The organism is Aliarcobacter cryaerophilus ATCC 43158 (genome assembly GCF_003660105.1).
Lineage (GTDB): Bacteria > Campylobacterota > Campylobacteria > Campylobacterales > Arcobacteraceae > Aliarcobacter > Aliarcobacter cryaerophilus.
The window spans coordinates 1-101,431 of the sequence record NZ_CP032824.1 but is presented as its reverse complement, the minus strand read 5'-3'; the positions used below and the strand labels follow the sequence as shown (position 1 = coordinate 101,431).

General features: G+C 24.6%; 101 protein-coding genes. 58 read left to right on the top strand and 43 right to left on the bottom strand.

The window, feature by feature from the left end:
- Positions 1–401 precede the first annotated feature (401 nt).
- From ACRYA_RS10680 to ACRYA_RS10650, 7 genes are all read left to right on the top strand, one after another.
- Positions 402–1,466: a RelA/SpoT domain-containing protein gene (locus ACRYA_RS10680; RefSeq protein WP_066152780.1), complete on the top strand. Its 1,065-nt coding sequence runs from the start codon at positions 402–404 to the stop codon at positions 1,464–1,466.
- Between the two features lie 425 nt (positions 1,467–1,891).
- The gene (locus ACRYA_RS10675) at positions 1,892–2,806 is read left to right on the top strand and encodes a ParA family protein (protein WP_066152783.1); all 915 of its coding nucleotides are present in this window, start codon (positions 1,892–1,894) and stop codon (positions 2,804–2,806) included.
- Positions 2,807–2,815: 9 nt separating this feature from the next.
- Positions 2,816–3,832: a ParB/RepB/Spo0J family partition protein gene (locus tag ACRYA_RS10670; RefSeq protein WP_121443324.1), complete on the top strand. Its 1,017-nt coding sequence runs from the start codon at positions 2,816–2,818 to the stop codon at positions 3,830–3,832.
- A 1,417-nt stretch (positions 3,833–5,249) separates the two neighbouring features.
- Complete coding sequence (locus ACRYA_RS10665) at positions 5,250–6,758, top strand: replication initiation protein (protein ID WP_170144487.1); 1,509 nt, start codon at positions 5,250–5,252, stop codon at positions 6,756–6,758.
- A 14-nt stretch (positions 6,759–6,772) separates the two neighbouring features.
- Positions 6,773–8,098, top strand: coding sequence for a DnaB-like helicase C-terminal domain-containing protein (locus tag ACRYA_RS10660; RefSeq protein ID WP_066152017.1), 1,326 nt, complete (start codon positions 6,773–6,775; stop codon positions 8,096–8,098).
- Between the two features lie 15 nt (positions 8,099–8,113).
- Positions 8,114–9,085, top strand: a complete 972-nt coding sequence (locus ACRYA_RS10655) for a helix-turn-helix domain-containing protein (protein ID WP_105918258.1) — start codon at positions 8,114–8,116, stop codon at positions 9,083–9,085.
- 101 nt (positions 9,086–9,186) lie between these two features.
- Positions 9,187–9,594, top strand: coding sequence for a TonB-dependent receptor plug domain-containing protein (locus ACRYA_RS10650; RefSeq protein ID WP_066151954.1), 408 nt, complete (start codon positions 9,187–9,189; stop codon positions 9,592–9,594).
- A 71-nt stretch (positions 9,595–9,665) separates the two neighbouring features.
- Here ACRYA_RS10650 and ACRYA_RS10645 read toward each other — a convergent pair whose 3' ends face one another.
- Positions 9,666–10,313 (bottom strand): hypothetical protein, encoded by a 648-nt coding sequence (locus ACRYA_RS10645; protein WP_105918259.1) that lies wholly within the window; start codon positions 10,311–10,313, stop codon positions 9,666–9,668.
- A gap of 428 nt (positions 10,314–10,741) precedes the next feature.
- Positions 10,742–12,115, bottom strand: coding sequence for a DUF4885 family protein (locus ACRYA_RS10640; RefSeq protein ID WP_105918260.1), 1,374 nt, complete (start codon positions 12,113–12,115; stop codon positions 10,742–10,744).
- Positions 12,116–12,235: 120 nt separating this feature from the next.
- On the opposite strand from ACRYA_RS10640, the gene ACRYA_RS10635 reads away from it, so the two are divergent.
- Positions 12,236–13,099 (top strand): hypothetical protein, encoded by an 864-nt coding sequence (locus tag ACRYA_RS10635; protein WP_105918261.1) that lies wholly within the window; start codon positions 12,236–12,238, stop codon positions 13,097–13,099.
- A 63-nt stretch (positions 13,100–13,162) separates the two neighbouring features.
- Here ACRYA_RS10635 and ACRYA_RS10630 read toward each other — a convergent pair whose 3' ends face one another.
- Positions 13,163–13,732, bottom strand: coding sequence for a hypothetical protein (locus ACRYA_RS10630; protein ID WP_105918262.1), 570 nt, complete (start codon positions 13,730–13,732; stop codon positions 13,163–13,165).
- 97 nt (positions 13,733–13,829) lie between these two features.
- On the opposite strand from ACRYA_RS10630, the gene ACRYA_RS10625 reads away from it, so the two are divergent.
- Together ACRYA_RS10625 and ACRYA_RS10620 are read left to right on the top strand one after the other, a co-directional pair.
- On the top strand, positions 13,830–14,588 hold the full coding sequence (locus tag ACRYA_RS10625) for a hypothetical protein (RefSeq protein WP_105918263.1): 759 nt from the start codon (positions 13,830–13,832) through the stop codon (positions 14,586–14,588).
- Positions 14,569–15,294 (top strand): hypothetical protein, encoded by a 726-nt coding sequence (locus ACRYA_RS10620; RefSeq protein ID WP_133160995.1) that lies wholly within the window; start codon positions 14,569–14,571, stop codon positions 15,292–15,294. Before ACRYA_RS10625 ends, ACRYA_RS10620 begins: the two co-directional genes overlap by 20 nt.
- Before the next feature lie 61 nt (positions 15,295–15,355).
- Here ACRYA_RS10620 and ACRYA_RS10615 read toward each other — a convergent pair whose 3' ends face one another.
- Positions 15,356–15,706, bottom strand: coding sequence for a DUF4879 domain-containing protein (locus ACRYA_RS10615; RefSeq protein WP_133160996.1), 351 nt, complete (start codon positions 15,704–15,706; stop codon positions 15,356–15,358).
- A 132-nt stretch (positions 15,707–15,838) separates the two neighbouring features.
- On the opposite strand from ACRYA_RS10615, the gene ACRYA_RS10610 reads away from it, so the two are divergent.
- From ACRYA_RS10610 to ACRYA_RS10535, 16 genes are all read left to right on the top strand, one after another.
- Positions 15,839–16,468, top strand: a complete 630-nt coding sequence (locus ACRYA_RS10610; protein WP_105918266.1) for a hypothetical protein — start codon at positions 15,839–15,841, stop codon at positions 16,466–16,468.
- Positions 16,461–17,135 (top strand): hypothetical protein, encoded by a 675-nt coding sequence (locus ACRYA_RS10605; RefSeq protein WP_066152291.1) that lies wholly within the window; start codon positions 16,461–16,463, stop codon positions 17,133–17,135. Before ACRYA_RS10610 ends, ACRYA_RS10605 begins: the two co-directional genes overlap by 8 nt.
- Before the next feature lie 35 nt (positions 17,136–17,170).
- Positions 17,171–17,548, top strand: a complete 378-nt coding sequence (gene gspG, locus ACRYA_RS10600; protein WP_165786121.1) for a type II secretion system major pseudopilin GspG — start codon at positions 17,171–17,173, stop codon at positions 17,546–17,548.
- Between the two features lie 3 nt (positions 17,549–17,551).
- Complete coding sequence (locus tag ACRYA_RS10595; protein ID WP_105918268.1) at positions 17,552–18,094, top strand: hypothetical protein; 543 nt, start codon at positions 17,552–17,554, stop codon at positions 18,092–18,094.
- Positions 18,084–19,301: a type II secretion system F family protein gene (locus tag ACRYA_RS10590; protein WP_105918269.1), complete on the top strand. Its 1,218-nt coding sequence runs from the start codon at positions 18,084–18,086 to the stop codon at positions 19,299–19,301. Before ACRYA_RS10595 ends, ACRYA_RS10590 begins: the two co-directional genes overlap by 11 nt.
- Before the next feature lie 3 nt (positions 19,302–19,304).
- Positions 19,305–19,967 (top strand): hypothetical protein, encoded by a 663-nt coding sequence (locus ACRYA_RS10585; RefSeq protein WP_121443322.1) that lies wholly within the window; start codon positions 19,305–19,307, stop codon positions 19,965–19,967.
- Positions 19,948–20,877 (top strand): hypothetical protein, encoded by a 930-nt coding sequence (locus tag ACRYA_RS10580; protein WP_121443321.1) that lies wholly within the window; start codon positions 19,948–19,950, stop codon positions 20,875–20,877. Before ACRYA_RS10585 ends, ACRYA_RS10580 begins: the two co-directional genes overlap by 20 nt.
- Positions 20,874–21,269 carry a hypothetical protein gene (locus ACRYA_RS10575; RefSeq protein ID WP_121443320.1) on the top strand — a complete coding sequence of 132 codons (396 nt, stop codon included), beginning with the start codon at positions 20,874–20,876 and terminating at the stop codon, positions 21,267–21,269. The genes ACRYA_RS10580 and ACRYA_RS10575 overlap by 4 nt, the downstream gene beginning before the upstream one ends.
- The gene (locus ACRYA_RS10570) at positions 21,266–21,787 is read left to right on the top strand and encodes a hypothetical protein (protein WP_066152269.1); all 522 of its coding nucleotides are present in this window, start codon (positions 21,266–21,268) and stop codon (positions 21,785–21,787) included. The genes ACRYA_RS10575 and ACRYA_RS10570 overlap by 4 nt, the downstream gene beginning before the upstream one ends.
- Positions 21,771–22,601, top strand: a complete 831-nt coding sequence (locus ACRYA_RS10565; RefSeq protein WP_121443319.1) for a hypothetical protein — start codon at positions 21,771–21,773, stop codon at positions 22,599–22,601. The genes ACRYA_RS10570 and ACRYA_RS10565 overlap by 17 nt, the downstream gene beginning before the upstream one ends.
- Positions 22,588–24,567 (top strand): secretin GspD/PilQ domain-containing protein, encoded by a 1,980-nt coding sequence (locus ACRYA_RS10560; protein ID WP_170144486.1) that lies wholly within the window; start codon positions 22,588–22,590, stop codon positions 24,565–24,567. The genes ACRYA_RS10565 and ACRYA_RS10560 overlap by 14 nt, the downstream gene beginning before the upstream one ends.
- A gap of 2 nt (positions 24,568–24,569) precedes the next feature.
- On the top strand, positions 24,570–26,078 hold the full coding sequence (locus ACRYA_RS10555) for a GspE/PulE family protein (RefSeq protein ID WP_066152263.1): 1,509 nt from the start codon (positions 24,570–24,572) through the stop codon (positions 26,076–26,078).
- Positions 26,075–26,479, top strand: a complete 405-nt coding sequence (locus tag ACRYA_RS10550) for a type IV pilus modification PilV family protein (RefSeq protein ID WP_066152261.1) — start codon at positions 26,075–26,077, stop codon at positions 26,477–26,479. The genes ACRYA_RS10555 and ACRYA_RS10550 overlap by 4 nt, the downstream gene beginning before the upstream one ends.
- A gap of 1 nt (position 26,480) precedes the next feature.
- Positions 26,481–26,981 carry a hypothetical protein gene (locus ACRYA_RS10545; protein ID WP_121443318.1) on the top strand — a complete coding sequence of 167 codons (501 nt, stop codon included), beginning with the start codon at positions 26,481–26,483 and terminating at the stop codon, positions 26,979–26,981.
- Positions 26,982–27,268: 287 nt separating this feature from the next.
- Positions 27,269–28,210 carry a tyrosine-type recombinase/integrase gene (locus ACRYA_RS10540; RefSeq protein ID WP_121443317.1) on the top strand — a complete coding sequence of 314 codons (942 nt, stop codon included), beginning with the start codon at positions 27,269–27,271 and terminating at the stop codon, positions 28,208–28,210.
- 21 nt (positions 28,211–28,231) lie between these two features.
- Positions 28,232–30,643: a tetratricopeptide repeat protein gene (locus ACRYA_RS10535; protein WP_121443316.1), complete on the top strand. Its 2,412-nt coding sequence runs from the start codon at positions 28,232–28,234 to the stop codon at positions 30,641–30,643.
- Here the strand turns inward: ACRYA_RS10535 and ACRYA_RS10530 are convergent.
- The 3 genes from ACRYA_RS10530 to ACRYA_RS10520 all read right to left on the bottom strand — a co-directional run bounded on the left by ACRYA_RS10530 (position 30,627) and on the right by ACRYA_RS10520 (position 32,656).
- Positions 30,627–31,613: an ATP-grasp domain-containing protein gene (locus tag ACRYA_RS10530; protein WP_121443315.1), complete on the bottom strand. Its 987-nt coding sequence runs from the start codon at positions 31,611–31,613 to the stop codon at positions 30,627–30,629. The two genes, ACRYA_RS10535 and ACRYA_RS10530, sit on opposite strands and share 17 nt — an antisense overlap.
- Positions 31,610–32,035: a YbaK/EbsC family protein gene (locus ACRYA_RS10525; protein ID WP_121443314.1), complete on the bottom strand. Its 426-nt coding sequence runs from the start codon at positions 32,033–32,035 to the stop codon at positions 31,610–31,612. Before ACRYA_RS10525 ends, ACRYA_RS10530 begins: the two co-directional genes overlap by 4 nt.
- A 348-nt stretch (positions 32,036–32,383) precedes the next feature.
- A complete protein-coding gene (locus ACRYA_RS10520) occupies positions 32,384–32,656 on the bottom strand; it encodes a helix-turn-helix domain-containing protein (protein WP_051489045.1) in 273 nt (90 codons plus the stop codon).
- Positions 32,657–32,803: 147 nt separating this feature from the next.
- Here ACRYA_RS10520 and ACRYA_RS10515 point away from each other — a divergent pair, with 147 nt between their 5' ends.
- The 6 genes from ACRYA_RS10515 to ACRYA_RS10490 are packed head-to-tail and all read left to right on the top strand — an operon-like array spanning position 32,804 to position 34,540.
- Positions 32,804–33,106, top strand: a complete 303-nt coding sequence (locus ACRYA_RS10515) for a hypothetical protein (RefSeq protein ID WP_105918357.1) — start codon at positions 32,804–32,806, stop codon at positions 33,104–33,106.
- A 19-nt stretch (positions 33,107–33,125) separates the two neighbouring features.
- Positions 33,126–33,410: a hypothetical protein gene (locus tag ACRYA_RS10510; protein WP_121443313.1), complete on the top strand. Its 285-nt coding sequence runs from the start codon at positions 33,126–33,128 to the stop codon at positions 33,408–33,410.
- Positions 33,391–33,684, top strand: coding sequence for a hypothetical protein (locus ACRYA_RS10505; RefSeq protein ID WP_139451031.1), 294 nt, complete (start codon positions 33,391–33,393; stop codon positions 33,682–33,684). Before ACRYA_RS10510 ends, ACRYA_RS10505 begins: the two co-directional genes overlap by 20 nt.
- A 4-nt stretch (positions 33,685–33,688) precedes the next feature.
- Complete coding sequence (locus ACRYA_RS10500) at positions 33,689–33,970, top strand: hypothetical protein (protein WP_026806865.1); 282 nt, start codon at positions 33,689–33,691, stop codon at positions 33,968–33,970.
- A gap of 12 nt (positions 33,971–33,982) precedes the next feature.
- Entirely contained in the window at positions 33,983–34,345 is a 363-nt protein-coding gene (locus tag ACRYA_RS10495) for a hypothetical protein (RefSeq protein WP_121443312.1), read from the top strand.
- A 9-nt stretch (positions 34,346–34,354) separates the two neighbouring features.
- Positions 34,355–34,540: a hypothetical protein gene (locus ACRYA_RS10490; RefSeq protein WP_121443311.1), complete on the top strand. Its 186-nt coding sequence runs from the start codon at positions 34,355–34,357 to the stop codon at positions 34,538–34,540.
- 55 nt (positions 34,541–34,595) lie between these two features.
- Here the strand turns inward: ACRYA_RS10490 and ACRYA_RS10485 are convergent, their stop codons facing one another.
- Positions 34,596–34,847, bottom strand: coding sequence for a helix-turn-helix transcriptional regulator (locus ACRYA_RS10485; RefSeq protein WP_066358389.1), 252 nt, complete (start codon positions 34,845–34,847; stop codon positions 34,596–34,598).
- 103 nt (positions 34,848–34,950) lie between these two features.
- Between ACRYA_RS10485 and ACRYA_RS10480 the strand changes: the two genes are divergently transcribed.
- The 12 genes from ACRYA_RS10480 (at position 34,951) to ACRYA_RS10915 (ending at position 41,134) form a co-directional block, all read left to right on the top strand.
- Positions 34,951–35,499 carry a hypothetical protein gene (locus tag ACRYA_RS10480; protein ID WP_105918354.1) on the top strand — a complete coding sequence of 183 codons (549 nt, stop codon included), beginning with the start codon at positions 34,951–34,953 and terminating at the stop codon, positions 35,497–35,499.
- A gap of 10 nt (positions 35,500–35,509) precedes the next feature.
- Positions 35,510–35,785 (top strand): hypothetical protein, encoded by a 276-nt coding sequence (locus tag ACRYA_RS10475; protein WP_105918353.1) that lies wholly within the window; start codon positions 35,510–35,512, stop codon positions 35,783–35,785.
- A gap of 35 nt (positions 35,786–35,820) precedes the next feature.
- Positions 35,821–36,039, top strand: a complete 219-nt coding sequence (locus ACRYA_RS10470) for a PLDc N-terminal domain-containing protein (protein ID WP_121443310.1) — start codon at positions 35,821–35,823, stop codon at positions 36,037–36,039.
- Positions 36,029–36,421 (top strand): hypothetical protein, encoded by a 393-nt coding sequence (locus tag ACRYA_RS10465; protein ID WP_121443309.1) that lies wholly within the window; start codon positions 36,029–36,031, stop codon positions 36,419–36,421. Before ACRYA_RS10470 ends, ACRYA_RS10465 begins: the two co-directional genes overlap by 11 nt.
- A gap of 53 nt (positions 36,422–36,474) precedes the next feature.
- Positions 36,475–37,593 (top strand): hypothetical protein, encoded by a 1,119-nt coding sequence (locus ACRYA_RS10460; protein ID WP_105918337.1) that lies wholly within the window; start codon positions 36,475–36,477, stop codon positions 37,591–37,593.
- A 203-nt stretch (positions 37,594–37,796) separates the two neighbouring features.
- Complete coding sequence (locus tag ACRYA_RS10920) at positions 37,797–37,919, top strand: hypothetical protein (protein WP_257119364.1); 123 nt, start codon at positions 37,797–37,799, stop codon at positions 37,917–37,919.
- A gap of 523 nt (positions 37,920–38,442) precedes the next feature.
- A complete protein-coding gene (locus ACRYA_RS10455; protein ID WP_105918338.1) occupies positions 38,443–38,634 on the top strand; it encodes a hypothetical protein in 192 nt (63 codons plus the stop codon).
- A gap of 871 nt (positions 38,635–39,505) precedes the next feature.
- Positions 39,506–39,688, top strand: a complete 183-nt coding sequence (locus ACRYA_RS10450; protein WP_105918339.1) for a hypothetical protein — start codon at positions 39,506–39,508, stop codon at positions 39,686–39,688.
- Positions 39,681–40,052, top strand: coding sequence for a hypothetical protein (locus ACRYA_RS10445; protein ID WP_133161003.1), 372 nt, complete (start codon positions 39,681–39,683; stop codon positions 40,050–40,052). Before ACRYA_RS10450 ends, ACRYA_RS10445 begins: the two co-directional genes overlap by 8 nt.
- On the top strand, positions 40,049–40,216 hold the full coding sequence (locus ACRYA_RS10805) for a hypothetical protein (RefSeq protein WP_164701146.1): 168 nt from the start codon (positions 40,049–40,051) through the stop codon (positions 40,214–40,216). The genes ACRYA_RS10445 and ACRYA_RS10805 overlap by 4 nt, the downstream gene beginning before the upstream one ends.
- Before the next feature lie 209 nt (positions 40,217–40,425).
- A complete protein-coding gene (locus ACRYA_RS10440; protein WP_105918341.1) occupies positions 40,426–40,986 on the top strand; it encodes a helix-turn-helix domain-containing protein in 561 nt (186 codons plus the stop codon).
- A gap of 13 nt (positions 40,987–40,999) precedes the next feature.
- Positions 41,000–41,134 carry a hypothetical protein gene (locus ACRYA_RS10915; protein ID WP_257792995.1) on the top strand — a complete coding sequence of 45 codons (135 nt, stop codon included), beginning with the start codon at positions 41,000–41,002 and terminating at the stop codon, positions 41,132–41,134.
- Positions 41,135–41,911: 777 nt separating this feature from the next.
- On the opposite strand, the gene ACRYA_RS10435 is transcribed toward ACRYA_RS10915, so the two are convergent.
- Both ACRYA_RS10435 and ACRYA_RS10430 read right to left on the bottom strand, forming a co-directional pair.
- On the bottom strand, positions 41,912–43,102 hold the full coding sequence (locus tag ACRYA_RS10435) for an ATP-binding protein (RefSeq protein WP_105918342.1): 1,191 nt from the start codon (positions 43,100–43,102) through the stop codon (positions 41,912–41,914).
- A gap of 580 nt (positions 43,103–43,682) precedes the next feature.
- Entirely contained in the window at positions 43,683–44,825 is a 1,143-nt protein-coding gene (locus ACRYA_RS10430) for a Fic family protein (protein ID WP_105918343.1), read from the bottom strand.
- Between the two features lie 255 nt (positions 44,826–45,080).
- Between ACRYA_RS10430 and ACRYA_RS10425 the strand changes: the two genes are divergently transcribed.
- Positions 45,081–46,097 carry a D-alanine--D-alanine ligase family protein gene (locus ACRYA_RS10425; protein ID WP_121443308.1) on the top strand — a complete coding sequence of 339 codons (1,017 nt, stop codon included), beginning with the start codon at positions 45,081–45,083 and terminating at the stop codon, positions 46,095–46,097.
- Here the strand turns inward: ACRYA_RS10425 and ACRYA_RS10420 are convergent.
- From ACRYA_RS10420 to ACRYA_RS10385, 9 genes are all read right to left on the bottom strand, one after another.
- Entirely contained in the window at positions 46,033–48,504 is a 2,472-nt protein-coding gene (locus ACRYA_RS10420) for a tetratricopeptide repeat protein (RefSeq protein ID WP_066151977.1), read from the bottom strand. The two genes, ACRYA_RS10425 and ACRYA_RS10420, sit on opposite strands and share 65 nt — an antisense overlap.
- Positions 48,505–48,551: 47 nt before the next feature.
- Entirely contained in the window at positions 48,552–49,490 is a 939-nt protein-coding gene (locus ACRYA_RS10415) for a tyrosine-type recombinase/integrase (RefSeq protein WP_105918336.1), read from the bottom strand.
- 216 nt (positions 49,491–49,706) lie between these two features.
- Positions 49,707–50,915: a tyrosine-type recombinase/integrase gene (locus ACRYA_RS10410; protein WP_066152124.1), complete on the bottom strand. Its 1,209-nt coding sequence runs from the start codon at positions 50,913–50,915 to the stop codon at positions 49,707–49,709.
- 518 nt (positions 50,916–51,433) lie between these two features.
- Entirely contained in the window at positions 51,434–51,646 is a 213-nt protein-coding gene (locus ACRYA_RS10865) for a PDDEXK family nuclease (protein ID WP_066152121.1), read from the bottom strand.
- 246 nt (positions 51,647–51,892) lie between these two features.
- Positions 51,893–52,045 carry a hypothetical protein gene (locus ACRYA_RS10800; RefSeq protein ID WP_164701169.1) on the bottom strand — a complete coding sequence of 51 codons (153 nt, stop codon included), beginning with the start codon at positions 52,043–52,045 and terminating at the stop codon, positions 51,893–51,895.
- A gap of 44 nt (positions 52,046–52,089) precedes the next feature.
- Positions 52,090–53,118, bottom strand: a complete 1,029-nt coding sequence (locus ACRYA_RS10400) for a patatin-like phospholipase family protein (RefSeq protein WP_066152118.1) — start codon at positions 53,116–53,118, stop codon at positions 52,090–52,092.
- A 9-nt stretch (positions 53,119–53,127) separates the two neighbouring features.
- Positions 53,128–54,102, bottom strand: a complete 975-nt coding sequence (locus tag ACRYA_RS10395) for a diguanylate cyclase regulator RdcB family protein (protein ID WP_066152116.1) — start codon at positions 54,100–54,102, stop codon at positions 53,128–53,130.
- Positions 54,092–55,285, bottom strand: a complete 1,194-nt coding sequence (locus ACRYA_RS10390; RefSeq protein ID WP_066152113.1) for a hypothetical protein — start codon at positions 55,283–55,285, stop codon at positions 54,092–54,094. The genes ACRYA_RS10395 and ACRYA_RS10390 overlap by 11 nt, the downstream gene beginning before the upstream one ends.
- Before the next feature lie 9 nt (positions 55,286–55,294).
- Positions 55,295–55,780, bottom strand: coding sequence for a hypothetical protein (locus ACRYA_RS10385; RefSeq protein ID WP_066152110.1), 486 nt, complete (start codon positions 55,778–55,780; stop codon positions 55,295–55,297).
- Positions 55,781–56,176: 396 nt separating this feature from the next.
- On the opposite strand from ACRYA_RS10385, the gene ACRYA_RS10960 reads away from it, so the two are divergent.
- From ACRYA_RS10960 to ACRYA_RS10360, 5 genes are all read left to right on the top strand, one after another.
- Positions 56,177–56,776 carry a DUF8612 domain-containing protein gene (locus ACRYA_RS10960; protein ID WP_502697132.1) on the top strand — a complete coding sequence of 200 codons (600 nt, stop codon included), beginning with the start codon at positions 56,177–56,179 and terminating at the stop codon, positions 56,774–56,776.
- Between the two features lie 597 nt (positions 56,777–57,373).
- On the top strand, positions 57,374–57,670 hold the full coding sequence (locus tag ACRYA_RS10375; RefSeq protein ID WP_066152235.1) for a hypothetical protein: 297 nt from the start codon (positions 57,374–57,376) through the stop codon (positions 57,668–57,670).
- Positions 57,667–58,290 (top strand): Shedu immune nuclease family protein, encoded by a 624-nt coding sequence (locus tag ACRYA_RS10370; RefSeq protein WP_066152238.1) that lies wholly within the window; start codon positions 57,667–57,669, stop codon positions 58,288–58,290. Before ACRYA_RS10375 ends, ACRYA_RS10370 begins: the two co-directional genes overlap by 4 nt.
- Positions 58,291–58,394: 104 nt before the next feature.
- Complete coding sequence (locus ACRYA_RS10365; RefSeq protein ID WP_066152252.1) at positions 58,395–58,673, top strand: hypothetical protein; 279 nt, start codon at positions 58,395–58,397, stop codon at positions 58,671–58,673.
- Positions 58,674–58,706: 33 nt separating this feature from the next.
- Positions 58,707–59,672 carry a hypothetical protein gene (locus ACRYA_RS10360; RefSeq protein ID WP_133160986.1) on the top strand — a complete coding sequence of 322 codons (966 nt, stop codon included), beginning with the start codon at positions 58,707–58,709 and terminating at the stop codon, positions 59,670–59,672.
- A 319-nt stretch (positions 59,673–59,991) separates the two neighbouring features.
- Here ACRYA_RS10360 and ACRYA_RS10355 read toward each other — a convergent pair whose 3' ends face one another.
- Both ACRYA_RS10355 and ACRYA_RS10350 read right to left on the bottom strand, forming a co-directional pair.
- Entirely contained in the window at positions 59,992–62,154 is a 2,163-nt protein-coding gene (locus tag ACRYA_RS10355; protein ID WP_105918077.1) for a family 16 glycosylhydrolase, read from the bottom strand.
- A gap of 20 nt (positions 62,155–62,174) precedes the next feature.
- Entirely contained in the window at positions 62,175–63,020 is an 846-nt protein-coding gene (locus ACRYA_RS10350; RefSeq protein ID WP_066152247.1) for a glycosyltransferase family 32 protein, read from the bottom strand.
- Positions 63,021–63,512: 492 nt separating this feature from the next.
- Here ACRYA_RS10350 and ACRYA_RS10345 point away from each other — a divergent pair, with 492 nt between their 5' ends.
- The 5 genes from ACRYA_RS10345 (at position 63,513) to ACRYA_RS10325 (ending at position 72,506) form a co-directional block, all read left to right on the top strand.
- The gene (locus ACRYA_RS10345) at positions 63,513–67,205 is read left to right on the top strand and encodes a hypothetical protein (protein WP_105918078.1); all 3,693 of its coding nucleotides are present in this window, start codon (positions 63,513–63,515) and stop codon (positions 67,203–67,205) included.
- 278 nt (positions 67,206–67,483) lie between these two features.
- A complete protein-coding gene (locus ACRYA_RS10340; protein ID WP_105918079.1) occupies positions 67,484–68,200 on the top strand; it encodes a hypothetical protein in 717 nt (238 codons plus the stop codon).
- 26 nt (positions 68,201–68,226) lie between these two features.
- Complete coding sequence (locus ACRYA_RS10335) at positions 68,227–69,111, top strand: phage exclusion protein Lit family protein (protein ID WP_105918080.1); 885 nt, start codon at positions 68,227–68,229, stop codon at positions 69,109–69,111.
- Positions 69,112–69,390: 279 nt separating this feature from the next.
- Positions 69,391–71,661: a YecA family protein gene (locus ACRYA_RS10330; protein WP_105918096.1), complete on the top strand. Its 2,271-nt coding sequence runs from the start codon at positions 69,391–69,393 to the stop codon at positions 71,659–71,661.
- A gap of 62 nt (positions 71,662–71,723) precedes the next feature.
- Positions 71,724–72,506 (top strand): UPF0489 family protein, encoded by a 783-nt coding sequence (locus ACRYA_RS10325; RefSeq protein WP_105918081.1) that lies wholly within the window; start codon positions 71,724–71,726, stop codon positions 72,504–72,506.
- Positions 72,507–72,672: 166 nt separating this feature from the next.
- On the opposite strand, the gene ACRYA_RS10320 is transcribed toward ACRYA_RS10325, so the two are convergent.
- The 12 genes from ACRYA_RS10320 to ACRYA_RS10265 form a co-directional block, all read right to left on the bottom strand.
- Positions 72,673–73,236 carry a recombinase family protein gene (locus tag ACRYA_RS10320; RefSeq protein WP_105909372.1) on the bottom strand — a complete coding sequence of 188 codons (564 nt, stop codon included), beginning with the start codon at positions 73,234–73,236 and terminating at the stop codon, positions 72,673–72,675.
- A gap of 272 nt (positions 73,237–73,508) precedes the next feature.
- Complete coding sequence (locus ACRYA_RS10315; protein ID WP_079577427.1) at positions 73,509–73,742, bottom strand: SHOCT domain-containing protein; 234 nt, start codon at positions 73,740–73,742, stop codon at positions 73,509–73,511.
- 12 nt (positions 73,743–73,754) lie between these two features.
- On the bottom strand, positions 73,755–74,267 hold the full coding sequence (locus ACRYA_RS10310; RefSeq protein ID WP_105918082.1) for a Spy/CpxP family protein refolding chaperone: 513 nt from the start codon (positions 74,265–74,267) through the stop codon (positions 73,755–73,757).
- Positions 74,268–74,286: 19 nt separating this feature from the next.
- Positions 74,287–74,709, bottom strand: a complete 423-nt coding sequence (locus ACRYA_RS10305) for a c-type cytochrome (RefSeq protein WP_105918083.1) — start codon at positions 74,707–74,709, stop codon at positions 74,287–74,289.
- 71 nt (positions 74,710–74,780) lie between these two features.
- Positions 74,781–75,833 carry a sensor histidine kinase gene (locus ACRYA_RS10300; RefSeq protein WP_105918084.1) on the bottom strand — a complete coding sequence of 351 codons (1,053 nt, stop codon included), beginning with the start codon at positions 75,831–75,833 and terminating at the stop codon, positions 74,781–74,783.
- Positions 75,820–76,455: a response regulator transcription factor gene (locus tag ACRYA_RS10295; protein ID WP_105918085.1), complete on the bottom strand. Its 636-nt coding sequence runs from the start codon at positions 76,453–76,455 to the stop codon at positions 75,820–75,822. Before ACRYA_RS10295 ends, ACRYA_RS10300 begins: the two co-directional genes overlap by 14 nt.
- 9 nt (positions 76,456–76,464) lie before the next feature.
- Positions 76,465–76,779, bottom strand: coding sequence for an ArsR/SmtB family transcription factor (locus ACRYA_RS10290; RefSeq protein WP_165786108.1), 315 nt, complete (start codon positions 76,777–76,779; stop codon positions 76,465–76,467).
- 54 nt (positions 76,780–76,833) lie between these two features.
- Positions 76,834–78,002, bottom strand: a protein-coding gene (locus tag ACRYA_RS10285) for an IS3 family transposase (protein ID WP_105918087.1) whose coding sequence is annotated in 2 segments (ribosomal slippage) — positions 76,834–77,750 and positions 77,750–78,002 — 1,170 coding nt in all. Because the reading frame shifts where the segments join, the coding sequence is not laid out codon by codon here.
- 68 nt (positions 78,003–78,070) lie between these two features.
- Positions 78,071–78,586: a hypothetical protein gene (locus tag ACRYA_RS10280; protein WP_105918088.1), complete on the bottom strand. Its 516-nt coding sequence runs from the start codon at positions 78,584–78,586 to the stop codon at positions 78,071–78,073.
- 320 nt (positions 78,587–78,906) lie between these two features.
- Positions 78,907–79,698 (bottom strand): hypothetical protein, encoded by a 792-nt coding sequence (locus ACRYA_RS10275; RefSeq protein WP_105918089.1) that lies wholly within the window; start codon positions 79,696–79,698, stop codon positions 78,907–78,909.
- Positions 79,699–79,769: 71 nt separating this feature from the next.
- Positions 79,770–80,135 carry a hypothetical protein gene (locus ACRYA_RS10270; protein WP_105918090.1) on the bottom strand — a complete coding sequence of 122 codons (366 nt, stop codon included), beginning with the start codon at positions 80,133–80,135 and terminating at the stop codon, positions 79,770–79,772.
- Positions 80,136–80,247: 112 nt separating this feature from the next.
- A complete protein-coding gene (locus ACRYA_RS10265; RefSeq protein ID WP_105918091.1) occupies positions 80,248–80,850 on the bottom strand; it encodes a hypothetical protein in 603 nt (200 codons plus the stop codon).
- A 250-nt stretch (positions 80,851–81,100) separates the two neighbouring features.
- Between ACRYA_RS10265 and ACRYA_RS10260 the strand changes: the two genes are divergently transcribed.
- The 3 genes from ACRYA_RS10260 (at position 81,101) to ACRYA_RS10250 (ending at position 84,656) form a co-directional block, all read left to right on the top strand.
- Entirely contained in the window at positions 81,101–82,930 is a 1,830-nt protein-coding gene (locus tag ACRYA_RS10260) for a 7TM diverse intracellular signaling domain-containing protein (protein WP_105918092.1), read from the top strand.
- A gap of 64 nt (positions 82,931–82,994) precedes the next feature.
- Positions 82,995–83,678, top strand: coding sequence for a response regulator (locus ACRYA_RS10255; RefSeq protein ID WP_165786109.1), 684 nt, complete (start codon positions 82,995–82,997; stop codon positions 83,676–83,678).
- Between the two features lie 219 nt (positions 83,679–83,897).
- Positions 83,898–84,656, top strand: a complete 759-nt coding sequence (locus tag ACRYA_RS10250) for an N-acyl amino acid synthase FeeM domain-containing protein (RefSeq protein WP_105918094.1) — start codon at positions 83,898–83,900, stop codon at positions 84,654–84,656.
- 62 nt (positions 84,657–84,718) lie between these two features.
- Here the strand turns inward: ACRYA_RS10250 and dgt are convergent, their stop codons facing one another.
- From dgt to ACRYA_RS10200, 10 genes are read right to left on the bottom strand one after another with little or no spacing between them, the layout of a single operon-like run.
- Positions 84,719–86,164: a dGTPase gene (gene dgt / locus ACRYA_RS10245; protein WP_105918095.1), complete on the bottom strand. Its 1,446-nt coding sequence runs from the start codon at positions 86,162–86,164 to the stop codon at positions 84,719–84,721.
- Positions 86,165–86,190: 26 nt separating this feature from the next.
- Positions 86,191–87,666, bottom strand: coding sequence for a hypothetical protein (locus tag ACRYA_RS10240; protein WP_121443307.1), 1,476 nt, complete (start codon positions 87,664–87,666; stop codon positions 86,191–86,193).
- A 1-nt stretch (position 87,667) separates the two neighbouring features.
- The gene (locus tag ACRYA_RS10235) at positions 87,668–90,451 is read right to left on the bottom strand and encodes a DEAD/DEAH box helicase (protein ID WP_105917947.1); all 2,784 of its coding nucleotides are present in this window, start codon (positions 90,449–90,451) and stop codon (positions 87,668–87,670) included.
- A 1-nt stretch (position 90,452) separates the two neighbouring features.
- Positions 90,453–91,952, bottom strand: coding sequence for a DUF2779 domain-containing protein (locus tag ACRYA_RS10230; RefSeq protein WP_176549286.1), 1,500 nt, complete (start codon positions 91,950–91,952; stop codon positions 90,453–90,455).
- A gap of 1 nt (position 91,953) precedes the next feature.
- Positions 91,954–92,691 (bottom strand): TatD family hydrolase, encoded by a 738-nt coding sequence (locus ACRYA_RS10225; RefSeq protein ID WP_066408254.1) that lies wholly within the window; start codon positions 92,689–92,691, stop codon positions 91,954–91,956.
- On the bottom strand, positions 92,676–94,007 hold the full coding sequence (qatC, locus tag ACRYA_RS10220; protein ID WP_105917948.1) for a Qat anti-phage system QueC-like protein QatC: 1,332 nt from the start codon (positions 94,005–94,007) through the stop codon (positions 92,676–92,678). The genes ACRYA_RS10225 and qatC overlap by 16 nt, the downstream gene beginning before the upstream one ends.
- A gap of 1 nt (position 94,008) precedes the next feature.
- Entirely contained in the window at positions 94,009–94,767 is a 759-nt protein-coding gene (locus tag ACRYA_RS10215) for a Qat anti-phage system associated protein QatB (protein WP_105917949.1), read from the bottom strand.
- Position 94,768: 1 nt separating this feature from the next.
- Positions 94,769–96,649: a KAP family P-loop NTPase fold protein gene (locus ACRYA_RS10210; RefSeq protein ID WP_066408260.1), complete on the bottom strand. Its 1,881-nt coding sequence runs from the start codon at positions 96,647–96,649 to the stop codon at positions 94,769–94,771.
- A gap of 10 nt (positions 96,650–96,659) precedes the next feature.
- Positions 96,660–100,241, bottom strand: a complete 3,582-nt coding sequence (locus ACRYA_RS10205) for an AAA family ATPase (protein WP_121443306.1) — start codon at positions 100,239–100,241, stop codon at positions 96,660–96,662.
- Entirely contained in the window at positions 100,238–101,431 is a 1,194-nt protein-coding gene (locus ACRYA_RS10200) for an exonuclease SbcCD subunit D C-terminal domain-containing protein (protein ID WP_105918344.1), read from the bottom strand. Before ACRYA_RS10200 ends, ACRYA_RS10205 begins: the two co-directional genes overlap by 4 nt.

The following is a 101,431-nucleotide window of genomic DNA, read 5'->3' as shown; positions in this document are numbered from 1 at the left end:
TATATTGTCTTATTTAATAAATTTATTTTATTATATATAAATTATGTCACATTCTTGTCACATTTCAATGTTTATTTAATTTATATTATTGGGGATTTCCAATTATTAATTTTTTTATTAAATAATTTTTTACCAATAAAGATTCTTACTTTACAAAAATTTGGGAGAAAAGAAAGAATATATGATGTTAAAATAAAAAAATAGTTCATCAAAAAATTATCTGAAATTAGGATAGCCTTTAATTAAAATAATTCAAGCTTTATTCAAATTTTGATATCGTTGCACACACATAAAACATAATAAATTAAATAAAGGAATGAATTATAAAAAAATACTCAACTAATCAAATTAAAAATGCTGGTAAAACTCTTATTGGTCCAGATAATGAAAATATTGAAGCTTTGGAAATTTTATCGTATTGGCGTACAAGTCACGCTAGTGCTTTAGAATCCGCTTTTGACTTACTTGAAAATATAACTAATAAAATAGATAAATATGCTCTTCTTGCTAAAAGATTAAAAAGAACCCCTTCAATTGTAAATAAATTAAAAAGATTTAATTCAAAAGGTATGCAATTATCAACAATGCAAGATATAGGTGGATGTAGAATCATTCTATCTAATTTAAAAAATGTAGATAGATTAATTAAAACTTTAAAGAAAGAAAGATTGTTTGAATTAAGAAATGATTATATAAGAAATCCTAAAGAAGATGGCTATAAAAGTATCCACCTTATAGGTAAGTTTAAAAACTCTGAAGGTGAATTAAGAAGTATTGAACTACAAATTAGAACAAAAGTTCAACACTCTTGGGCTACAGCAGTTGAAATTGTTGATTTGTTTACAAATCAATCTCTTAAATCAAATTCAGGAAAAACTATTTGGAAAGATTTTTTTAAATATACAAGTCATCAATTTTCACTTTTAGAAAACAGTATATACTTGAACTCCTCAGATACTAGATTAATTTTTAAGGGCTTTCTTGAAGAATTTAGAAAATCAAAGAAAAAATCTCTAACTTATAGTGCATTTAAAGTTTTTGACTCTTGTAATAAATTAGACATTACAAAAAAATTCTCTCTTTTTGCTAGCTCTTTGCAAGTAACAAGTGAACAGTTAAAAAATAATACTTCAAACGGATATATTTTAATTATTGTTGAAATAATTGAAGGAAACACATTTGGAATTAACTCTATTTACTATAATGAAAACGAAGTAGTTGAAGCAAATAATGACTACTTGATTCAAGAAAAAAAGGCATTTGAAAACCATAGTATAGTTGCTCTTGTATCAACTAATGCAATTGGTGGTGTGAAAGAAGCTTATCCTAACTATTTTGCTGATTCTGAAGATTTTATAAAATATTTACATATAATAAATTCATCATATTTAAAATTAAATCCTGGATTTTTTAGATTGTGGAATAAATTTATTTATAAGTTTAAAAAACCATTAGTTATCAATTAACATATATGATGATTTCTTTATCATATATATTAATGACTATTTCTTCTACCTTTAGATATCGCCAAAACTGATTCTTAATTTGATAAACTAAAGATAGATCATTTCTTTTTATCTTAATAAAGTCTTTTAAAAGCTAATTTGCTTTTTTGGTATTAATAATTATAAAACTAGCTGAAATTTTATTAATTTTTTAATTCTTTATATATCATTATCTACAACATAGACTAAAATAAATTTTAATTAGAATATTTATATTAAAATATAGTTATAAATCAAGCAAAAAATTGTAAAAAAATAATTTACTCGTTACATAACGAATAAATTTTAATAATATTTAAAATATGTCAAGTATTACTTGAAATATATTTATAATTTAGATACAATAAATTAAATATTACTCGTTACATAACGAATAAAGGATTAAAATGACAAAAAAACTAGGTGATGTTATTGGTGTTACAGTCCAAAAAGGTGGTGTTGGGAAATCAACTTTTTCTCAAGCAATAGCATACTCATATGCTAATAAAGGTTTTAAAACTGCATTAATTGATCTTGATCCACAATCAACACTCTCTGGTGCATTTTTTGGTTATTCTTATGGTGCATTTACATATACTGAAGAGAATGGTGTTCTAAAATATGACGTAAGTAATATTACAAATATATTTAGAAATGAAAAAGTTACTCCAATTACTATTAAAACTACAAAATATTTAGATAATCCTAATAAAGGAAAAATGTTACAACCTCACTATCTTGAAGATAGTTTAGAAATTGATTTTTTCCCTTCTAATTTTCAGTTATTAAATTTAACAGAATCTGATGAATTTAAAAGAGATGAAAAAATTAATATTTTATCAAACTTTATTGAAAGCTTAAAATCGCAATATGATAAAATCATTATAGACGCCCCACCCTCTTTTGGAATAATTACAACTTCTATTTTAAAATGTGCAAAATCAATTTTAATACCAATTCCAACTAAAAACGTTGATACAGACGGAATGGTTGGTTTTTTTAGAACATTAGATAAAATATTCATTACAGAAAATTTAGAAAATTTAGAAAAAATTGTTTTAGTACCAAATATGTTTGATAAAAGAATTACAGATGCAAAAGAGACTCTTGCTGAAATAAAAAGAATCCCTACCCTACTTCATGAAACACAAAATTTAAGAAATTTAAATTGTAAAGTTATGAATCCTTTTCCACAAAAATCATGTGTTCAAGAAGCTCCTAGCTTAAAATACTTTTTAGTTCCCTATATTATGGATTTCCAAAGATCTCAAAATCAAGATTTAATTTTAATGATTGATAATATTGCAGATGAATTAAATTAAGGATTAAATATGGCAAAAGTTAAACCTCAAAGAATGACTTCAATTAATAATACAATTGATGAATTAAAAGCTGAACAAGATATATTATTAAAAAATAATACAAATATTATATTAGTTGATATTGATTCAATTTCTGAATTAAAATTAGACAATGATATATTAATGCACAATAGAATATCTTATTCAAAATCAAAATTACTTGAATTAGCAGAAAATATTTCAAAACTAGCAAGTGATAGTGCTGGAATACTTGGCACTGGATTACTTAATCCTGTTATGTTAAGAAAAAAAAATGAAAAATTAGAAAGAATTCATGGTGAAAACAGAATTAGAGCTTTAAAATTAAATGGTTCAACTAAAGTACCAGCAATAATTTTAGAAAATGTAAGTGATGAATTGGCTAGATTCATGAGATCTAGTGAAAACTTAAATAGAGAGGATTTAAATACATATGATGAAACTATATCTATTCTGGAACATATTCAATTAGCCTGTAATTTTAGTGATATTGAAAGTGTAAAAAGTTTTTTAAATAAAGTAAAAAATTTCCAAGCTGGGAAAAGTAGTTTAAATGAAGAAGAAAAAGTTTTACATAAAAATGTAAGTAATGTTTTTGAAAAAATAGGGCGATTTGATATTATTACATTTGTTGATAGATTATCTGTTTTAAAACTTGATCCGTTGATTAAACAAGCATTAATTGATGAACAAATAACTTATAGCCAAGCAAAAGTTATAAAATCTAAATTAAAAACTCAAGCTGAAATAACAAAAATTTTAGAAGTACTCAAAAATAAAAAATTATCTGTAAATGAATTAAAAGTTTATATAGATAATTTAAAAAAATCTATTACTAAAGATGAGCCTTTAAATAAAAATATATTTGATAAGGTAAGTTTTTATTCAAAGAAATTATCTAAAAAAGTTTATTCAGGATTATCAAATGAAGATAAATTTTTTATTGATAGTAAATTAAAAGATATTGAAAAATTATATCTTGAAATAAACTCTAAAATTAAAGAATAAACTCTCTTTTCTTTAAGAGAGTTTATTTCTTTTTATAAGTATTTTTATTAAAGTTTATAAGAACTCCGTAAAGCACGAAGAAATAGCCGTTTGAATAGCATTAGCTGCATATGAAATGAGAAATATAACACCTCATTTGAGATGTTATGACTTAAAAATAGAGAAATATTGAATCTCAAAGTATATGATATAACATATATAATGAGAAATATAACTACTTTTTTATTTATTTAATTTATCTTACTTTATATCTTTGAAATAGCCATATATTATTGATGGAGATATAACATATAAAAAGAGAATTTTTAGACAAAATAGCAGTAATATAGAGATAATGAATAGTTTTTCTCAATTTATATGTCAAAGGTATGAATAGACATAAGAAATGAGAACTTTATAGTTAAATATCCTATATAATCAAAGGTATAGAAGTTATAAAGATATGAATAGAATATGCAAATGCCCTACTTTGCGGTAAGTAATTGAAAATAACAACAAGTAAATTATAGATATAACATATAAAAAGAGAATTTTTAGACAAAATAGCAGTAATATAGAGATAATGAATAGTTTTTCTCAATTTATATGTCAAAGGTATGAATAGACATAAGAAATGAGAACTTTATAGTTAAATATCCTATATAATCAAAGGTATAGAAGTTATAAAGATATGAATAGAATATGCAAATGCCCTACTTTGCGGTAAGTAATTGAAAATAACAACAAGTAAATTATAGATATAACATATAAAAAGAGAATTTTTAGACAAAATAGCAGTAATATAGAGATAATGAATAGTTTTTCTCAATTTATATGTCAAAGGTATGAATAGACATAAGAAATGAGAACTTTATAGTTAAATATCCTATATAATCAAAGGTATAGAAGTTATAAAGATATGAATAGAATATGCAAATGCCCTACTTTGCGGTAAGTAATTGAAAATAACAACAAGTAAATTATAGATATAACATATAAAAAGAGAATTTTTAGACAAAATAGCAGTAATATAGAGATAATGAATAGTTTTTCTCAATTTATATGTCAAAGGTATGAATAGACATAAGAAATGAGAACTTTATAGTTAAATATCCTATATAATCAAAGGTATAGAAGTTATAAAGATATGAATAGAATATGCAAATGCCCTACTTTGCGGTAAGTAATTGAAAATAACAACAAGTAAATTATAGATATAACATATAAAAAGAGAATTTTTAGACAAAATAGCAGTAATATAGAGATAATGAATAGTTTTTCTCAATTTATATGTCAAAGGTATGAATAGACATAAGAAATGAGAACAAACATGTTAAAAACTAGCTTTATGAGAAATTTTAAAGCCAATAGCATAACTTTTGAGAAATTTAAGTAATATATGATAATATACAAGAACTTTTATTTAAGAAGAGAAAAGATGAAAAAAGATAGTTTGATGACTAAGCAGCAATTGATTGCAGAGGAACAAAAAAGACTTTTTAAAAATAGAAAAGTTGTACAACTTAATAAATTTATTAAAGGTGATGTGTCTCCATTTACTGTTAATGATTTGAAAATCTTTAAATTAATTATTTCAAAAGTAGATAGTAAAGATTCTTTATTTCAAGATTTTTATGAGATTACAACAGATGAGATAAGACATTTAAATATAAATGAAAAGCATTTATATAGTGAAACAAAAAAGTCTTTAAAAAGATTAGCCAATATATATATTACATTTGAAGAGAATGATAGCTTTAGAGAAGTAGGGCTTATAAGAAATGATTTTAGATTTGATAAGTATTCAAAAAAGATATTAATTAATTTTAATGATGATATGGGTGAATATTTAATAAATCTTAAAAAGAATTTTTTTATGTACGATTTAATCGATATTGTTAATTTTAAATATAAACATACTTTAAAATTATATGAATATTTTAAATCAAATTCTTTAAATGTTGTTAAATTAAAAGTTGATACTATAAAAGATATTTTAGATTTAAAAAATAAATATATAAGATACACAAACTTTAAAAAAGATGTGATTGAAGTTATAATTGATGAAATTAATTCTAGCTCAAACACTTTATATTTAAAATATAGTGAAGAAAAAATAGGACCTAAAGTTGAATATATTATTTTTCATGTAACTAGAATTAAAAGCGATGCTATACTTGAAGGTGCTATTAGTGAAAATATGGCATATTCTCATTTATATGGAAAAGAGTGCAATTATTTAGGTAAATATTATACTATCGAAGATATTAATATAGATAATTTATTAATAGTTTTAAAAGAACAGTACTCTAATAATCGTACAAATATTGTAAGTGAAAGTAAAGAAAAGTTAGAGCAACAGCTTAAGAAATTACTACCAGATGATTTTGCTAAGAAAAAAACGAGTGAAATACAATTAGATGAAATTGGAAGATTAACTGCAGTAAATGATTTTAAATCATTTAAAACAAAAGTTATAGAAAAATATAGAGGAAAAGATCTTGGTAATTATATGCCAGGTTTTGATGAAGAAGTTATTATAAAAGTTGATGAAGAGAGTAGTTACCTATATGATACAACAGCTAAAAAAATCATATCAAAAGAAGAGAGCTTAGAAATTTGGAAATATCTATATAAAAATAGAGATAAAGTTGGTAAAGTTATCAAAAAAGAGCCTGTCAATTTAATTGAACAGTTTATAAATAAGATAATATTTATTACTAAAAATGATTCTTTTGGAAATAAAGAGATTATAAAATATATTGTAACAGATATTAAAGAAGAGACAGATAGTAAAGGGGTTATTAAATATAGACTGCATATTAATAATTTAGAAGACCCAACACAAGATGTAGAGAAATCAAAAACACTATTAACATTTGAGCAAATTAAGCTTTTTATTGAAGAAAATAGTGTTGAAAAAGATTACTCGTTACATAACGAATAAAAATAGGGGATACTTTGAATTTTATAAATATATTAAATATTGAAAGATTAGTTTTAAGTTCTATATTCTTTGATTATGAGCAAATTTTTGAAGTTTCTTTAATATTAAAAAAAGATGATTTTTACTTAAAGGCTCATCAAGATATATATCAAGTTATGTTAGCTTTACATGATGAAGGTTTACCAATAGATGAAGATTTCATTAGAAATAGGGTGCCTAAAGAAGACTTTAATGATAATGTATTAATAGAGATACTTAGTGCAAAACCTATTGTTAATACAGAAGCTTATTGTCTTGAGATTAAAGAGAGCTCAAAACTGAGAAAATTAGAGCAACTTTCAAAAAATATTATATTTAATGTAAGTAATGACAAAAATAGTCAAGATATAATTACTAATATTCAAGTTAATATTGAAAACATTGAAAATGAGACTCTACAACAAATACCTACAATTAGAGATACGATAAAAGAATTTAAAGCTGATATGCAAAAGGCATTAGATGGTGGAGCAAAAATATTAGGTCAAAGTAGTGGACTTGAAGCTTTAGATAATATTATAGGGGCATTTGAAGATGGTGATTTAATTGTAATTGCTGCAAGGCCTTCGATGGGTAAAACTAGTATAATTTCAAATATTGCAATAAAAGCTTTAGAAGAGGGTAGGGGAGTTTTAATAGAGAGTTTAGAGATGCCTAGAAAAAAAATAGTTAGTAGATTGATCGCTGCAAGATCTCAAGAGAGTTTAACAGACTTAAAAAGAGGATTAGTAAAAAACAAAGATAATTTTAATGCAGCTATAGAATTTTTTGAAAATTCAAATTTAATAATTCATGATAAAGCATATCCAACAATTTTAGAATTACAAAATAGAATAAAAGCAACTCTAAGAAAAAATCCTAATATAAAAAATATTTTTGTTGATCATACAGGAAAAATTCAATTACTTGGTAAAACAAGAGAAGATATAGAAATAGGGCATATTAGTGCTATGCTAAAAAAGATTGCTAGAGATTATAATATTAGAGTATTTTTACTTCAACAGTTAAATAGATCATTAGAATCAAGAGAAAATAAAAGACCAATGTTAAGTGATTTAAAGAATTCTGGCAATATAGAAGAAGATGCTGATATAGTATTAGGTCTTTACAGAGATTCATATTATAAAAAAAACAAAGATAAACTTACTATGTTAAATTATGATAGTGTAGAGGATGCGGAAATCTTAGTTTTAAAAAATAGAGATGGTAGAGTAGGGGTTGCAAAAGTTTCTTTTGAAGGAAAATCAGCAAGATTTTTAAATAGAGTTAATAATGAACCAACAATTATTGAATTTGAATAAGGAGAATTAACTTTTATGCAAAAAATTGAAAAGATAAATTATTTTGATTTGATAGAAGTAAATAAAATGATAAGTAATCCATTTTCTAGAGAGATTTTTATATCTACAATAAAAAAAGAATATGGTAACGGATATACAATCTTTTATGATTTAGGAAATGGTATAGCTGTTTATATTAGAAATTTTACTACGAATAAAGATTTATTACTTGTAGAAGAGAGTAATGTTTCAGGAGGAAGTTTAATATTTAATTTGGGTGATGATATTAATTTTTTATATAGAAATTCTGAAAAACATACTTTGAAAAAAGAATCTTTACTTTTAGGCTTATCATCAAATAATTTTTATGTCGAAGTTCCTTTAAAAAAAAATAAAAAACTTATAACATTTTCAATCGGAATGAAAGAAGAGCTTTTCTTAGAAATCACTTCACCTATTGATAATATAAAGAGTTATATGAAAGAAGCACATAAAAAAAGCTATTCTATTTTTGATACTTTGCAAATTGATACTTTGCAACATGAAATAATTAATTATTTTAAAGATAAAGATTCATTTAAAAATATTTTAAAAACAATATATTTAGAATCTAAAACTACTGATTTAATTCATTACACCATACAAAAAATTTCAAAATCTTTAAATAAATCAACTAATACTAAAAGTAGAGCTTCTTCTTTGGAAAGGGCAAAAGAAATTATTATGCAAGAATATAGCTCAAATTTATCTATAAAAAATATTGCTTACAAATCTGCAATAAACGAATGTTATTTAAAAAAAGATTTTAAAGAATTTTATAATATGACTATTTTAGAAATGCTACAAAAAAGAAGGTTAGAAGTAGCAAAAGAATTGTTAAAAGATGAATTTAATGTAAATGAAGTTGCTAGAAAGGTTGGTTATAAGAACTCAGGATATTTTAGTAAGCTTTTTATTAATTATTTTAAGATTTCACCTATTCAGTACAAAAAACAATTTAAATACTAGTATTTTCCTTTTATTAGCATAATTTTTCCCTATAGCAACATTTTATTATTGATAATTAATATCAAATTATATACTATTCCTAAAATTTAATAGGAGTCGTAATGAAAGATAATTTTTTTAATAAAAAAATATCAATTAATTTTTGTATGCTTTTAATATCGGGTTCTTCATTGTTTGGAGAAGATATTACAAAGCTAGAAGAAATAACAGTAAATGAAGTAGCTTATTCAAAATATCAAAATGAAGCTAAGCCTCAATTAAACAGAACTCAAATATCAAAAAATGATACTGCAAAATCAATACAAACATTCAATAAATCGTTTATAGAAGAAGCTGCGCTTCAAAATGTTGAAGATATTATAGAAATGTCATCAAACACAGTTTATACTGGAGATAATCATGGCAGAACAAATGATATATCAATGAGAGGATTTTCAGGAGTTCCAATACTTTTTGATGGAGTAAGAATTACAAATAAATTAGCACATTTCAAAATTTTCAGGTATTAGAAATTTTATTATTTCTAAATATTCTCTTTGCTCTAAAAGTAAATTTTTAATTTCACAGTATTCTAATTGATTCATTTTAAAGCCTTAAAAGAAAGTTTCAAAATATTTTTTTTATTTGCAATTTTATAATCAATATATTGGTTATAATCTAAAACTTCTGAAATTTTGAAGTTGTATTTTTTACATAAATAGTTAAAATCATCAAAACTAAAGTTATTATCAGAAATATAGTTTTCTTCCCATATCTTTTTTAGGGCTTTTTTTATGAGTCTTTTATCTAATTCCTTATCCTTATCATTTTTATTTAATGTATGGTATGTAATAGTTTCATCAAATGGTATCCTGATGCATGATATATCGATAAAGTCCTTATATTTAGGGTTGGATGTTAAATTGTAAAATACATTTAGCCATCTACTAATAATAAAACTGATGATTTTTTCACTAGAATTTTGATCTAAGCAATATTTATTCTTTTTTTCAAATCTATTATGATACATTTTTAATCTTCTAATTGTCATATACTCATCTACAATTGACCCAACATCATCAATGTAATTTACTAGGAATCTTTTATTATTTTTAGTATTTAAAAGTTCTTTTGCACTCTCACGTGACCAAAACATAATATCTTGAAATAATTCTTCATTTTCAAAAATATCTTTTGGATTTTTAATTTTTTGACCAATATAATGGATAGCAATTTCTTTTGAATTCATTTTATTCTCCTTAAGAGATAGAAATTGTTTAATTCGTTTCTTGAATTTGACAGAAAAAGCCGTAGCCTTTGAATTGAAGTGCTCACAATCATTCGATAGTATTTAAGGTAGGTAATATATGATTTTGTGCTATTAATAAAAAATATGCAATAAGAGAGAAATAAATATAAAATAAAAAAAGGGGGGGGGGGATTATTTAATAAATGAAATTGACCAATTACACAAGTATGATATACTTGATAATTAAATACGATATCGCGTCTAACATCCTGTTAGAACTTTGTATGAAGGAGCCAAACTTTTAAGAAACAATTCTAAAAGTTAATTAAGTAAAAAATTAAAATTAGTGTATTGTAACCAATTGAAGATTTATTTATCCTTAAAAAATTATAACAATATTAGCTTAAATCTTATAAATTCAAATATCCTTAATCTTGAGTTTTACTCTCTTCCCACTCTTTTAAAAGTTTATAAAACTCCTTATCTGACTCACTATCCTCTTTCCCCATAAGATATTTTTGCATAAGTAAAAGTTTGATTAATTCCATATCTTTTGAGCCATATTTTTCAAGTAAACTATCTGCTTCAGATTTTATTCCTTTAAAACTAAACTCTTTTAGATTTAGTGCATCTTTGATAATATTTTGCTTATCTTCCATATTTATATTATCTTTTCTATAATCTTTAAAAGCTTCTCCAAATGTTTGTGATTTTGAAGCTTTTAGTTCATCTATCCATTTTGTTTTTCCTATTCCAAAGTTTTCACTCTGTCCTACATCATAAAAACTTCCGTTTTTATAATCTATAGATAAAACTAAATCAGGTACATTTTCAAATCCTTTTTTTGCTAATTCTGTTAATTTTCCACTATATAGTTCAAAAACCATTCCTTTATACTCTTCAGGAATATTTTTACTATTTATTACACCTGTTTTATATAATTCTAAAATATCTGTACCATCTTTTGTTAAAAATTTACCATCTATATTTTCTAAATCTCTTAGGTCATATCCAGTTCTATTTTTTATTTCATGAAATAATGTTTTTTTATCAGATTTTTCTTTGCTTACTTGAGAATTATTATCTAAAGTACTATTATAAATATGAGAAAACAACTCTTTAGAATTACTTGCTGTATTTAAAACATCTTCTATCAAACTAGATAGATTTTTATCATCAATTCCGCTAACACTTACTTTATAATCATAAGGGTCTATAGTAAAAGTTAAGTTTGTATCTTTTGGAACAGAGATACTGTATTTATCTAAAAGTTGTTGAAATTGAGTATTTACAGCTTCTCTATAATAAGCTTTTTTTTCTACTTCATCTACAATTCCATTTACGACTTTCATATCTTTTAAAATAAAATCTGTATGAGCAGGTTCTTGTAGATAGCCTCTTTTTAGGTAACTTATCTCTTGATTGTAGGCAGTATCTCTTTCAACTTTATCCATTTGCTTGGCATAATATTGATAATCTGGGTTATGATATTTATTCCAAATATGGATTGAAGGGTCTGGAAATCTTTTATTTTCTTCATTTGTTTTTTTATAGTGTTCATTTAATCGTTTTGTAATAGCTTCTCCATCTTTATTGATATAACTATTATCGTAAGCTTTTAAAATAGTTTCTTCACCTAATGATGATAATAGATTTAAAGTATCTAGTGTCTTTGAGTCTATATTTATATTTACAGCTTCACTATTTTTGCTTTTATCTATACTTTGATTAGAAATTCCATTTTGTGTTACTTTTATTCCACTTTGTGAACTAAACGATTGTATATTAGTATTTATATTCATAAGAATCCCCTTCTTTATTACTAACTTTTCTTAATATTAGTTTAATTATAATCTTTTAAACTTTATTTAACTTTAACAATCATAGAATTAATCATCTTATACACAAGGAGACATAATATTATGTTAAAAAATAGTTTTAAACAATCACTAAAATTCATTTTAGTAATGTTTTTTGTAGGTTTATTTGGTAGTACAAGTGCATTTGCAGTAATTCAGGGTAATGATAGTTTTTCTACTGCTTATTCTTTTGGATATTGGCAATATCACTCTTCTGGAGCTACCGTTTTGGCAGAGGATAAAAAGGATGCTTATTATTCTTTTAGAGGAAATGCTGGTGATAGATTATATGTTAGGCTTAGTGTAAATTCGGATTATATAGGTTCTGGTATGAATCTTCAAATTTTTGATAGTAATCAGGTTCAAATACCACCTACTGTATTTAATATCAAAAATCCCACTTCACCTTTAGCATTCATATTTGCAAATGTAAATGCAAGTTCACAAGGGCAAACTTTTTATATAAAAGTTAATAGAGGAAACTTTGTAGGTCCTATGTTTTTTTCTATAGCAATGGAAGATAGAATTTCTTCAGCTAATGGAACATTTGATTTTACAGGAATATCTTCAAATCCTGGGAATCCAAATATATTAACAAATCCAAATGGTGTTGATTCTTCAATTATTACTATGGATTTGACAAATAAATCAACTATTCCTGTTGGAGCTATTGTGAAATCAATAACAACATCTGGTACGATATCTCCAAGTAAAGGTGGAATACTTCATAAAATATCTTCAAATGAGAATAATATTTGGCATACAGCTACTGTAGAAGGTAGTGGATATAATATAAATGTTAGTAATGCTTTAAAAGTAAAACAAAATTGGTCTTTTAGATATAATCAAAAAGCAACTGGTGCTTCTACTATGAAAAATGTAAAAGCAAATATAAATTATGAATATGACATAACTGAAGGGTTTTAATCTTTTTTATAAATGAAAGGTTCTTTCTTATGTTAGAAAGAACCTTTTTAATATTTAAGAGTCTTAATGAATATAAGTTAATTCTTTTAAATTAAATCCACTATCATATACTTTTAAATTTCCTTGAATATCTAGATCAGATATATATACTGCACTAGCAACCGTTGTATGTCTTACAAAAAATAAAAATTCTTTACCGTTGAATGTATTACCACTAGGACTTTTTATATCACTACTTGATATTAAGTTCCCAGATACATCATTAAATGTTACTATTGGAGTTTGTAGAGCTTGTCCGAAAACTACAACTCTAAAAATAGTTCCCCAAAATTCTTCTCCATATACAGTATGTTTATAACCTGCTAACCAATCATAATATGATTCATTTGAAATTAATTCTTCTCCTGTATTTAATAAACTACCATTAACAAATAGTGCGCCATGTATTGCAACAGCATCCCAACAAAATTCTTGTGGGGGAGTTGAACCAGTTGCATTTTGCTGAATGCCATTATAATAAACAATATCTCCCAATTCCCATTGAGGGCACTTTGTAGTATATGGATACTTTGCTGCATTTAAACTTATGTTCAATAAAAATAAGCTTAATACAGCTAAAAATACTTTTTTCATTTGTCTTCCTTGTGTAATAAAATGTTACTAATTTTAAATTTTATTAACTTAAAATAAGGTAATATTTAATAGTTAAAAAATATTATAGGGGAAATATATGCAAATAGGAAATAACCAAACTCAAAGCTATGGATATAATCAAAATGTAAATGTAGAAAATAAAAATGATAGTTCAAACTCTTTTAATAATTATCTTGAAAAAGAAGATCTTAAAAACATAAAGATAATAAATAAAAATCTAATATCTGTTTTAGAAAAGAATAATGCTTTCTCTTCTTTATCAAAAGAGGAAGAGACTCTTTTTAGATATGTGCTTGAAGATGATAAAATTTCAAATGATGAAATAAAAAATTTAACTTATGAACAGATGAATAAATTAAATAATATAGTAAATTCTGTATCACAAAAAGTAGGTGGAATTGCATTAGTAAATGGTATTGAAACATTTAGTATGTCTAAAATAACTAATAATAGTGATTTTAATAAAGCTCTATTTGATACACTAAAAACTATAGATAATGATACATATAAACTGGTATTTTCTTTAGATTTAGGTGGAAAGTTAGGATATAACAACACAAGCTTTCATAAAGTAGATATTGAACAACTTAAAGCATTGGAAAAAGAGAAATATAAAGATTTTGAGAATCCTGAGAGACTTATGGCTGATTATAATAATTGGCAAATAAATGATTATGGAGGATTTATAAAAAAATTAAAAGATGAGTATAAATTACTCTCAGAAGATACAATCATCTCATCAGAATCAAGAGTTTTATATAAAAGATATTCTCAATATATGAGTGATTTGGAAACAAACTATAATAAAGTAATAAATGAGCCTAAGTATGCTTGATATTTTTAGAGAAAATAAGAGATACCTATTATATATATTTATAATATTCTTTTTAATTATATTAAATTTAGTTTATTACTTTTTTGATGCTTCTATACCTTATGCAAAAAATACTAGTAAAGAGAGTAAACAAAAAGTTGAAAGTAAAATAGATATTGATTTATCTGAGAAAGTAGTTAAAAAAGATTTAGAAAAAAAAGATTTTGAAGAAAATGTTGAAAATATAAAAAATGATATAGTACTATTTTCAAATATATCTGAAAAAGGTAAGTATTTTGTAAGAATTTCTAATAAAGAAGAAATACACTCAGAAAAATCTATAGTAAGGTATATCGTACTTACAGGAGATATATCAGATAATGATACAAATAAAGATAGATTTTCTTTATCTTTGGATGAGAATTACATTTATAATATAAATGATATTAAAGTTGAAATAGAGAATATAGAAATTAAAAAAATATGGAGTTGTAATGGTACTTTTTTAAATACAATTTCACCAGAATTTTCTTATCACATACAAGTTAATCTTAAAAATGGAATTGCAGAATGCTATATAAAATCTCAAAGTGAATCAAATAATGGAAGAGAACTTGATAACAAACTGTTAAATAACTTGATTAAAGATAAAAGTATTATAACTAAAGATGGGAGTTTAATCGATGAAAAAGAATTGGAAAAATTTAAAAAGATAGATTTTAATTAGAAATTAATAGAGAGTATAACTTTATTTCAAACTTTATGTTTGAAATAAAGTATTTTTAAGATTAATTAAAACCTAAAATAGCTTTTACCGTAGAATAATCCATTGCTCTTATAAGACCACTTGAATATATGTTATTACGTTTAATTAGATTATATCTAGTTCCAACAATAACGTTAGATGAGTTAACTAAATCAAACTTCTCTATTAACGTCATATCGCTACCATACTCAATATTTACTCTTGTATAATCACCAGTTCCTAATACATCAACTAATACTTGCACCCACTCTCCACCATGATTTTTAGTCGCAACAGTTTTTCCAACTACATTTTCAAAATATGGATAATTTTCTGATCCAATAGCCATAAATTGCCACTTATATGCAGGGGCAGCACTTAAATTTGTGAGCATAAAGCACCAAACAAATAATAAACAAATCATTTTTTTCATAACTATTCCTTGTGTTAAGTTATGGTAATTTTATATTATATTAACTTTAAATATAATAAAATGAATTTAATTTTATTATACTAGGGGTAAAAAATGGAAATAGGTAAAGCAACAAGTGTATATCAAACACAAGAGGTAAAAGGAACAAAAGAGACTTATTATAAAGAGGCACAAAAAGTTGATTATAGTAAATATTCGGCAGATGATTTAATGCAAATACCTTTTGAAGAGGCAAAAGTAAATCAAGAATCTATAGATAAAAGAATTAAAGAATTAAGCGATGATGGAAAAATAAATGATAAGAAATTTGGTAAATTTATAGATTTAAAAAGAGCTTTAAACTTTAGTGGAAACGGTAGTATTGACAAAGCATATTATGAAACTATTCAAAGTATACAACCACCAGAAAAAACTGGATTATTATCTTTTGAATTTCAAATGAATTTTCAAGGATTTGCACAAGGAGAAGATATAAGTCCAACTTTTATGAAAGATGGAAGATCTGGAAATGGAAGTTATCTACTAAATAAAAATCAAGCTACAAGTGTGGATTTTGATGCATTTATAAATAGTGCAATTGCAAGTTTTGAGAAGAACTTAACAAAAGCAAAATCTTCAAATGCAGAAAATAGTGTACAAAATCAATATCAAGGAATAGTTGATTTTTATAAAACTTTTCAAGATAATTTTAATAAAGCTACTAAAGAGCCGTATTATGCTTAAGCAGAAATATGTAATAGGTACAATATTAACTATTTTAATAGTATTTTTAGTATATTATTTTTTTGCAGATAGTGTTGTTGAAGATGTAAAAAAAGAAGATATTAAAATAAGTCAAATAAATAATACTAAAAAAATAGAAGTAGTTCCAGATAAAACTGAAAATATAATATCAAATATAGAAAACAAAGAAGAAAAGGCTAAAGAAAAACAAATTGAAGAAAAAGGCAAGGTACTATTTTCTTCTGTAGATTCAACCGGTCGATATACAATATTACTAATAAATGATGTAGATATTGAAATTCCTAAAAAAAACTCTACTAGATATATTCCAGTATTGGGTGAAATAGAAGAAAATTCTAATATAAGTACTTTTACAATTTCTATTAGTGAAGATTATATAAATTTTTTAAGTGATTTAAAAATTAAAATTATTGATAAGTTGAATGAAAAAAGAGTTATAGAAACTCATTCTTATTTTTTAGGAAATCTAGATTTAGATAGTTTGTATAATATTTCATTATACATATCAGGAGATACTTTGGATGGAAAAATAAAATCTTCTTCGAAAATACCAGATTTTATACTGAAAAGTTTTTCGAATAATAATCAACCTATAGTAATAAATGAAGATGATTATAAAGATAAACCATCGAATAATCAAGAATAATATACTAAAAATTTGAATTATAGGGGGAATGAATATTGAAGCAAGCGTTTTCATTAATGGAAATTATGGTTGTTGTTATTATACTTGGATTGTTAGCATCTTTCGTGTTACCAAATTTAATGGGTAAGAGTGAGGAGGCAAAGAATAAAATCGTATGCATTCAAATGAAAAGTGTGGCTGAAACAATAAAAATGTATAGATTAGATAATTCAGAATATCCAAGAACAGAAGAAGGATTAAAAGCCTTGATAAGTAAAAATTATTTTGAAGATGGTAGAATACCAAAAGATGCTTGGACTAATGAATTTATTTATATTCTTGTTGATAATAATAATTTTGAACTAATTTCATTGGGAGCTGATAAAAAAGAGAATACACAAGATGATATATACTTCTCAAAATGTAATAAATAAAGTATGACATCCATTAAAAGCAAAAAAGCTTTTACTATAATAGAGATGATTATTGTTGTTATAATAATATTTACTGTGTACTATTTGGTTTTTACAAATAATAGCTTTGGAATAAAAGAAGAGAAAAAAGAAATAAATTTACTTAACTTACGAGAGTTCTTATTAAGTAATTTTATTTTTAAAAAAGAGCTATCTTTTATATGTATAGAAGATAGTTTCAGTTGTTTTATAAAAATAGATGGTGAGCTAAATAAAGATTTTAAAATAGATAATTTTTTTAAAGTTAAACCAAAAATATATGAGTATAGCGAATATTTGATAGAGAAGAATTTTTATGATTTAAGAATTGATAACTTTACATATGATGTAATTTTTGAATTTAGAATAGATGATGATTATAAAACTAATGATTTTATACTCGATACTTTAATTTCTAATGTGTATGTTTTTAATTCAATATTTTCTAAACCAATTGAGTATAAGACAATTGAAGATATTTTAGGTGATTTTGAAAAAAAACAAAATGAGGTAATGGATGCTTTTTAAATACAAAGGTTATGATTCAACTGGTTTAAAAGTAAAAGCAAAATTAGAAGCTTCAAATATTGAAGAAGCAAAAGCAAAGTTAAAAGCAAAATCTATTTTTTATACTTCTTTAGAAAAAGAGCAAAGTCTGATATTCTCTAATATTTATTTTAAGAGAGTAAAAACTATAAATTTACTTGAATTATCACAATTAAGTAGAGATTTAAGTATATATTTAAATTCCGGAATTTCTATTATTCAAGCAATAGATTTGTTGAAACAAAGATATAAAAATAATAATATTTTGGGATCTTTTTTTGAATCAATTTCAACTTATTTGGATGAGGGTAAAACATTTTATCAAGCTTTAGAAAATCAAACTGCTTTAAGGCTTCCAGATTTTTACAAGCAATCTATAAAAATAAGTGAAAATGGAGGTTTACTAGAAAATGTTTTAATGGAAATGGCAAGTTTTTTAAAAGAACAAAGTAAGATAAAAAATCAGGTTATCCAAGCTATGGCATACCCTCTTTTTATACTAGTTATTTCATTTTTTATGGTTGGGTTTATTCTTAGTTTTATTGTTCCAAAGATTACAGGTATATTTACTCAGATAAACCAAGATTTACCTTTGGTTACAAAAATTGTAATAGCTTTAGGTGATTTTTTTCAATATAACTTTTATTATATAATCATAGTAATAGTATTTATAGTTGGAACCTTTATATTTCTTTTAAAAAGGTCAAATAATTTTTTATTTGCATTTGATAGATTTTGTTTAAAAATACCATTTTTTTCAAAGATAATAGAACAAAGTGAATTATCAAGATTTGCTTATATGAATTCTGTACTTATAAAATCTGGGATACCAATAGTTCAAGCCATAAATCTAAGTGCAAATATACTTAGAAACACTGTTATTAAAAGAGTTTTTGTTGAAGCATCAAAAAGTGTTGTTGAAGGGAAGAAACTATCAGTTTTATTAGCAAATAATAAGATATATAAAATAGACGAAGCTTTTATACATTCTATTTCTATTGGAGAAGATACAAGTAGATTATCCCAAATTTTAAGTAATTTGGCAAGTATTTATAATGAAGCTAATAAAGATAAGATAAGTATATTTTTATCTCTCTTAGAACCTATTTTTATGCTTATTGTAGGCACTATTATAGGGTTTATTGTTATTGCAATGTTGTTACCAATTTTCTCTATGAATTTAGGATAATTATTGAAAAAAGGTGTAGTTTTATTAGTAACACTATTTTTTATTATGGCTATTACAATATTAATTTTAGCTAATTTATCTGATACAAAAAATTATTTGGATAAAAAGAGTTTAAAATTTACAAAAATACAAATGTTGTATTATGTAAATAACATTAAAAATGAGATTTTAAAAGAAATAAAAAATATAAGTGGAGATAATCTAAATAGATATTATAATATGAACTTCTTTTATGATATAGAAAACATAAAAATAAATATTAAATTGCAAGAGTATAATAAATATAATATTAATTTATTTCGTTCAAAAGATGAAAAAGATTATTTTTATTTGAGTGAATTTTTAAAATCATATGAAATTTATGATATATATGCTTTTAAATCAATATTGAATGAATTTGATAGCATTAAAAGTAATAAGCAATTAAATGAAGTATTTAGGAAACTTGAACAAGAGATTTATCCTAGTAATAGTCTTTCGGAAGTAAAAAACTATATAGGATTTATAAAATTTGATAAAAAAACATTTTTCTCAGCACCACCAGATAAAGATTTATTGGTTGAATTATTTATAGAAGTTGAATATGAAGATAATATTATGAATGCTTATTATATTTTAAAGAAAAATACACAGGGGGTAGAATATTTTGAATATAGCTTTAAATAGGACCAAAAATAAAAAGGTTAAAAAAGTTTTTTTATCCTTAGATACAAAAATATATGAAACTTCGAAAGTTGATATTATTTTATCTCCAGAATTTTATTGGGTTCGAGTATTTAAACTTCCTGTAAAAAGTATAACTCAAGCAAAAACAGTTATTCCTTCTTTATTTGAAGATTTGATAGTAGATAATGATAAATTATCATACTATATTATAAAAATAGAAGAAAATAAGTATTTATGTTTTGCATATATAAATCAAAATATATTTGAGGCTATAAAAAATAGTGGTATTAATATATCATTAATAAATAATATATATTTTGCACAAAATGAATGTATAGAGTTTAAAGAATTTTATATAAATAATAGTAGTTTTTTATATACAGAAGATAAAATATTGATAAAAGTTCCAAATGAAATTTTGAGCTATAAATTTCAATTAGAAAATGTTTTAAATAATATAAATTTATCTTCTCACAAAGTAGATGTTAAATTTTATAATAACTCTTTAGAAAAAGGTCAAATTTCTTTAATACTTTTTTGTTGCTTATTTGTATTTTTAGTTAATATATCAAAATATTTTCTATATTCAAATGAAATATATAACATTGATAAACAAATAGAAAATATGAAAATTGAAAATAATCTTCCTTCTAGTATGCTACAAGTTAATTCAATACTTAATTCAAATGAAAAAATTTTACAAAAAGAGATTATTAAAAGAGATGCGATCTATTATCTAGTGTCTAACAGTAAATTTACAGTAAAAGAGATATCTTTAGATAATGACTTATTAAATATATATTTTGAAGGTGTAAATAAAGATGAAGTTGAAAGTTATATTTCAAAAAAATATAAAATAGATTTAATTAATATTAAAGAAAATATTATAAATATTAAGGTTCAATTATGAATAGAATAAATCCTTTATATGTTGTTGTTTTATCGATAGTTCTAGTTATAATATCTTTTATTTATTTATCAAATGAAAAAGTTTTTTATAATACTAAAGTAGAACAGTTGAATGAATTAGAAATTAAGTTTAAAGAGTATTATGAAGTTTCTACTTATTGGAAAAATGAGAAATATGTAAAAGAAACTATAGATCATATTTTAAGTAGCTCTTCTTTTAGTAATGAAAATATTAATAAAGTAGTAACGAAAGAGCATATAAAGTTAAAATTAGAGTCTTCATCAGAACAGACTTTAGATACTTTCTTGAATATGATTTTAAATAAACAACTTATTATAAATAAACTTGAACTTAAGAGAGATTCTATCTATTTAGAAGTAGGTTTAAGATGATACAAAAGATTATTCGAGCTATTATATATATCTTAGTATTTATTATTATATTAATATTTTTATTGCCTAAAGAGCTTTTTTATAATTTATTTGAAAAAGAATTGCAAAGATATAATATAGTAATTTCAAATGAGACTAGAAAAGAAAAGTTAGATTTTGTTATTTCAGATGCTTATATCTATTATGAAGGTATCCAATCTTTACATATTGATAGATTAGTATTTAAGAGTTTGATATTTTATACAAAGGTAAATATAGAAAATATATATTTTGAAGATAGATTAAAGAATTTTATACCTGAAGGTATAGAAAAAATATCTTTTACTTACAATATATTAACTTTAAATAGAGTTTATATTGAAGCGAATGGCAAGTTTGGAGAGATAAAAGGAGAGTTGAAATTGTTTGACAAGATGATAGATATTGAATTATATCCTTCAAATAGTATAAAAGAATCAGATTTAATAAAATATTTTAGATATGAAAATGATAGGTATAAATATGAATATAAATTTTAGTAAGATATTTGAAACTATATTACCTTTTATATATATGGTTATTTTTATATATCTGTTTTCAACAGTATTGTTCTTTTTTTTACCAAAGAGTGGTGTGACCTTTCTTGATAGCAATAAAGCAGTTTTAGATTATAAAAGATATGAATTTTATATAAAATCATCAGATATGATTGATAATAAAGACTTTTCAATACAGAACTCTACTCAAACTTTAGATAAATATGAACTAAAAGCAATAGTTTCTACTAAAAGTGGCGGTTTGGTAATCATAGAAGAGAAAGCAGGAGCAAAAGAGAATTTAATTTTAAGCGTAGGACAAAAGATCAATGGATACTTACTAAAAAAAGTATACAAAAATCATATTGTTTTTACTAAAAATAATCAAGAATATTTTTTAAAAATTGATGATGAAAAATTAACTAATTTTAATAGTAAGAATAACAATATATCTAGTGAACATTTAGATAATAATAACAATAATGATATTTTTATAAAAGATAATATAATTACTATAAGTAAAATGCAAATAGATACATATTTATCTAATATTGAAAAAATTAGAAATAGTATTATCCTTACAGAAGTTATAGGTGTTGGAAGCATAGAAGGATTTAGGGTGGAGAGAATTATGAATGATGATTTTAATAAATTAGGACTACAAGATGGAGATATTATAAAAACTATAAATAGTAAAAAATTAAGCTCTTATGAAGATTTATCAAGAAGTTTTGATAATATTGGTAACATAAGATATATAAGCATAGAGATTTTAAGAAATAATGAGATAATGGGGTTAAATTATGAGATTAATTAATGGATTTATATTACTTTGTATTTTGTTTATTAGCTTAAATGCACAGCAAACAGATGAGTTAATGGATATAAAATTTAAAGATTTAAAAGTAATGGAATTAATAAAAACAGTTTCTAAAATATTAAATAAAAATATTTTAATAACTGAAGATATACAAGGAAATGTTGACTTTGTATCTAATAAACAAATAAAAAAGTCTGATTTGATTAAGATTCTTGGATATGTTTTGGAAAGTAAAGGGTATTCTTTAGTTCAAAATGATGATATTTTAAGAATAGTAAAATTAAATGATAGTTCTAACAGTAATATTCCTGTAGTAAATAACAATTTAGAAGATGAACTTCATTGGATGGTAACAGAGGTATTTACTGTAAAAGGTACAGATGTTGATTATATAGCTTCAAAGATAAGACATCTAATCTCAAAAAATGCAAAAATGGTTACAAATAAAGACTCCAATGTTTTAGCGATAACAGACTTTAAAGATAATATTGATACATTAAAGAGTGTAGTTAATATTATGACCTCTGGAGCATATAAAGATACAGTAATCGTTGATTTGAAAAATATTGAAGTAAGTGAAGCTAAAAAAAGTTTAGATGAAATAGCAAAATCAAAATTTAATGACAAAGTTGAAACTCAAAAAGTTTCAATTATTGAAAATAAAAACAATAATTCTTTGGTTATTATTGGAGAAAAAGGAAATATAAACTATCTTGCCAAATATATTACTAATGTAGATAATGCAACATCTTTAATAAAAAGAGAAGTAAAAGTTTTTTCTTTGAAAAATGTTGAAGCTAGCAATATAATTAAAATTTTAGAAGGAATAGTTGAAAAAAAGGCTTACCCTGATCCAAATAAAAAACCTTTAATCTCTGTTGATGAAGAGACAAATGCAATAGTTGTTATGAGTCCTGCAGATGAATTAGAATATATAAAAACTTTAATATCTGAGTTAGACAAAGAAAAAGCACAAGTATATGTACAAGCAAGAATTATTGAAGTAAATGATGAAATGGTAAATAAAATTGGTATTCAATATGGAATCCTGGGTGGAACTGCCGGAAGCGATGGATTGGCTGCAATTTCAACAAACTTAAATGGTGGTTCAAATGCAGTAAATGAAGCTGTAAAAACTTTAGGAATTGATGTTGCCGGAATGAATATAAAATCAGGTTTGGCACTGGGAGCTAGTTTAAATCTTCTAAAACAAAATGGGGCTTTAGATATTGTTTCTGAGCCATCTATTTTAGCAGTTAATAATAAAGAGAGCTCAATATATGTTGGAGAGAAAATATCTATTCAAACTTCAAGTAGTGTGACTGATGGTGGAACAGAAAGAACAAATTATCAAAGAGAAGATGTTGGGCTTACTCTTAAAGTAAAACCTAGAATATCTAGTGATACAAAAGTTACATTAGAAATAAATGCATTATTAGAAGGTATTAAAGCCACTTCAGTTTCTCCTGGACAAAATCCTGATACAAATAAGAAAGAGATAAAAACTACAGCTATTTTAAATAATGGTGAAAGTGTAATAATTGGTGGGTTAATAGAAAATAAAAATGAATCAACAGTTTCAAAAGTACCGGTATTAGGAGATATACCTCTTTTAGGAGGATTATTTAGAAATGATGCAACTATAAATCGTAAAAATAATCTTGTAGTTATTGTAACTCCATATATGATTCCACAATCGAAAGATATTACTTATATTAGAAATCAACTAACAGAATTAAAAAATTTAGAAGATAAGTATTTAGAAGATTCTTTGATTAGATTAAAAGAAAATTCACTTAAAAAACAATTAGAAAATCAAGAAAGAGAAAAAAAAATGAAAGAGTTAGATAAAGATATAAAAAATATAAATAACTCTAATAAAATTCAAAAATATGATACTCCAAAAGAGTCTAATCAAAAAATTGATGATTTTTTTAAGCAATTTGAAAATAATGGACAATAGATATGAATATAGAGGAAATACATAATTTAGATTTAGTAGCCTTTGATGAAGAGGAAAACTATCTTATGGCATTGAAAAATTATGTTTTATACACAAAAATTGATGAAAAAACTGTAATTGCTTTATCTAAAAATTATATGAGTTTATCTTTTGATTATTTATCAAAAATAAAAACTAATCTGGAGATAATATTTTTAGATGAATCTTCTTTTGAAAAACTTTATAACAGGTTTCTAGAAATAAAAACAGATAAAGAAATGAGTGCTATTCAGCAAGAACAGGAAGATGCAACATTAAGTGATGAAGATTTTTCGGTTACAGATTTTTTAAAAGTGGGAAGTGATATTTTAACATCAGAAGAATCTGCTCCAATTATAAAATTTGTAAATTCTCTATTCTATCAAGCAATAAAAAAGGAGTCTTCAGATATACACATTGAAATGCATGAATATAATGCAGAAGTTAAATATAGAATAGATGGAGTTTTAGTAAAGCATATTGAAATTGATAAAAATATTATGTCTTTAGTGATTTCTAGAATTAAAGTTATTTCAAATCTTGATATCAGTGAAAAGAGGCTTCCTCAAGATGGAAGAACTCAAATAAGAATTGCTGGAAGAACTCTTGATATTAGGGTTTCTATTCTTCCTACCTTTTATGGAGAGAGAGTTGTAATGAGGATATTGATGCAAAGTGAAGATATAAAAAGTATTAATGAGTTAGGATTTCATAAATCCATTATTGATAAATTGGAAAATATATTACAAAATTCTTATGGAATGGTATTAGTAACAGGTCCAACAGGAAGTGGAAAATCTACAACTTTGCACTCTTTATTACATCAAATAGAGAGTGAGGAAAAAAATATAATTACAGTTGAAGATCCAGTTGAGTATAAATCAAATAAATTTTCACAAATACAAGTAAATAATAAAGTTGGGCTTACTTTTGCAAGTGGATTAAGATCAATTTTAAGACAAGATCCAGATATAATAATGGTTGGAGAAATAAGAGATAAAGAGACAGCGTCTATAGCAGTTCAATCTGCACTAACTGGCCATTTACTTTTTTCAACGTTACATACAAATAGAGCTCCAGCTGCAATTACAAGACTTATTGATATGGGTGTAGAGAAGTTTTTAATATCATCATCTTTACTTGCCGTTTTGGCTCAAAGATTAGTACGAAAACTTTGTCCTGACTGCAAATGCGAAGATAACTCTGAATATTCTTATAGTCTTTTTAATATAGATAAAAGCAAAACTATTTATAAGGCTAATGGTTGTAAATTTTGTAATTTTACTGGATATAAAGGGCGGATTGCTATTGGTGAACTATTTATAATTGATGATCATATAAAAGAACTATTAAAAGGTGAAGTTGATGATAATACATTAATGAAACTAGCATTATCAAATGGAATGATAAGCTTAGATAAACAGTTAAAAACAATGTTAGAAAATACTCAAACTTCTATTGATGAGGCTATTAGAATAGGAATAAAAGAGTGAAGAAAGCATTTTCTTTGATGGAGATTATTATTTCAATAGTAATTCTTAGTTTTGTAATGATAAGTTTGATACAGATAAAAATGAATAATATTTTTCTAGTATCAAAAGTAAATGAAAATAGCTCTTTAGAAGAGTATGCCTTACTGTCTATAGATTTTAATGATAATATTTTAGATAAAAATGAATCTATTTTTTTGTCAGATAAATATAATTTTCAGAATGATGATATAAAAATATCATTAAAAGAGATAGAAATAAATATAAAAGATGAGAAAAAAGAGTCCAAAAATATAAGTTCAGAGTTTAATGTTAACATAAAATCAGACTTATTTTATAGAAAGTTTGAGTTTAAAAATAGTAATTTAAATAAAAAAATTTATCAAATGAATTTATACTTCTAAAATGAAAAAATCTTTTACTCTTTTAGAAACTATTATATCTATATCATTATTTTTAATACTAATATTATTTTTATATAAAACTATTGATAAGACAAAACATTCTAATAGTCTCTTTACAAAAAATAAAGAAGAACTAGAAAAATCAGATTTTCTACACAATATTTTTTTAGAGGATATTGGAGAAGCTACAAGTATTTTGATTACATATGATAAAAATAAGAATTCTATAATAAAACTAGTTTCAAATAATAGTTTTCATAATCCATTTTATAATCATATTACATATTTAATTAGTGCACCAAATAATTTAATAAGAATAGAGAGTTTAGAAGCATTTGATGAAGAAGCAATTAATCAAAACTTTTTTGATAATTCTTATATAGATATTCTTTTAAAAGATATAGAATACTTTGAATCAGTAAATCAAGATATAAATTATATATTTTTTATAAAACAGAAATCTAAAAAGAGAGAATTATACACAATGTATAAATTAAATTAATTATATTTATATAATTAATCAACATTTAAAATTAACCTTATAATAAATAATGCAAAAATATATTATTTAATCATACATAAAGGGTTCAGGATATACTTTTAGACTTTTTAATTTAATAACTGATAATAAAATATTTTCCTTTATAAATGTCATACATGATAGTTTTTTTAATATTAAATACATTATTTATATCAAATATTTGCAAAAATAAAATAGCATGAAGAAATATAAATATATTTTAATTACTGATATGATTCTAGTTTTAAATTTAAAGAGGAGAGTATATTATGAAACTAGAAGAAGTAATAAAAGATTTTAAATTTCATTGCAAATTTGAAAGAAATTTAAGTAACAAAACAATGGAAGCTTATAGTGTTGATTTAAATCAGTTTGAACAATTTAAAAATTATAAAAGTATAGATATAAGTGAATTTGATAAATACAAATTAAAAGAGTATGTACAAAGTTTATATGAATTAGAACTCAAGGTGAAAACAATAAAAAGAAAAGTTTCAGTATTAAAAGCATTTTTTAATTATTTGGAATTTGATGAAATAATTTTAGTAAATCCATTTAGAAAAATGAGAATTTCAATTAAAGAACCAACTACTATTCCAAAAACAATTGAACTTAAAGAGATAGTAAAAATTTTAAAATTTTTATATAAAATTAAAGAATCTTTTAATGATAAGGACATTTATTCATATAAAATAATAGTAAGAAATATTTCAGTTATTGAGATTTTATTTAGTACGGGTATAAGGGTATCTGAATTATGTAATATTAAGCTAAATGATATAAATTTACAATCTGGCATTATCAAAATAAAAGGTAAAGGTGATAAGGAAAGAATAATTCAAATTTGTGATAATGAAGTAAGAAAAGTTTTAAAAGAGTATTTTGAATTGTTTAGCGAACAAATAAAAAAAACTAGGTATTTTTTAATTAATAGACTTAATAAAAAAATATCAGAACAATCTATAAGATTAATGATAAAAAAATATCAAAAAATATCAGGTATTGGTAAAAATATAACTCCACACATGTTTAGGCATAGTTTTGCAACATTACTTTTGGAAGAGGGTGTAGATGTAAGATATATACAACATATGCTAGGACATTCTTCAATATCTACAACTCAAATTTATACTAAAGTAAATATGAAACAACAAAAGAAAATATTAAATAGTAAACACCCTAGAAAAAGTTTTAATTTTTTAGATGAATAATTGATAATAGGTAATTATGAGATGAAAGATAAAGTATTTATAAATAGAAAAAAAGACTTAAATGAATTTAAAACATTATTAAATATAACAGAAGACAGTAAAAATAGTATTATTATTTTACATGCAAATAGTGGTTTTGGTAAAAGTTCGTTTACAAACAAATTACTTGAAGATACTAAAGATTATATAGCTATTAAAATTTCTTTACCTTCTTCATCATATTCAAGTGAAGAATTCATTAAACAAATTGCTATTCAAATGGATTTCTTATCTGATGAAAACAATAAGTTATTATCAATGGAAGCTTTTATAAAAAATGAGATGTCAAAAGGAAGTGAAAATCATTACAATTCTAAATTATTAGATACGTTACTGAATACTCCTGGACTAAAAATATTTAAATCACTAAAGCTTATCATTGATAAAAATTTAGCGAATGGAATATATAGTACCAATAGTATTTTATCAAATCCAAATGACTCAATGATATATATTTCAGAGTATATTGAAAAAAATCTTTCATTAAATAAAATATTTTTAGTAATTGAAAATATCCAATGTATAGATAAAGTATCATTAAATCTTTTATCAAAAATTATTCAGAATACTTATGAAAATAAAATTATTTTAGAATATACAGATGATTCAAAGAATAAAAATTTTGAAATTTATGATATTGAAAATACATTTAATAAAAAAAATTCAGATGTAAAGAAAAAAGAATTAAAAGAGTTATCTCTTAAAGAACTTATTGAACATTTTATCGATAAAAATAGAGAAAAAGAATATGATGCCTTTGTTAAAAAACTTTATGTTGGATACGATGGAAATTTGAGAAGATTTGAAGATTTAATAGCATATTATAATGATACTGATAAAAATATTGACTACAATAAAAATCCAACTATTTCAAGAGTTCAACAATTATCCAAAACTTTACAATTTATTATATGTTTAATAGTTGCTCATAGGTCTAATATCAATATTAATGTATTAAGATATTTATATGAATTTGAGCAAACAATACAAAATGAAATATTTGATTTAGATATAGAATTATCTAAAATTGAAGATGATTTTATTTTGTTTAATAATAATCAAGTTTTAATAAAACATGATTATATAAAAGATGAAATATTAAATAATGAATATTTTAATAGATACTTAATTATAGGCTATCAAATGTGGTCTGATTATTACTATAATTTATATATAAATAAAAATTTTACAAATATAACAATTCAAGATTTAAGTAATAACTTATTTTATTTCTTTTATAAATCTGATTCTAAAAAAGTTTTTACAATATTTGATGACATAAAAAAGATAGCAATAAATTCTATTTATCCTGACGATGCAACATTGTACCTAGAGAAAATAAGAAATAATATAACAGATAATAATTCTTTTGAATATAGATTAGTTAATTATGCTTTATTTGATATTTATTATTATTTAGGAATTTTTGAAAAATGCTATGAAATAATATCTAATATAAAAGAAGAAACTCTAAAAAAAGAAATTTATTATATAGCTACATTAGATCGATTAGATAGGCATTTAGAATCAATAGACAAAATAGACAAAATATTAGATAAAAATCCCAATTTAGATTACTTACTTGTATTAAATATTTTAAAAATGACTTCATTAAGATCCTTAAATAAGATTGAAGAAGCTGAAAAAATATTTTTCACATGTTTAAAAAATGATAATTTTAAAGAATTGTATGAATATGGTTTTTTATTAAGAAATTCTGAGATATTTCTTTCTTATGAGAAAAGTATAATTTATTTAAATGAAAGTGTAGAATTTTTTGAAAAAAGATGTATTCCCATTTATGAAGGTCATTCAAGGGTTTCTCTTGCAATGAATTATGCAAGAATTGGAAAATTAGATAAAGCTCTTGAAGAAATAAATATAGCAGAAAAATTACTTAGTAATGAGACCATAGAAAAATTCATATATTTAGTAGATAAATCAATAATTTTATTATATATTAATTTTGAAGAAAATATTAATATTGCAATTAATTTATTGAAAAAAGCTTTGCGATTTTCTACTACAAATTTTGATAAAATTGCAATTTATAATAATCTATTAATTTGTTATGCATATTTAAAAGAAGAAAATAATGCTTTTGAAATTATTGATATATTAAATAATTTAATTTCTGCACAACCTGATGTTGTTGCACATAGGATAACTTATTTTAATATTTCTTATTTATATAAACAATTAAATAATGAAGACTACTACAAAAAATATTTAGAAAAAGCTAAAGAAATCAAAAGTATAGATGATATAGATTTTTGGAATGTAAAACTTTTAAATACAAGTATTACTGATGACCAATATAAATTTTTATTGAAATTTGATTTTGATTTATTTTATTTATCTTATTGGCATTTTGATATTAGTCAGATTCAATAGAATTATTTAGTAAAGTAAAAAGCATATCACTATAAGTTTTACTATTATGTTGATATGCTAAAGCAAATGTTGTATCTTTCCCAAGATATGCATCAGGACTTAATTCAATACAATAAAAATCATTATTATGTAATCTTCCATCTATTCTCATGATATCAACTTTATCTAAAGAATTAAATAAATTTATAGCATTGACAAGAATTTCTTTATTTAATTCATTTGTAATAATTTTTTCTGAAATAATTGTAGTATTTTTTTTCAATTCAAAATCGTATAATATTTTTGTTAAATTTAATGTATTTGTCGTATCATACAAAACAGTAGCTTCTATCATATCTATTTTCTGTTTTTTACCAATTATCAATATACTAATTTCTTCACCATCTATGAATTCTTCAGCTAATATAGGTTGATTAAAAGTTTCAAGTAAAAATAAAGTCATTTTTTCTGCATCATTAAAATTATATACGAGATTTTTTTGTGAAATTCCAATTGAACCACCCTCAAAATTTGGTTTTATTACAATGGGATATTTTAAGAAATTTAATAAATTCAAATTATCTTTATCTTTAATTAATTGATAATTTGCTGTTTTAATCCCATATTTTTTACAAATTTGCTTTGACATTTCTTTATCTTGACATATTATTTGGGTATAAGTATCTGCTCCAACATATTTGATATTATATGCCTCGCAAATAGATGGAATTAATGCTTTTCTATTTCGAGATGATACTCCAGACCATATTGATAATACAATATCATTTTTGTGTTTGTGAATATTTTCTAAAAATATTTTTGGATTAATATAATGATAGATTTTTTTAGTAGTTAAAGAAGAAAGAGTATTATAAATATCATTAAAATATTCATCTTCTACCATTTCTAATGTTTTTGATGTTATTGTTGCATCATCGTGATTATTAACTCTATCTGCAATTAATACTATATTTATATGAATTTTATTCATTTATTTTCTCCAAATTTACCTAAAATTATATTTTCTATTTTTAACAATTCATCCGTTTTGAAAATAATTCCTTCATCGAATTTTCCATTATTTGTAGCCATAAATTTATTGTTAAAAATATTTAAACATATTAAATTATATTGACAAAAATTTATGTTCCATGGATTAATTCGTCCTTTATCAAGATTTACATAATTTAAAAATTCTTTTTCAACAAAAAATATATTTTTTGTCTTAAATATTTTTTTAATATTTCTAATTTTTAATCTATCTGAACCTCTAATATGTACAGCTATAATTCTTGAGTTTACATCTAGTAAAAGTGTTTTAAGCTCTTGTTTAAGACTTATTTTTCTTTCTATAACAGCTTCTGTACAAGTAATTACATTTTTATGTTTTATTTTATTAAATTTACACATCATAATTACCTATTATCATTTATTTATATTTTAGAATTGTATCAATTGTTATATAAATAAGTTATTTGATAAATTTTTTTTTGATGAATGTATAAATTAATATAATAATAAATAATTACAATTAAAATTTTACTTTTTTTTATTTATTATAATTCTTTATATTATTATCATAAATCATCACTATCCAAATATTAACTAGTAATAAGAGACTAAAATGTTTTTAAGATAAGTATTTTAATTAAATCTTTAACCTAAAGCTTATTTTCTCAAACTTCTTTCATAATCATATTTACCAATAGCTAATATTGTTCCTAAAACTAAAACTGAAATTGCAATTACTTCTAACATTTTTTAATCCTTATTTTGATTTGTTGAATTTTGTTTTCTTTGTTTCATCTCTTCTAATAATAGTTGAACGACTTGTTTTTTTACTTTATCATATTTTATAGATTGACTATAATGCTTTAAAAAAGGCTCTACCCAAGTTGGAACTTGTATTATTTTACCATTAGCCATACAACCCCAATTATTTAATGTTGAGTAAGGTACATGTGCAATCTCTGCAAAATCTTTTTGTGTAAGATTTAACTCTTTTAATCTAATACAAAACTCTTCTTTTGTCATTTATTATTCTCTTTATATACTAATTTAGAGCATATTATAGCATTAAATTAACTATTTTAGCTTGTAGGTATTGCTTTAATACCTAATTTAGATTATAATATAAGTATTAAATTCCTATTTTGGATAAGTAAATCATAAGGAGAATCTATGGAGAATCAAGAATATTTAGTAGATGATTGTAAAAAAGATAAAGAACTATTTAATTCTTACCTTAGAGCTTTAATTCTTCCTATTATTTTTCTTATTTTTATAGTAGTAGTTTTTTATGTTGCTCAAGAGGAGAGAAAAGAGATTTATAATGCTTTTATAAATGGAGAAGAAATTATATGTGATAACTTTATTGTTTCTAAAAAACTAGGGTTCAAATTTTATAAAAACAATAAATATAGAGTTAGTGATGATAAAAATTCATTTATTTTATATAACTGTATATCTAAAAAAACAGAGTAAAAAATATAAAAGGAAGTATATGTGTAAATTTTATAAAAATATGAATCACTTTTTTCATAGCTTTGGTATATTTTTAACAGTTATATCAATATTAGTTTTAATAGGCTCTTTTATATATGGCTTTTTTTATACTATGTTTTTTCAAGATAATGATTATGTAGATTTTAATAGTTTTTTAATTTATATTGCATTTTTGGCTATATTACTTGCAACTGGAAAATCAATGGCTTCTAAATCTTCTAATAGTCTATTTGAACTTGAAAATAATAAAAAGGGTAGTGGTATTGCAGATGAATCAAAATAGATTAGATAAATACAGTAAAACAAATGAAAAAATAGTTCCTTGGACACTATTTATAATATTTTTAATTTCAATTCCAATTCTATATATACTTTCGATTGAAAAGGTTAGATTTGATATTACAAATGATTTTAATAGTAATAAAACTATTATTTGTAAAATACATGATATAAAAATAGAAGTCTCAAAAGATGATGGCTGGATAATTGATGATAGTTATAAATTTGTTAAAGGTCCAACAAGACTAATAATTTCTAGATGTGAGACAAAGGAGTAAAAATATGATACCAAGAGGATTTTTCTATAAATATATGTTTTTATTCCTAATATGCTTTTTAAAAGGTAAATTGTTACTATGGGTATTTATTTTTTATATAGCAACTGCATTTTACTATAATTCAAATGATGGAACAGTTTTAGTAAGCTTTATGGCAATACTTTTCTTTTTATTTGGTATTAAATTTTATTTAGAGGATAATTTAAAAGAAGAGCTTTATAGATATAAAAAATATTTAGTACTAAAAAGAAAAAGAGCTAATAAAATTAAAGTTGTAAATAAATAAAATGATTCTTCTATGCAAATAACAGTAATAATATTTTTAACTCTAATTACTCTATTTGAGTTAAAAATTTATAAATCAAATATTAAAAGCTTAAAAAGTTATATAGGTTATTATAAATTTATCAAAAGTAATAAAAATATAAAATTTAAAAAAGATGAAAAAATATCAATTATAAACTCAAAAAATAAAATAGTAAAAACTAGTTCAAACTCATTTGTAGTTTCAATTGCTATATTTATTTTTATACTCTATTTAAATATAAGTCTTTTAGTAAATATACTTTTAATTTTAATATTTATATTTTCAATATTAAAATATATAAAAATAAAAAAATATGGTAATTATGTTTATAATTACTATAAAAATCAACTTTAAGGATAAAACTTGAAAAATTATATACTTATAATACTATTTTTAATCATTCCATCAATAATACTATTTTTTAGTAATATAAATGACTCAAAAGAAGCAGCTATATTTTTATTTATTGGTGGATTAGTTGTAAGCTTTTTAAATTATAAAAAAGATAAAGATGAAAGAGTGATGAGATTTTTAAATAAATGGCTTTAAAGATTATGTTCAAGTGCTTTTATAAAAATATTTTGAAAAATTAATAAATAATAATTTATTTAAATAGATCTTCAATATTTATATTTAAAGATTTTGATATCTTATATAAATGCTCTAAATTAAAGTGTTTTTGATATCTATTACTTTCACAATTTGAGTAAAATGCAATTGATTTAACACCAATATCAAGTGCTAATTTTTCTTGAGACAATCCTTTTTCTAATCTATATTTTTTAATATTTGTAGATATTTTTTTATAAAAAAACTCAATCTCTTCTTTAGAACTGTTACTAAAATCTACTTCCATATATATTTATCCTATAGGTTAAAATTATTATAAACTTTATTAAGATAGAATCATTTAGTCTTTATCCTATGGGATAAAATTAATAAAATAAAAAAGGGAAAAAATGAAAAGAATTCTATTATTAAGCTCAAGTGTTGCATTAGCAACTTTATTATTTACAGGTTGTGGTATAAAAACTACAGAGTATAATCCATCTGCTGATAATGTACAAACATTAAGAGATTTTAAAGATCTTAAATTAAATGTTTCAAATTTTACTTCTACAAATAAAGGTGAAAGTAGTGTTTTGTGTAGATTAGCAGAAACAGTATCTACTCCAAAAGGTGAACCATTTTCTACATATATTGAAAATGCACTTTTAAGTGAACTTAAAATGGCTGGGAATTATGATAAAAATTCAAATATAAACTTAAGTGGAAATATAAATAAAGTATATGGAAGCTCTATGTTTGGAAATGCTTATTGGGAAATTAATGCAACTATAAACTCTTCAAATGGAAAATCATTAACTGTAAATACAAAAAGAGATTATCCATCAGCATATTTAGCTTCAACAGCTTGTAATAATATGGGAACATCATTTGAACCAACTGTAAATCAATTAGTTAGTGATATTTTAAATCATAAAGATTTTCCAGAACTTATTAAATAAGTAGACTATGATGAAAATGAAAAATTTAAAAATATTATTATCAACAATATTAATAGGAGCAGCTTTTATTGGCTGTTCTTCTACTCCAGATGAAAAAACTGTTAAATCTTTAGCTGCGTTATATAATATTAAATCAGCTAAAGAAAATGATATAAAAATAGTAAAATCTTTTGAAAAAGATGGAAAATTAGTATATATTTTACAAATTAAAGGAATGATTTGTGAAATGCCAATGATTGAAATAGATAAACAGTGGAATGCTATTGGTATGAAATGTGGTGGATAAGGTTATAATTAAAAAATATTAAAAAAGGTGAAAATATGGGAATGCCAAGCGGAATATCATTATTCATAATTAGTTTATTTATGATAATGCCCTTAGTTATGTTGGTTAATGTTGCTATTAGTGAATTTAAAGATAATATAAATAAAATTGTTTGGATTATTATAATTTTAGTTTTATATCCTATAGGTTGGATTTTATATCTAATATTTGGAAGAAAACAAAGAGTTAAAAAGGGAGAAAATAGTGAAAAATAAATTAATAAATTTGTTGTTTCTAACTACATTATCAATAACTTTTATAGGTTGTTATGATGATCAAGATAAAAAAGAGATAGTTAAAATTAGAGAATCTCTTGATGAGATAAAGCAAGAGTTAATTCAAACAAAAACAACACTTAATGAGATTAAAAATCAACAAAAACCAATAAAAGTTGAATTACCTAGTCAAGAAACTTTAGATTATTTTGTAAAAGTTTATAAATTATCTACTGAAGAGAAACCAAGTGCTGAATTTATTAAATATTATGAAAAAGATGGAAGAACTTATGTAATTATACAAGTTAATAATAAAGTATGTGATTTACCATTATTAAAAACATCTAATGGTTGGACAGCAAATGGAGTTAGTTGTAAATAATAACTAATGTAAATTTGAGAATAATATAAATATTTAATAACACAAGAGAAAATATGAAAAGTCTAATTATAAAAATAGCAATACTTACTGCTATTATGTTTGGTTTAAGTGGTTGTGCTCATAAAAAAGTTTATAATGGAGATCCATCTATATACTTAAAAAACAATAGTAAAACTAAAGTTTATTATAAAGATTTTAGTGAGGATCTTGCTCTTAAAGCTACTAAAAAACTAGTTGAAGATTTGAATGGTTCTGCTGGAATTATTTCATTAAACTTGTTTACTATTACTAATCCAAATGAAGTATCTAGCTTTAGAGATGCAAAATATACTGTAGCAAAGAATGACTTAGGAAAAAAAGTTGAGGGTGGAAAATTTAAATTATCTAGTGATGGCACAAAAATTATTTTTGAGAAACAATATAATAATTTAGTATCTCGACTTGAAGAATATCAAAATATTGCTAATTATATAAGCTTCCCGATTATAAGTGGTGATATTAAGGATTTTGCTTCTGTAGTTAATAAAAGAGATACATATTTAACTACTAAAGTCCATGTCGATCAAGAAAATTCAGATATGCAAGAACTTATATTTTTTACTAGATACTCTGGTCTTCACAACCTTGTAAAAAATGATATTAAAAAACAAATTGAGCTAGGTGGCTGGGAAATGGTAGATAGTCCTGAAAAAGCTGATAAAGAGATTTATTTTGAGTTATCAAGAGATTATGATCCTGTAGAACTTAGATATTTAGCAGCACTTAAAAAAGGAATTAAATTTTCATCATTAGAATCTGATACTAATAAGTTTAAATTCTATGAAAATCAAGGATATAATGGTGATCATATAGTTATTGGACAATCTGCCATGGACCTTGCGAGTGCTTCAAATGGTAACGTAGTATCAGCTGTTATTGGATTAACTGTTGCTGGAGTATTTTCTTTATTATCGGATAAACCCAAAAAAGAAGAAAATAAACCTAAAAAACAAGAAGTTTCTGGATCGTTTGTATCTTTAAGAGTTATAGACAAAGTTAAAAAGACGGATAATGTAAAAATATATGATACTTTTTTTGATAATGTTAAAGCTGATACAAAAAAGGACTTATTGAGAAAAATAAATGAAACTATTAATATTGACCCTGATAGTAAAGAATACAATATTAATTGATATAACAACTTTCGATTATATAAAGAAATTTTTAATTATTTTTACTACTTTTAATGCAAGTTTATAACTAGCACAAAAATGATTTTATGTGCTTCAATTTAAAAGACCAACAATAAAAAGATTGTTTTTAGTAAAACTTTTTAGTATAATTATTTTAATAAGTGGGATTCAAGGAGTACTTGAAATCTCAAGAAGGAGAAAAAGTGGATAATGTAACTCGAGGATTAATTGCTCTTGGAAGCTTTGCTTTTTTGTCAATGTTATTTCCATTGATGATAGGAATAATTTTAAAAGAACCAAAGAAAAAACACAAAAAATCTTGCTAATTTTTTAGCGAACTAATCTATAAATAATTTATTGTTTAAATTAGTTTCCAGTTAATTCTGGAGAGGTTTTTAATTTGCTAAAAATTAAATTAAAAAATATATGAAACTAGATATAACTTAAGTGACATAAACTAGATAGTGATATAATCAAAATAATAGTTATTGCATTGATAGGAATATTGCTACTTGTATGTAAATATTTTTATTAACAAGATTTAAAAACTAAAATACAAAATATCAAATAGTTAATTTTTTAAATCTATTATATTATTTTAAAAAAGGAAAAGACATATGACAACAACAATAGTAAGTGGAATATTTTTATTTCTTCCAATTGTTTTAGGAATTGTAGGAGTTGCAATTTTTTCAGCGAAAAAAAATGTTGAGAGTAAAAATAATTGAGTAAGTTTATCTCTTGAAACTTGTAAAACTATTTCGCCAACATAATTTCCAAATTTATTTCACAAATGTTTCAAAAAATGGAAACATAAAAGTGAAATAGCTGAAAACAAGTTAGTGAAACATGTGGAAACTTATTTGTGAAATGGGTGGAAACATGCGTGTGAAATCTCTAGATGCTTATGATATAAAAAATAATCTTGTAGATGAAAATAGTAAAGAGATTTTAACGCAGTCTAATAATATAATTTATGAAAAAATCCAATCACATTTTAAAATAAATCCAAAATATTATGGTTTAAATATTAATCATTAAACAAATGAAGAAGATGAATATTTAGAATCTTTAGAGATTACAAATATTATAAAAAAAGATCAATAAATAAAAATGATTACTCAAGATCAGATGTTAAATTATTTAGAGAATAAATTAAAATCATCTACAATATAACTATTATTTTTTAAAATAAAATCTCTTTTCAAACTCAAAAACTATAAAAATTTCAAGTAAAATTAATGAGTTAAATGAAGTTAATCAAGAAAAGATATAAATACTTGGAAGTATCTTTATGATGTTTAGTCAAGGCAAAATTGCAAAAGATGAATTAGACAAAGCTGGTAAAATTGAAGCGATTTAGATATGCTAGAGGACAAAAGCAATAGCAAAAAACAAACGGATGAAGCTACTCAACCAAACAACAATTCTGACGAAAACAAAGACTCAAATCAATAGATTTTAACAATAAGCGAAAAGACTCTCTTTTTGCTTATAATCATTAGAAAAATAATATTAAGATTTTTAATTTTTTTACACTGTTTAAATACTTACATATAATGTTTAATTCAGCCGAATTTTTAACGAAAAAAAACAAATAAAAAATCCTTAATATTTTTAAGCATTATTTAAGCTATAAATTAAGAAATGTCGATTTTATAGTACTTTGTAAAAAATATGATATAGATAAAATAATTTTTTTGTACTAAGCCGAATTTTTAACAGCTTTTTTTTGCCATATTGCAATTGCTATACTAGTATTTAATTAAGCCGAATTTTTAACAGCTTTTTTTTGCTTTTTAAAAACCATCATTTTTTGGTTTTTTTACAAAAAGTGAAAAAATAGCATAAATGCTTTAAGTTTTTAAATGTTAAAAAAATCATAAAAAAAATTAAAATAATAAGGTCAAAAATGAATGATTTTTCTATGCTTGACGAGATTGAAAAATATCTTCTTGAAATCTTTGATGATAAGATAAATGCACTTGAAAACAAACAAAGATTTTACGAAAAGGTTTTAAAAAAAAGTGATCAGCTTGAAGGGGGAAGAAAAAATATTTTTTCAAATAAAAATGTTTTTAAAAAAGATGTTTGATTTTAAAAATATAATTGATAATGAATTATATAAAAAAGAGTTTATGGAATTTTCAAAAAGATATTTAATAACAAGAATAGAGTTTGAAAATATTTTTGAAAGTGCAAAAATAGAAAATGAAAAAGAGTATTATGATTCACCTGCTATTAAAAAAATTGTTCTAGAAATAAAAGGAAAATTGCCAATAATAAGTGCAAGAGTTTACAACATACACTTAGGACTTTTTACAAAGTCAAACGCAGAAGAACTTTCTCTCAAGGAGTATAGTTCATTAACTGGTGAAGACTATTGTACTTTGAAAAAGATTTTAAAAAATGCTCAAAAGCTTATAGCTAAAAAATTTCAAAGAAGAGTATCAAAATGATAGATTTAATTTTTAAAGTTTTACTTCTTGTTGTAATTTTTGCTGTCCTTGTTGTTTTTATTTTAATAAAAGAAATAAAAAGAAGAAGAGAAGAAATTATAGAAAAAATAAAAGTATATATTCCTTTTACAAGCAGACCAAACCCAATTAGCTTTATTATCTAATGTTTCACAAAATGCCAATTCAAAAAAGGTTATGCTACTAATAGGAATGTTTTTATGACATAGATTAATAGCCATAATTTATAAAGCTTTTGATTGATTAATACTTTTAGTATGCTTATATTTTATCAATTACATGCTTTTTAGCTATATAAAATTAACTAATTGATATAATTACAGCAATTACAATTTATATTTAAGGATATTGATAAATGATTAAAAGTTCTGTACAAAAAATTTTAATGGTCGCTAGTAAAAAGATAAGAGCTGAACGAATTGCACTTGAACTAAGCCAGGAAGAGTTTGCTAATTTTGTTGATATTAAATATTCTACATACAAGACTTTTGAACAAAAAGGAAAAATCACATTTGAAAATTATGTAAAAATTCTAATGAAAATAAATAAAGAAGAACAGTTTAATAAATTTTTAGAGGGATTTGAGTTTAATGATCAAAAAGAGAGAGCAAATAAAAAAAATGAAAATGACAATATGTATCTAAAGCCTATTATAGAACCAAGTCAAAAATATATCATCCTTGATAAAAAATTATTTGGTGAAGAATTGTTTTATAGTGTAGAAGATGGACATAGATATGAAATACCAAATTTTATAAATATTGTTTTAAATAAATGGAATGAAAAAAGACTAATGTTACTTTTAAAATATTTTGGACCAGAAAGATTAGCTTATCATGTAATAGAACGAAAAGATATTAATTTATTAAAATCATTCAATAAACACAAAGCACATATTTATAAACAATTAAACTAAATAGGAAAATAAAATGCTACAAAAAACACAAGAAGTATTAGAACTTATAGCAAATGATGAGTTATTTGAAAATAATGATATTAGATTCGTTGGTGGAACTGCACTTAGTCATTTAATAGATCATAGATTATTAGAAGAATTACTATGATTAAAAGCGATTTAAGTAGCCTAGAAGACAAAAAGAAAGAAAAAGAATACTAAGATAAGGGTAAGTATAAATGATGTTGTAGAACAAAATAAAGAATCAAACTAATAGATTTTAACAATAAGTGAAAAGATTCTCTTTTTGCTTATTTTTGAGAAAAATAATATTTTAAAATAGCTGAAATTTTTAAGCAAGATTTATACTTACATAATACTTCTATTTAGCCGAATTTTATACAAAAAAAATCCATAAAAAATCATTACAATTTTTAAGCCATATATAAGCTTTAAATTAAAGAGTATCGATTTTACAGTGCTTTTCTTTATTTGAAATATAAATAAAATAATTTTTAACTAGCTAGCCGAATTTTATACAAGCTTTTTTTGATATAAAAAAAGGCTTTACTAATTCCTTTAATTTAGCCGAATTTTATACAGCCATTTTTTGATGTTCAAAAACTATCATTTTTGAGTTTTTTTACAAAAAATGAAAAAATAGCATAAATGCTTTAAGTTTTAAATATTAAAAAAATCATAAAAAAAATTAAAATAAAAGATACAAAAATGAATGATTTTCTACACTTCACGAGATTGAAAAATATCTTCTTGAAATCTTTGGTGATAAGACAAATGCACTTGAAAATAAACAAAGAGTTTATGTAATTTTTAAAAAGATTTTCAATAACAAGAATAGAGTTTGAAAATATTTTTGAAATTGAAAAAATAAAAAATTAAAAGGTGTACAGTTATTCACCTGCTATTAAAAAATTAAAAATAAATTTTAGTAAAGAAATCCAAAAAGCCAAAGTGGTATTTTATTATCAAATCCAATTTCTACATCATCATTTACAACATAACCATTTTTATTTCCTTTTAGTTGAGATGCATCTTTTGATGCACCTCCTATTTCAAATACATAATTATCATTTATAATAAAATCACCTTTGTCATGATAGTGTACTTGATTATGAAGTACAAGTTGAGATACAAAAAAACTCTCTCTAATAGATCCTATATCACCATTTCCACAAGCAACTACGAAAAGATTTGGATTATCTAAAAGAAGTTTATCTGGTTTATTAATAGCTCTCATTCCTTCACCTGCTCTTACAATATGTATTAAACTTCCAGCATCCATTCTTTCTAAATATTTTTGTAAAGTTGGCCATGATGTTCCAACTGCTGAACTTAGTTTTGAGATATTTAATTCATAAGGTTTTGTACTACAAAGCATATAAATAATCTTTTTTAATTTATCTAGCTTTGAAGGTTCTATATTATATATTCCACATAAATCTGAGTCAATTGTAAGATTTATTACTTCTAAAAGTTTCATAGAATAATCACTTAGTGATTCTTTGTAAAAAGGATAACATCCATATTTTAAATAGTTATTAAATTGTTCAAGAGGTCTTATTTTTTTTAAAATTTCAAAAGTAATGTCTTCGTGATTTTTTAAAATATCTTCTAATGAATAACTTTGAAAAGTTTGATTAGTTTGTAATTCACAAAATTCTCTTAAAGATAAAACACCTAATGTATGAATAACTGCTCTTCTTGATAAATCAGCACTAGAGTACTCTATTTGTAAAGCAGAAGAGCCACTAAATAAGACTTGTAAATCAAATACATCATATATTGCTTTTAAATCTTTTGAAAAATTTTCATTTTTATGTATTTCATCAATAATAAAAAGTTTTCCACCTCTTGCATAAAATGCTTCAGCAATATCATATAATGATACCCCACTCATTGCTGGATGATCACAACTAACATAAAGTATTTTTGAAATAGGGTAGTTTAAACTTTTTGCATATTGTAAAAGTATAGTACTTTTTCCAGCACCTCTTGCTCCTTTTATACCTATTAATTTACTATTGAAATCAATTTTTGAATAAAGATATCTTTTATAAATTGGAACTTCTCTAGATAAGATTTGAGTAGATATTTTTTGAAGTGTTGCTAAATCCATATTTTCCTCTTATTATAAAATGTATTTTAGAATAATAGCAAGTTTATTATAAAGTATACTTTATAAATATTTCAATTTAAATTATTCTTATATACTTAAATTAATTTAAAAAAGTATTTATAGTATTTAAAGCAAAGATAAACTATCTATAAGAAAAAAATATTAAATTTTGATAATAGTTACTAGCTAAAGTTTATTTTTAGTTTTAGAAGCTTTAAAATGATTATTTATGAAATTAATTTTACGGCTTATGATATTTGAAAAAGAATAATAGTAGCAAACTATTATTTAAATGTTATATTTTTTAATTTTTTGTAAGAAAACTCTAAAATGATGGTTTTTAAACTGCAAAAAAAGCTGTTAAAAATTCGGCTATATTAAACGTATTAGTAGTGCCAATATTTAATAAAAAAGAAGCTTGTATAAAATTCGGCTGAATATAAGCATTATATATAAGCATTTAAAGTGCGCAAAAATTGCTTTAAATATTAAAATTATTTTTCTAGTGATTATAAACAAAAAGAGAGTCTTTTAGTTTATCGTTAAAATCTATTTATTTTTGAGGTTTCATTTTTATTTTTTAAAACTTAATCTCATACCTAACATTTCGACCAGCAGTACCAATAATTTGTTTTATACATCCAAATTCTACAAGAGCAGTTATATCCCTAACTGCTGTAGCTTTACTAACTTTTGTTAAAGATATATATTTTTTTGTATTTAATCCACCTTCAAAATTCTCATTCCCAACATCCAATATTTTATTTAAAACTTTTATTTGTCTTTCATTTAGAGCTTTGTTTCTATGTTCATCCCAAAACTTTGTTTTTTGTATTAGATATTCAATGTTTTTTAGCGCTTCTTCCATGGCATTATTTAATATATTTAAATGCCAAATAATCCAAGCTGTAATATCAAACTCTCTATTTAAAAATAAATTTGTAGTTTTATCTAGAATATCATAATAAGCTTTTCTATCTTTATTAATCGCAGTTGAAATAGAGTATAGTTTAAATTGTGTATTTGTATTGTTTTGTGAAAGAACATAATCTGTAATAGCTCTAGCAATTCTTCCATTTCCATCATCATAAGGATGTATAATTACAAACCAAATATGAACTATTGCAGCTTTTATATATAGATTTTCAAAACTTTCATTACAATATTTTAAGAAGTTTTCTATATTTTTATCAATTTTTTCTACAGGTATTGCTTTATAGTGAACTTTTTCATATCCAATTGCACCAGAGATTACTTCCATATCACTATGGCTTCTGAATTTTGCAATATCAATTTTATTTAATTTACTATATTGTGTATGTTCAAAAAGACAGTTGTGCCAACCATGTAATCTATCTATATGTAATTCTTTTTTATTTAAATTTGAATCTATTAAAATTTCAACTAAATTATCAGTTGCAATTGTTGAATATTTATCACTTCTTGCATCAAAATCTTTATCTAGTTTTTTCTTAAATGAAGATCTAACGCTTTCTCTTTTTAAAAGTTCACCCTCTATTAAAGATGTATTAATTGCTTCATCAGTTAATGTTTCAATTTCAATTTTTGTTATATCATCTCTATTAAATAATTTTGAAATACCATCAAGTTGTCCTCTATTATATTCAATTTGAGTAAGTAAATCTGTTAACTTTGATTTGTCATATTTAAAATTTGGATAATCTTTATGTTGCCATATCCATTTTATAATATTTTCTTTCATATTTTACCTTTGAGCCAAATAATTACTATAATAGTATCATAAAATGAGTCGATTGTATATTTTAATCGATTCATTTAAAAAAATATTTTATTATTATTTTAAAATTACAAACATTAATTATTTGTTTTGTATTTATGAAAAAAATAAACCTAAATATACTTTTTCGATTTATTTTTTGAGTTTATTAACATAAACATTTGATGTATATTATAAAAGAATTATGATATACTTAAACATCAAATAATAGGATATTATATGTATAATAATATAGTTTTAGTTGCTGATATATTTGAACATACAGAAGAAAATATTAATTTCAACTCTACAACATTAGAAAAACCTTCTCAAGAATATATTGATGATGTAGTTAGGGCACTAACAATATATTCTAAACAAGTATTCGTATGTAACTCACCAAAAGAGTTAAATAATTATTTAGTTAAAAATAGTGTTGAGTTTGTTATGACTATCTATGGTGGGGAAATTTCTAGAAATAGATTAGCCCTAGTACCTGCTATTTGTGAAAGTATGAATGTTAAGTTCTTAGGTGCAGATGTTTATAATAGAATCATATGTCAAGATAAAAATTTATGTAAAACATTTGCAAAAAGATTTAATATTTTATCTCCAAACTCTATACTAATTTATGATGAAAATGATATATCTCTAATTAAATCATTAAAATTACCGTTAGTTGTTAAGCCAAATTATGAGGGTAGCTCTATTGGAATATCTAACAAAAATATTGTTAATACTTTTGTAAAAGCAATAACACTAATAAAAGAGTTATTAGAAATTTTTAAACAACCTATTATAGTAGAAGAGTTTATTGGCGGACAAGAGGTTAATATTACATTAGTTGGGGATAATAAGAATATAAATATTTTTGAAGTTATTGAAGATATTCATATCGAAGATATTAATTTTTTTAATAATAATTTATATACTTTGGAATATAAACAACTCTATTGTGAAAAATTTAGTCATAAAGTTATAACAGATAAATTTGATGTTGAAACAAAAAATTATATTATTGATATGTATAGACATATGGGTAAAATTGATTACCTTAGAGTAGATGGTAAAATATTAAATAACAAATTTTATTTGATTGAACTTACACCAGATCCATATTGTGGACGTGAAAGTAGTTTTTCTAAAGCTATAATGTCAAATGGATATACTTATGAAGAATCTATAGGCTTACTTATTCAAAATTGTTCAAAATATTATCAAACTCAATACTCCAATGAGATAATTCACACGTTATGAAATGTCCAACACAATTTTCTTGCATTGAAAGACCTAATTCATTATTAATGAGCATTTTAAATTTTGTATCGAGCTCATATTTGTTGCTTTGAACAATTATATGTTCGAATCGTCTTTTATATATATCCAATTGCTCGTCATTTCCTATTTTTTTACAACTTAACATCAAATTTAAATAAGAAATTCGTTTAATCTCTTTATCTGAAATATTATCCAGTAGGCAAAGCTCATCAATAGTTGCACATAGATTTAAAATTAATTCTTTATCCAAATTTAAACAATTTGCACTAATCAATAAATTGATATGCAAGGCAAGTTTATCAAATGGCGTTTGAACCATACTTAAACATCTTTTTAACATTGTATATGTGTTTTCAATATCTTTATTTTGATATAGATTAACTATAGCTAAATTATTTGTAATAATATAACTCTCTATAAAATTTTTCTGACTAATTTTAGAAGTAATTTCTAATTGTTCTTGAGCTAATTCAAATTCTTCATTATAAATATGTATCACGGATAGTTCTATTCTACTATGTAACTCCTGTATCAATGCATTATGATTATGAAAGTGTTCTATACTTTCAATTACAAAAGGCAATGCTTTTTTACTATCATATATAGTTCCTGCTAATCTTAAAACAAAACCAAATTCTAGATAATTTTTATATTCATCCATATCCAGAAGTTTTTTAAATATTTGCTCAGCTTTTTTGTAGTTATTAAGAGAACGCAATGAAGATATTTGATTAATTTTGCATAATAAGTATAATCTTGTATTTAAATTATCTTTCTCAATGATTGAATTAATAATATCTAATGACTCATGTGGCTTTGAGTTATTTTCTAATAAAATTGCTTTTGCAAGTAATAAATTATCATCATGTGATCTTATTGAATTTAGTAAAGAATATGAAGTATCGTATAGTGATAGATTTTGGGTAATTTCACTTAATCTTATTTTTATAAGATTATTAATATATTCATTTGTTGAATTTTTAAAGCTATCTAAAATTTTTTGTATCCAGTTTTTGACCCAAATAGGAGTAGAATTTCTAAATAAGAACATAAGTTCATTTAGATATTTAAGTATATTTTGTTTTTCCTGTAATTGAACAGAAAATTTTAATATATTGAAAATTATTGTACTTTTTGAAATAAAATGGTTATTGTCATTATTATATACTTGTGTGTAAATAGTCAACCATAATTGTGTTGCTAAAATCTTTTTTGAACTAAAAGATGATAAATTTAAAAGGATATCTAAAATCGTATCATCGTTAATCATATAAGATTTGTTATATTCTACTAAAAATCTTTTTTTAACAAGTCTGTTTAATTCTAATTCAAAATCGAAGATATTAGATATATCTGTCATAATATTTATATTATGTATTTGATTAATTAAATTTAATTCAACTGAATCACCATGAACAGCTATAAAAATAAGTAAAAAAATTTCTTTAGTTTGTAAATCTAGAAGATCATTAGTAACAAGATTATTAATTGTATTATTACTATTAGAAATAAAGTTTTTAACCTCTTCATTGCTAATTGGCAGATTATAGTGCAAATTAACAAATGGTCTTAAATTTCCATCCCATTTTGTATAAGATGTTTTAATATATTGTCTTAGCAAGTCATTGTTGCTTTCTAACAATTTGATAAGTTCATTTTCATTTAATTGTTCTAATTCTTTAGTTTCTATTTTTAGGTCTGTAACTTCAATCAGACTATTTTGTAATTCATCTAAACTTAAAGAATTTTTATTATTAGAAATAGTATATTCTAGTAATAAATAAATGTTTTCTATTTTAGAGGCAAGTTTTACTAAAAAGTTTAAAGATGTTATATCAATATTTTGAATATTTTCTATATTTATAACAAAATAGTTATTTTTAGCACAATATTCAATATACTTATAAGATAATTTGATACTTTCTGCAACATTAGAATCAAAAATTTTATCACTATTAAAATTACCAATACTAAAAAATTTTGATATTACATCTTTTACATTCTTTAAAACAGATGATTTTTCCATATAGTCATTTGCTATTTTATATATAAGTTCATTATGGTCATTTTCGGAATCTATTTGTAAAAATTTTTCTATACTTATAGAAGAAATAGTTAAACTATTTTTATTTATTTCTTTAGCAATTTGTTTAATATAAAAACCATCTTGTGAAAAATCTACTTTAGAACAATTAATACTTACTTTCACTTTTGTTGAAGTAGTTTTAATATCTTTAAGTATTTCTTTACATAATCTACTTTTACCAATACCTTTTCTAGAATATATAATAGATACGGCTTTCCCTAAATTATTTTCAATATGTTTAGAAAAAAAGCTTAATATCTTATATCTATTAACAAAAGGCGTTTCATTGTAAAGATTCACTTATAATATCCTATTATTATGTATTCATTTTAATAGGATATTTTCTGTTAAGAGAGGAATTGGAAGTTTCTTCTTGGATGTTTTGTTGATAGAAGTTTTCTTTGTTGCTTCATATTTATTTGAGTATAAATTTGAGTTGTTGAGATAGATGAATGTCCTAGCATCCCTTGTATATATCTAATATCAACTCCTTCTTCAAGAAGCATAGTTGCAAAACTGTGACGAAACATATGTGGAGTTAAATGTTGTTGTATATTTGCCTTTGTTTGATATTTTTTTATCATATTTGCAATAGAATGTTCTGTAAATTTATTACCTAATCTATTAATAAAAAACCACTCTTTTTTAAGTATCTCATCTTTAAATATTGATAAATATTCTTTTAAAGCTATTTTCACTTCCTGATCACAAATTTGAATAGTTCTTTCTTTCCCACCTTTACCTAAAACTTTTATATTTCCAGTACTTAAATTAATATCATTATATTTTATATTACTGACCTCCGATACTCTAAGTCCCGTCGCAAATAATAATTCTAAAATAGCAATATCTCTTGTAAGTGCTTTATATGAGTATTGTTCTATGTTATTAGAATCGGATTTAATTTTATAAATATATTTAAATAGTTTTCTAATATTTTGAATTTCAATTGTTTTTGGTAGTAATTTTTGTTCTTTTATTGAAACTCTCATTTTTCTAAATGGACTTATAGTAATAATTTCATCAAATTCGAGGTGTGTAAAAAAAGCTTTTAATGTTGCTAGTTTTCTTTTAATTGATTTTGGTTTTAGTTCTAAAGTATATAAATGCTGAATATATTCTTTCAATATATCTTTATCAACTTCATTAATACACATAGATTGAATATCTTTAAATGTTTTAAATTGCTCTATATCCATTGTATAAGCAGCAATTGTTTTTGGATTTAGATTTTTCTCAAATTTACAATGAAATAAAAAATCTTGTAGTAACTTGTCTATTTTCATATTTTCTCCTAAAATTAGTTTAATTGTATTTAAATAGTATATAAATATATATATATTTATATTTGTACTATTAAATCAATTTTTAGATAATCTAGGAGTTCAAAAAATCATAAATTTATTATTTATATATTCATTTATAATATAAAATATTTCTTTAACATTTATGTATAGAACAGGTATAATAACTGACAAGCAAATTTTATTATGAAAAATTAATTAGTTTCCAATCTTTTTAAATGATTTAGCCATATCAATAATTTCTTGTTCTGTATAATGAAGATATATCATTGTAGTTCTAATATCTTCATGTCCTAACCATTTTGAGATGGATGCATTATCCATTTTGAGTGTATGCTTTAGATAACTTGCAACACTGTGTCTTAGCATATGAACACTTGATTTTTTTGTTACTTCTATTTGAGCAGCTACTAAAGTATTGTGAACTATAGTATTTATATATCTATCATTTACTTGTTTCCCTTTATTAGTTGTAAAGTAAAATCCATCTGGTGATTCAGTTCTAATCTTTTCATATTTAATCATGTGTTTTTTTATATGACTATAAGTGACATACAGTAATCTTTGTTTATTCCCTTTACCAATAATATTGAACTTAACAATATTTTTATCAATAGTTATATCATCTTTTTTTAAATATACTAATTCAGATACTCTGATACCAAGATACATCAATAATTTTAACATTAATATATTCCTCTCTCTTACTTCATCTTTATATTGTACAAGCTCTATTGCATTAAAGAATTTCTGAAAACCATCTTTTGGAGTTAATACAGATAAAACTCTTTTTTCTTTTTGAATACTTTTTGAAATTTTACTTCTTTCTATATCAAATAAGAATACTTCATTTTCTGATTCTTTATCTATGTTTGAGTTCTCTATAAATTTTATAAAATTTAGTAATACAGTTAATCTGTTTATTTTACTTGCATAACTTAATTCCCAAATATTCTTAATATTTTTTGGTATATCAACTTTTATAATTTTTTCTGCAGCTAAATCTTTTTTTTGTTTTTCTTCTGTATTAGAAAAATAATTTGCTAATAGGGTAGTTGTTATATTTTTAATTGAGTAAGCTTTTCTCTCAAGCATATAGTGATAAAATGGATATATATTATTATAATACTGTTTGATAGCTTTAAATTTTAAAACCCCTAGCTCATTTACATATTTTCCTATTGCTTCAATATCTTTGCTATTAAGTATAGCTTCTTTGATACTAATTATCTTTGGTATATTATATTCAGTTACAAATCTTCTTGATTGTTCATCACATTTTTGACTTAAGTACTGTGCAATCCAAAAAGCTATATTTTCTTTCCAGTCATCATATGGTTCAAGTAAAAAAGCTCCATCATCTATAACTGAATTTTCAATTAATTCATATTGATTCTTTTTTACCATTTTATGTTTCCTTTCCATTTAAGCTTATTATTGTAGAAATCAACTTATTTCTGTTTGTTGTTGTACTAATCAATTTATTTTGATTTTCTCTTGTAAAAATTCCAACAATAAACTTAAATATATAGCTTCTTTTAGTAAAAGTGCCTATTTATAGGCTCTTGTATATTTTTTAAACTTTATTGTTGTAAATTCACTTGCTATTTTACCTTGAAAAAACTTAATTATTAGATACGGAAAATGCTTCATTTTCCGTATTTAATAAAGTGCTCCAAAGTGCTATAAATAAGGCTTTTCTATAAAACTTTAATTTAACTTAAAAATGATTTTTTTTGCTAGATTAGTTAATATTTATATGCTCTAAAAACGTTTTTAGGTGATAAAATGTATTACTTCAAACTTATCGTGCGTTTTAGAGAGCGTTATTTTCCGTATTTATAAATTTAACTTAAAATTATCTATGTTTGGATTCTTAATAAAAGTCAAAAATATAACTTGAATACTTTTTATCCTTTTTCATCTTATTTGATATCTTCAATTGCTTTAATAACTTGTTCAATGTTTGGTGATTCATTATTTTTTGGTCTTATTCTTATTAGTTTTAGTCCTGAAACTTCAAATATCTTAGTTTTCATTCTATCATTGTTAATAACTCTAATATTATCGTGGTAGTCACTATCTAACTCATAAAAATTAATTGGCTCATAATTATTATCTTTTACATTAAAAACCACACAATCAACAATTGCTTTAAAAAAGTAATCTCTTTCAGCAGATGATAGTTCATCTTTTATTTTTTCAAAATCAATTAAACAACTTAATGCTACATTGGGATAAGTAAAGAAATTTTGATGTGTTTGAATAACTGCTGTAAAAAAATTAAACTCTTGTTTACTTTTAAAAAGTTTTATTGTGAATTTTTCTTTAGATGAATTCTCATACTTTTTAATACTAATAACTTCATGTTGAGTATTTTTAACTTATTTTTTCTTATATTCAAAAATTATTTCTTTTGCAATATTCAACTCTTCCCAATTTTTTGCATAGTTATACGCCATCTCCAAATTATTCCAGCTTTTATTCTGCAACAAAACATATAATTCTTCAATTGTAAAATCTATATTTTTATTCATTATTTTCCTTATTTTGAGACTTAACTGTTAGTTCACTTTGTAATCTAAAGTACTCTTTGTTTGATATCAGGAATAAAGAAGTTTTGGTTCTTTAATCTTTCGATAGAAATATCAGACTTAATTTCACTGTTTATTCTTTGATTTTTTGTACTTAAGGCTTTAAATGATTCACTTAAAATTCTTTTACTATCTTCATATCCTTGATTCATCCATAAATCTATTTTATCTACACTAAATCGTAACGTTGAAAACCAAAATTTACTAAAAGTATCTTGAGTAGGTCTAATTTCAATAATTTGTGTATTATCAAATATAGGGTCATTCCTATCAAAAAAACTTCCTTCATTTAAATGACAAACTATAAGATGAGTACAACTTTCTTTTTCTATTAAAGGTTTTGCAGGTGTATTTCCCCATTCATTATTTAAAGAGCCTAAACAACCATCTCTATATTCTACTCCATCAATTTTTTGTGCATCAAAAAATATAGGTAAAGCTGCTGAAGCTAAAATAGTCGTATAAATATCTTCATCTTTTAAATCTTTAATTTTTCTATATTCAGTTAATCCATTATTTTCAAGTTCAAAAAGTCTTAGAGCATCAATTACATTTCCACTACTTTCTGTTAAGCCAACATAAAAAGGTAAACCCATTCTTAATTTCTCAATTGAAGTATAATTTCCAAGAATATTATTAATAGGTTCTATTTTTAATGCTCCAGATTTATTATTTCCTTTAGAAGCCAAGTAAGAAATTCCTCTAGCTAATCTACTAACTGGTGCGGTAGGACTAAAAATGGTTAATATTTCTACAAAAGTCATAAAAGTTTTCTTTTTATCTATAAAACTTAATGCTTTTGTATTTGCTAAATCTTTCCAAATTTTTTCAAGAGCTAATGCAACATCTTTTGTATTCTTATTTGATGAATATATAGCCCCATTTAAAGCACCTATACTAGTTCCTGAAATAGCATCAGGTTGAATATTAAATTCACTCAAAGCTTTTAAAAATCCAGCTTCATAAGCTCCTTTTGCTCCACCACCAGAAAGCACTACTCCTAATTTAATATCCATTATTATTCCTTAAAAAATAATTTGTTCATTTATTGAAATTTCAATAAATTCATCATACGTTATAAATTCACTAATATTAGATTGACTTTCAATTATCTTTTTTGGTTCATCAAAAGTTGTTATAATACTTACCAAATCGCTAATTTCTGGTAGTTTATTATTAATTATAATAGTATTGTACTGTTGTGTACTAATCAAACTCAAAGCATTTTTATCAATTTCTTTTACTCTTTCAATATCATTTATCATCAGACTAATGTCTAAATACCTCTTTTTAACTAAGTCTTTTGTTGCATCTTTTAGACTGGCTCTTAAAAATCTAATAATATCATTTCGTTCATTTTCATTACTTTTTTCAATAATCAAACCTAGAGTACCACTAAATAAATTATCTAATAAACAATATATTTTTAAATATATGCTATCAAAATGTTCATAATTTTCTTTAGTTGTTAAATATAAAATTTCTTCTCTTATTAAATCTTTAGCTTCCACTTTACTTAGTCTTTTTTCAATATTAAAAAACTTATTTTCTGTTTCAGATTTAAAACTTTCTAAAGTTTTTGAAATCATTTCAACTTGTTGATCCAAATCTTTAAATTGAGAATAAAATTTTATAATACTTTCCCTAGTTTCATATAGTTTTTCTGCTATGAATGCTACTTTTAAATCTACCCTAGATATGTGTTCACTTTGATCTTGAAGCCAATAAGAACAAGCATTTAATCCATTTATTAAACTTTCATTTATTAAATTTTGTCTTTTTCCTGAAGTTCCTGTTACATTATCCCAAATTCTATTTTTAATACTTTGCCTATTTTTTAAAATATCATTGTGGTCATTTGCCACAACATTAACACCATTAACTAGCTCTAAAATCATTCTATCTGCTATATAATGGTGATTTTTATTTAAATAATTTAACTCATCTCTTTTTATGCCTATATCTAAATTTTCTAAAATTCTTATTTTATTATTTTCCATTTTCTTCCTTTAGAACAAATGAACACTTTTCTATTCGTTGCTTAACTCTATCATTAATAATTTTTAACAATTCCAGAATATTAAATCTATCCTCACATATTGAAATTTTATTTTTTATAGAAACCTTTTTTTCTTCAATTTCTTTTTCTAAATCAGATACTCTTTTAGATATTAGTTTATTTAAATTTTTCATTTCCAAATCAAGCTTATTTTTAACTTCATTTTCTATTGTAACATCTAGTATTTTTTTAATATGCGAAAATATATTATTTAACAAATTATCAAAAATATTTGAATTGATTACAAAATATTGCTGTTTCTTTGTTTTTGGTTCAGGTTTAGAAAAAATATTTTTTATTGTCGCAAATAAAGGCAATGTATTTTCTACTATTTCATAATCTATAATTAGATTTTCTTTTTCTATAGAATTAGTTAAAGAACTGTTTAATATATATCCTGTTTGATTTATTTTTATAATAGGAAATGAAAATTTCAAGTCTAAATATGGGATTTCCTTTAATAAAATATGCCCTTTATGTTTTTCACTTATAATTTCTTGATTTAACTTTAATATATTTAAATTTAGTACATTATTTATATTTTCATCAAATTCATTTAAAATATTTCTTATATTATTAAATAGTTCATCTTCTCTTTTGTGTATCAGTTTTGTTAATATCTCTTTTGAATAATGTCTTGATTTTATTGATTTACCATATATCTCTATTTTCAAATTTTTATTTTTTAATATATATTTCTCTTTTAATTTATCTAATTCTTTTTTTATAAATAGTATATTGTCTTCTATTGTTGGTAAAAAATCTTTTTTTGAATTTTCAATATCAATTTTTTCTTCTTGAGTGTTGTTAATTCCTAATTTTAAATCATCAAATTGTTTTTTTGTTTCTTCTTCTAGATTTTTTATATAAGAAAATATTTCTTTATTTATTAAATTTAAAGTACTAATAGTATTTTCTAATTCTTTTTCAAAGAGAATTGAAATATCTTTTTCTAATTTTTCTATTTCTATAAGAATATTATTTCTAACATCTTTACTCTCAAAATTATCATTTATACTATTTAAAATATTTTTAAATTCTAAGGTAATCTTATTAATTTCTATTTTTAACTTACTTATGTTTGTTGTATTTTTTTGTTTCAATATTTTACTCAACAATTTCATATTTAACCTTTATTTTTTATCAAATTTTGAAGCAGCTACGGCACCTATAGCTCCAACAACTATTACTCCTACTCCAATAGCAATTTTTTTCCATAGACTATTATTTTGATTATTCATATTTTTAACTGTATCATTTTTTTGTTTTTCATATTCAAGTTCTAATTTACCAAGCTCAAAAATTTTATTTAAACATTCTCTTTTAAAATCCTCACTTCCATCTTTTGACATTTTTTCAATTATTTCATAAATTTTTTCAAAATTCTTAATTGAAATTTTTTCCATTGCTGAAAGATGCGTAGCTTTTGCTGAATCAATAATATCTTTTATAGTATTCAAATATGTTCTTTGTAACTCAACAATATTTGGAATAGTTTGCAATACTTCCATTACTTTTGCTTTATCCAAATTTCCAATATTAGTTTGATTCATAATTTCATTAAACTTTACTTGTTCCAATCTTTTATTTTTTAAATCAAATAAATCTCTATTATTCATAATTTAATATCTCCATAAAATTAATTTTTCTATTTCCTAAACAAACTATCAATTACACTATCAAGTCTATCAATACTTCTTTTTTCCATCTTTTCTCCACACTTTGGACATACAAGTTTATATGGATTTTGTTTTAAAGCCATTACATTAGCTCCTTTTTTCATTACAAAGTAATTTACACAAAGAGCCATTATTTAGAAATTTATTAAAAAGTTTATAGCCAAAATATATGACTACACCCCAAAATATTAAAGTAAGTAAAATCCCTATTTTATTTCCTTGTGTGAAACACCTTATTATAGTTAAAACTATTTATAAATCTATATAAAAGTAATAATTTTAGATATAAAAATCTATTTTATTACTTTTATACACAAAATATTTATTATTAAATAAATATTTCAAATAGAACACGCTAGTGCTGATTTATCAAGAAGAGCAGTTATTCATACTTTAGGAGTTTTATCTTTAAGAGAATTTTGTGAATTACAAACTAATCAAACTTTTCAAAGTTATTCATTAGAAGATATTTTAAAAAATCACGAAGACATTACTTTTGAAATTTTAAAAAAAATAAGACCTCTTGAACAATTTAATAACTATTTAAAATATGGATGTTATCCTTTTTACAAAGAATCACTAAGTGATTATTCTATGAAACTTTTAGAAGTAATAAATCTTACAATTGACTCAGATTTATGTGGAATATATAATATAGAACCTTCAAAGCTAGATAAATTAAAAAAGATTATTTATATGCTTTGTAGTACAAAACCTTATGAATTAAATATCTCAAAACTAAGTTCAGCAGTTGGAACATCATGGCCAACTTTACAAAAATATTTAGAAAGAATGGATGCTGGAAGTTTAATACATATTGTAAGAGCAGGTGAAGGAATGAGAGCTATTAATAAACCAGATAAACTTCTTTTAGATAATCCAAATCTTTTCGTAGTTGCTTGTGGAAATGTAACTAATTTTTTTAAAAAAGTATAATAAATTTAATAAATAAGTATTAATAATTTTTTATCTTCCTAAATTTTTATTCTATACTTAAATATACATATATTAATTAGATTAATATTTCTAGGTGTTGTCAAACGAAGTTTAAAAATTGGCAATAAAGTTATAAGAAATTTTTTATTTTGGAGCTTTGTTAAATAAAATATGTTGTTCGTATGACATTTGGAGCATGTTTAATAAGGTACAGGTTATTGAACTTGTATTTATAACTCATCTTAGAAGTACTTTTCTGTCTACATTACTTCTCCTAATATATTTAACATTTTGCAGGTTTATTGCAATATCACCTTAATATACATACAATATGTACTATTATCATCTAAATATCCATATTAAACATATATAAAAAGCTTATCGTAAATTTAAAATTTATTTAATAAGCATCTCAGTTTCCAATATTTTTTATAGTAATATCTACAAAAATACTTTATTTAAGATGTTTGTAGGCACTTTAATATACGACATTTCCTGTGCATGTTATTTGTTGATTTTTAGGGTGTTTTATATATAATGTATATTTAATAAATAGTTAGACACTTCATGTTTTGAAATTTGTTTGTAAGGAACTATATGAATGTAAATATAAAAAAACCTGCTGAGATTGCACTTCGATCTCTAGAAAAGAAAGAACAGCGTAAGATAATTCGCGCGCTAACTGAATTAGAAACGTCAAATGCAGATGAACTATTTCAAAATCAAAAGCTTCACAAGCTCATAGTTCATTCTGAAGAGAAACTATATTCATATCTAGGGACATTAAAACTACGACTAATTCTATCAATCGATGACAACCAAATTTTTGTAGAAGACATCTTAAACCATGATCGTTTAGAGCGATTGCTTTCTTCCCAAAGGGGAAAGGCATGAAAAACTTGAAAACACATGCTTTCGATGCAAAATCTTGTAGAGTTGAATGGAATAATTTCTCTAATTTATTAAAGTCGAAAACTAAATTATCAGAGAGAAAAGATGTTCTTCCTTTCTTTAAAAAGAGTATCAATCTTTCTGCCCTAATATGTAACTATTTCCCCAAAATAACAAATCCAGACTGTCAGGCACACGAGTTTCAAATCTACGGAGATTTTGTTGCCGATCTTGTTGTTGGAGATTCTAGTGAGCATCGATATGTGTTAATAGAATTTGAAAATGGCGAGCCGGAAAGTGTATTCAAAAAGAAAGGGAAAAAATCGACTCCTGACTGGGCCCCTCGTTTGGAAGGGGCATATTCACAGCTTACAGATTGGCTTTGGAAGCTTGAAGACATGCGGAGTACAGGTGACTTTCAAAATACTTTTGGCAGCCGTCGTGCGACCTTCCAAGGACTTATTGTAATTGGTAAAGACATGAATCTGTCCGCTCAAGAACAGGATAGACTCAAATGGAGAATAGAAAAAACAAAAGTGGATTCTATAGAAATATCAATCGTTTCATTCAACGAATTGGAAGAGCATATGGATGCTTGGTTGAAGCGCTACTATGGCGTCTAACAAAGCTCTGTACACCAATATGAACTCCACACGCGGAGTTCATATTGATAAGTTTAAACGTTAGACTAAGATTTTTATACGAATAGGAGATTAACAACGTGCAAATGATTTCATATTGGAAAAATCCAAAAGAATTTTATAATGATGATGGGCTAGTTTTAATTGTTGGACATTATGACCATAAAAATGAACACAATGGTGGTGAGAAGGCGTTAGGTGTACATTGGGGTGATTATCCACAATCAAGAGGGAAACTAAGTCCTTGTGTCATTCCACAAGATACTAGAAACTCTATGTTGTCTGGACTACTACATCAAGCAACATTAAATCAAGATACTGAAAAAATAAACAAAATTATTGAAGCAATTCAGTTTTTTAAGTAATGATAAGTCTAACAAAACATTGGGGAGAAATATTTGACCCTAGCGGCTCAAATATTTCTCAATTTAAACGTTATATTTCAAGGAGAGATCGTGGGTAATATTCAAGTAGATATATCGCCGCCATCTTATTGGCAGGATTTCGAACGACTTACTCTGGACGTTCTTAAAATCAAATGGGGCGATGATTACGCGGAAAGAAATGGTAGGCAAGGCCAACCACAGTCTGGTGTTGATGTTTATGGATATAACCATAAGGAAAATGAAAGTACTGGGGTTCAGTGTAAGCAGCGAAAAAACAAGAAAAACCTAAATGAAAAACCGGCAAGCACACTCAAGACAGAAGAGATTGATATAGAAATCGAAGCTGCAAAATCATTCAAACCCGGATTGGCAAGATTTGTAATAGCGACCACGACCCCTAGGGATGCAAACTTACAGGAACACGTAAGGTTAAAAAATCTCGACAATATACCTTTTAAGGTGTCACTCATGTTCTGGGATGATTATGTCGACTTTTTAAATGACAATCCAAAATTGATGTACCGATATTATGAAAACATTCTGAAATATCGTAGCACCTATAATCAGATAGAGCATTATTTGCTTTTGCTTTCTATGGCATTTGACAGGCCAGCGTTACGAACTCCTTTTCACTTAGAAAGCAGGGCAACGGATTTTATTGATGCTATATCAGCAACACAAAATGCTGTTTCAACGGGGCGGCTTGTGGATCGAGACAATAGAGTAATTGACCAGTGCCTAGTTCCCAAGCCTAAACCCAAAGAATTAACTAAAATCTCAAAGCTTTTGCAAACCACGAGGGAGATAGCTGCTGACGCTCTATCTAGAGGGGTGATAAGAGAGCATTCTACTGTAATAGAGATTCTAGACCACGATCTAATCAGCAAGTTAAACGAATTGAGGCATGAAGCGTTAAGTTTATTGAATAAGCTTCTTAAAGAACATGGGTTAGAGGTAGTTGAGTTTGGTGGGTTTTGAAATATAACAATTTGCTGTACTCGGACCCAACTACGCGCCGCAAGCTTGTGGTTTGCTGCGCAAACTTACCACAAGCTTACTCTGCTCCGTTGGGCCGGTAAGCAAGGCGTAAAGTTGCAAAATCTCTTATTTTTGGAACCGTTTTTACAAATGGAAAGCGTGTTCCAAAAAGAGCTGAATTGTTGAACCTGCTCAATAAGGTACTGGTTGTGGAACTTATTTTTATAACTTATCTAGTAACAATTATTTTATCCATATTACGCCTCCAAATATATTTAGCATTTTGATATGTCCTATAAACTGTATCCAGATAATCTCTTTAAATAAAACTTGATGTTGTTTGTATGTTAACTGACTTTAAATATAAATTTGTGGGAAGTTTTGAATCATCAATATTACCAGCAAGTTCACGAGATTTTGTTGGCCAAAGATTTATATGAAATTTCATCGGTAGATGAGGAATTGGTGTGGGCCCCCAATTATTTCTTGTATGAACAAGAATATTATCTACATACCAGCGAATCTGATTTGGATCCCACTCAATTGCATATACATGGTAATCTTCTGATACATCAAAGCCAAGTTCTATTTGTAATGGAGTACCTCTATAACCATAATCAAATCTTGCACCTTCAACACCTGGATTATAGTAAACATTAGTTAACATTTTTGTTGGATTATTTCCAGTAAATTCAATATCTATCTCTTGTCTAGGAGAGTCTCTATGTAAAAAAACACCCGTTATAAATCCAGACACTTTAGGTGGTTTAAGCTCTGTTTCAAACCTACCATATAAAAAACTTTTATTACTTGTTATTGCAGCAGAACTATATTTTCTTACTTCCATATTTTCCTTTTTAGCAGTAAAAATATGGCTATTATCTTTACTGCTAAAATTTGATGAACTAAACATACATTCATTACCAGGAAAAGTATCTTTTCTCATTGACCAAAACTCTGTGTTATTAAGTTGCAAATTATCTTTTAATTCATAGCTTATTTCATTATTAGGTTGTGAAATAAGGCTTCCCGATTCTATATCTAAGCCCTCCCAAGAATTCGATTGAGGGATAATCCAAGGAGATTCATCAGCCTTTAACCATTTACTAGATCTATTAATTGTATTAGTGGATTTATTTTCTTTTGAAATATATTTTCTTTGCTCTAATCCTAACAATTCAGGAAACGGACTTACTGGTGGAACTATACCAAAAAATTCACAAATTGGCTTCCATGTTACTGACTCTTGTTCGTTTAAAACTAATACTCGTTTAGACCAGTCTTTTCTAAGACTTTCTAATTTATCTTTAGATAAACCTTTTGAAAATATTATTAAGTGAGCTTTTGGGTATATTTTACATAGATTTACTAAATGGTCTTCTATACATTTTACATTTATATAAGCATCAAATTTTCTATCACTTAAGTTTTTAATAAGACTATTCTTTTCATCTTTTGGTAGTTCAAATAAGTCACTACAACACCTAAATCCAAGCATAGATAATGCCATAGATAATGAAGTTAACTTATCACTTTCTTTTCCAATAGCAAAAACAGGTAAAGTAGTAGGTTTATTTTTAAATACGCTAGGTGAGCCATCATTTAATACCCCTATTTGGGATAATATAGGTAATACAGAATAAAAATTCACAGAAGCTTCATCTGACCTTTGAGGAATAATAGATTTTTTAATCATTAACGCGGTAAGTTGATCAAACTTGTGATTTATCCACAGATCTACAGGACCTCGTAAAGGAAGCATTTCAATTAGTTTACTTGCTCCTTCTTTAGAAAGCACATACCCAGACATATACCAAATACCGCGAAACAGTTTAAAAGTACTCTCAGTAAATGCCACTTTTTCTGCACCTAAATCAACTTCCTTGAAAGATAAGAAAAGAATGTCAAATAAATTACCTTTAGTTTCTTTTTTTATTAATTCCTTCCAACTTTCTTCCATTAGACTAGAAAAATTTGGATGTAAACATATATCGTCTTCTATAACAAGTGCATAAGATTCTGTACCTGATGCAATTTTTTTCCATACCTTTATATGTGAAAGAGCTACCGCAATTTCCTGTTTACTCATGTTAATATTCATATCTAAGTTCAAATCTTTAGGTAATGCTTGACATGGATCTACAAATAATTGTTCTCCTAATGTATATTTCGAATTAATATTATCAATAGGTGCATCTTGTTCTAAATTTATAGCATCTACGGCAGTAACTCTTTCCAGTATATTTGTTAGACGATTCCGGGATGTATCCATAATTTTCGAAAACTCAGATTGAACCCTATTATATCTATTAGGTTGTCTATCTAAATTAATTACGTATATTTTTTCTATACATTCAATCTTTTTATTATTAGCTGATACGTTAAATGCAGAACATTTTTTTTTCGTAAAGAGTCGTCTAAAATTTTGAAATAATATTTTCCCCTTATTTATAAAACTATGAGATATTTTATTTTTATTCATAAGTTCTTGTCCTTTATAATTTAATTAAAGATTTTACAGTTTGATATTCGCCAGTTTCTAGAATCATTTCTATATGATAAAAACCAAATAGTTTTAGATAATTCTTCCCAATCTGTAAGAATCTCTATTTCATCGTTAAAAGTGGAAGTTAATAGAGCTGCGACAACACTTGCTGTAATATTTCCGGGGCCAGTAGTGGATTGAATTTCAGGTAGATTGTTGTGATCTATATTCAATAAAATATTAGTTGCTCTTTCAAGTGCGTAACCAATAATTGGATTGAAAGGAACTGAAATTATTGGATTATTATTAAAATAATATATCCAATGTTTATTTTGAGTATCATTGTTTAAAAAATTTTGGGTTTCTACCATTTGATTTAATTCAAGATCATAACATAATGGCTGTAACTTCAACTTTGAATTTATAAAATAATTATCAATCTTTAAACCACTATACACATCATCTGAATCTACATACATACCTCCAGAGTAATTAATATAGCAAAGGCGAAAATAGTCACTTTTCATTGCAGGGTGATAACAGTTATCAAATGCCAACAAATGCTCCTTCTTTAAATTAGATGAAATGTATTCACGAGCAGATTTTTCATTAAATAAAATGTATGTATATCCTTCTTCTTTTAATGATTCCCATGATTCCATACATTTTTTAACATCGCTAGGGATAGAGTTGGCTTTGTCCCAAAATTGTATAATTACTTTAGGAATGATTGTGTTATTTTTTGATGAATTATTACTACCAATTCTTAGTTTATCTTGAAGAAGATTAAAAATGGAAGTTGATCGTTTTATATCACTTTCTGAATTTTCTATAGCAAAGTTTGATGGAACTAATTTGGGCATGAATATCCTTCTTATGACTTAAAATAATTTTATATCTTTATTCTTTAATTATAGTGTTCAAATTTCGATTTAAATAGTAAGAATTAGAAGTTGTATTTCTTTTTTCATTAATTATATCTACTTATATATAATAAGAAAATTTATTTAATATACGAAAAAATAATTAAAACAATATCATACTATGAACTAGTTCCCAAAATAGGACATAAAATTTTGAACAGCTTCTTCCTCAACCTACAAGTTGTGGAACAAGTATTTTGATAACTCATTTTTTGTCCTATTTAGTGTTGATAGATCACTGAATGCAATTTATATAAGACATTTTTTGGCATGTTATTTGTCGATTTTTAGGATGTTTTATATAAAATATGTATTCAATAAGTAGTTGAATCATGTTATAAAAAAATTAAATAATTAAAAATTGTAATTTAGAAAGAGCCGTTTATAGCTTTAATGCTAAAATACAATCGTATAAAATTATCAAGGAATATAATGCAACATCATGCAAATACATTAAAAGCATTATCCGATATTACAGATGCAGGATTGTTTGAAAGGTTAGCTACTGCTGTATTGAGAGAATCTAATTCACTGTATGAACCATTAATCCATACTGGAACAAATACAAGCGGACAAACTGTAAAAAGTCCTATTGATGGAATATCATTTGTAAGTGGAGCCAATCCTCCTCATATGATTTGTGTTCATCATACAACGGGAGACAGAGATGAGTTAGAAAAAAAATTGTTAAAAGACTCTTCAAAAATAAAGTCTAAAAAAAATATTATATACCCTGATGGAGATATTTTAAAAACAATTAAACTTCATAAAGAAGAAAGACTTAAACAACCTACATTAAAAACTACTTTAATTTTGACTTTTACTTCTGAGCCATCTCAAGAACTTATTAGAAAATCACAAGAAATCGCAACACGTGAGGGAATTGAGATTGATTTTTGGTCTGCTTCTAGGATTGCACATTTTCTTGACACAAATTCAAATGGACAGTATATTAGAAAACAATATCTGAATATAACCCAAGAAAGAATATCCTCAAAACTTTTATTAGAATTGTCTAAAAAAAGTATTGATAATTTTACTATATATAATCAAGATAGCTGGATAGAAAGAGATTTAGATAAGCAGTTGAAAGTTCTCGAAAAATCAGGCTTGACTATAGTTTCAGGTGAATCAGGAAATGGAAAGACTATAGCTTGTTATAAATATCTTACTCAACATATTCAAAATGGTGGTTATGGATTTATTTTAAGAGATGAAATTTTAGCGCAATCTCAAACTCTTGAAGAAGCTATTGGTAAAACACTTTTAACTCTACATCCATCATTGACAGATGCTTGTGGGTATGATGCCTTACAAATAGCTACAATAGATAAGCCTATTGTTTTAGTTCTTGAAGATATTAATACTTCTGGAAAAGCTAAGCTACTTCTTGAAAAAATCATCTTATGGAATGAACAACAAAAAAGTACTAATATTTTCTTATGGAAAATACTTTGTCCCATTTATCCAAAATTTGTTGGAGAACTTGATAAAAATATAGTTGAAAAGATAAACAATCAATTTATCAGATGTTTAGAATTTTCAAAAAAAGAGGGTATTCGAGCTGTAGAAAGAAAACATGAATTATTATCTAAAAAAATTACTCCACTTGAGGCAGAAAATAGATCTTTAACTTTAGGTAATGACCCTTTATTAATTTCTTTGTATGATATTGATGAAAATTTAACATCATCAGAGATTATTCGAGGATTTATTAATACTAGAATTACTAACCTTGCTCAATCACATAGCGAATTTATGAGTTCAGATTATCTAACCTCTCTTTTTAGTTTGATATTTAAACTGCTTTTAAATTATATTGTTAAACCTAAATGGTCAGATATTGGGGTACTTAATCTTTCTAATGAAGAGAAAACTATGTTAAGACACTTAGCTCATCAAGGAGATATTTTTAGACTAAGTGGAACTATTGAAGAACAAATTATTATTTTTAGACATGACCGTGTTTATAATTGGTTGGCTTCAAAAGCAATAGCTAAATTTATAAACACAATAGAGTTAAATAATAGTTTTCTCAAAGAACCATATCTTGCTGAAATTATAGGATTATCACTAAATGAAGATACAATAACAGATGAAATAATTGAATTTATAAAATTACATAATCCATTAGCTCTTTTTTATTCTTTACAAAAGTTTTCAAATGCAAATACAAATATAGAAAAAAACATACTATCTGCTATATTTGATTGGTCAAGTGATCAGAAAACTCATAGTAAGTCAAATAAAAATTTAAGACTGGAATCCATATATTGCCTTTCTGAGACAGGCTCTCCCCACGTATTAGAAATATTACAGCATTTTAAAAATGAGAGTTATAGTTATGATAGAGCAGGATTTAGGAATGGTGACTTTCATAAAGGGATTACTCTTTGTCAACTTACACATCCTGGAGTAAACTATATAGCTCATGAGCAATTAATGGAGTATATGATTACAAAGTATAGGGAAGAATTAATTGCTTTTGTTATTGAAAGATTGAATTTAAATCTCTCATCAGATTTTGTATTTGCTTATTCTGAGCGTAAGGGTATATTACGAATGTGTGGTTATTTAGCAGATGATAAATTATTTAATGTATTAAAAAAGTCGTGGGAATATGAAAATAATAAATCTGAGTTATTAGGTGATTACTTTTGGGCTTGTTCTCATTGTTGTGGAAAAAATGCCTCTGTCTTGCTTGAACCTATTTTTAATATGTGGGCATCTCTTTCTGATAAAGAAGAAACTGAAGGGATGGGAACACCTAGAGATTGGTTTGCTTCGCATGAGATTCATTGGGCTTTTAAAAAATATGTTCCCAAAAATGCTATTGATTATTTTATAGAGCAGACACAAAGAGAGGAATTAACATGGCCTATCACATATATGCTACATGGTATAGACCATCCTAAAGTAATGAATTATATGGCTCATTATTTTGCACAAAAAGAAGAAGAACTTGAAGGTTCAGACTATTATAATCCTTTTCTTTCTAGTTCTAGCGATGTTTGGAAAAGAGACAATAAAGCTATGTCTGAATCTTCCAAAGCTGAATTATATAAATTATGGTCAAATATAAATTTAAATAAGTATATGAGGCTACAATCATTTAAGCTTTGGTCTGCAACATATTTAGAACAGGACAAGGAACTATTAATTGATTTTCAGCATGATAAAGTTTTATATGATGCTATTTTACGACAAAGAATAGAGCAAAAAGATATTACAGCTATTCCCTTATTTATAGAAAAAATTAGATGCAGTAAAAACAGTGGTTATTGGTGGCAATTTGCTAGAGATTTTTGGACTTCCGATTTAAGTAAATTATTAGATGAAGAACTAGAAAAGAAATCATATGATGAAATAATGGATACAGAAAATTATAGTGTATCAATGATCTCGGAGTTAATTAATAAAATGAATATAAATGAAGCTGAACTCATTCTCTTAAAACATTGGGATAAAATTAAAAAGAGTCCAAGTTTTATTCAAACATCCTTATATATAGCATCTGATAAACTTATTAAATTAGTAGCTGAGACAATAAATAGTTCGTCTTCTCCAGATACTTTTTTTATTCATATTAATCATCATTATGGTTTGATGACTAAAAACCATAAAGGTATTACAAATATCAAGCAGTTAGAAGTTTTAATACCATATTTAGGTTATATAAGAGAAATCGAATTGAATATTATAGCTCATGAGTGTAATAAAAAAGGCTACTTTGAATTTAGAAAAAAATATTTAGATATTTATTTAAAAGATAAAAAATACAAGAATATTCAATATTCATCAGAAAAAGAAATTATCACATCACTTAATGAAAAGCTTAACGAAACACATTTTTGGCATTTAGAAAATTGGGTTGATGTGGTTTTAAGTGAAGGAATATCAAAAGCTGAACTTATGAATATTGTTTTTAAGTGGATGAAATCACAAAATAATATTGACTTAAAAATAATTAATATTGCACTTGTGGTATTAACCCATATAAGAGGTTGGAAACATTATTCTGAGTTATTGAAGGTGTGTGAAGGTATCAAAGATAAATATATAGAAGAGTTTGAAAATGCTTTATTTTTTATTCAACGACGAGAGTTAAATTTTAGAGTCAAGTAATAACTTGATACTTTAAAAAAATGATACTATTGAAATCGTACTATTTACAAATCACTTACTTTTGGAGCAGTTTTTACTAAAAAGTAGATTGTTCCAAAAGACTTGAGATTTGGAGCATGTTCAATAAGTACAGTTTTTGGAATTAATTTTTTAAAATATAACATTTTTAATAAATATATAATTTAAATTAACATTTCTAGTGTTAAGTTATTTATCCTATATCAAGCTAATCTTTATATAATATTCGTTGTATAAAGAGTTAAATTACAAGGATAATTATGAATCAAGTCGAAGTACTTGCTATTTGGGGTGCGGTAACAGGAACAATTGGTACTGTTGCAGGTCTACTCGGGCTTTGGCTCAGGTTTAAGCAGCATAGTCTTGATAAACCAAAACTAGTATGTAATGCATATTTCGAATTTGATTCTCCTCATCATCCCAAACATAAGTTAACAGTTCGTTCTCTTGGTAGAAGACCTGTTGTTATTGATGAGATCAAATATTATATTACACCAAAAAACTTAATACATCGTATTACTAAGCTTTGGCAACATAAAAAAGGATATTGGCTTTCAAATCAAGAACTTAGACAAAAAATAAAACTAAATGAAGGTGAGAAAACAGAAATTAAAATATCACTTCCGAACGGACTAGATATTGCAGAAATATATAAGGCAGAAGTTGTAGATCAAACTGGAAGAACATGGCCAATTGAATGGCAATCACATTCAACATTATTAAAGATTGCTACACAGGAGACATTAAATGAACTTTCATTAGAGAATGAAAAACGAATTTTTAGTGCAATTGGTTATCGACTAGGTAAAAGATATTACATACAAACCAATTTCAATACTAAGCCTACTCGAATGGGCGTACCAAGTGGAAAAGGATTTTGGTTTTTTGATTTAAAAAAATATGAAGAAAAATTTATTGATATTAAAGATCTTCAAGCTACTAAGTTTTTATCTGGCGAAATCGAAGAGATAGAGTAGAAATTTAACAAACCGGAGGAAAGTCAATGAGATCACCAATTCTGCATCTTGAATCAAGCATTCAGGGAGTTCCATTTCAAATTGCTCCTGAAAACTTAGACAAATTTATGGAATATAGAGATAGATATAACATATCCATTGAGTTAAGTAATGATAAACTGTTTAGTATCCGTGTTAACTTAGAAACAAATATAATAATACTTCCAATTGCAAGTCTTGAATATTTATGGGCATTCAGTTTATATTGCTGGGTTTTATACCAGGAATATCGAGAAGGACAAATAAGAGGGGCAGAAGAAATTAATTGTGTTGGTAATCAAAGATTACAAAATACATACTCTGTACTCCAATGGGCTAGAAAAAATATGCTTACTTCAGGAATTGAAGAGTGGCCTAAGGACTTGCCTGCTCCACAGGCAAATCCAGAAAACGAAAGTGATATTCATGTTGTTAATGAATTATTTCTATGTGCATTAGGTTGGATGCTTTATCACGAAATAGGTCATATTGTTTTGCAACATCCTCCAATTACAACCAGCTATTCAGAACAAGAAGAAAAAGAAGCAGATCAATTTTCAACTGAGTGGATTCTTTCAAAACTTGAAAAAAATTGTCCAATGTTGAGAAAAAGAGCCTTAGGTATAGCGGTTGGAGTTTTGTGTTTACAGAGCCTTGAAGTATCGGGAAAATCATGCCTTAATAATACTCATCCAAATGCACATGACAGAATATTTTCTTGTCTATCGAAATATCAAGTAGGTATTGAAGAACTAATAGAAGCCTTTTCAATTACAGTCCTTCAATACTTGTTCCATGATGATAAAAACATTACTATTAATGTTGATGAAAACTCTTTTAGTGAAATATTTGGAGATTTATTATTGGTGATTTCACGAAGTAAAAGAAGCTAACAAAAAACAATCTAAGGCGAACTTTTATATTACTTTATTATACAGATTATTAACTTTAGTATAATAAAACATTATTTATTTAAAGATCAAGAAGCAATCTTATATGATTATTAACTATAATTTAGATATGAAATACTATTATAAAATATTATATTATGTGCTGTTTCTTATAAAATATACCAGAAGTTAGTACTAATTTATATCTAAAAAAAAATGTAAGATTATGAAGGATTTCAATTGGCTGAACAAAAAGAACAAAAAAGTAAACTGTTAAAAGAAATGGAAAAGGCTGCATCAGAAATTCGTATTTTAATAAATGGAATGCCACCAGAAGAACTCCTTGGATACATATATTCTCAACTGATGATAGCGAACACTTTTACTTCATCACAATCAGACTCTATTACTAATGATACAAAGATTGATATACAATTTTTGTTAGAGTATGTTCATGCAGTCTTTGCCTTCGACATAGCTCCAAGCGTAGTAAAATTTGATGAGAAAGATTATGCTAAATTATTCACTTTGTGCAAGAATTTACGGAAGCAAGCTATGTTGTTTGCTATGGTATCTTCTGTAAATACCGATAATAAAGACTTCGGTTCAAATACTGCTGACATAGAATTTCATGCAAAATCATCTTGGGTTATGATCAGAGGTAATCGTTATCAAGTTTTAGAAGGTGAATTTTATCAATACGTGCTTGCACCTCACGATGATATTTTAAGAGAAATTTATGGTGTTGGGGCAGTAGAGATTGCCGAAGGTTTTCAAGAGTTGGCTAATGCAACTCTTAAGGGACCTGCCAATGCTATTGAAGAAATGATGAAGCAATTCCAAGATGTTCAAGATTTTGCAACTAATCAAAAAAAGCCTCTTGAAGATGTTATGGAAGAGTGGGTTTCTGCAAATAAGGATCGATCGAAAACTGCTGCGTTAGCTATTGATGATATGTTCCGAGGTGGTATAGCTAATATTAGTAGACACACAAAATTACCATTAGAGCTTTTAGAAGCTTTGTCGTATCAGCGTGGTGAGGAAATTGACTTCTTCAAGGAAGGTGACTTTTCAGGCACACCTTATAGAACATTACCTGCTCGTAAAAAACCTTTAATCAAACTTGGAACAGACTATTATTCTGTAGATCCTTGTTTTACTCGTGATTCAGGTTATCGTTCTCTTCTCTTTAATTTGGTACAAAAGAAACCTGATTACAAAGAATTGTTTAATGAACGACAAAAGGCAATGAGTGAAGCCGCATTTCCAGAGATACTCTCTACTCAATTAACTGGAGCAATTGTGTATCAAGAGGTTTACTATAAAGATCCTAAAACTAAACAATGGTTTGAAAATGATACTTTAGTTTTAGTTGATGATGTACTTTACCTCATTGAAGCTAAAGCAGGAGCTGCAGCAACTATAGCTTCTCCTGAACTAGATTTTAAACGTCACGCACAGTCTATTAAAGAATTAATTATAAAGGCTTACAAGCAATGTGAGCGTTTCTTTGAATATATAAAATCTAAAGATGAAGTTCCTCTATACAATCTTATTGATGGGAAACATGAAGAAATCTGCCGAATCCGTTATTCTGATTATCGTGTTATGATCCCAATAGGACTTACTGTTGAGTCATTTGCACCATTTTCAGCATTCTCTAAAAATTTACCTGAAATAAAGCCACTTCTTGGACAGTATGATTTTGTATCAATTTCAATAGATGATCTTTTTGTTCTTAAACGTATGCTTCCTACTACAGGAGTATTTGCACATTATATGGAAGTAAGACAGGCTGTTTCAAATCTTAAACAAGGTCTTCTCTTTGATGAAATTGATCATCTTGGAGCATATTTAACTAAAAATCGTTTTGATCTGGATATTATTGATCAAACAATTGAGGGAAAATCTGATTTAATCATTTTCGATAAAATGAGCGAAATTGTTGATAAAGCCTTTGAAGATGAACACTGGGATATAAAACCAAAACCTACTCAAAAGTTTCCTTCAATAGTATTAAAGTTACTTAATGCGCTAGATACTACTCATAAATCGGGATGGCTCTCTATTGAAAGTATTATTCGAAACTTTGGTGAAGAATCACGTAATAATTTTGCAAGCTATCTTTCTGAGATAGAGAAAACAATAGGTAAGTACCCTTCCCGTTATTTCGCTTTTGATGGTGAAGATCAAGCAATATTTGTTTGGATGCAAAACTCAAAATATGAAGTTGAATGGAAAAAGCTAAATGATAAAGCAAGTGCTGTTGCTTTATCTATTAATGCGAAAGAATTAAAAGGAGTGTTAATTAAAGTTGGTAAATTAGGTATCTATGAATCTGCAGAACATTTTAAAATTAATTTTCCAACTGAAGAAACTGAAGAGAATACACATATATTTAAAAATGCAAAAATAATTAGTCAGAAAAGAAAATTAAAAATTGCTGAGGGTAAAGAAAATAAATTAGAAATTAATCACAAACAAAAAATAGGTCGTAATGACCCATGTCCATGTGAAAGTGGTAAAAAGTATAAAAAGTGTCACGGTCGTTAGACAATTAGTGACTAAATCAAAATTTTTTACACGATATAGTAAAATCCTAAGAAAGAAATATAATGAACGATAATAAATACCTAAAACTTCCAAATGCTGATTATACTATAATAGAACACCCCAATGGTCAAAATGATTCTGTAGAAATTGGATTAGTAAGAGACCATAGATTTGTGTTTTACTTTTGGTTTAAATGGTGGAAAGATACAAATAGAGAACTTAGAGATAGTACAGCTAAAGCACCATCACTTATAACAATCGATTGGCATAGAGATTTACTTGCCCCTTGTGAATCTGAAAAACAAGATTTGATAAATTTAAATCTAACTAGCTATAAAGAAGTTGCATTATTTTCTTGGGATAAATTAAACCAACTTAACGATGGACATATATTAGCAGCCGCATATTTAAATTTAATTAGTGATATTTATGTGTTATGTAAACAAGATGGTACTGAAGATGAAAACTTCATTGATCATTGGGGAAATGAACATAAAATTAGATGTTTTGATTCAAAAGAAAATTTACTTAATGAACTTTTACAAAATAATATAAATGAGATTTATTTTGATATTGATCTTGATTACTTTACAGAAAGTAATGACTCCTGCGGGGGTGGTGAAGATTTGGTATTGATGGATGATCAAGATATATTATCATTGTTAAATATTGATTCAGAATTTATGCAATGGATTTTTAAAAGAATGGAAGGTATGACTATTGCAACTGAACCTAAATGGTGTGGAGGATTAATAAACTCAAATAAAATCTATAAAATTTTAGATAATACATTATTTAATAACCAGTTATTTAGTAAAAAAGAAAAATGGAAACATTTAACTTGATTAGTTTTATAAGTGATATAAAGACTAACAAGTAAATTACCCTAAGAGCAGTTTATTTGCTTATTTTTAATATTTCACAACCTCTTATTTTTGGAGCACTTTTTAGTAATAGTGAGCTTGTTCCAAAAAGAGTTGAATTTTTGAACAGATGAAGTAGTCAAATTGACTACTTCTTTTTATCTACATCTTTAATTGCTCTATAGATTGTATTTCGAGCTACATGAAAAAGCTTAGATAACCATTCAACAGACTTTCCTTTTTCGTGCTGTTTATGTATAAAGTTTTTATCTTTATTACCTAGAATAGCTTTTCTGCCAAACTGAATACCTTTTTTCTTTGCAGCTTCAATCCCTTCTCTAACACGTTCATTTATCAAATCACGTTCAAACTCTGCAATAGCACCTAACATTGTAAATAACAGTCTACCTGCTGGAGATGTTGTATCAATGTTTTGATGTAATACTTTGAGATTTACATCTTTATTTTGTAAAAACTTTGCAATGTTATGAAGGTCTATTACAGACCTTGCTAATCTATCCAGTTTTGTAATATAAAGTACATCACCTTCTCTTACGAAGCCCATCATAATCTTAAATTGCTCGCGATCTGCTTCATTCTTTCCTGATCTCTTTTCTGAAAATATCTTTTCACAGCCTGCACTCTTGAGTTGATCAATTTGATTCTCAAGATTTTGACTAGAAGTTGAAACTCTTGCGTAACCTACATTCATAATAAATCCTTTGTATTGAACTTACTATTTATCTCATATATTAGAATGATTGTAAAGTAATGTCTATTTTCCTAAATGAACAGGTTGTTGAACTTGTTATTATAACTCATCTTTTTCTGTCAGATCCAATGTTGATTAATCAACTCTCAACTAAACATATTTTATAATATTCTAAAAAATATGTTTATTGAGGTAGAATAATAAAGTGAATTTATATAGTTGATTTTATAGTCTCATAAAATCTTCACCAATAGAATCCATTATTTTATATTTTACAGATTAAGTATACTTTTTTTCGAAGAATATTCTTCTTCAGTAATATCTCCTCTTGCAAATCTATTCTTTAGGATCTGAAGAGATTCATCTTCACTGTTTTTGTGAACTTTTTTATTATCTTTAAATATTTTAACTAATAAAAACACTACTAATATTGCTATAACCCAAAACATAAATCCTCCTTGGTGAAAGCCCATGTGCCCCATGTAGTTCCAATTATCGTGAAACATTCTTTATCCTTCTTATTTATTTAATTGAGCCAATTGCTCTTTTGTCAATACATTTAGTACTTTTTCCATATGGTTAGCTCTTAAATTCATCATGGTTTGATGTCTGTCGTTCATTGTTTTTTTGAATGATTCTTTATCAAAACCATTTTTGGTAATAAAACTCATCATATCACTATTGTTCATGTTATTCATTTGAGTATTCATTTCGTTATGCATCTCTTGTTGTAAAGATGAAAGTTTAGCTTTTTGCTCATTGCTTAAATTAATGTTAGGAAAAATTGACATGTCATTGTACATCATACTATTTCCCATCATACCTGACATGTTGCAGTTCATCATATTTTGATGTCCTTTCATATTACCATGCATCATATTTTTTTGATTCATGTTATTATGCATTTTCATACCTTGTTCCATCATTTGCCCATTCATACAATTCATTCCTTGCATATTATTATCATGTGCAAGTACAGAAGTTGTAAGTGCTCCTACTAAAAGTGTTGTTGCTATTAATTTTGTTTTCATTTCTAATCCTTTTTTTATATTAATTGTTATTCATCCAGTTATTGTTCATCCCATTATTATGCATACAATTATCCATACAATTGTGGTTCATCATATTTCCACGCATACCTCTTGAACTTTGAGAGGTTATCCATTCAGCAAGTATATTTAAGTCTTTATCCGACAGATGTGCATATGAAGGCATTGCAGTATTTGAAAACATGGGATATTTTCCTTGACTTCCTTCTTTGATACTTTTCATAATATTTCTTTTACTGTTATTGCTTCCAAACCAACTTGAATTCATTCTGGCAATTGCCATAAACGGTGGAGCTGATTTCATCCCTACTATATTATGACAGTTCATACAGTTGTTTTTTTGAAGTAAAGATTGCACATCATTTGCCAAAAGAGATGAATATACTAACCCTAATGTACTTAATGATAAAACTAATTTTTTCACTTTTTCTCCTTTATATTTTCTCTTGTATTGAAATTATGACAAAAGAGTGTTAGTGAATCATTAGTAAAGTGTTAGCTATGTATTAGTTTTGTAAGATTTAATTTAAATGTAGTTCCTATATTGATTTGTGATTTTACACATAAACCAATATTCATTTCATTGGAGAGTTTTTTAACAATATGAAGTCCTATACCTAATCCTCGTGAAGTCTCTTTATAAAATCTTTTGAATATTTTTCTGGGTTTTTTTATCCCTACACCAGTATCTGTGACTTCTAAAATATAGTTTTCATTAAAGGAAACCATCACCTCACCGTTTTCTTTATTATATTTACAAGCATTTGATAGAATATTATCTAAAATTCTTACCAGACCATCTTTATAACAAAATAAACGTTTGTCCTTTATGTCTACTTCAAACTTAATATGAGGATAAATACCTTTGATGTAATCAACTCTTTGTAAAATTATATCTTCCACATAAACTACTTCACTCTCTTTAATTTTACTTTCTAGATAGGTTCTTAAGTTGTTTTGTAAATTTACAATAGTGTCAACACTTCTTTCTATACGCTCTACATTTTTATTATCCATTTTGTTTTTTAATATTCTTGCGTTTAATCTTACGGTTGAAAGTGGAGTATTAAAATCATGTAGAATATCTTTAATAAATTCATTAGTTAAAGACAAAGATTTTTTTAATGGATGTAATGCATACAAAGAGAATAGAATTGAAATAATGAACATTATTAATATGCTTTGATAAAACATATTTTTGACTTGTTCTAAGATTATACTTCTGTCTTGTAAAAAGCTATTTAGTGGGTAAGAGACCTTTACTAGAGAGTTATTTAAATCTTTCATTTCAAAAAGTACAAATATCTGATTTTTGTTAAAACTAAATACATTAGATATTTTATCACTGCTCTTAGGAACGTTTGTTACAATAAAATTTGTAGGTTCATTATTAAAACTAGAAATTTTCATTTGCGAAAATAATCTTTCCTCAAACAGATATATCTTGTTTTCATACATTTCATAATATCTGAGTGCAGTTATACTCGCTAATGAAATAAAAAAGAGTAAAAAACTTTTGATAAAAGATTCAATTTCAACTCGACTCAAAAATATATCCTTGACCTCTAATATTCTTTATATTTAACTCTGTTAAATTTTTTAACTTATTAATATGAAATCTTAAGGCATTTCCAGTTGGTTTTTCCAAACAATCATAAAGCTCTTCTTGTGCAATTATTCGGTTTTTATTATTAATAAATAGTTCAAATAGATTTAATTGAATTTGAGTTAAATATATATTCTCATTGTTTTTAAATAGCTGCTTGTTTTTTGGTAAGTATACGATGTCATTAAAAGCTATTTCCTTTTTATTTGAAGAGAGTTTTAAATTCACTTTTACAATTAACTCCTCGGGATAGAAAGGCTTTTTTATAAAATCATCTGCACCAACTTCAAAGCCCTTTAAAAAGGTATTTAAATCTGTCATAGCACTAATAAATATTGCGGGTGTTGAATCGTCAGCATCTCGTAAACTTTTAAGTATTTCAAGTCCATCAATATCAGGAACATTTATATCAAAGATATATAAATCATATTCTTTATCAAAAGTGATCTCTATGACATCATTGCCTTTAGTAACATAGTCAACTTCATAATCATTTTCCAATAATAATTCTTTAATAGTTTCACCTAAGGATAAGTCATCTTCTAATAATAAAATTCTTTTCATGGTATTGTTTTACTCTTTTGCTTTGCTATTAATTAAAAGTTGTAGTATTTCTCTCATTGAGTAAGGAATGAAATAAAATATTGCCAATTTTTCACGTTTATTCTCTAAAATACCTGCATCTTTTAATTTTCTTAAGTGTTGAGAGATAGGAGATTGATTCATTTCTAGAATATCACAAAAATCACATACACATAGTTCTTTATTATTTAAAAGTAAATAAACAATTCTAAATCTAACTTCACTACCTAAAAGAGCAAAAACTTTTGATTGATAATCAATATTTTTTTTATTTTTACTAATGTCTTTTTTTGCTTTTTTAACCAAAACATCATTATTTTTATCTCGGACTGGAATGACCCCAAGTTAGTAGACACTTTTTTATTCAGTTAACACCTTGGGTTGAGTAACACTATCATTGTATCTTTTCTCAAATTCATTTGGACTTATAAAATCTAAAAAACTATGTCTTCTTTTTGAGTTATAAAACATTTCTATATATTCAAATATTTTATCTCTAGCTTCTACTCTTGTATGAAATATAGTTTTTCTAACTAACTCTTTTTTTAATGTCTTAAAAAAACTCTCTGCTACTGCATTATCATAACAATTACCTCTACGGCTCATACTTGGGATAATATTATGATGTTTTAAAAATGTTTGATATTCATAAGAGCTATATTGACTACCTTGGTCTGAATGAAGAATTACTTTATGATTTTTAATTCTATGAGTTGTTTTTTTCAGAGCTTCAATAATTAAAGATGTTGATTGTCTATGTCCTGTTGCCCAACCAATTATTTTTCTTGAATAAAGATCAATAACTGTAGCTAAATATAACCATCCTTCATAAGTTCTGATATATGTAATATCACTAACCCACGATTCATTTGGTTTATGTGTTAAAAAACATTGTTTTAAATGATTAGGATGTGCTTTATGAATTGCCCCTGCTTTATACTTAGGTTTTCTTCTATAATTTCCTACTCCACAAAGTTTTGCTTCTTTCATTAATCTTGCAACTCTTTTCTTATTTACATGTATATTTGAAGCTTTTAAATCTTTATGAATATTTCTATATCCATATATTCCATTTGATTCTTTATATGCTTTTTTTATCTCTTGTAAAATTTGTTGATTTTTTATTTCAAGATTTGAAATAGGTTGTTTTAACCATTTATAATACCCACTTGGATGAACTTTCAATACAGTACACATTCTTCTGATTGTGTACTGTATTTCATACTCTTTTATAAATGCGTACTTTAATTTGGGTTGTTTGCAAAGTACGCTGCGGCCTTTTTTAAAATATCCCTCTCTTCTGTAACTCTTTTTAATTCTTTCTGTAATCTTTTAATTTCAGCTTGTGTATCTTGAGATTTTTTTGCTTCTATTTCAGCTTCTGGAGATTGATATTTTTTTATCCAATTTCTCAAAGAATCATGATGTACACCTAATCTCTCAGCTGTTTCAATTATGCCATATCCATTTTCAATAACTTGTTTTACAGCATCTCTTCTAAACTCTTCACTATATTCTCTTCTTGCCATTTTTAATTCCTTCAATTATTTACAATTTTCTCTAAATTGTTATTTTAATTAACTGAATTAATTTGTGTCTATATTTTCGGGGTCATTCCAAAGATAATAAACAGTATCAATACTTGTATTGAATCTGAACTTATCATAGACCATATAATTAAAATGGCTGTTCCAATCACACCAAAAGACATTAAATATCCATTAAAAATTCTCATTTTATGTTCTCTAACATTATACTTTGAGATATATCCTTCTTCTATAGAATATAGATAAAGTTCAAATTTTTCACTTTCTTTATAAATATAATTTGTATAAAATCTTATTTTTTCTTTTTTCTTTTTTCTAATATGAAAAATCATTTTTACACCATATGTTACTATTATAAAAAATCCTAAATTAACTATTAAATATTCTCTATTTCCTGAATTTCTCATTGCTAATATATCACCATTAAAATATATAAATACAAAACCAAATAAAAGAATTATCATCGATAACCATTCTACTAATTTCATTAATACATAACTATGATCTTCTATCTCAAATAAAAATCCATCTTTATCTGGTATTAGTTCTAGGTTTTTATCATTCATTTTATTTCTCTATATAAAGTAATATTTTTTAAAGAATTATCATAATTTATTGAATTTGCAAAATATTTGATTGTTTTTAAATTTTGTAGTTTCTTTATAGAAATTATCTCAGTGAGATAGCAAAATGTACTTAATACCTCTGTAAGTTTAAATTTAGTAAAAATCCCCATTTTTATCTTATTCCCTTGTATAAATATTATTTTTATGCCTTGTGAAAATTCTATCAGAAAATTGTCACATTTTTGTTACAGTTTTATAGTATTTACTACTTAACTCTTTTTTAAATTAAAATTATTTTTTATCATATATTTTTTAATACTTTATTCTATATATTTATCTTTCAAAGCTTTTTCATTTATCTCATTTTTTATATATGAATATGTTACAGATAGACAACTAATTACCAAAACTGTAATAAATACATTTAAAAATACATATAAAATTGAAAGATGAGAAGATACAACACCAGTTAAAAAACCTATCATTAAACCATAAACTAATGCAATTAAAACAGCTATCATAGTTGGAAAAATAATAACCATAAATAAAGATAAAAGTTTATAATCTTTTGTAAAGGCAAAAGCATCTAAAAGTCCCATTTCTTCATCTATTGCAGTAGCAGGGAAAACCATAGAAAATCTACTAAAAACTATCATTACTAATAAAATAGCTAAAGAATAAGCAATAACTCCAACTAAAAATTTGTTTTGACTAAACTGCTCTGCTACTACACTTATTAAAAGAAAAATAGCAATTAAAATCCCAAAAATCAATCCAGTTAAAAGTCCAATCCACACTGATTTTAGGAAAAACTTGAGTAATGTTTGTGTTGGCATAATTGCCTCTAAAGATGAAATATCATCTTTTATTAAAATAATTCTATGAACAGAAACTGCCATAACAATATTTAAAATTATAGATAATATAATAAAAGAAATGAATATAAATTTATTATCTTCAAAATTGATTTTTTCTCCATTACTTAAAAAACTACTAGGAAGAAATATATCTATACCAACTAAAACTAAAGTAGGGATAAGTAGAGCTTTAAATAGAGCATTTTTATTTTCAATTATAGATTTTAAGGCTTCATTCATTAATTTACCATACATATTATCAACCTTTTTTTATTAATTGTTTTTTGAAGTAACTTTTAGATTGTTTAATTACTTGTGTAAAATATTTAATCTAAATTACATTTAGATGCATCACCTTCAGCATCCATATATCCCCATGTTGTAAAACCTATTCCAGAACTATACTTTACATTTCTTACTACATTTGCTTTTAGTTGTTTCGCTTTTTCTGATAATACATAGTTTGCTTGTTCTTTTGTTGGGTCTTTATGAAATGCTGTTAATTTCTTTACACTAACATCAATTTTTTCTATATTGATGCAACTTTTATCATTTAAACTATCTTCTGTTATTAAAATATTTGTTTGAATTTCTGGATTATTTGGAATAGAGATATTAGAATCATTTCTATAACTACATCCACTAAATACAACCATTGCAAATAAAGAACCTACAACTATTTTTTTATACATTTTTTTTTCCTTATATTTTTTATGAAACTAATTATTAGTTACTTAAAAAAACTATATCAAAAAGATGTCACATTTTCGTCACATTTATTGATTTTATAAAATTATTTAATATCTATTTCTTTAGAGGAAATTTCATAGTATTTTCTAAATCTTCAATTAAAACTTTAAAAAACTTATTAATATCCATTTTTTCATCTTTATAAAAGATTTTAAAAGAGTTTGAATTAGAGTAACTATCTAAAACAAATAAGTTTTGATAAATAAGATTTATATCTTCAAATAAAGAAGCTTGTATATAAATAATATTATTAGTACAGTTATACTCTTTTATAGTTATAGTTAATTTTTTTGTTGCTTGATTGTTATTGACTATTATATTTTTATCTTCAAATAGTTGTATTAGATTTGGCAGTTTGTTTGTGATTTTATTAAAATAGATTTTATTTAAAGATTTACAACTTTCATTAGAGATTAAAGGTTCACTAAATGTAAACACTGGTGACATTCCTGTTCCATTTCCCCAATTTACATAGTGTACATTTGTTCTTTGTGCATTTATGATTTTAGTATCAGTTTGTTCAATAACAACAGATAACTCATTTAAAGTTTTATAACTCTCTTTTTGTGATGTATTATCTATTTTATAATTATGATAACAACCAGTTAAAAGAGAAGTTATAAATAAAAAAAATATTTTTATTATAAAATTATTCATTTTATGTTTTTCCCATTGTGTATCGTAGCTTATATAGTAAACATATAAAACTAACGAAACAATTGTATCGAGAATTAGTCACATTTTTGTTACAATTTATCTATATCTTAATCTTTTCATTCTATCGTTGTATTATTTACTATTTCAATATTTATTTAGCATATAAACTAAAAATATATTGATAAATTATAATTTATATCATTTAAGGCATAATTATAAAATACAAATAAAACAGATAAATAGAGGAATATTGAAAAAAACACTACTGATTTTTATGCTATTTTTATCCTATTTAAGTGCCACTAATATTGATATTTATAAATCTTCAAATATAGATATTTTAAGCTCTTCAGAGATATTTATTGACTATTCAAAAAAATTAACAATTGATAAAATAATAGAAAATAAAGTTAGTTTTTCAAAAATAGACTCTTCAACTAAAAAATTTGGTTATTCACCAGACTTTAAAGTATGGATTAAATTTACTCTACATAATATAGAAAATGAAGCTATTTTAAAAATAATAGAGTTTGATAATCCTTTAGTAACAAATATTAACTTTTATGAAAATAATAATTTAAAAGAGAGGGAAGGATTACTAAATAAAAGTATAGAAAGAAAATCTGTAAACCCAGTTTTTCATATAAAATTAGAAAAAGATGAGACAAAAACTTACTATATTGAAGCTTCATCAAAAAAAACCTCTTTATCTTTAAAATTAAATCTTTATTCTTATGAAGCTTTTTACAAACAAGAGATAATTCAACAAATAATTCTAAGCCTCTTTTTTGGTGGAATGATAGTATTAGCACTATATAATTTATCAATATATTTCATGATAAAAGATATTAGTTATTTTTATTATGTTGGATATATTATCACTTTAGTATTCCATCATTTGCTTTATGTTGGATTTGCAAATTTATATCTATTTGACTCAGCTTTTATGGAATATATTGTTAGCTATGCAGCAATTTTTATAGCACTTCCAGTTTTATTTTTAGCACTTTTTTCAAAATCATTTCTTCAAATAAATCAATATCCAAAAATTAATTTCATATTAAATATATTAATTGCGCTATTAGTTTCATCTGTTATATTGTTTATATTTACAAACTACCTTGAACCATATAGAAATGTTATATCTATATTGGTTATGTTATATCTATTTTTTATAACTTTTTATGCTTTTTTAAATAAAAATGAACAAGCAAAATTAATATTATTTGGTTGGACAGCAATACTTTTTGCTGGTTCTTTAATGTATTTATCAAGCTCTGGAATAATAGAAGATGATTTATCATCTTATTATATTATTGAAATAGCTTTTATATTAGAAGCTTTAGTATTCTCTATTGCTTTAGCAAATAGAATAAAAAGATTACAAGATGAAAAAGAAAAAATGCAGCTAAGTTTGATTACTGAACAAAAAGAGAATGAAGCTAGATTAAATAAAATAGTTAGTAATAAAACAAATAATCTAATAGTAGCACTCGAAGAAAAAGAGATTTTACTAAAAGAGCTAAACCATAGAGTAAAAAATAATATGCAAACTATAATATCTTTAATTAGATTACAAAATGACGAAATTAATGATTCTAAAATAAATATACTTTTAACAACAATTCAAAATAGAATTAGTGCGATGAGTCATTTACATGAGCTTCTTTATCAAAAAGATACTATTACATTTGTTGATGCTAATGAATATTTTGAGAAGATAATATCTGAAATAAAACAAAGCTTTGAGCATGATATTGATGTTATATATGATATAAATTGTAATTTAAGCTCTGAATCAGCTATTTACTGTGGATTAATATTAAATGAGTTACTAACAAATAGCTTTAAACATGCTTTTGATGAAAATAAATCAGGAATTGTAAATATATCTTTTTTTGGTAAAAATAAAGAGTATAAGCTTATTTATAGTGATAATGGAAAAGGATATAATCCAAATATTAAAAAAAGTTCTTTAGGGCTTACTTTAATTGAAACTCTAGCAAAAAAACAACTTAAAGCAGAAATGAATATTAGTACCAATGAAGGTGTAAAAGTAAAATTAAGGTGGAAAGAGTAGCTTTTGTGACAAAAATGTGATTAAATTATTATATGATAATATTTAAAATTAAAAGATGAGAAATATGATAAAAATTTTAATTGTTGAAGATGAAACAATTGTTGCACTTGATACACAAAGTACTTTAATAAAACTGGGTTATGAAGTTACAGATATTGTAACAACTTATGAAGAAGCATTATTATCTTTTTCAAAAAATAAGCCAGATATTATATTAATGGATATTTTTCTAAAAAATAGCCTTAGTGGTATTGATATTGCAAAAAAGATAAATGAAAATAGTAACACTGCTATTATATTTATGAGTGCATATTGTGATGATGAAACTCTTGATAAAGCTGCGAAAATTGAACCATTTGCTTATTTAGTAAAACCATTTAATCGTAATGACTTAAAAAGTAGTATGAATATTGCTACTTATAAATTACAAAAAAGAAGTGAAAAAATAGATGAAAATGGAAAATATAAATTATCGCACGACTATTACTACTCTATTGAACCATATTTAAAAGTTTATTTTAAAAATCAAGAAATTGATTTAACAAAAAATGAGAGACTTTTTTTAGAAATATTAATCAAAGCAAAGGGTGAAGTAGTAAGATTTTCTGAGATAGAAAACTTTATTTGGTTTGATAAACAAATATCTGATAGTACATTAAGAACTTTAATGCATAGAACAACAAGTAAATTTAATCATAAGATAATTAAATCTGTTAGTTCAATAGGCTACAAAATAAATTTTAGTTAGAAATTTTATATTCTACTGCACTTTATTCTTCAATATATTAAAATAATTTTTTTTTACTAATTAAATTTATACATAGCTAATTATAAATAAATCTATTAATTCATAATAAATCTCTAATTCCTAATCCTAAATATATAAAATTAAAAATTTTACTTTTTTGTGACAGAAATGTGACAATTTTATGAGAAATTTACCTTTAAATTAATTTAAAGGATAAATATGACAAACATAAACAAAAATCTGGCTTTACAAGAACTTCAAAAGTTACTTGTTTTAAATTTTAGTAAAACTCTAAGCTATATGTCTGATGATTTTAACAATAATCAAAAATATATAATTGAATTGCTTACGAAAAGGGTGTTTCTTGAAGAGATTGTTGACGAAACAATATCATTTAATAAGAAAATAAATTGGGATTCTTCTTTAAAAAATTTAAGTATTGTAACAAATGCTGAAGATTTAATTAAAGTATTTGAACTAAGAAGTGATGTTTATCAAAATATAAATTATCAAAAAGAGTTTCCTGATTTAATTGATGGTCTAAACCTTGATATTTATGATAAAAACTCTGCTATCATCTTTTATAAAAATGATCAAAATATAAGTGGAACCACTAGATTAATTTTTGATTCAGAAAATAAACTACCATCAGATAAAATCTTTAGTTTTGATAATATTAGAAAACAATATAACAAAATAGGAGAACTATCAAGATTAATAGTTAAACATGAAAAAAAAGGATTAAATCTTGAATTTAAATATCTTATGAAAGGAGCTTATTTATTATTTATTTTAAATGATATTGACATGACTTTTTTAGGCATCAAGAAAGATCATTATAAACTTTATGAAAGATTTGGTGGAAGTAATATTATTCAAGAACTTGATAATTATGGTAATTTGGACTTAGATGCATTAATTTTAAGTTGGAATCCTAGGGAAGCTTCGGATTTTTTTAAAAAAACTTTTCTAAAATAATTATTAGCCCTTATGTTATAGATATATTACATAAGGGTTAAAATTTTAAATATAATTAAATTCTATTTTATTGCATGTAATATTTTATACTCTTCAAGGGCAAAATCATCTGTCATACCACTAATATAATCAATTACTAACCTAACTCTATAATAAAACTCTAAAATATTATATTCTTCAATATTATCAGCATTTAATTTTTTAATATCATTCTGATATGCAACTATTTGTTTAGAAGAAATTCTTTTTATTAATCGCTTTGATATAAAACAATCGATTTTTTCATCTTTTAAAAGTTTTGAAAAATCATTAGTAGTTAATTCTAGAATTGGTTTATACACATCAAATAAACCATTTAAAATAGTATAAGCTTGAAGCTCCAAAGTTTGAACTTCTTTATTTTGATAAATATATTTAGTTGAGATATCTTTTAAAACTTTTAGAGCTTTATAATATTTACTTGTTTTATCATACTCTAAAAGTGCATGGTTGAAACTTCCTTCAAATATTACTTGATGATTTTCTATAAATACATTAGAAACATGTTTTACAAAATTTGTGACAAGAGTAACTCTTAAAAAAGTAAAAAACATATTAAATTGATATGGTTCATCATTCTTCTTTGCCTTTTCATACTGCTTATTAATAATTTCTAATAAAAATTCTTCATTTTGTTTTGTACATTCACTTGTAATAATATTATATACTTCATCTAAAGATAAAATTCCTTTTTCAACAGAATCTTCCAGGTCAGCGGTTAAATATGAAATATCATCAGCTGCTTCCATAATATAAGTTATTGGAAATCTATGCCCTGCTTTTATATTTAATGTAGTTTGTATTTTTTCAACTAAATCTTTCTCACTATAATAAAATCCTGGTTTCTTTTTAAGATAATTTAATGAATCTGAATTATCTGGTTTATTTTCAAAAGCTCCTCTTGTGTATTTTAAAACAGCAATTATTTGAAAATATGATAGGTTTAATCTTTGAAGTTTTGTTATTATTCTTATTGCTTGAGCGTTACCATCATAATTACAAATATCACTTTTTAAAATACTTTTTAAATCTTCTATCTCTTTTGTACTAGACTTAAAACTTTCTAGTTTTGGTAAAATATTTATTTTAAGCCATTTATTTATTGTTTCTTCAGCAAAATGACCAAAAGGAGGATTACCAATATCATGAATCAAACTTGTCATTTCTGAGGTAGAAATAAATGCATTTTCCATATCTTCTAAACCATAAGTTTTTAAATCATTTTTTTTCAACTCATCTAAAATAGTTCTTGCAATATATCTTGCATTTTGTGCAACCTCTAAAGAGTGAGTTAGCCTTGAACGAATAGAAGCATTTAATTCCAAAGCAAAAACTTGAGTTCTTTTTTGCAGTCTTCTAAAAGCTGCAGATGAAAATATTCTTCCTCGATCACTTTCTACACTTATATCAATATCACTATATGAATTAAGTTCTCTGTCGGTTGTTAATCTTTCTTTATAATTAATCATCAATATTCCTTTCAACTCTAATAAAATTAATCTATTTTTATACGATTTATATTTTTTAATTCATTTTCAAATTGAATAATTTCTTCTTTATTTTCTTTTGAAATTAAACTTGATTTTTTTTGATTTAAAATATTTAGTTCTCTTTGTAAAGTTTCTAGATTTTCTTTTTGTTTTTCATAATTCTCAAGCTCTTGTGCCAATTCAAATATTTTACTTCTATTTTCTAAATAAATAGGATATTTCTCTAATTGTTCTTCATTATTTGTTTTTTCAAATTCATCAATTCTTTTTCTTACTAATGCACGTTTTTTAGAGTCATTTAAATCTATTCCATAAAGCTTATTTTTATCCTCTTTAATTTTCTGCATTTCTTTATCAAAATCTTTTTTATCTTTAAAAGTTAAATTATTCATTAATTTTGTAATTTCTTCAACTTGAATATTTATTTCATCAAGTGTATTTTTATCATAGTTAGGTTCAACCATTATAATTTTTTCTAAAAAATAATTTGATAGAATTTCTTTAATATTTTTTTTATCTTCTAAATCATTTATCTCATAAATGGAATCATTTTTTCTTATATAATATTCATCCCCAAATATAAAAATATCATCCAAATTAATATCTATAAAAAATATTCTTTTTTCTTTATCATTAGTATAATTAGTAAAAATATATAAATTTTTTTGATTCTTATTTAATTTAATTATTTCATGGGCAATATCTTCAATTTTTGTTGAAAAAATAACAACAATTGAATTATCTTTATTTAAAGAAATTTTGTCTCTTAGAATAGGAAGAAATTCTTCTTTATGACAAAAAAAATTTTCATTTTGTATAAAAGTTTGATTATTTAGATTTTCATAAATTTGATTATCTAAAAATTTTAAATCATTGTGATTATTAATACCTTGATTACTATAAATTAAAAATTTATTATCAGAATAAGTCAATAATTTAACTTTTTTTGTTGATTCTTTACTATCTATTAATTCAAAATTTAAAAATCTTTTATCATTTTCTCTTATATTTTTTTCAAATTCATTTTTTAAAAAATTATGAATATCTTTAAATTCATCTTTAGTTAAATAAAATCTTTCTTGAATTTTTTCTTTTTTAAATTTATTTTCATATTGTAAATATTCAGCATTTTCATCAAAGTTAATAATAAGATTATCACTATCTAATCCATTTATCATATCAATCTGAGCTAAATTTTTTAAATTCTCTCGTATTATATTTTCATCAAGATTTAATAAATCAGCAATTTTTTTAATATTCATTGTTAAATATTTTTCATCTGCTTTTTGAATTATTTTTAATGAATATTTTTCAAATAAGTTCAATGGAACTGTCTGTTTAAAAAGTATGTTTACATAAGCTTCAAAAGTTAATAATTCTATATCTTTTATTGAACATAATTTGCTATCAAACTTATTTTTCTTTTTGTAGTTTCTTATTTGACTCATTTGCTCAAGGGTTAAGTCATAACCATATAACATTTTATTCTCCTTTTACACTACCAAATTTTTTTGCAATATTAAATATTTCATCATATTGTTGTGCCGATTTCTCATTATTACCAAATCTAAAATTATCAGGATTTCCTACGATAATTAAAAGATTCCTTGCTCTTGAAAAAGCTACATTAATCCTATGAGGTTTTTTTGCAAAACCAACTTCATGTTTTTTATTATTTCTTACCAAAGACACAATTATGATATCTTTCTCTTGTCCTTGAAATCTATCAACAGTACCAAATCTAATATCTAAATGGGGATAATTTCTATCTTCTCTTGGAAGTCTCCAAAATCCTTTTTTTTCTAAACTTGTTAATTCTGATAATTGACTTCCATAAAAAGTAATTACTCCAACGGAAGGTTTTTTTTCTATTTTTTCATATGATTTATTTAAAAAATCAAGTGTTGTTTTTATTCTTTTAATTTCAGATTCATTAAAAAAAGAGCTACTTCCTTTATGTTGACTTTCTTCATCACTTTTTTTTGTTTTTAGCCAAACTAAATGTTTCTTGTGAAATGTTTTATCTTGTATTTGATGACATTTTTCTAAATCTGGGTTTTTTAGTCCACACTTCAAGCCTTCATTATTCTTTTCATCTCTATAAAATTGATTTATTGCTTTTTGAATATCAGGATGCATTCTATATTGAGTATTTAACATAACATAGTTATCTGGATTATTTTGAATAAGTTTTTCAAAAACTGTAGTATCAAAATCTAAAGAATCTAAACTTATATTACACTCTTCAGCTATATCTTCCAAACTAACATCTTTTATAATTGGGGGTAATTGTTTATGATCTCCTACAAGTATAAGTTTTTGACCTTTTAATATTGGAAGTACAAGTTCTGGAGGTGTTGCTTTTGATACCTCGTCTACGATAACAACATCAAAGTTTTTATTTTTAAAACTATTTTTTCCTGTTTCAAATAACGTTGCACCCCAAATATTTAATTTATGCATATAGTTAGAAGATAAATAACCTAATTCTTCATCATAGATATTTTCATCTTCTTCAATTTGTAAATCATTTAAAAAGTTTCTTTGTATTTCTTCAAAATATTTTAGTTCATTTAACTCATTAAATCTATCATGAATTAAATCAATATTTTCATCATTAGTCTCCATTAAATTTTTTAAATGTATAAATTCTTTTTCATTTTTATCTAACTCATCTTTTAAATTTTTTACAATTCTATTTTGATAAAAAGTACCTAAGTTTTGTTCTATTGGTAAACTTTCTCCATCTTCAGGCTCGTAATCTTTTCTTATAATTCTAATTGGATATAAAGAGGGATGATTTAATCTCTGTATAGCATTATCTACAGCCATATTTGCTTGAGATACTATTAAAACTTTTTTACCACGTATTGCTTCTTGATAAGCTATTTCAGATATCACTTCAGTTTTTCCAGTTCCTGGAGGTCCTTGAATCATAAAAAGTTCTTGAGAAATCAAAGCTTTTTTTATGGCTTCTTTTTGTTTATCATTTAAAACTTTTGAAAGATATTTGATTTCAAAATTATCTATTTGATTTTGATTTATAACTGGTAGCTTTTTATCTCCGAATAAATAAGGTTTTAATGGATGATTTTGGATTCTTTCTAATCCTTGTTTAAGTGTTTTTAATTGGAATTGATCTCTAAAATAAGATACTCTTAATATTAATTTTTCTCTTGGGTTGAATTTCTTTGAGCTATTATTTCCTAATAAACTTAATACATTGTTTATATTATCTTTTTCTTCATTACTTAATGCATATTCATTTTCAGAGTAATGCGCATATTCATTGCTTAATTTAGAAAATAAGTTAACTAAAAGATTTTTTTCTTCATCTTTTATATTTAATTTTAAAATATGATTTTTTACTTGAGTTGTACTATTTACTTTTTCTTCGATAAATTGTCTAGCTTTCATGGCAAAATTCAAATCATCTAATGCAGATGAAATAATTTCGCTATGTTCATTATTTGTAAATTCTTTTTTAAATTCATCACTAAGTGTAAAAGTGAATTCTTTTTTATTTGCATCAAATTGTCTATCTAACTTACCAAAAAAATTATCTTTTGAATTTCTTCTATCCTCATCCCATTCATGTAGTTTTTTATTTTTATTAACATTCTCAAGATAATAAAAAATAAAATCTTCACCTCTAGCTTTTTTTAATTTTTCAAATATATTATTATCATTTACAGAGATAGTTGCCTTGTTTTTACTATATGAAATTTCAGTTTCAATATAAAAATCTTTTGCATCAATTAATTTTTCTAAAAGAGTCAAATAAACAAACCATTTTTTATATTCTTCATTTTCTTCTAACGACTGAGTTTTATAAGGTTTTAATTCTTCAAATTTTTTTTCTATCGCATCTAATAGGTTATTTGTTGAATTATTATAGTATTCTCGATTAAACTCTATTGGTATCTTTACTTCACATTCAATATCTAAAAAATCATTATTTTCATCAATTATTATTTCAGGTTTTTTTTGAATATCAAAACAAACCATGTAATTATCTATTTTATTTCTGATAGTATCTACACTTCTTTCTACAAAAAGAATATAATCACTATCATTGATTTTAATTCCTATTTTATTTTTATCTTTACTTTTATGTTTAAATATAAATATTTTTAATTCTTCATCTTGAGGAAACTCTTTTTCAATAAATTCTTCAATATTCATATTAAATTTACTTTTTATTTTATCTTTTACTGTATTTACAAGTGCAATAGTAATTATTCTATTTTTTTCTAAATATTCCATATTAAATATTATTTACTTCCTTTTTCAATTTCTCTAAAATTTTCACCATAGCCAAAGTATCAAGTTTACAATACTCTAAAAGTGAATTTCTAAGTTTTTGTTTCTCATTTTCATCTAATGAACTTAACTTTGCAAAAGCGTTCATAGCTTGACTTCCATTTTGAACACCATCTAGTTCTTTATATGCTTTTTCAAACTCTGGAACAAGTGCTGGTAAAACGTACTTGATAGAATAACTTCCATTCATGTGAGGAGTTACATACCATTTCTTTTGAAAAGGAACCATCAAATCTTGCATATTATTATTTATAGCTAATAGATGTTCACTAAATTCTTCAAATAGTGTAGCTAATCTTTTTATAACACCTTTTTCAAAACTCATATTATAAGCTAATACAGTTGCATTTTTTGGTATATCTTCACAAAGTCTAAGAGCAAGTTCATATCTACTATCAACACTATCTTGAGCTAAATACTCTTTATGTTCTAGTATTTTATTTTTTTTGCCATCTTCATACTCAATATGAAGTGAGTATTGAAATGGTATTTGTTCGTAAGCTTTTAAACCTTTATATAAAGGAATTGCTTGTTGATATGTTTCAAAGTCTAAGTGATAAATTGGATAAGTTAAATTTTGTAAAAATGATTTAATATTTTCTATATCTATATATGTAATTTCTGATTTATAGTTTTCAACAGCTTGTGTTTGAATAGAAGTCATATCAAAGTCATGAGGAACATCATCTATATTTATAATACCTCTACTATAAAGTTCAATTTGTTTTTTACTTCCAAGATTAAAAATATTAAATATAGAATAATCAGGAATTTTTCTTTGAACTTTCCAACAATACTCTTTTGCATCACATTCATAAGGACTATTACACTGTTTACCTATATCTATATTTGGTTCATTTTCTCTGTCTTCTAAATATATTTCAAAATCTTTTAAAATATTTGGTATATTTGATTGCATTGATATAACTTCATTTGTAACATCAACTATTTTAAAAAGTTGATTTATATCTAATTCATCACCTCTAATATATTCATTATTTATATGAATTACATTTGCACTTTTTATTTTAAAACCTAAGTTTTTAAGTACATAATATTGAATAGAAACATCATGCAAATATATATCTTTTACTTCAGTTGAACTTTTGACTTCATAAATAGATATTTCACTATTAGAAATAGTCAAAATATCCACCATAACTAAAATACCAAAGAAGTTAAAAGTAGCTTCATAGATATTTTCAACTCCACCCTCAAGCCACTGTTTTGTTGTAGCTATCATCTCATCATAGTTTTTTGAATATGGAACTTCTTTTCCATGAGGGAAAAGTTGACAAGCAAAATCTCCTACTATATTTCCAGTTTCAAATATAGCTTGTGCTTGCTCATCTGGTGGTGTTAAAACACTTGGCTTATATTTTTTAAGCCAAAGTGCTTTTGGGCATTGGATACCTTTTGTGTAGAGAGATTTTGATAAGTTCATTTTAAAATAATTTATCATAAGAATTTTGCAAATTAAAAAAGTTTCTTAATATAATATTTCTTACTTCATCTAATGATAAATTCCATAATTCACTTAAATAATAATAAACATTTAAATTTTTATAGGGTAAATCATTAATAAAAGGTGCATCAGTTTCAACTAATATTTTATTTTTTGGGAGTCTTGAAATAATATTTTGTCCCTTTTTACTTTTACACATATTACTATTTATCGAAAAATAATATCCACTATCTAAGATTTTATTTAGCGTACCAATTTTTCCACTATACCAATGAAAAATAGCTTTTTTAATATCATATTGAATTAACATATTTAGAACTTTATCTTCTGCTTGAGCACTATGTAAATTCAAAATTTTATTTCGATTTCTTACATTTTCTAAAATAAATTCAAAGACTTCAATCTGTTCTTTTTTTGATTTAATAGCTCTTTTAGAAAAATCTAAACCAACTTCTCCTATAAATTTTGTTTTAACAATATTTTTTAAAAAAAGTTTCTTTTCTTTTTCCAAATTGTACTCACTCTCTAGACAATGAAAACCTAATGATGGATATATATATTTAAGTTGTTTAACATACTCAAAGGTTTCATTAAATTGAGAAGGTAAAGTTGTCACATATATTGTGTGTGTTTCTGTTTTTTCACATTCTAATGCAATATCTCCTGCATTTTCAAAGAAATTTATATGACAATGTGTATCTATTAGGCTAATTGACAACTGAATAATCCTTTTATTTCATCATCTGCTTTATCATTAATGTACTGTTTTATTTCTGCATAACCTCTTAAAAGCATATCTGTAACTTCTTCAATATCATCAATTTTTGCCATTAATTTTATTTCTCTTTTTACTTCAGCTCTTGTCAAATTTTTATTTAAGAAATAAGCTAATGCTAATAAATCTAATCTTTTCTCATGTGAAGAAATTTTTATATCTTCATTCTTTAATCTATGTCCATAATCATTGCATCTATCTAAAGTATTATTAAACTTATGAATAGAAGCTCTTCTGATTGTACAAGGAATACAATAACCACAATTTAAACTATTCCTATTATACCAAGTAGCAGTATGTCCTCCACCATGTGAGCAAGATAAAGTTTTAGTGGCTAGTTTTGAGATTAAGTCTGTATTTCTATTTTCAACTAACATTTCACCTTTTGTTTTAAATAGATAGGGATTATTTATTTGAATATTATGCCCTAATAAACTTAAAGCCTCTTCAAATTTTTTAATAAAGTATGGATGCATGGTTTTTGTACTATTAGAGCAAGTTCTGGAAGGAGTTAAAGGTAAATTAATACTAATTACACCATTTTCAGGAGTAACTATTTCATTAATATTTAAATTAATTGCATGAAATAATGCTATACCATGAAATAATATAGAACGACCTCTTGTTGTTCCTTCATGCTTAATTTCATCTTCTGTATAAACATGAAAAGAGGCTTGCCTTATATTTTTAGTTGAATACTCATTTCTTATTTCACTTAATAGTTCACTATGTAAAGTTGATGGTGCACCATGTCCATCTACATGTGAAATTAATAAAATATTGTCTGTTTCATCAACTAAGTTTATTGCTCCTGCAAGAGAGTCCAACCCACCCGAGAATAAACATATTTTTTCTACATTTATATTTAGAGATAAAGTTTCTTTTCTTTCAAAATATGAAATATCTTCTAATTCTCTAAAATTAAATATCCAATTATCACTAGTTAAAAAATCAATTGCTTCTTTTAAAATATCTTTTGCACTATTCCATACAGAAACATTACTAACAGGTATTTCAACTTCAATATCTCTACTCCAATTGTCAAAAGTATCAACTCTTTGTATAACTTTATCAATTGCATAAATAATAGATGTAAAATATAGTACATCTAAACTTGAATTCGTAGGATTAGAAATAATACTAGTAAAACAATCATATGGATTAATAATTAAACCACTTTCATATTCATTATTAATATTAAGTCTAAGTGTTAATAAACAATCTTTTCTATCTAACTCTTCAATAGTAACTTTAAACATATCATTCTTCCTCTAATACTTCTAAAATATCTTTTAAGATTCCTTGAACAAAATCTGAACCCTCTTGACTACCAAAATCTATCCCCTCAATATTTCTATTACATTGTATTCCAGAAATTTTAGTACTTATTGTTTCTTTAACTATTTCTAATATTTCTTCTGCATCAGATTGATTAGTTTTTAAAGTTCTATCTTCAAAAAATATTCTACAAAACAATTCATAAATATAATTTTCATAAAAACCACAAACTAATTCTTTTGCTTTTTCTGTTTTAATTACATTTGATAAAATATTTTCAAGTTCTTCTTCATTAGCTATTTCATTAAATAAATTTTCCATAACTGTCTCAATAGCCTTTGATGCACAAACACTATCAGAATCAACTGCAGGTATTAAAAAGAAATCTATAAATAATTCTTTAATCTCATCTATAGTTTTACCTTCAATATTGATACCTCTAGATTTGGCAGCTTGTTGTAAACCATTTTTAGATATATCACTGAAAAAAGAACCTAATCCTTGAACTGTATTTCTAGCTGTTGATGATTTAAAAGATAAACTACTCCCTCCTCCTGTAGGTATACTTTGTGGTTTATTATAAGATGAAAAGTTTTCTGCACCACCAATTGCCTTTATAAATTTACTTACAACCTTTGTATTTTTATCAGGTTTTTCAATTAACATTCCCATTTGCCTTTTTAAAGTATCCCAAGGACTTCCTTTTCCTTTTGGTGGCTCATAACCTTTTGATGTTCCCATTTTAATTCCCTTTCTCTAAATATTTAATAGCTGCTTTTTTCAATAAGCCTTTTTCCTTTTCACTATAATTAACTATAATTTTATCTACTTTATCACTTAAAGACCCTTCTTTCTGTTTAATATTGTTTAGTCTATCAATTAAATAAATTAAATTATTAACTTTTTGATAAGGAAGGGCTATTACAATATTTAAATATCTATCATAAAAATCAATATTATTAATTTGAATAGTTAATTGATGTAAACTATTGAGAAGTTCTTTAAGGTTTGGAGTTATATTTATTTCATTCTCATATAAACTGAAAATTTCTGATAATTCATCATAACTAAGATTTTTTGCTCTCTCTAAGCTTACTCTTACTTCTGTTTCTTGAGTTGACTTTAATCCCTTATAAATCTTTTGAAGAATAGGACTAACCATATGAACATCAGACAAAGTAGATTCTGTTTTATCTCTAAATAACCAAAAATAATTTCTTAAATCAGTATCAGAAAGTTTAGGTTCTATTTTTATCCAACTTACCATTTGTGGTGTTTGCCACTCTTGAAAAGAATCTTTAAAAGGGTTCTCCTCACCATCACAAAAGACTTTTTCTAATATATTTATTTCATGGAAAAAACCATCATTTTTTGATTGAAGTTCATTTAATTTTTTAAATAATTTAGTATCAAAGTATTCAAGAAGCATTAGTTTTATTAATACAAAAATATCAATATCAATTTTTGCAACACTAGCTAATTTTGTCCTCAAAATAAAAGTATTCAAAAATCTTTTTGTCTGCCTAGGATTACCTTTTAAAATTGTTGTAATCATTTGACTCATACTATGAGATAGATTTAAAAGACTACTTAATGAAGGTTTATCATCAAAATTAATTTTTTCTTTTATATGTCCATAAGAATATGCAGAATAAAAATCAGATTGTTTAAAGCTTTGATAATCATCATATACTATTTTAAAATCATCTTCTTCCAACTGTGTTTTACAAAATAAAAGATTATTATAAGTTTCAATTTCAGATAATGAAAGTTTTGGTAATCTATAAGGAATTTGAATTAACTTCTCAATATAATCTGTAACTATTTGTTTAGAATCTTGTAAATAATCTGAATCACTATTTAAAGTATGTAATTTCAGATGCATTGAAATAGAATGTTTTATTATTCTCTCATCAGCACCAATTACAAAAGCTGTATTAGGTACAGATAAGAATAGCTTTATAGCCTCTAATGTTTCAATAACACGTTCAGGCATACACCTATCTAAATCATCAATAAAAATAACTACACTCTCATAATCAGTTAAATTTATTAATTCTTCAAAATCTTTTCTAAAAGTTTTTATTGTATTTTTAGATGTGTTTTTTTGTTCATCTTTTATGTATTCATTAAGTTTAGATAAATCTGCAGTTTCTAATTCATCAATTTTTTCTTTTTTCAACATACTAAAACCTGCTTCAATTACACTACCAACTCCACCTGTAGCAATAATATCAACAACATTTTTACCATATTTTTTAATACCATCTTTTGCTAGTTTCATATAATCAACTCTTGATATTAAACTCAATATTTTCTTTTTTGCTGTTTCACCTAAAGTTTCATTCTTCGACAGTTCTAATAAAATATTTTCAAGAAGTGAAATTTTTGCATCCTGGTAGCTTTCAAAAAGCCAACTATTAAAATAAATTGTTAATACTTTTTCGTCATCTTCTAATTTTTGCTCAAGTATTTTCATAATACTAGATTTTCCACTTCCCCAATCTCCAAATACACCTATTGTTAAAGGTAGTAAATTAGGATTTGTTACATACTCTTTTATTAAATCACAATGTACTTCATAATTTAAAAAATCCTCAGTTGTTTCATTATCTGCCCACATTATATTCCTCCTAATTTAAATTCAAAACACTCGTCCCATCACCTTTAGGCATAACCCTAATCTGCAATGGAATTCGCTCTTTTAGTGCTTCCACATGGGAAATCACACCTACCATCTTTCCTGAACTTTGTAACTGATTTAGCGCATTTAGTGCTAACTCTAGACTATCACTATCAAGTGTTCCAAATCCTTCATCTAAAAAAAGTGAATCTATACTTATTTTCTGACTTGCAAGGGCTGAAAGTCCAAGTGCAAGTGAAAGACTTACAATAAAACTCTCACCACCAGAAAGCGTACTTACAGGTCTTACAACATCACCTTGGAAACCATCAATTATTTCTATTTCTAATAGCTTACTTGAATCACTACTTCTTTGAAGTTCATATCTAGGGCTTAGTATTTGTAAATATTTATTTGCTAGATAGATTAACTGGTCTAAAGTGATACCTTGTGCAAATTTTGCAAATTTATCACCACTTGCTGAACCTACCATTTCATTTAGTTTTATCCATACTTTAAAGGCTTCTTTTTTATTCTCTAACTCTTTGATTTTATCTTCATGTTTTTTCATATTTGAAGCATTGATTTCAAGCTCTTTTTCTAAACTTCCTATTGATTTTTGCAGTTCATCAATAGCAGTTTGCAACTCTTTTAACTCATCACTTAAAGTTTGAAGTTCTTTATCTGTTAAGTTTAACTCTTTTTGTTCAGATAGTTTTTTTGCTGTATCTATTTTTAGAGTTTGGATTTGAGTATATTTTTCTTCTAGTGCTTTACACATTAGAGATAACTCTTCTCTTTGCTCTTTATTTAAAAGTGCTTTTTCAAACTCTTCTTTTGAGTTAAAACTATTTTCTGCTAGAGCATTATTGAAATTTTGTTTTGTCTCTTCTAGTTTTGTATTTTCATTGATTTGTTTTTGATTTAACTCTATTATTTGCGTATTTAGTGATTCATTTTTTGAATTTAGATTTACTAAATCTTTTAATAAAGAGTTATATCTTTCATTAATAGTATTAAATTTACTTGTTATCTCTTTTTCAAAAATATTTAAATCAGATACATCTAAAATAGCTTTGCTTTGAGTTTGTAATTCTATTGTTTCATTAGAGATTTTAGAAAGTTGTTCAGCATCAGTTTTTAAACTTGACTCTATTGATATGATTTTTGTATCAAACTCTTTTAGTTGTACTATTAAACTTTGAAGTTTAATATCAAGCTCTTTTTTTGATATTTCATTTTTAATAAAACTATCTTTCTTAGAGACTATTGTTCTAAAGTTTTCTTCAAACTTTTCATCAAATATTAGTTCATATTTACTATATACTTTTGAAAGTTCCTCTTCTAAACTTTGCTTTTTAGATATGTTTTGAGTTTGTTCATTTTGTAATTGTTCAATTAAACTTTTTAGTTTATAAAGTTCTTGTTCATTTTGAGAAACAAAAGTTTGTTTTGTATTTAACTCTTTTTGAAGATTATCTCTTTGAATTAAAACTTTCTCTTTTTCATCTCTAATTTTTACTATATTCTTTAACTCTTCTTCTAAAAGTTGCTTTTCTTCTTCTAAGTTTGTTTTAGAATCATTCATTAAAATAAAATTCAATGAACTAAATACTTGCTCAATATCTTCTTTATGTTTTAATAATTTGTTTAGTTCTAAAGTAGAACTCTCTATTTTAGTTTCAAGTTTTGATAAGTTTAATTCAATAGTTCGTAAAACTTTATTTTCCTCATCAAATATTTGCTTCTTTTGAGCGATTAAAGATGTAGTTTCATTAGCATTTAAACTTATTTTATGATTTACAAATGGATGTTCTTTTGAACCACATAAGAAACACTCTTCACCCTCTTTTAGATTTGCTCTATCACTTTCATATTTTGCTATTAAAAGTTCTGCTTCTCTTTTATCATTTAGAGTTTGAATATGTGTTTTAATTTCATTTATTAGTTTTGTTTTTTCTTCTATATTTGTTTTTATAGTTTTTGATTCATCTTTTGAAGAAGATATGATATTTTCTTCTTTTAAGATATTTTCTAATAATCCTTTATATTCATCTATAGAAGTAGTTAATTTATCAATACTTTTTAATCTATCCCTATTATTTGATTCTTTTTGATTGAAATTTGAAGTTTGAATTTCTAACTCTTTATACTCTTTATCTTTAGAATCAAATAATACTTTTATTTCATCAAACTCTTTTTTTGCCTTAGTAAAACTATCCTGTAAAGTCTTTTCATTTAAACTATTATTTTGAAGTTTTTCTTCTATTTGTTTTAAAAGTTTTATTACATCTTTATAATCATTTACATTTTTTGAGATTAAAGATATCTCTTCTTTTAATGATTCATCATTTTTATTTTTTATTAGATAGACATTTATAGTTTTTAAATCATTCTCAATTTTTTCTTGATTTGTTTTTAGTACTTTCAAATCTTCATTTAGTTTTGTTTTTTGTTCATTTTGAGAGCTTATTTTATTTTCTAACTCTTTGATATTTTGAAGTTTTGATTCTATTTTAGTTTGTAATGTTCTTACTTCTTGAAGTTTTTTAGAGTTCGTATCAAATGAAATTTTTTCTTTATCTAATTCATCTTTTGATTTTAAAGATTCATTAGTTTTTGATTGTAAGAGTTGTTTTAAATCTTCTAACTCTTTTTGAAGTTTTTCTAGTTTTTCTTTATCTTGATTTATTATTTGAGTTAAAGAGTTCTTTTCTTGATATATAGGCTGAACATTTAAAGCTTTATTTGCTAAATCTAATCTGATAAAATCTTCTTTTTTATTCTCTTTTTCAAAACTGATTTGTTCAAATTCTTTAATATACTTAGTATTATCAGCTTCTAATTTTTGTAAATTTTCAAGCCAATTGATTACCTTTTTTAGCTCATTTCCTTTAGAATCTAGTTCAAGTTTTTGTGTTTTTGAACTATTTAAAATTAAAGTTTTTTCAGTAACAACTTCATTTGATAATAATTCAATATTACCTAATAAATTTTCATCTAATTTAATCTCATCATTTTTTCTAGTATAAGTTTGATATATCTCTTGTGAAATTTGTTTATAGATTTGTGTTCCCGTGATTTTTTCAAGTAAACTTGAACGCTCATTTTCCTTTGCTTTTAAAAAAGCATCAAAACTTCCTTGAGCTAACATCATAGATTGAATAAATCTATCAAAATCAAGTCCAGATAATTCTTCTATATATTTTGGAACTTTTGAAAGATATGATTCTAAGACTTTTCCCGTTTCAACTTCGCTAACTTCCATTTTTGCACTTTGGAAAGCTCCATCAGGGCTTTTTCTAGCTCTTTTTTGACTCCAAGAACTTCTATAAACTTTTCCTTTTACTTCAAATTCAACTTCACATAAACATTCCCCTGTGTGTCTGCTCATAAGTTCATTTGGGTTTGTAAGTCTTGCAGTTCTTCCATATAAAGCACATGTAATTACATCTAAAATAGTACTTTTCCCAGCACCAGTTGGTCCAGTTATAGCAAATAATGATTCATCTTTTAAAAACTTTTCAAAGTCTACTTCAAACTCACCTTTTAGTGAGTTAATATTTAGTAATTTTATCTTTAGTATTTTCATAGGCTTTGCACCTTAGAAACTACTTCTTTAAAGTTTAAAAGTAGTTCTTTTTCAAACTCTTTATCTTCTATGTTTTCAAGCTCTAATCTTTTTTCAAATACTTGTTCAACTGATAATTCATCTAAACTTATTACTTTTAATTCATTAGCTTTTAACTGTTTTTCACTTTTATCTATTTTTACTGCAAGTAGTGTTAATTCAAGTTTTGAAGCAAGTTGTCTGATTTCATTATTTGCATACATTGCATTATCATCAGATATATGAACTTCTATCCAAGAGTTTTTATCTTCTATTTTAGTAAGTTCATTTTTTATAGTTTCATAATTGCCTTTGATAACAATTAGTTTTCTAGAAAGTGGAACTTCTATCTCTTCTATACTCATTTCATTTTGAGTAAAAGATACAAGATTTACTTTTTGACTGTTTTTAGATTCAGAAAAACTAAGAGCTATTGGAGAACCTGAATATCTTACATGTTCATTATTTCCAACAACTTGATTTATATGAAGATGCCCTAAAGCAACATAATCAAACATACTAGATAAATAATCCCCACCTATATCAATAGTTCCACCAATATAAATATCTCTTTCACTTTGAGAACTTCTACTTCCAACTGTTGTTAAATGTCCCATTGCTATTATTGGGATATTTTTATCTTGTTTTAGTTCAAGTGCTTTTGAGTAACAATTTTCATAATAAGCTTTAATACCACTATTTGCTAATTTCTCTTTTTCACTTATTGTTTTTCCACTAAGAGATTGTCTAATAACACTATCTCTTAAAAATGGAACAGCACAAACAATAGATATTAAATCATCATTTTTATTTATAGGAATAATTACATTTTCATCTTCATCACCAGTTGTTATAACATGAACATTTAAAACTTCTAAAAGTTGTTTTGGTGCTTTTAGAGTTGAAACTGAATCATGATTTCCAGCAGTTATAATAGTAGTAATTAAAGTTTTAATACTTGATAGTTCTTTTAAAAAATTATAATAAAGTTCTAAAGCATAATTTGGAGGAGTACCAGTATCAAAAATATCCCCTGATACAAGTAATACTTCTATCTCTTTTTCTTTTATAATCTTTAAAAGCCAAGATAAAAAAGCTTCATGCTCCTCTACCCTACTTTTTCCCATAAAATTTTGACCTAAATGCCAATCTGAGGTATGTAAAATTTTCAT

What these genes read in the sequence shown, in the direction of transcription:
- ACRYA_RS10675 (WP_066152783.1), top strand. Translation starts at nt 1,892, where the DNA reads ATGACAAAAAAACTAGGTGATGTTATTGGTGTTACAGTCCAAAAAGGT.
- ACRYA_RS10670 (WP_121443324.1), top strand. Translation starts at nt 2,816, where the DNA reads ATGGCAAAAGTTAAACCTCAAAGAATGACTTCAATTAATAATACAATT.
- ACRYA_RS10665 (WP_170144487.1), top strand. Translation starts at nt 5,250, where the DNA reads ATGAAAAAAGATAGTTTGATGACTAAGCAGCAATTGATTGCAGAGGAA.
- ACRYA_RS10655 (WP_105918258.1), top strand. Translation starts at nt 8,114, where the DNA reads ATGCAAAAAATTGAAAAGATAAATTATTTTGATTTGATAGAAGTAAAT.
- ACRYA_RS10650 (WP_066151954.1), top strand. Translation starts at nt 9,187, where the DNA reads ATGAAAGATAATTTTTTTAATAAAAAAATATCAATTAATTTTTGTATG.
- ACRYA_RS10645 (WP_105918259.1), bottom strand. Translation starts at nt 10,313, where the DNA reads ATGAATTCAAAAGAAATTGCTATCCATTATATTGGTCAAAAAATTAAA.
- ACRYA_RS10640 (WP_105918260.1), bottom strand. Translation starts at nt 12,115, where the DNA reads ATGAATATAAATACTAATATACAATCGTTTAGTTCACAAAGTGGAATA.
- ACRYA_RS10635 (WP_105918261.1), top strand. Translation starts at nt 12,236, where the DNA reads ATGTTAAAAAATAGTTTTAAACAATCACTAAAATTCATTTTAGTAATG.
- ACRYA_RS10630 (WP_105918262.1), bottom strand. Translation starts at nt 13,732, where the DNA reads ATGAAAAAAGTATTTTTAGCTGTATTAAGCTTATTTTTATTGAACATA.
- ACRYA_RS10625 (WP_105918263.1), top strand. Translation starts at nt 13,830, where the DNA reads ATGCAAATAGGAAATAACCAAACTCAAAGCTATGGATATAATCAAAAT.
- ACRYA_RS10620 (WP_133160995.1), top strand. Translation starts at nt 14,569, where the DNA reads ATGAGCCTAAGTATGCTTGATATTTTTAGAGAAAATAAGAGATACCTA.
- ACRYA_RS10615 (WP_133160996.1), bottom strand. Translation starts at nt 15,706, where the DNA reads ATGCTCACAAATTTAAGTGCTGCCCCTGCATATAAGTGGCAATTTATG.
- ACRYA_RS10610 (WP_105918266.1), top strand. Translation starts at nt 15,839, where the DNA reads ATGGAAATAGGTAAAGCAACAAGTGTATATCAAACACAAGAGGTAAAA.
- ACRYA_RS10605 (WP_066152291.1), top strand. Translation starts at nt 16,461, where the DNA reads ATGCTTAAGCAGAAATATGTAATAGGTACAATATTAACTATTTTAATA.
- ACRYA_RS10595 (WP_105918268.1), top strand. Translation starts at nt 17,552, where the DNA reads ATGACATCCATTAAAAGCAAAAAAGCTTTTACTATAATAGAGATGATT.
- ACRYA_RS10590 (WP_105918269.1), top strand. Translation starts at nt 18,084, where the DNA reads ATGCTTTTTAAATACAAAGGTTATGATTCAACTGGTTTAAAAGTAAAA.
- ACRYA_RS10575 (WP_121443320.1), top strand. Translation starts at nt 20,874, where the DNA reads ATGAATAGAATAAATCCTTTATATGTTGTTGTTTTATCGATAGTTCTA.
- ACRYA_RS10570 (WP_066152269.1), top strand. Translation starts at nt 21,266, where the DNA reads ATGATACAAAAGATTATTCGAGCTATTATATATATCTTAGTATTTATT.
- ACRYA_RS10565 (WP_121443319.1), top strand. Translation starts at nt 21,771, where the DNA reads ATGAATATAAATTTTAGTAAGATATTTGAAACTATATTACCTTTTATA.
- ACRYA_RS10560 (WP_170144486.1), top strand. Translation starts at nt 22,588, where the DNA reads ATGAGATTAATTAATGGATTTATATTACTTTGTATTTTGTTTATTAGC.
- ACRYA_RS10555 (WP_066152263.1), top strand. Translation starts at nt 24,570, where the DNA reads ATGAATATAGAGGAAATACATAATTTAGATTTAGTAGCCTTTGATGAA.
- ACRYA_RS10545 (WP_121443318.1), top strand. Translation starts at nt 26,481, where the DNA reads ATGAAAAAATCTTTTACTCTTTTAGAAACTATTATATCTATATCATTA.
- ACRYA_RS10540 (WP_121443317.1), top strand. Translation starts at nt 27,269, where the DNA reads ATGAAACTAGAAGAAGTAATAAAAGATTTTAAATTTCATTGCAAATTT.
- ACRYA_RS10535 (WP_121443316.1), top strand. Translation starts at nt 28,232, where the DNA reads ATGAAAGATAAAGTATTTATAAATAGAAAAAAAGACTTAAATGAATTT.
- ACRYA_RS10530 (WP_121443315.1), bottom strand. Translation starts at nt 31,613, where the DNA reads ATGAATAAAATTCATATAAATATAGTATTAATTGCAGATAGAGTTAAT.
- ACRYA_RS10525 (WP_121443314.1), bottom strand. Translation starts at nt 32,035, where the DNA reads ATGATGTGTAAATTTAATAAAATAAAACATAAAAATGTAATTACTTGT.
- ACRYA_RS10520 (WP_051489045.1), bottom strand. Translation starts at nt 32,656, where the DNA reads ATGACAAAAGAAGAGTTTTGTATTAGATTAAAAGAGTTAAATCTTACA.
- ACRYA_RS10515 (WP_105918357.1), top strand. Translation starts at nt 32,804, where the DNA reads ATGGAGAATCAAGAATATTTAGTAGATGATTGTAAAAAAGATAAAGAA.
- ACRYA_RS10510 (WP_121443313.1), top strand. Translation starts at nt 33,126, where the DNA reads ATGTGTAAATTTTATAAAAATATGAATCACTTTTTTCATAGCTTTGGT.
- ACRYA_RS10500 (WP_026806865.1), top strand. Translation starts at nt 33,689, where the DNA reads ATGATACCAAGAGGATTTTTCTATAAATATATGTTTTTATTCCTAATA.
- ACRYA_RS10495 (WP_121443312.1), top strand. Translation starts at nt 33,983, where the DNA reads ATGCAAATAACAGTAATAATATTTTTAACTCTAATTACTCTATTTGAG.
- ACRYA_RS10485 (WP_066358389.1), bottom strand. Translation starts at nt 34,847, where the DNA reads ATGGAAGTAGATTTTAGTAACAGTTCTAAAGAAGAGATTGAGTTTTTT.
- ACRYA_RS10480 (WP_105918354.1), top strand. Translation starts at nt 34,951, where the DNA reads ATGAAAAGAATTCTATTATTAAGCTCAAGTGTTGCATTAGCAACTTTA.
- ACRYA_RS10475 (WP_105918353.1), top strand. Translation starts at nt 35,510, where the DNA reads ATGAAAATGAAAAATTTAAAAATATTATTATCAACAATATTAATAGGA.
- ACRYA_RS10470 (WP_121443310.1), top strand. Translation starts at nt 35,821, where the DNA reads ATGGGAATGCCAAGCGGAATATCATTATTCATAATTAGTTTATTTATG.
- ACRYA_RS10460 (WP_105918337.1), top strand. Translation starts at nt 36,475, where the DNA reads ATGAAAAGTCTAATTATAAAAATAGCAATACTTACTGCTATTATGTTT.
- ACRYA_RS10455 (WP_105918338.1), top strand. Translation starts at nt 38,443, where the DNA reads ATGTGGAAACTTATTTGTGAAATGGGTGGAAACATGCGTGTGAAATCT.
- ACRYA_RS10450 (WP_105918339.1), top strand. Translation starts at nt 39,506, where the DNA reads ATGAATGATTTTTCTATGCTTGACGAGATTGAAAAATATCTTCTTGAA.
- ACRYA_RS10445 (WP_133161003.1), top strand. Translation starts at nt 39,681, where the DNA reads ATGTTTGATTTTAAAAATATAATTGATAATGAATTATATAAAAAAGAG.
- ACRYA_RS10805 (WP_164701146.1), top strand. Translation starts at nt 40,049, where the DNA reads ATGATAGATTTAATTTTTAAAGTTTTACTTCTTGTTGTAATTTTTGCT.
- ACRYA_RS10440 (WP_105918341.1), top strand. Translation starts at nt 40,426, where the DNA reads ATGATTAAAAGTTCTGTACAAAAAATTTTAATGGTCGCTAGTAAAAAG.
- ACRYA_RS10915 (WP_257792995.1), top strand. Translation starts at nt 41,000, where the DNA reads ATGCTACAAAAAACACAAGAAGTATTAGAACTTATAGCAAATGATGAG.
- ACRYA_RS10435 (WP_105918342.1), bottom strand. Translation starts at nt 43,102, where the DNA reads ATGGATTTAGCAACACTTCAAAAAATATCTACTCAAATCTTATCTAGA.
- ACRYA_RS10430 (WP_105918343.1), bottom strand. Translation starts at nt 44,825, where the DNA reads ATGAAAGAAAATATTATAAAATGGATATGGCAACATAAAGATTATCCA.
- ACRYA_RS10425 (WP_121443308.1), top strand. Translation starts at nt 45,081, where the DNA reads ATGTATAATAATATAGTTTTAGTTGCTGATATATTTGAACATACAGAA.
- ACRYA_RS10415 (WP_105918336.1), bottom strand. Translation starts at nt 49,490, where the DNA reads ATGAAAATAGACAAGTTACTACAAGATTTTTTATTTCATTGTAAATTT.
- ACRYA_RS10410 (WP_066152124.1), bottom strand. Translation starts at nt 50,915, where the DNA reads ATGGTAAAAAAGAATCAATATGAATTAATTGAAAATTCAGTTATAGAT.
- ACRYA_RS10800 (WP_164701169.1), bottom strand. Translation starts at nt 52,045, where the DNA reads ATGAATAAAAATATAGATTTTACAATTGAAGAATTATATGTTTTGTTG.
- ACRYA_RS10400 (WP_066152118.1), bottom strand. Translation starts at nt 53,118, where the DNA reads ATGGATATTAAATTAGGAGTAGTGCTTTCTGGTGGTGGAGCAAAAGGA.
- ACRYA_RS10395 (WP_066152116.1), bottom strand. Translation starts at nt 54,102, where the DNA reads ATGGAAAATAATAAAATAAGAATTTTAGAAAATTTAGATATAGGCATA.
- ACRYA_RS10390 (WP_066152113.1), bottom strand. Translation starts at nt 55,285, where the DNA reads ATGAAATTGTTGAGTAAAATATTGAAACAAAAAAATACAACAAACATA.
- ACRYA_RS10385 (WP_066152110.1), bottom strand. Translation starts at nt 55,780, where the DNA reads ATGAATAATAGAGATTTATTTGATTTAAAAAATAAAAGATTGGAACAA.
- ACRYA_RS10375 (WP_066152235.1), top strand. Translation starts at nt 57,374, where the DNA reads ATGAATGTAAATATAAAAAAACCTGCTGAGATTGCACTTCGATCTCTA.
- ACRYA_RS10370 (WP_066152238.1), top strand. Translation starts at nt 57,667, where the DNA reads ATGAAAAACTTGAAAACACATGCTTTCGATGCAAAATCTTGTAGAGTT.
- ACRYA_RS10365 (WP_066152252.1), top strand. Translation starts at nt 58,395, where the DNA reads ATGATTTCATATTGGAAAAATCCAAAAGAATTTTATAATGATGATGGG.
- ACRYA_RS10355 (WP_105918077.1), bottom strand. Translation starts at nt 62,154, where the DNA reads ATGAATAAAAATAAAATATCTCATAGTTTTATAAATAAGGGGAAAATA.
- ACRYA_RS10350 (WP_066152247.1), bottom strand. Translation starts at nt 63,020, where the DNA reads ATGCCCAAATTAGTTCCATCAAACTTTGCTATAGAAAATTCAGAAAGT.
- ACRYA_RS10345 (WP_105918078.1), top strand. Translation starts at nt 63,513, where the DNA reads ATGCAACATCATGCAAATACATTAAAAGCATTATCCGATATTACAGAT.
- ACRYA_RS10340 (WP_105918079.1), top strand. Translation starts at nt 67,484, where the DNA reads ATGAATCAAGTCGAAGTACTTGCTATTTGGGGTGCGGTAACAGGAACA.
- ACRYA_RS10335 (WP_105918080.1), top strand. Translation starts at nt 68,227, where the DNA reads ATGAGATCACCAATTCTGCATCTTGAATCAAGCATTCAGGGAGTTCCA.
- ACRYA_RS10330 (WP_105918096.1), top strand. Translation starts at nt 69,391, where the DNA reads ATGGAAAAGGCTGCATCAGAAATTCGTATTTTAATAAATGGAATGCCA.
- ACRYA_RS10325 (WP_105918081.1), top strand. Translation starts at nt 71,724, where the DNA reads ATGAACGATAATAAATACCTAAAACTTCCAAATGCTGATTATACTATA.
- ACRYA_RS10320 (WP_105909372.1), bottom strand. Translation starts at nt 73,236, where the DNA reads ATGAATGTAGGTTACGCAAGAGTTTCAACTTCTAGTCAAAATCTTGAG.
- ACRYA_RS10315 (WP_079577427.1), bottom strand. Translation starts at nt 73,742, where the DNA reads ATGTTTCACGATAATTGGAACTACATGGGGCACATGGGCTTTCACCAA.
- ACRYA_RS10310 (WP_105918082.1), bottom strand. Translation starts at nt 74,267, where the DNA reads ATGAAAACAAAATTAATAGCAACAACACTTTTAGTAGGAGCACTTACA.
- ACRYA_RS10295 (WP_105918085.1), bottom strand. Translation starts at nt 76,455, where the DNA reads ATGAAAAGAATTTTATTATTAGAAGATGACTTATCCTTAGGTGAAACT.
- ACRYA_RS10280 (WP_105918088.1), bottom strand. Translation starts at nt 78,586, where the DNA reads ATGAATGATAAAAACCTAGAACTAATACCAGATAAAGATGGATTTTTA.
- ACRYA_RS10275 (WP_105918089.1), bottom strand. Translation starts at nt 79,698, where the DNA reads ATGTATGGTAAATTAATGAATGAAGCCTTAAAATCTATAATTGAAAAT.
- ACRYA_RS10270 (WP_105918090.1), bottom strand. Translation starts at nt 80,135, where the DNA reads ATGTATAAAAAAATAGTTGTAGGTTCTTTATTTGCAATGGTTGTATTT.
- ACRYA_RS10265 (WP_105918091.1), bottom strand. Translation starts at nt 80,850, where the DNA reads ATGAATAATTTTATAATAAAAATATTTTTTTTATTTATAACTTCTCTT.
- ACRYA_RS10255 (WP_165786109.1), top strand. Translation starts at nt 82,995, where the DNA reads ATGATAAAAATTTTAATTGTTGAAGATGAAACAATTGTTGCACTTGAT.
- ACRYA_RS10250 (WP_105918094.1), top strand. Translation starts at nt 83,898, where the DNA reads ATGACAAACATAAACAAAAATCTGGCTTTACAAGAACTTCAAAAGTTA.
- dgt (WP_105918095.1), bottom strand. Translation starts at nt 86,164, where the DNA reads ATGATTAATTATAAAGAAAGATTAACAACCGACAGAGAACTTAATTCA.
- ACRYA_RS10240 (WP_121443307.1), bottom strand. Translation starts at nt 87,666, where the DNA reads ATGTTATATGGTTATGACTTAACCCTTGAGCAAATGAGTCAAATAAGA.
- ACRYA_RS10235 (WP_105917947.1), bottom strand. Translation starts at nt 90,451, where the DNA reads ATGGAATATTTAGAAAAAAATAGAATAATTACTATTGCACTTGTAAAT.
- ACRYA_RS10230 (WP_176549286.1), bottom strand. Translation starts at nt 91,952, where the DNA reads ATGAACTTATCAAAATCTCTCTACACAAAAGGTATCCAATGCCCAAAA.
- qatC (WP_105917948.1), bottom strand. Translation starts at nt 94,007, where the DNA reads ATGTTTAAAGTTACTATTGAAGAGTTAGATAGAAAAGATTGTTTATTA.
- ACRYA_RS10215 (WP_105917949.1), bottom strand. Translation starts at nt 94,767, where the DNA reads ATGGGAACATCAAAAGGTTATGAGCCACCAAAAGGAAAAGGAAGTCCT.
- ACRYA_RS10210 (WP_066408260.1), bottom strand. Translation starts at nt 96,649, where the DNA reads ATGTGGGCAGATAATGAAACAACTGAGGATTTTTTAAATTATGAAGTA.
- ACRYA_RS10205 (WP_121443306.1), bottom strand. Translation starts at nt 100,241, where the DNA reads ATGAAAATACTAAAGATAAAATTACTAAATATTAACTCACTAAAAGGT.
- ACRYA_RS10200 (WP_105918344.1), bottom strand. Translation starts at nt 101,431, where the DNA reads ATGAAAATTTTACATACCTCAGATTGGCATTTAGGTCAAAATTTTATG.